We start from the raw sequence: 115343 nt of genomic DNA on the forward strand, positions 1-115343 counted from the left end.
GTCAGCCGCGAAGTGACGAAGCTGGATCGGCCGGAACTGACTTCGGCTTCGATCATCGTGTCGGGTGGACGTGGTCTTGGCAGCGGCGAGAACTACACGAAGGTGCTCGAACCGTTGGCCGACAAGCTTGGCGCCGCAATGGGCGCATCGCGCGCGGCGGTCGATGCCGGTTACGTGCCGAACGACTATCAAGTGGGTCAGACAGGCAAGATCGTCGCTCCGCAGTTGTACGTGGCCGTTGGTATTTCGGGCGCCATTCAGCATCTGGCCGGGATGAAAGACAGTAAGGTCATCGTCGCCATCAACAAAGATCCGGAAGCGCCTATTTTCAGCGTCGCGGATTACGGCGTCGTCGGCGACCTGTTTTCGCTCGTGCCGGAACTGACTGAATCGATCGACATGCGCTGACCCAGGAGGCGTATCGGGCAAACCTTGCCGCGCCTCGCGCGCATGACCCCCTAACGTTCGACTAAAAACCTCACCTTCATTCCCAATCGCTGGGAATTCCATTTTTGTCCGCCGGGAGCGATGTGGCATTCTGCGCTCATCGACATCGCCTTTCCGGCTGGACATCACAGTGAAACGGGAATCTAACGTCACCGGTGCCGAGCGCCTGCTGCTCGTGCTGACCGCGCTCGCCAGCCACGGCAAGGCCATGTCCGCGAAGGACATACTCGCCGCCACCGGTCTCGCGCAGAGCACGCTTTATCGGCAAGTGGCGTTGCTCAAACGCTGGGGCTTCGTCACCGAGGACGCCGGTTTTTACGCGCCCGGCCCGATCAGTCTTCAACTCGCGCTCGGCTTCGACGTCAATTCGCTGCTGGTCGAAGCGAGCCGCGAAGGCATGCTGAAGCTCGCGAACGCCACGCAGGAAAGCGTCGGCCTGATCGTCGCCGTGAACGATCAGGTGATCTGCCTCGAAATGATCGAGAGCACGCAGTCGTTGCGCTGTTCTTTCGAAAAGGGACGCTCGGTGCCGTTGCGCTCGGGCGCATCCGCCAAGTCGCTGCTCGCCTTCATGGCCGACAAACTGCGCGCCGAGACGCTGGAACGTCTGTTCGCCAACGACGATGCCACCCGCGCCACCCTCGAAACCGAACTGGAGCGCATTCGCTCGCGCGGCTTCGCGGTGAGCGAAAGCGAAGTCGATCCCGGCGTATGGGGCGTAAGCGCGCCCGTGTTCCGGCGCGCGTCGCGCAGCGCGGGCGCGAGCGCATCGATCACGCTGATGGCGCCCTCCTCGCGCGCGGCAGGCCGGGAGCAGCAACTCGCGGACTGGACCGTGCGCGCCGCCAATGCCATATCCGCGCGGCTGCAGGCCGCCTGAACCGCCATTCAACGACAGACCACACCCCTGGAGCCACGCCATGAAAATCAAGAACCTGCTTTCCGCCGCGAGTTTCGGTATCGCCATGATGATTGCCGCGCTGCCTGGCGCCGCGGCCGCGCAAGACTCGAACGTTTTGAACGTCGCCACGGACGCTACCTTCCCGCCGATGGAGTTCGTCGACAAGGGTCAGCGCACCGGCTTCGATATCGACATCATGAACGCGCTCGCCAAGAGCATGGGCAAGCAGATCCAGTGGACCGATATCGACTTCAAGGGACTGGTTCCGGGCCTCGTCGCCCATCGTTTCGATGCAGCCATCTCCGGCATCTACATCACGCCGGAACGCGCCCAGGTGATCGACTTCACCCAGTCGTACTTCGCGGGCGGCCTGTCCGCACTGGTCAAGGCGGATTCGTCGATCAAGACGCTCGCCGATCTCAACGGCAAGAAAGTGACGGTGCAGGTCGGCACGAAATCGGTCAACTTCCTGCGCGACAACTATCCGCAAGTGCAGCGCGTGGAAGTGGAAAAGAATCAGGAGATGTTCGATCTGGTCGGCATCGGCCGCGCGGATGCCGCCGTGACGGGCAAGCCCGCCGCATTCCAGTTCGCGCGCACGCGCCCCGGCTTTCGCGTGCTGGACAAGGAGCTGACGACCGAGGCATATGGCATCGCGGTGCGCAAGGACGAGCCGCAATTGCGCGATCAGATGAACGCCGCGCTCGCCAAGATCAAGGCGGACGGCACCTACGACGCGATCGTGAAGAAGTGGTTCAGCGCGAGCGCCGGCACGACGGCAAGCGCGAAGTAAGCCGGCGGACCTGAGCCATGCAACTCGACTTCACGCCAGCCTTCGCCGGTTGGGACGATCTGGCGCATGGCGCGCTCGTCACGGTGGAAGTGACCGCCGCCGCGCTCGTGCTCTCGTGCCTGCTCGGACTTCTGATCGGCATCGGCCGGCTCTCGCCGCAGCGACGCATCGTCTACGGCTTCTGCACCGGATATCTGATCTTCTTTCGCGGCACGCCCCTGCTCGTGCAACTGTTTCTGCTGTTCTTCGGCCTGCCGCAGTTCAATATCCTGCTGCCTGCCTTCGTGTGCGGCATGCTCGGGCTCGGCCTGTATTCGGCGGCCTACGTGTCGGAGGTCGTGCGTGGCGCGATTCAATCGGTGGATCGTGGACAGATGGAAGCTGCGCGCTCCATCGGCATGTCGGCGGGTCAGGCCATGCGCGCGATCATTCTTCCGCAAGCCGTCGTGCGCATGATTCCGCCGCTCGGCAACGAGTTCATCGCGCTCATCAAGAACTCGGCGCTGGTGTCGCTTCTGACCATCGACGATCTCATGCACGAAGCACAGAAGATCATCAGCGTGTCGTACCGGTCGCTGGAGGTGTATCTCGTCGTCGCGCTCGTCTATCTCGTGCTGACGCAGACGACGAACTACATTCTTCATCGCGTGGAGCGACGGTTGCGCGCAGGAGGCATGGTGCAATGAACAGCGCCCAACCCATTCTCAGCATTCGCGATCTCACCAAGTCGTTCGGGACGCATCGCGTATTGAACGGTATTGACTTCGATATAGAGCCGAGTCAAGTTGTCGTGGTGATCGGGCCAAGCGGCTCCGGCAAGAGCACGTTTCTGCGCTGCTGCAACGGTCTGGAGCAGCCCGAGCGCGGAACCATCGACATTTGCGGGCATCGTCTCGTCGATCAGGGAACCATGCTCAAGGAGCGCGCGCTGAATGCATTGCGCACGGAAGTGGGCATGGTGTTTCAGTCGTTCAACCTGTTCCCGCATCTTTCGGTGCTGCACAACATTACCGTGGGACCGCGGATGTTGCGCGGTGCATCGAAGGCAGATGCCGAAACGGCCGCGCTCGGCCTGCTCAGGAAAGTCGGCCTCGAACACAAGGCGCATGCCATGCCCGCGAGTTTGTCGGGCGGCCAGAAGCAGCGCGTCGCCATTGCGCGGGCGCTGGCCATGCAACCGCGCGTCATGCTCTTCGACGAACCCACGTCCGCGCTCGATCCCGAACTCGTCGGCGAAGTGCTTCAGGTGATGAAGCTGCTCGCCGCCGAAGGCATGACCATGCTCGTCGTCACGCATGAGATGGGCTTTGCGAGAGAAGTGGCGGATGTCGTCGTCGTGATGGATGGCGGCGAGATCGTCGAGGCGGGCCCGCCCTCGCAAATCTTTTCGACACCCACCCAGCCTCGTACACGCTCGTTCCTGCAAGCGGTTTTGTCGCGTGCGTGAATGTTTCACCGATGCCCGATACCGAGTAGTCCGCCCATGAATACACGCACGAAATCACTCTTTGCGGCGCATGCGCTTTTGCCCGAAGGCTGGCGCACCGACGTGCTGCTCGAATGGGACGCCACAGGTACGCTCGTGGCGGTCACACCCGATAAGCGCGATGCGCCCGCGGGCGTCGCGCGCGCCGCCGGACCGGTCATTCCCGGCATGCCGAATCTTCATTCGCACGCGTTCCAGCGCGCGATGGCCGGACTCACCGAGTATCGCGCGAACCCGACCGACAGTTTCTGGAGCTGGCGGGAACTGATGTATCGCTTCGCCGCGCGCATCATGCCCGAGACGCTCGGCGCCATTGCGCGCTGGCTGTATGTCGAGATGCTCAAGGCTGGTTACACGTCCGTCTGCGAGTTCCATTACGTGCATCACGCGGAGGATGGAACGCGCCATGCAAACCCCGCCGAGCTTGCGCAACGCGTGGTGGATGCGGCGAGCGAAACCGGCATCGGCATGACGATGCTGCCGGTGCTCTATCAGTTCAGCGGCTTCGGCGAAGAGCCGCCTCGCGACGATCAGCGGCGCTTCGTCAATACCACCGAAGGCTATCTCGATCTGCTAGCCGCGTTGCGTCATGCCCGACCCGAACACGGCGCGCTGCGATACGGCGTCGCGCCGCATTCGCTGCGCGCGGTGTCGGAGGCGTCTCTGCGCGTCGTCATCGAAGCGTTGAACGACATCTCGCCTGACGCGCCGGTTCATATCCACATCGCGGAGCAAACGGCGGAAGTGGATGCTTCGCTTGCCGCGCTGGGCGCGCGGCCCGTGCAATGGCTGCTGGATCGTTTTGACGTGAACGCGCGCTGGTGCCTCGTGCATGCGACGCATATCGACGCCAGCGAAACCGCTGCGCTCGCGAAAAGCGGCGCCATTGCGGGCCTGTGCCTCACCACCGAAGCGAATCTCGGCGACGGGATTTTCCCCGCGAACGAATACCTCGACGCAGGCGGCGCTTTCGGTATCGGCTCGGATAGTCATGTCGGCGTGGACTGGCGCGCGGAACTGCGACTGCTCGAGTATGGCCAGCGTCTGTCGCGGCGGCAGCGTAACGTGCTGGCATCGCACGAAACGGCGCAGGTTGCCGATCGCCTGTTTCGCGACGCCCTCGAAGGCGGCGCATGCGCGACCGGCCGCGCAGTCGGCGCGCTCATGCCGGGGGCGCGCGCGGACTGGATTGTGCTCGACGCCGATCATCCGAATCTTGCGGAACAGACGAGCGCGACGTGGCTCTCTTCCGTCGTATTCTGCGAACACGGTGAATCGCCCGTGCGCGACGTGTTCGTTGGCGGCGAGTGCGTGATCCGTGAGCGTCGGCATCGCGATGAAGCGCGGCATTATCGCGACTATCGTGCGGCGCTTGCGCGGCTTTTTGCCGGCGCTTGAATCTACACAGTATCGCTGTTGTGCCCGTCGTTGGAGGGCGTGCCGATCGTCGCGCTCCAAGCGGCGTCGAACGTATCCGTTGCGGCCTATTCGATGCGCCTGCGCGTGGAAATGGCGGACGCCGTGGAAATGACGAGATCCGCGAAGCGCTTTTCGTCGCGATCGGCCTGCCAGCGCGAACGCGCCACCGCAATGTTCACCGCGCCGATGCCTCGTCCGTGCGCATTGGTGATGGCGGCCGCGGTGGAGATGTCGCTGACGAAATATTCGTCCTCCGTGTGCGCATAGCCCTGCTTGCGAATCTGTGCAATACGCTCCTTGATCTTGCGCGGCTGATACACCGTCGAGGCCGTATAGGGCACAAGGTTGGTACGCGAGAGAATGTCGTCGATCTCGCCGTCGGCGAGCGTGGCGAGGATCGAGAGACCGGGCGCCGTGCAATAAGCCGGCAAGCGCGAGCCGGTGATGACGTGCGCGTTGAACACGTTGCGGCTCACGATGCGCAGCACGAAAACGATGTCCGTGTCGTCCAGCACGGTGAGATTGGTGGCCTCTTCCGTCTCCGATCCGAGTTGCTGCAGATACGGCGTGGCGCGGCTCACGAGATCGTTCGACGTGAGGTAGTGATAGGTGAAGTCCAGCAGCCGTGGCGACAGTTCGTACTTGCGGCTGTCGGGGTCCTTGAACAGATAGCCGAGCGCCGCCAGCGTAAAACTGAAGCGCTGCGTCGCGCTCATGTCGAAGCCCGTGATGGCCGAGATTTCCGAAAGCGACAACTGCCGCTTGCTACCGTCGAAAGCCGTGAGCACCTTCATGGCCTTTTCGACGGACTGCACGTACAGCGACGACGCAGTTGCGTCCACCGCCTCGCCCGCCCCTTTCGCGGCGGCGTTCTTGCGTTTTCGCGGGGCTTTGGACTCGTCGCTCATCTCTCGTATGCTTTTGTCGTCGATGGCAAAATTATCGCATAGCCCTATTACCCTATCTGAATGCGATAACTCCTTAGGCTTTCACGCTGGCCAGCCGATCCCACGCGTCTTCCACGCTGCGCGACAGCAGATGCTTCTTGATGCGTTCGCTCGCCGTCAGTTCGAAGCCCGGCGCCGCGCGGTAATAACGCGGCAACTGAAAACTCGCGAGGCGCTCTCGCGCCCATATGTGCAGCGTTTCCCAGTCCACCGGCTCGTCCTTGAACTGCACGTTGAGCAGAATGTCCTGCTCGCCGACCGCCGACGCCACGCCCATCGCAGCGCTCAACCGCACCGCCGGATGCGTCGCGAAAACGCGTTCGATCTCCCATGCCGACACGTTCTCGCCGCGCACACGCATGCTGTCCGTCTGCCGGCCGACGAAATACAGATCGCCATCGGCGTCGCGGCGCGCGCGATCGCCCGTGTGCAATTTGCCGTTGCGAAGCGCAGATTTCGTCGCCTCGGGATTCTTCAGATACGCTGGCAAAAAGGTCCCTTCCACTTTGCTCGACAACACGATCTCACCCGCCTCGCCTGGCGGCACCGGCTGGCCGTGTTCATCGAGCAATTCGATATCGAGCCACGGCAGCGCGCGGCCGATGGACCCCGGCTTGCCGGTAACGTTCGCGGTAGCGAAGCTAGAACACTCCGTCATGCCGTAGCACTCGCGCAGACGCACCTTGAGGCGCGTTTGTATCGGCTCCCACGCAGACGCGCTCACACCCGCGCCCCACGCCACGCGCAACGAATGCGCTGAAGGCTGCGCGGCTTCGGGCAACTGCATCAGGATATCGAGCACGCCGCCAAGGTAATGCAGTTGCGTCGCGCCCGCGCGCTCCACTTGCGGCCAAAACTGCGAAGCCGAGAAGCGCGGCACCGCATGCAGTGTCACCGGTTCGAGGAACGGCAGCAACAGCATCTGCGCGCCGCCGATGTGGCACAGCGGCTCCCACAGGAACAGGCGGTCGCCCTCGCGCACGTCGGCGACACGCAACGCCGCTTCACTCGCAATGCGCATCATGCGATGCGTGAATACGACGCCCTTCGGCGCGCCCGTCGTGCCGGATGTATAGATGATGCACAACGGCGCGTCGACGGGGATCGCCGGCGTGGCGAACGCGGCGTTCGTATCCGCCGCATCGAACGCGGGCAGGCGCGTGCGTTTGGACATGCCGCAGTCGATCGATGCCGTGATCGCGTCGAACTCGCCGTCGATGACGAAGAGTTTCGGTTCTGCATGTTGCAGCAGATAGTCGAGGCCCGACGCGCGCAACTTGATGTTCACCGGCACCCAGACGAGGCCGCTCAACACGAGTGCGTAAATCAGATGAATGTGTTCGGGACTGTTGCCGAGCATCACCGCGACGCGATCGCCCGGCACGAGCCCCTGACCCGCGAACCAGCGTTGCAATTGCACGATATGACGCGAGGCGTCCGCGCACGAGATTGCATGATCGTCGAAATGCACGACGGTGCGCGCGGGCGTGGCGCGCAATCCGGCCGCGAGGAGCGGCGCGCAATCGAGTTCGTCGTTCGCGTGCCGGTGGCCAAAGTATTCTGAATAACGATGCATGTTCGAATCGGGTTATGGACTGCTTTTATGGCTGGGTGTCGCTGAATGGTGTCGAAATCAGCGCGCGCGGCGCTTGATCCACGACGACACCGCCACCACCAGCGCGATCAGCACGATCAGCGTGGTCGATACCGCCGCGAGCGTGGGCGTCACGGCCAATTGGATGTCGTCCCACATCTGTTTGGGTAGCGTCGAGTTGATGCCGCCGCTCACGAAGATCGCAATGGTGAGATCGTCGAAGGAAACCAGAAATGCGAACAGGAACGCCGCCGTCACGCTCGCCATCAGAAGCGGCAGCACGATCGACGTGATACGCCGCAGCGGCGATGCGCCCATGACCCGCGCGGCATCGTCCAGACGCCAGTCGAAGCGCTGGAAGCCGGCTGCAAGCGTCACCACCACGTAGGGAATAGCGAGCACCGTATGCCCGATCACGAGGCCGAGGTTGGTGCCCGTCAGCCCGAAGCGTCCGAACAGATACAGGAGCCCGACCGCCACCACGATACGCGGCACGATCAACGGCGCGACCAGCAGCGCGAACACCGGTTTGCTGGCGCGGCGCGGCATGCGCGTCATCGCGAGCGTCGCGCCGAAGCCGAGCAGCAGCGACAGCACCGCGGTGCCGAATCCCACTTCGAACGATCGGATGATCGCGCTGTGCCACACGGGCGAATCCATGAAGGTGCCGAACCACTTGCCGCTGAAAAGCTTCGGCGGGAACGCGATGTAGTCGCTCTTCGTGAACGCGTACGGAATCACCGACAGCACCGGCGCGACCAGCACCACCATGATCGCGCAGGTGTAGACGCCGAGCGGACTGGCTGCGCGCGCGGCGGTATCCGCATGCGGATTGCGGCGCATGAGAAACGGCGCGAAGAGGCGGCCGGCCAGCATCAGAACGGCGAGCTTGATGCCTTGCGCCCGCGAGCCGCGCGAACGCTCGGTGACTTCGCCCGTGAGCGAAGTCAGGCCGACCATGCGGTCATAGACGAAGAAGATCACGATCGAGCAGACGAGCAGCACGGTCGAGAGCGCGCCGGCGAACCGCATGTCGAAGAGTTCGAGCACGGACGAGATCACGAGTTGCGCGATCATCGTTTCCTTCGGCGAGCCAAGCAGCGCCGGCACGATGAAGAAGCCGAGACTCGAGATGAACACGAGCAGTCCCGCCGCCGCGACACCCGGCGACGACAAGGGCAGAAACACCGTGAAAAAGCTCATGCTGCGTTGCGCGCCGAGCGTTTCGGCGGCTTGTGTCAGACGGTCGTCGATACCGCGCATCACAGGCAGCATGGTCATCACGGCGAGCGGCATCATGGAATGCACCATGCCGATCAGGACGCCGGTCAGCGATGGAATCGTACCGCTCGTTTCCCGCACGAGACCGAGCGACAGCGCGATGGTCGACAGCACGCCGGTCTTGGAGAGCAGCAGCATCCACGCATAGGTTTTGACAAGGTAGCTGGTCCAGAACGGCAGCATGATCCACAACAGCCAGCGTTCGCGCACGCGTTCCGACAGACGGCTCAACATGTACGCAACCGGATAGCCGAGCAGAATGGACAACGCCGCCGTCATGAACGAGATGCCGAACGTAATCCACAAAACCTTGGCATAAACCGGCGTGCGCGCGATGCGTTCGAACTGCGAGAAACCGTATTGCCCGTCTGCGCCGACGAGTCCGCCTTGCAGAATCTCGCCGACCGGCACGATGAAGAACACCAGCAGGAACAACAAGGTCGGCACGATAGGCAAGATGCGCAACGTGCGCGCGGTCCACACGGACCGGCCGCGCCGCGAGCCTTCGTTCTCGCGTTGCGCGTGAAGTGCGATGGTCATATGCGCGTCCTCAGGCGTGCAGCAACGTGGTGCGATACGGGTCCCACACGAGGCCCACCCTTTCACCGATGCGTGGCGACAGGCTGCGCTCGCAGCGCACCGTGATCTCGCTGCCGTCGTTCATGGCGAGTTGCACGCGCGTATCGCTGCCGAAGAAAACGACATCGGCGATGGTGCCGTCGATGAAGCCGCTCTTCGGTTCCACGAGGCGCGGCGCCTCGGGACGCAGCAACAGCGTGTGGCGCGTCGACGGTGCGACTTGCGCGTTCATCGGCAAGGGAATGCGTCCGCCGGCGGCAAGCAGAATGGGCTCGCCGCCCTTGCCGCGCGTGTCGTCGAGCGCGCCTTCCAGCAGATTCGAGTGACCGATGAAGCCCGCCGCGAATCGCGTCGCCGGGCGGTCGTAGAGATCGGCGGGCGTGCCTACCTGTTCGATGCGCGCCTGATTCATGAGGCAGATGCGGTCCGAAAGCGTGAGCGCTTCGTCCTGATCGTGGGTGACGTAGACGAAGGTCGCGCCAAGCTCTTTGTGCAGACGGCGGATTTCCGACTGCATATGCTCGCGCAGCTTCTTGTCCAGCGCGCCGAGCGGCTCGTCCAGCAAGATCACCGACGGACGATACGCAAAGCATCGCGCCAGCGCGATACGCTGCTGCTGACCGCCCGACAGCTCCTTCGGAAAGCGCTTGGCGTATTCGGTCATGCGCACCATGGCGAGCGCGTCGTCCACGGCGGCGCGCACGTCCTCGCGCGACTTGCGCCGCATGCGCAGACCGTATGCGACGTTGTCCCACACGCTCATGTGCGGAAAGAGCGCATAGCTCTGAAACACCATGCCGATGCCGCGCTTGCCCGGCTCGACATGCGTCACGTCGCGGCCATCTATCTCGATACGCCCCGCGCTCGGCGCAACGAGCCCGGAGATCATCTGCAACAACGTGGTCTTGCCCGAACCCGAGGGACCGAGCAGCGTCAGGAACTCGCCCGCCTGCACGGCGAGGTCCGTCGCTTCCAGCGCGATGGCGTCGCCATAACGCTTCGCGATGGCGATTGCCTCGAGTTTCGAGCTCATCTTCCGCTCCTTACGAAATGATCCACGAATTGAACCGCTCGGTGACCTTCTGGCGATTCTCTTCCCACCATTGCGGACTCGGCAGCTTCATGTCCTTGATGTTTTCCGGCGCCGTCGGCAACAGCGCGGCACGCTCCTTGTCGATGGTCTCGAACGACTTCTTGTTGGTCGGTCCGTAAGCCAGCGTGCGGGTGAGCGCGGCCTGGCGCTTCGCATCGGCGCAAAAGCGCACAAATTGCCTGGCTGCATCGGCGCGCGGCGTGCCCTTCGGAATGCCCCAGCCCTCGATGGAATACAGGCCCTGATTCCACACGATGTTGACCGGCGCGCCCGAATCCTTCGCGGCTTGCGCGCGGCCATTCCAGGTCGAGATCATGTCGACGTCGCCGCTCTGGATCGCCTGCATGGCCTGCGCGCCCGAGGTCCACCAGATGGCGATATGCGGCTTGATCTTGTCGAGACTCTTGAAGGCGCGATCAACGTCAAGCGGATAGAGCTTGTCGAGCGGCACGCCGTCGGCCAGCAGCGCCTGCTCCAGCGTGTCGAGCGGACTGCGCCGCAGGCAGCGGCGGCCGGGAAATTTCTTCACGTCCCAGAAATCCGCCCACGACTTCGGGCCGTTGTCCTTGAACTTGTCGGCGCGATAGGCAAGCACCGTCGAATACACGTCCACACCAAGCCAGTTCGGCGTGATCGCCTCGGGCATGATGTCCGGGAAGTCGCTCGCCTTCAGCCCGATCGGTTCGAGCAGACCTTTCGACTCGAGATATGGAATGTCGGCGGACAACGTGAGCGTGGTTACGTCCCACACGTAGTTCTTGGTTTGCACCATCGCGGCGAACTGCGCCACCGGTTGCGATTCGCGCGCGACGCTCACCACCTTGATGCCGGTGGCTTTCTCGAACGGATCGTAGAAGGCCTCGCGATACGCCGTCGTGTACGGGCCGCCCGGGTCCGACACCACGATCTGCTTACTCTGCGCGCGTGCTGCAAGCGGCATTGCGCCAGTTACGGCTAGCGCAAGCGCGCCTTGCAGGGCGCGGCGTCGCGTCGGATTGAAGTCTTGCGTCATGTTTCAGGTCTCCCGCACAGGGATTGAAAAGGAACGGCTCGGCTTCAGCCCGATTTATTTGGCGCGCTTTTTGAAGAACGCTTCCATCATGCGAGCCGGCTCCCCGGAGTCGTACGCTTCGCGCTGAATGCGCATGCCCGCTTCGATGCAATCGACGAAACCCGGCTCCGTCATCTCGCGAAAACGCTGCTTGTCCAGACGCATGGCGACCGGTGGCTTGTCCGCGAGTTCGGTGGCGATTTCGAGCGCCTTCTCGAACACCTTTTCTTCCGGCACGAGGTGATGCATGAGACCGATGCGGTGACACTCCTCCGCGTCCATCAGGCGACCGGTGAGCGTGAGTTCGATGGTTCGCGACATGCCGAGCATCGAGTTCATGATCCACGGACCCGTCGTGCTGGCGATACCCGCGTTGATTTCCGGCTGACCCATGCGCACGCCCGGATGACCGACGCGAATGTCGCCGAGCAGCGCGACCTGAAATGCCGAGCCGGCGGCCGTGCCGTTGAGCGCCATGACGAGCGGCTTCTGAAGGCCGCGCAGCGCGGCGTAATAGCGCTGCCATTCCTTGACCCATTCCACGGCGCGCTCGCCGTCGAAGTCGTGCGCTTCCGACAGATCCTGCCCCGCCGAAAATGCGCGGTTGCCGGCGCCGGTCATGATGATCGCGGCGACCTGATCGTCGTCGTTGTAGCGATCGAGCGCGTCGATGATCTTGTTACGCATCGGCGTGGTCCACGCGTTGAGGCGCTCGGGACGATTCAGCGTAATGACCGCCACGCGGCCATGACTGGAAAACAGGACGTCTTCACTCATAATTATCGCATCGCAATAGTTGATGGTGAATGGCAATATAGGCCGATCAAAATTACGATGCAAGCGGGTTTACGAGATAGACTGCGGCCGGTTGCCGAGAGACGCTTGCACTTAGGCGTTGAGCCGTCGGTCAACGCATCGCAACACGGCGTTCTCGCTAACCGCTCTGCCCGCAGAATGCGCATGGCCCGCATGGCGGCGATGAACCGCGCCCGCCGCGTACTGACCGCGCACGGTGTCGCAGGCGATATCCGCGACCGACATAGGCCGCAGCGACTTAGATGTTTTTAGGGGGTTTTCGACGCGGGTTCCTTCTCCGGCGCCGCGCGCCAGAAGAAGTTGGAGCAGCCGGCCGTAGCCAAGACGGTTGCGCAAATGGCGGAACGTCTAGGCGCGCGTCTGCCGCTGCGTTCGACACGAGGGCTCGCGCCGGCGGAAGCCGGTCAGCGCTTTTATTTGCACGCGCACCGGAGCAGTCGCCAATACGACTCGGGATGCTGGCGACTAGATGATGGATGGATCGCTTGACGCAGTGAGCGGCTCGCGTGGGAACGAGGCGTGGACCACTTTCCAGGTTCCCACGCCTCGCGCTGTATTTTTAGGTCCGTCCTCGCGCCACGACGACATCGCGGAACCGAATCTTCCGGGGCAATCCCCACGCGATGAGCACAGCCGTAATCGCGCACACCACGGCGATTGCATAGAGTCCCATCGACGGGCTCCCCAGCAGGTCCTTGACCTTGCCGACCATATAAGGCGCAACGATGCCGCCGAACTGTCCAAGCGAGTTGATCAACGCAAGCCCGGCTGCCGCCGCGGCACCCGTCAGCATTCTGGCCGGGAACATCCAGAAAATGCCGAACGAAGCGATGACACCCGTAGCGGAGATGCTGAGGCCGAGCACGAGCAACACCGTATGGCCGGGCCATGTGGCGCTGATCAGATAACCGAGTGCCGCCGCGATCGCGCAGCCGGCCAGATGCCAGCGACGTTCACCGGTACGGTCCGAACTATGACTGATGAGCACCGTGCCAGCCATTGCCGCGAGATAGGGAATCATCGTGATCAGACCGATGATGAGCGGGTCGCTTGTGCCCGCGCTCTTCACCAGTTGCGGCATCCAGAAGAGGAAGCCGTAGATCCCCATGCACAGCCCGAAATAGATCAGTGAGAACAGATAGATCACAGGCCAGCGCAGCGCAACGAGGAACGAATGCGTGCTGTCGACCTTGCGGTCGCGCGAGAGGATCGAGGCAAGAAGCGTCTTCTCCGAAGGCGTCAGCCACTTGGCGTCTTCCATCCGGTCATCGAGCACGATCAGCACCACGATGCCGAGCAGAACCGACGGCAAACCTTCGAGCAAAAACAGCCACTGCCAGCCGGGCATGCCATTCAAGCCATCGAAGAACTTCAGGATGCCGCCGGAAATCGGGCCACCGATGATTCCGCACAGTGCAATCACCCCGAAAAAATACGAGTTCACGCGACCGCGCCGTTCGGCGGGAAACCACTGCGTGTAGAAGTAGAGCACGCCTGGCACGAACCCGGCTTCGAGTGCGCCGAGGAGAAACCGCAGGATATAGAACCAGGTTTCGTCGCGCACGAACATCATTGCCGCCGACGCGATGCCCCACGAAATCATGATGCGCGCGATCCAGCGTCGCGCACCGGTGCGCACCATGATCGCGTTACTTGGAATCTCGAACAGCAAATAACCGACGAAGAACACGCTTGCGCCAAAGCCGTACGCGGCGTCGCTGAAGCCGAGTTGAGCCTGCATTTGCAGCTTGGCGAAACTGATGTTCACGCGATCGAGGTACGCAACCACGAAGCAGGCGAGGATCAAGGGAACGATACGTCGGGTTACTTTATTGAAGAGGTGCGCCTCGGCAGCGGTATCCATCTCCGGTATTTCGGTCAGCGTTTCGAGCATACCTGTCTCCATCGATTTGTTTTGTCTTCTAATTGCGGGGCACCAGTTTCCAATCAACCAGTACACGCTGCGCTCGCCCGATTGTCTAGCCGCGTCCTATGAACGGCATCTTGGTTGCCATCACCGTCATGAACTGCACGTTCGCGCCGGGCGGCATGCTTGCCATGTAAGCGACGGATTGCGCCGCATGCGCCAAGTCCATCGTCGGCTCCGGCGCTCGCTCGCCGTTTGCCTGAAGAACGCCACCGGCCATTCCCGCGGCCATCTCTGTCAGAACGTTGCCGAAATCGATCTGACAGACCGCGATGTCGTACTTGCGCCCGTCCAGCGCGCAGGCCTTCGTCAAGCCACTGACTGCGTGCTTGCTTGCCGTGTAATCCGCGGAATGAAGACGCGGCGTATGTGCCGACAAGGAGCCGTTGTTGATGATCCGGCCGCCCGGCGGGTTATTTGCACGCATCCGGCGAAAGGCGGCTTGCGTGCACAAAAGCGTGCCGATCACATTGATATCGAGCATCGTGCGAAAGCGCTCTATCGAAAGATCCTCGACCGACACGCCTTCCACGCCCACTCCCGCGTTGTTGAAAAGCAGATCGAGGCAACCGTAGCGTTCCTGCACCGTGTCGAAGAGACGTTGTACCGATGCCGAGTCGGTGACATCGGTGGCAATGGCCATCAACTTGCTGGCGGATTCGGGAACGTGTTGCTCGTAGTCTCGAATGACTGCGTCGAGCGCCTCTTGCCGACGTCCGGCGAGCGCGACACACCAGCCATCGTTCGCGAGCGCGTGCACCGTTGCCCGACCAATACCGCTGCCTGCTCCTGTGACGATGGCTACGCGCAATGTCTTCTCTGTGTCGTGTCGAGTCATGACGGCTTCTGTTTGTTCTCGTCTGCGGTTGGCCCGGAGCGGTTGATCCGGCATGGATAGGCACTTATGACTTTGCAGTGAATCTAGCGAAAACTTTACAGGCCGGGTACTGAGACTTTTTGATAGCGGTATGACTTTGCGTTATACCGGGCGCTGTCGATTCACACTGCAGATGACGGCCCATTCGGCGCGAGAGCCAGTCCCCGTCTGCGTTCCCGAGGCGGCAACCACCCAGTATTCCGAATCGAGAACTTCCCTGCTTCGTCACAATCGCCCTTGCGCATAAGGGAATGTGCGTAGTACGACCGTATCGGTTCGAAAAGAATGGTTCGGCGGCTCGCATATCGATTACGAGCCAGCTTGCGCAACCGCGGTTTCGGTAAAAAAGTGCGCCCCCGACGCCACGGCGGAACAAATCCCCTCTCGCTCATTCATGTTCTATCGCCGGGAGCCGTTATTGGATACATGGAGCATCGCATCAGGCACTGTGCGCTCAAGCGACGCTTCATACCCAGAGCCTGAACCGTAGGCCCGGGTACACGATGAAGCTTCTGCGCATTCAAAACCTTCGGATTCGTCAACTGAGAGAGACGACTACCGATGCAGACGACCAATCGGTACACCGGGCAAAGACACCACAACGTTGAACCCGAGGATCAAATCATGACGCACTTCTTCAAGCGCTATCTCAAGGATACGCGCGGCATTACCGCGATTGAATATGGCCTGATCGCCGGCGTACTTGCGCTCGGCATCATGACGTCCGTCAGCGGCGTCGCCACTCAACTGTCGACCACCTTTTCCGCCATCACGACCAAGCTCTCTACGATCCACTAAGCGTGGGCGGCGTTCTCTTCGGGAGTTTCGTGAGCCTCGACCCGGCAACGCTAGGCTAGTCGTAGATCCCACAAGACATCGAGTACCTGTCGAGTGGTGCGCTCAACGTGCCCCACACGGTGTGCAATGCCTAGCCGACGCCACAACGCCGGGCGCAGCGGACGCATGACGACGCGTCCGTCGGGCGATGGCGTCGTCGCCTCATGCGGCAGAAGCGCCGCGCCGTAACCTGCCGCCACGAGACTCTTGATCGCGTCGTTGTAGTTCAGCTGAATGCGCGGCGTCGGATGATGACCCGCCGTCGCAAACCACTCCGCTGTCAGACGCGAGAGACGCGTAGTCGCATCATTCAATATGAGAGGCCGAGCGGCCAGCCAATCAGGCGTGACACGGGCGGGACAACGCCAATGCGCGGGCACGAACGCCATCACCGGGTCGCGGCGCCAAGGCTTTATCACGAGTCCGGCCACGGAGAGTTGAGGCAGCGCGACCAGCCCGACATCCAGTCTCCCATCCGCCAATTGGGACAGCGTTTCATGCGACGTGAGCACCGCAAGCTGAATATCGATTGCGGGATTGTGCTGGCGCAACACGTCGAGCGCTTGCGGCAACAAGTGCGCGATCACACCAGTCGATGCACCGAGCCGCACCCGCCCTTCCAGTCCCTGCACCTGGCGTTCGATATCGTCCAACGCCTGCTCCGCATCGGCCAGCAGCCGACGCGCGCGTTCCACCAGCAACTCTCCTATTGCCGATGGCCTGACCTGCCCGCGCTTGCGTGACAAAAGCGGCGCCCCAATGCGGTCTTCGAGTTCAGCGACATGCAAACTGACCGTCGGAGGCGCCAGATGCAGAGCGCGCGCTGCATCGGCAAATGAGCCCCGCTCGGCAACCGCGATGAGAGTGCGCAAACGGTCAAGGCTGATCTCTCGCATATTGGCGTCCAAATTCAGAAAAGTTGAATGTTCGAGTCATGAAATTCGAATTTTCTTATTCTAACGATTAGATGAACATAGGCGCTCGTTCTGCTCGTTACCACCACTCGGAGTATCCCGCGTATGAGCGCCCCCATTGTTTTCATCGATGGCGACCAAGGCACCACCGGATTGCAAATCCACGAACGGCTGCGTGATCGGACCGACATCACGCTGTTCACGCTTGCCGCCGAAGAACGCAAAGACGCACGCCGTCGCGCGGAAGCCATCAACGCCTGCGACATTGCAATTCTTTGTTTGCCCGATGCCGCCGCACGCGAGGCAGTGGACGCTATCGTCAATCCTGCCGTCAGAGTCATCGACGCGAGTTCGGCCCACCGCATACAGCCGGGCTGGACATACGGCTTTCCGGAGATGACGGCAGGACAAGCCGATCGCATTGCAAGCGCCCGTCGCGTCACCAATCCCGGCTGCTATCCGACAGGGGCAATTGGCTTGCTGCGTCCGCTGTTGCAGGCCGGACTCATACCCGGCGGCTATCCTGTCAGCATTCATGCGGTATCCGGCTATTCCGGACGCGGTCGTGCCGGCGTGGAGGAACACGAAGGTAAAGATGCCGTTAACGCGCCTTCATTCCAGGTATATGGTCTGGAGCTCGCGCACAAGCACACGCCGGAAATCCAGGCGCATGCCGGACTCGCGCAGCGCCCGATTTTCGTGCCTGCGTATGGTGCGTTTCGCCAGGGCATTGTGCTGACGGTGCCGTTGGAGTTGCGGCTGCTCGCATCCGACGTGGATGGCGCCACGTTACACGCTTGCCTCGCGCGCCACTATGGGGACGCGGCCCACGTGCATGTCTTGCCGCCGCATGAATCGAGCGTTTTGCGGCATCTCGATCCTCAGGCGCTGAACGGTACGAACGACATGCACCTGAGCGTATTTTCCAACGTGGAACACGGGCAGGTTCTGCTGTCCGCGGTGTTCGACAACCTTGGCAAAGGCGCGTCCGGCGCTGCGGTCCAGAACCTGAACCTGATGCTTACGCGGCAATGCCAAGGGTGAACTCAGGCGATGACCTTTTGCTCTCCAGCGGCCTCGCGCATGCGACGTGCTTCGTCGCGCAGGAACTGCTGGTAATCGTCCAGATCGCCGTCGAAGGGTTCGACGCCGCCCTTGGTCACGAGCCAGAACTCGTCGCATACCGCGCGCAGCAGGGACCGGTCGTGACTGACCAACATCACCGTGCCTTCGAATTCATTGAGTGCCATGCCTAGCGCTTCGCGTGTGGCCAGGTCGAGGTGGTTCGTAGGCTCGTCGAGCAGCAGCAGGTTAGGGCGCTGCCATACGATCATGCACAGCACGAGCCGCGCCTTTTCGCCGCCGCTCATCGTGCCGACTGCCTGATGAACCATGTCGCCACTGAAGTTGAAAGTGCCGAGGAACGTGCGAAGCGATTGTTCGGTGCCACTTTGGCCGGGCGCACGCATGTTCGCGGGCGTGTCCTTGGCAAGGCGGATCATGTGTTCCAGCGGCGTGTCGAGAGGACGCAGCACGTCGAGTTCTTGCTGCGCAAAGTAGCCGATGTTCAGGCCCTTGCCTTCGCTGATTTCGCCCGCAATCGGCGCGAGTTCGTGCGCCACCGTCTTCACCAGCGTGGACTTACCCTGGCCGTTGGCACCGAGAATACCAATGCGCTGTCCGGCCAGCACCGACCGGTTGATGCCTCGCACGATGACCGTCGGCGGCGTGCCGGGCTCGGCATCGCTCGGCGCCGGGTAGCCGAAGGTCGCGTCCAGCATCGACAACAACGGGTTCGGGACGTTGAGTGGCTCCTTGAACTCGAAGTTGAACTCTGCGTCGGCGAGCACGGGCGCGATCTTCTCCATGCGTTCGAGCGCCTTGACCCGGCTCTGCGCCTGCTTCGCTTTCGAAGCCGTTGCCTTGAATCGGTCGATGAACTTCTGCAGGTGGGCGATCTTGTCCGCCTGCTTGGCCATCGAGGCCTGCTGCAACGCCATCTGCTCGGCGCGCATGTCTTCGAACTTGCTGTAGTTGCCGCCATAACGCACGAGCTTGGCGTTATCGACGTGGACCGTTACCTGCGTGACCGCATCGAGGAATTCGCGATCGTGGCTGATCACGACCAAGGTTCCCTGATAACGCTTGAGCCACGCCTCCAGCCAGACCAGCGCGTCGAGGTCCAGGTGATTGGTCGGTTCGTCGAGCAACAGCAAGTCGGACGGACACATGAGCGCGCGCGCCAGTTGCAGCCGCATGCGCCAGCCGCCGGAAAAACTATTCACCGGCTGGCTAAGTTGCGCAGCACTGAAACCGAGCCCCAGGATCAGCGCTTGGGCACGCGCGGGGGCATCGTGCGCACCGGCGTCGTGAAGGGCCATGTAGGCGTGCGCCATGCGCATGCCATCGTCGTCGGTCTCCGCGGCGGCGACTTCGATCTGCGCGGCCAGCAACACGGTGTCTCCTTCAATTACGAAGTCGGTCGCGCTCTGCTCGGTCTCCGGCATCTCCTGCGCGACCTGGCCCATCTTCCAGGCAGCGGGAATCGAAAACTCGCCACTGTCCTCGTGCAGCGTGCCATTGAGAAGGCCGAAGAAGGACGACTTGCCGGCGCCATTGCGCCCTACGAGGCCGATCTTTTCGCCGGGGGTGAAGGTGACGGACGCGGAGTCGAGTACGACATTGACGCCACGGCGCAGCGTGACATTACGGACGGAAATCATAGAGAGCTACTTCGAAGAGGATAGGCATGATAGCCGACCGAGCGCGCCAAGCCTGCTTTTTTATGAACATGAGAGTGTGGGATCGCGCGCAATATCCAATCGATGTCACGATTTTCGCGAAATATCCCCATTAGCGCTCGTCATTCACGCCAAAGGTGCAAGCCATTGAAAATATGGCCTGACGTGCGGGTAATTCAACACGTCCGTTCGCATCATGCCTTAAAGAAATTTGCATTGCGGGCGCTCGTTAATAACACGTATGGGCTTTTTTTACGGTTGAGCGCCACGAATTCCCCACTTCTACACTGACGCTCAAGCAAATCACTCGCGATCTCTGGCTAATCGCTCCAAGAAAAGTGGCTTAGTCGGAATATACTACCTATATAGTTAAAATATCCAAACCGTGTGGTGTAAATGCGACCTTCTCGCAAGTTGATCTGGATAATCTTCGTTTGAACCCGAGGGCCGATAACGACTGATCGAGAAGAGCAGGAAATGCTGGCTCGTCGTTCGGTGCGGTTCACTGGTAGAGAGCCGAGACGGCCCATCAGTGCTATTACCCGCGATTTTCGCGGGTTTTTTTTCGCCTTCAAGTTTTGAGAGGCGCAATTTAATTGGTGCGCCGCGCGGCTGCCTCGATTGTCGTGTACCGGCGACAAGCGGCCTGCATTTTCCAGATGCGAAAACTGCCCACCGTCGATGCCAAAGTACATCGCATAGTCCGACCTACTCGTTAAAACCCTGGAACGACGTAAAGCGAGCCGTCCGGTTTCGATCTCGACGTGTCCGGCCATGTCATTTCCGGATGAATCGCGTAAAGTTTCACCGTTCGATTCTCAAACTCATCATGACCGCCCCAGGGTCCAAAGTCCTCAACCATGCATGAACTCATTCAGTCGCTTGGCGACATCGTCGGCAGCCAGTTCGTCTTCACGGGCGCCACTGAAACGCGCCGCTTCCGGCAGGGTTATCGCTATGGCAGCGGCCAGGTGTTGGCGGCCATTCAGCCCGGCACGCTGGTCGAAATGTGGCGGGCGCTTCAGGCCTGTCATCGTGCAGGGACTATCGTCATCTGTCAGGCGGCGAACACCGGGTTGACGGGCGGATCGACGCCTGCGGACGGCGGCTACGACCGCCCGGTCGTCGTGCTCAACACCATGCGATTGCGGCGGCTGGACGTGATTCGAAACGGCGAGCAGGTCATCTGCCAGCCGGGCGTGACGCTCGATCAGCTTGAAAAGCGACTGCAGCCGCTCGGCCGCGAACCCCATTCGGTGATCGGCTCAAGCTGCATCGGCGCTTCGGTGACGGGCGGCATCTGCAACAATTCGGGCGGCTCGCTGATTCGCCGAGGACCCGCATTCACCCAATTGTCGATCCACGCGCGCGTCACGGCGGACGGCGAGCTGAAGCTCGTCAATCATCTGGGAATCGATCTGGGCGACTCCGCCGAAGTCATACTCGGCCGTCTGGACGCGGGCGAATTGCCGGACGATATTCCGGCAGCCGCAGGGCTGCTCGCTTCGGATAACGAGTACAGCACCCATGTGCGCGACATCGATGCGTCCACGCCCGCGCGCTTCAATGCCGACCCGCGCCGGCTCTATGAAGCATCGGGCTCGGCCGGACACCTTGCGGTTTTCGCTCTGCGGCTCGACACCTTTGCGGCGGACGAACAAACCCAGGTGTTCTATATCGGCAGCAACGACGCCGCCGAGCTGGAAACCATACGCCGCGACATACTAAGTGGCTTCCGTAGTCTACCGATCGCCGGTGAGTACATGCACCGCGGAGCGTTCGATATCGCCCGTCGCTACGGCAAGGACATGTACATGTACATTCGTGCGTTCGGTACGGATAAGGTGCCGCATGCATTCGCGGCGAAGAGCAGGTTCGACGGGTTCACCGAGAAAGCGCGTCTTGGTAACGGCATCAGCGATCGGCTGTTGCAGGCGGCGAGCCGGCTTTTGCCCGAGCATCTGCCGCGCCGGCTCATCGAGTATCGCGACCGGTTCGAGCATCATCTGTTGCTGAAGATGGGCAACGACGGGGTGCACGAAGCGCGAACCTACCTCGAGTCGCGTTTTCCGTCGCAACAGGGTGGCTATTTCGAATGCACGCCCGAGGAAGGCAAGGCGGCTTTCCTCAACCGCTTCGCGATTGGAGGCGCCATGGTGCGCTATCGGGCAGTCCATTCGCGAACCGTGGAGGACATCGTCGCGCTCGACGTTGCACTTCCACGGAACACGACCGACTGGTTCGAACGGTTGCCAGCGCATATTTCGAAAGACATCGAATTCACGATGTATTGCGGCCACTTCTTCTGCCACGTTCTGCACCAGGAATACCTGGTGAAGAAAGGTGTCGATTGCGACCGGATCAAGGACGACATCCTCGCTCTGCTCGCCGCGCGGGGTGCCGAGTATCCCGCCGAACACAACGTCGGTCACCTGTACGAAGCGAAAGCGTCTCTTGCACGGTTCTACGAAGAACTGGACCCGACCAATGCCTTCAATCCAGGCATCGGCAAGACCTCGCGGCTCTTCAACTGGGGACGATCATCGGCCTACGAGTGCGCATGCGAGTCGGATCACGAGGTGCTACAAAGAGAGCAGTAAGCGTCATTGCATCCGGCGTGTTCGGCATGATCTTTTCGATGTCGTCGCTCGGCCAAACGACGACTGCTTGTTCGTCGGCCGTTGGGACGCTTCGTTGGCCACGATGCTTTGGCCGATAGAGCGACCGGGTTGCCACATCGACCGTCCGATGCCGTCATGCGCCAAGTTGCAGCGCTGTAGCGGGAGCCGTTTCACTGCGTGTGCGCGTAGCAAGCGACGGCTGTCATGCGAAGCTCAAGCCGAAGCCTCATGCCCACGAGCAATCCCGGCAACCCCCATCTGATCCCCGAACTGCAACGCAGCCAACTGCGCATAAAGCGGCGAACTCAAGAGCAGCTCCGCATGACGACCCTGCGCGACAATACGCCCCTGTTCCAGCACGACGATGCGATCGGCCTGCTGAACCGTCGCGAGCCGATGCGCAATGACGAGCGTCGTGCGGTTGTGCGCCGCGTTGTCCAGCGCCTTTTGCACGAGCCGTTCGCTGGCGGCATCGAGGGCACTGGTGGCTTCATCGAGCAGCAGGATGGGCGGGTTCTTCAAAATCGCGCGGGCAATCGCAATACGCTGGCGCTGACCGCCTGACAATCGCACGCCGCGTTCGCCGAGAAACGTGTCGTAGCCTTCCGGCAGTTCCTCGATAAACCCGGCCGCGGCGGCCATGTCGGCGGCGCGCTGCACTTGCGCGAGCGTGGCGTCCGACGAGCCGTAGCGGATGTTGTCGATCACGCTGCCAGAAAAGATCACCGATTCCTGCAGCACCACGCCAATCTCCTTGCGCAATTCGACGAGCGGCACATCGCGCGTCGGCACGCCGTTGATCAGAATGCGGCCTGACTGAGGATCGTAGAAACGCAGCAGCAGTTGAAACAGCGTGGATTTTCCCGCGCCGGATGGCCCGACCAACGCGACATGCTCGCCCGGACGAACCTGCAGCGAAAGCCCCGAAAGCGCGGCAATACCCGGCCGCGACGGATACGAGAACCCGATATTCTCGAAGCGGATGCCCTCGCCTCGCGCGGGCAGCGTGACCGTGCTCTCGGCCTCCACGACCGGCGAGCGTGCGGCGAGCAATTGCAGCAAGCGTTCGGTGGCGCCCGCGGCGCGTTGCAGATCGCCCCATACCTCGGCGACCGCGCCCACGGCGCCCGCCGTGAACACTGCGTAGAGAATGAACTGGGACAACTGGCCCGCCGTCATGCGACCGGCGAGCACTGCCTGCGCGCCTAGCCACAGCACGAAGACGATTGCGCTGAACACCAGCACGATCACCACGGCCGTCAACCAGGCGCGAGCGCGAATGCGCGTGAGCGCGGTCTCGAAAGCGGCTTCCACCGCGCCGGCATATCGTTTCGTCTCGAAAGGCTCTTGCGTGTACGACTGCACGGTCGGCATCGCGTTGAGTACCTCGCCTGCCAGCGCGCTCGTGTTCGCGATCTTGTCCTGGCTCGCGCGCGAGAGTTTCCGCACGCGCCGCCCGAAGATCACGACAGGCGCGACCACGATGACGAGCGTCGCGATGATGTACGCGGATAGCATCGGGCTCGTGACCGCGAGCATCGCCACGCCGCCGGTCAGAAGGAAGAAATTGCGCAGCCCGAGCGACAGGCTCGTACCCACCACCGTTTGAATCAGCGTGGTGTCGGCGGTGAGTCGCGACAGCACTTCGCCGGTCTGCGTGGTTTCGAAGAACTGCGGGCTCATCCGCAGCATGTGGTCGTACACGGCTCGACGCAAATCGGCCGTTACGCGCTCCCCAAGCGAGGAGACGAGATAGAAGCGCAGCGCCGTCGCGGCCGCCAGCACGAGCGAGACGACCAGGAGCGCCAGAAAATATCGATCGATATGCGTCCGGTCGCCCTCGGCGAAGCCACGATCGATGAGGTATTTGAACGCGACCGGCAACACCAGCGTCGCGCCCGCCGATGTCACCAGCGCAAGGAAAGCGAGCGCCCAGCGTCCGGCATACGGACGCAGGAACGGAGACAAAGCGAAGAGCTGTGCGACACCGGAGGAAGAACGCGCAGACGATGAAGACGACGAAGACCTGACAGGGTCGGACATGTAAATTCCCGAGCGGGAGCTGAGATCCACTCGATTGTGCCAGTCCCGCCAGTTCCGCGAGTTCAGCCGGAGATCTCGGGCTCGACCAAGTGCGCCAGTTGCAGCAGCGACTCTTGCCAGCCGAGATAGCACAACTCCGCTGGAATGACCTCGGGTATGCCTTCTTGCACGATGGTAACTTCGGTCCCGCACGACACCTGCCGCAACGAAACGGTGACGCGCATTTCGCCGGGAAGGTTGGCATCGTCGAAACGGTCCGAGTAGCGGATCTTTTCGAACGGTTTCAGTTCGAGGTACTCGCCGCCGAAGGACTGGCTCTGGCCCGTGCGGAAGTTGTGAAACGACATCTTGTGAGTGCCGCCCTCCCGCGCATCCATGTGATGGACCTGACAAATTAATCCGTACGGCGGAAGCCACCTTGCGATGGCATGGGGTTCCAGGAATGCGCGGTAGATGCGTTCGGGCGGCGCGCGCAAGACGCGGTGAAGATTGACGGTTCCGGTAGCCATGACATTCGCCTCGCTTCGAGAAGTTGGACACACTGCTACGACGATGCATCGTCGCTGAATTCGACAGCTTCGGGATCAGGGATAACCCCTGAACGAGCGCCGTGTCGATTCATCCGCGAATCGTTCGTCGTCTCTATACGGACCGATCGCGTCTGCCTACCAAGAGGACATCATGCGCAAGCTCATCGTTTCCACGTTCATCAGCATGGATGGCGTCATTCAGGCGCCTGGCGGCCCAGAAGAAGATCGCAGCGGCGGGTTTCGCTTCGGCGGCTGGATCGTGCCTTTTGCCGATAAAGCCATCGGCGACAACTTGCAGGATCTGCTCTCGCGGCCGTTCGACTTGCTGCTAGGCCGCTGCACTTACGACATTTTCGCGTCGTACTGGCCACACGTTCCGGCCCATTCGCCCAATCGCGCGATGGCCGACCTGTTCGACAAAGTGCCCAAGCACGTAACGACGCATCGCGCGGAATCGCTCGGCTGGCACAACAGCCAAGCGCTCGAAGGCGATCTAGCCGATGCAACCCGCGCGCTCTTGCATCAGGAGGGCGCCGATCTGTTGACGTTCGGTAGCGGCGACATGGTGCGCCAGTTGCTCGCGGCGGGCCTCGTGGACGAGCTTCGTCTACTGACTTATCCCGTCTTGCTGGGACGCGGCAAGCGTTTGTTCGCCGACGACGCGCTGCCGTCTGCGTTCACGCTAACGCGATCGGTGAGCACGCCAGGCGGCGTGCTGGTCACGCGCTATGTGCGCGATGGCGAGGTCCGCACGGGATCGTTCGACAAAGCGGAATGACACGACAGACGCTAGGCCGCTTGCCGCCGCGCTCTCACCCACGCAATCATCCGCAATGCGATCAGCTTGAACGGTGGATTGGAGAAAAGCACGAGCGCGCCGAGTGTCAGGCATCCGCAAATAAGGAACGTGCCGGGATAACCAAGCGCGGCCACGAGCACGCCGGACAGCACGCCCGAGAGAATGGAACCCACGCGCGACGCATTGAAGAAGAGCGCCGTCGCGGCGCCTGGCGTGCGCGGCATCAGGTCCTGAATATAGGTCATGCCGAGACACGACGTCACCGAGACCACGAACGCATTGAACGCCTGCATCGGAATCAGGAACTGAACGCTTTGCGAAGCGGCGACCGCGATGAAGTACACCACATGCACGGCCGCGCACGAGGCGAGCCAGCGCTGCTTGTTAAGGCGCGAGCCACGCGCGCCGAGTACGAGCATCATCGGGATTTCGAGCAACGCGCCGAGTCCGAGCATGACGGACACGTCGATACGCGAGCCATGCATGCCATGCACGACGTAGAGCGGCAGAACGATCATCGTGGCACTCGCGGCGAGTCCGATAAGCGTGAGCGCAATGGTCGCGCGCCAGATCTCGGCGCGCGTGTGCGGCGCGCCTTCATGCGGCGCGATCACTTCCTCGGTCTCAGGCGTCGTGACTTCGAGCAATGACGATGGATCGCCCGCGTAATGCGCGGGGGCGCTGTGCGGGTCGCCCTTGGGGGAGTCATGCATCCGCCAGACGATGGCCCCGCACGCCGCGAAGCACGCCGCCGCAAACAAAAAGAGTCCGTAAAAGCCCGCGCCTGCCAATACGAGCGCGCCAACGGACGGCCCGAATACCCAGGCCATGGAAAGCACGGTGCGCAGCGTGGCGAGCGCGAACGAGCGCTCCGCTGCGTCATCGACGGGCAATGCCGAGCGCGCGAACGAGAACACCAGCGACATGGCCGAGCCACCGGCCCCGAGAAACGCGATGCCGACCACGACGAGCGAGACGAAGTTGCGCAGGAAGCACATCAGCAAGAAGCCGATTGCCGATGCGATCAGCGCACCAAGCAGCAACTCTCGATGATGCCCATGCTTGTCCGACCACTTGCCTGCCAACGCGCTGGCGACCACGCCGCTTGCCGCGATGACCGTCATGAAGACGCCGAGTTGCAGCGGCGTCATGTCGGCCTGCTCGACGCTGAACAGCGACAAGTACGGCGCGGTGAAAGAGAGCGCAACGCCGAGCATCAAGATGGCGCCGGCTAGCGGCAAGAAAAACGGGATACGTGCAAGACTGATAAAGCGAGTATTCATTTCGTCTCTGATCGAACGGTGTCGCGACACACAAAGGCCACCGCGAATTATGCGCCGCTCGCGCGACAAGCGTATCCCGAACCCTTCGCGAACATTCGCCTCGCCTGCTCGACAGTCACACGAACGTCATCTTTCGATCGTAATAATGCGCGGCGGGTTTTTATGTCGTTGCAAGCTGCGCGCCGGTCGCCAGCTATCCGCACTCTTTTCGCGCGCGTTAGGAGTTTCCATTTACGACGCGCGCCATTCAGATCATTCCATCGAAGGAGACGTTCATGGTTCGAGCCCGTGTCTTTGCCTTGTCGCTTGCCGTATCCGCGATGTCCATCGCCTGCACGTCCGCGTGGGCGAGCGTCGATCTCGTCGCGATCGGTCAGTTGAGCGGCAACATCGGCGACCGTTCGAAAGCGACGGCCGCGCCGCTCGAAAACGGCGCGCCGGGCAACCTTCTCGGCGGCGTCGGCTCGGGACTCGCGTATGCGGGATGCGATACCTTCCTCGCCGTGCCCGACCGCGGCCCGAACGCGATCTCCTATAACAAGGCTATCGACGATACGGCGTCCTACATCAATCGCTTCCAGACCTTCTCGTTGCGTCTCGAAGCCGGCGGCAAGGGCAGCAAGCTGCCGTATTCGCTGAGCCCGAAGCTGCTCGACACGACCTTGCTGCACAGCCATGAGCCGCTCGTCTATGGCGATGGCGCGGCGGCCGGCGTCGGCAATGGCGCGCCTGCGCTGAACGCCACCAATCACACGCACTATTTCACCGGGCGCTCGGACAACTTCACGCCGACGCAGCCGTCCACGTATCCGCGCGATGCGCGTCTGGACCCGGAAAGCATTCGCGTGGCGCGCGATGGCGCGAGCGTCTTCATCTCCGATGAGTACGGTCCGTATATCTATCGTTTCGATCGTCGCACGGGCGAGCGGATCGCCGTGTATCGTGTGCCGGCCTCGTTCGCCGTGACGACGCTATCGTCCATCGGCAACGATGAGATCAGCGAGAACACCTCGGGCCGCGTGGCGAACAAGGGCATGGAAGGTCTCGCCATTTCACCCGATGGCGATACGCTCTTCGGCGTGATGCAAAGCCCGCTGATTCAGGACGGCGGCACGAACGGCCCATACACGCGAATCCTGCGCATCGACGTGCGTACCGGCAAGACCACGCAGTTTGCATATCCGTTGACCAACATCGGCACGGACGCGAAGCCGAACTATCCCACCATCAGCGACATCGTCGCCGTGAACGAGCATGAATTGCTGCTCGACGAACGCGACGGCAAAGGTCTCGGCGACGATTCGAAGGCCGCGTTCAAACGTGTGTACCACGTCGATTTGAACGGCGCGCAGGACGTGAGCCAGGCAAGCGGCGCGAGCGGCCTCGCGCCCTACGCGTTGAACAAGACGCTCTTCCTCGATGTCGTCGCGGCCTTGACGGCCTATGGCTTCGCGCCGACGGACATTCCCGCCAAGCTCGAAAGCCTCGCGTTCGGGCCGGATATCCGCGTGAAGGGCGCGGTCAGGCACACGCTCTTCATCGCTAACGACAACGACTTTGTGGGAACGGTCACGGATACCAATCACCCGAACGGGATCGACAATCCGAACCGGTTCTTCGTATTTGCCATGGATTCGGCGGATCTGCCGGGATATGTGGCGCAGCGCTTGCCCGGAGCGGGTGGCCGCGACGATCGCGCATGCCGGGACGATCACGACGATCACGAGCACGACGAGCACGATCACGACGGTCATGGCCGCGGTCACGGCGACTGATCGAAGTCGCACGATCTTGTCCACAGTTTCAGTGGACAAGATCGTGGATAACTCGCTCGCGAAAGACGTATCGCGTTGAAGTGAAACGCTTTTTCGCTCGTGTCGCGCAAACGTGCCGTTCGGCTCATTTCTGCCGCGTATTCAAGCGCCGCGTCTTAGCGCTCACAGGCTCAGGGCAAGCTCCCGTGCCTTCTCGCTCGCTTCATTGCGCGATGCATGGTCCTGCTCGGGACCCGCCAGGGTCTTCTCGACAGTGACGACGCGCACATCGGTAATGCCGACCATGCGCGACCACATCTTCAAATAGTCCGACTGGAAATCGTATTCCTCCGGCGGGAAGTCCCCTCCAAGCTGAACACCGCGCGCGGCGATGGTCACGACCGTCTTTCCGCCGAGCAGGCCGTTCAAGCCGTTCTCGTCGAAAGTAAAGAGCACGTCCTTCTGCGAGATGACATCGATCAGATGCTTCAGGCGATACGGAATGCCGAAATTCCACATCGGCACGCTGAAGACGATCACGTCGGCCTTCGTGAACCGTTCGGCGAGCGCGTGCACGGTCCGCCACGCGGACGCCTGCGCGGTATCGAGCTCACGGCCCTGGATGCCCGCGTATTTTGCTTCGAGTATCGGGCCATCGAACGTGGGCAGATCGGTTTCCCATACGTTCAGTTCATCGACGCTTCCATCTGGATGGCGCTCCTTCCATGCATCGGTGAACGCCCGGGCCACTTGCTGCGAAGCGGAACGCCCGGCACGGGGCGAACCAATCACATGAAGAAGATGCATAAGTTCTCGCGAAGGTAAGTTGGAACGAGCCGCGCGCCTGGGCTTGTGCGTCGGGACGCACGGGCAACGATTAAAAGCCAACGGCGCAGCAAAAACGATGCCGTTTCAGACGGGCGTTTTCCGTCCGATCGACCGGATCGGGTAGCGCAAATGCAGAACGTAAGCGTGAAGGCCGTCCTACCGGCAAGCCGCAACCCGACCCGCATTAATACTTTTCCAGATTGTTTTCCTGCTTAAATCGAGTGCTGCCGCGCCGGTTTGTCCATGCGTTTCCTATGCTTAAATCCGGCGAAGCGAACCTCAACCCCTTTAAGAGATCAAGCAATGAGGAATGTAACGTCGATCGCCTCTTTCAAGGCTGCTGTCCTGCTCGCCGCGACGCTCGGTGCCGGCGCCGCATCGGCGGCCGGAACGGTTCACTACGGGCTGGAAGCGCAGTATGCGCCGTTCGAGTTCAAGTCGGCATCGGGCGAACTGCAGGGTCTCGACGTCGATATCGGCAATGCGGTCTGCGCCGAACTCAAGATGAAATGCGAATGGACCGAGAGTTCGTTCGACGGAATCATCCCCGCGTTGCAGGCGCGCAAATTCGACGTCATCAATTCGGCGATGAACGTCACGGAGAAGCGTCGACAGATCATCGACTTCACCAACATCATCTACAAGGTGCCGACGCAACTCGTGGCGAAAGCGGGCATCGGCCTCATGCCGACACCTGAATCGCTCAAAGGCAAGAACATCGGCGTGTTGCAGGGATCCACTCAAGAGACTTACGCAAAGGCGAAGTGGGCCAATAACGGCGTGACCGTCACGACCTATCAGGACCAGAACCAGATCTATACGGACCTCAAGTCCGGCCGTATCGACGGCACGCTGGTGCTTTCCGCCGCCGGGCAATCCGGCTTCCTGTCGAAACCGGATGGCGCGGGCTACGCCTTCGCGGGCGGCCCGGTGAACGACGACGCGATCCTCGGCAGCGGCATTGCGTTCGGTGTGCGCAAGGACGACGGCGCGTTGAAGGAGCGCCTGAACAAGGCTATCGCCAACTGCAGGCGAACGGCACGGTCAAGACGCTGGCAAGGAAATATCTCGGCGATATCGACGTCTCTCCGAAGTAATCCATCGCTCGTGGCAATCCGCGAACGCCGGGCCTTGCGCGCGGCGGGCGCGGGAAATCCATTGGTCGACTTTATTATTTTCGGTCTACACTGAATTCATCGCCTATCCACCGATTAACCCATCAACTCCTCAGCAGGCGCGTTTGTAGTCCTCCGCGAGCCGAAGCATGCCGAGTCGGTCCGTGCCCAACATCATTTGAACGGGACGACTCATCATGGCCGATACGAGTTACATGGCGCGCAAATCCGTCGCCGATATCGTGGGAAGCGCGGACGCGGAAGGCAGTCACCTATCGAAAACCCTTGGCGCCACGAGCATTACGGCAATGGGTATCGGCGCGATCATCGGCGCTGGCATCTTCGTGCTGACGGGCACCGCCGCCGCGCAATTCGCGGGGCCGAGCATCATGCTGTCGTTCGTTTTGGGCGGCATTGCATGCGCGTTCGTGGGTCTGTGCTATTCGGAACTGGCGGCCATGCTGCCTGTATGCGGCAGTAGTTATACCTACACGTATGCCACGCTCGGCGAGATTTTCGCGTGGATCATCGGCTGGGATCTGATCCTCGAATATGCGATGGGCGCGGCGACGGTGGCGGTCGGCTGGTCGGGCTATATCGTGAGCCTCTTGCATAACGTGGGCGTCACGATTCCGCCTGCGCTCGCGGCCGCACCCGGCACCGTCATCAAGCTCGCCGACGGAAGCACCGTGACGGGCGTCATCAATTTGCCGGCGGTGTTCATCATCGGCGTGCTGACCACGCTGCTCGTGCTCGGTACGAAGGAATCCGCACGGCTCAACAACATCATGGTGGCGGTCAAGCTGGTCGTCGTGGTGGCCTTCATCGCGCTCGGCATCTTCTTCGTGAAGCCGGCGAACTGGCATCCGTTCATTCCGCCGAACACGGGCGAATTCGGCAACTTCGGCATGAGCGGCATCTTGCGCGGCTCCGCCGTGGTGTTCTTCGCGTTCATCGGTTTCGATGCCGTCTCCACTGCCGCGCAAGAAGCGAAGAAACCGCAGCGCGACATGCCTATCGGCATTCTCGGATCGCTCGTCATCTGCACGGTGCTTTACATCCTCGTTGCGGGCGTGCTCACCGGGCTCGTGCCTTACGGCGAACTCAACGTGCCCGATCCCATCGCGAAGGGCGTGGATGCCATCGGCATGAACTGGTTCTCCATTCTCATCAAGATCGGCGCGCTGACGGGTTTGACCACGGTGATTCTCGTGCTGCTCTACGGACAAAGCCGCATCTTCTTCACGATGTCGACCGACGGCCTGCTTCCGGGGCTTTTTGCGCGGGTGCATCCGCGGCTCAAGACGCCGCATTTGAGCCAGATTCTCATTGGTTCGATCGTGGCGATCGTCGCGGCGCTCACGCCCATCAGCGTGCTTGGCGAGATGGTCAGTATCGGCACCTTGTTCGCGTTCATTCTCGTGTGCGGCGCGGTGATCTATCTGCGGCGCAGCGATTCCGGCGCCAATCGCCCGTTCAGGGTTCCGGGCGTGCCCATCGTCCCGATTCTGGGCATCCTCTTTTGCCTCCTGCTAATGTCCGGCTTGCCGCTCGTCACGTGGGTTCGGCTCGTGGTTTGGCTCGTCATCGGCATGGTGATCTATGTGTCGTATGGCCGGAAACATTCGAAACTGCGTTTCCCGGAACGGCAATGAACGCTTGAGGGCGCGTCGCGCGGTATCTCAATATTTCTCACATGCACGTGAAATATGCTCGTTTTGCGACGACACCGGGCCGGCTTAGACTGGGATGTCAATCATCCCAGGAGCATTTCTCATGAGCGTGTCTTTATATGAGTTGTCCTCGGTCGCGGTCATACTCGGTGTCGTCGGCTTGATGCTGGTCAGGGCGTTCGCGGCTTCGCATACGGATAGCGTCGATGTTTTCAGGAAGACGGACGCGGAGAAACGTTAGTTTTTCCAAGGCCGCGTGATGCAGACGGTCAGTTGTGAATGACGTCCGCGACGATCTTCTTGGCGTCCTTGAACTGATACACGGTGATCGCCGCAGTGGTCAGATCGCCACGCGGATCGAAGGCGATATTGCCCGTCACGCCGTCATAGCGAGTTGCGGGCATCGCGGCCAGAATCTTCGCGCGGTCGGTGGAGTTCGCGCGTTTCATTGCATCGACAATCACATATACCGAGTCATACGCGAACGGCGCATACGCGTTGATCGGCGTCTTGAAGCGTTCCACATAGCGCTTTTCGAATTCCGCGCCACGCGGCATGCGTGCAAGCGGCAAGCCCGCTTCGGAGCAAACCAGATTGACGATGGCATCGCCCGCAAGCGAACTCATCTTGTCCGTGCATGCGCCATCGCCTGCCAATACGCGCGCGTTGATGCCCAGATTGGCCGCCTGCTTGACGAGCGGACCAGCCGTTGCATCCGACCCGCCGTACATGATGACGTCCGGCTTCAGACCTTTAACCTTGGTCAGGATCGCGCGAAAATCGGTGGCTTTGTCGCTGGTCGCTTCGTGCGTCACGATAGCGCCGCCGCCCGATGACACCGCCTTCGAGAATTGTTCGGCAAGCCCTTGCCCGTAAGCGGTCGAGTCGTCGATCACGGCCACGCGCCGTGCTTTCAGCGTGTTGGTGGCAAAGCGTGCGAGCGCGGGACCTTGCATGGCATCCGTCGCCACGAGACGAAACGCCGTCTTGTAGCCCTGCTGCGTATAAGCTGGATTGGTGGATGCGGGCGTGACCTGCACGACGCCCGCTTCGCTATAGATACGCGATGCCGGAATCGACACGCCCGAGTTGATGTCGCCGACTACCGCGACCACGCCATCATCGACCAGCTTCTGCGCGATCTGCGTCCCGGTGCGCGGGTCGGCCGCGTCGTCTTGCGAATCGAGTTGCAGCGTTACGTTCTTGCCGCCGATGACGAGATGCCGCGCGTTGATTTCATCGACAGCCAAGCGCGCCGCATTCTCGCTGTCCTTGCCGATGTTGGCGAGCTGGCCGGTCAACGGCGCGGCATGACCGATCAGCACGACCGCATCGGCGGCATGCGCGGCAAGCGGAGCGAACGATGCACAGACAGCAAGCGTCGCGGACAACGGATACATAGCGCGTGGTTTCATGGTTGGACCTCTTTGATCGTGGATATCGGGTTGGCAACAAGGGGTTAGCAACAAGGTGAACGCAGTATTCGGTGGCCGATATACGTTGTCCAACGAGTAATTCCTGTCGCCCGCGATAAGAATTCGTTAAGCGTTCGAGCGCATTTGCCTGAAGCGCGCCTCGACGCCGCGACCGATTGCGAGAACGGCTGCATCGGCGAATGCGGGACCGACAATCGACATTCCCACCGGCAATTCGCCCTCGCGATGACACGGCAATGTGAGCGCGCAGCCATCGAGCAAATTGACGATGCCTGGATTGCGCAGGGTCTTCGCATTGACCGCGAAGAAGTGTTCGTCGTCATGTTCGAGCGCTTCCCGAAACGGTGCAACGATGGCGACGGTCGGCATGAGCCATGCATCGAAGGGCGCGAGCCGTCGTCGTGCGCCGCGAATGAAACGCTCGCGCGCGGCCATTAGATCGATGTAATCCGCCGCCAGAAAACGCTCTCCCCGACGCAGGCGCGCGAGCACGCGCGGGTCGTACCGATGCCCCTCCCGAGCCACGAGATGCCGATGCCACGCCCACGCCTGCGATGCCGTGATGCCCGGTTGAGGCGCATGTTCGAGCACGTCGCGCAGCTCCGGGAAGTCGATTGACTCGATAGTCGCGCCCGCCGTTCGCAATGCATCGAGGGCGCGCTCGAACGCCGCGCGCACGGCATCCTCTGCGTCATCGACGACATCGGCATAGGTCACGCACAAGCGCAGCGTATCGAGCGGGCGCGCCGTGGTATCGGGCGTCTCGGCGGACAGAATGGCGTCGGCCGCCGCGCAGCAATCGACGCTGTTCGCAATCGCGCCGACCGAATCGAACGCGCTTGCGAGCGGCAATACGCCGTCGAGCGGCACGCGCCGCGCGGTCGGCTTGAACGCCGTGAGGCCGCAGAATGCCGCCGGAATGCGCAAGGAGCCGCCCGTATCCGTGCCGAGCGCCCACGCCACGTGTGAGCGCGCAACGGAGACCGCCGCGCCCGAACTCGATCCGCCCGCCACCCGACGCGCATCATGCGGATTGCGCGGCGTGCCGTGATGCGGATTCAGCCCGAGCCCCGAATACGCGAACTCGCTCATGTTGGTCCGGCCGACGAAGACCGCGCCCGCATCGCGCAGACGCGAGACCGCGACGCTATCGCGCGTGGCCGGTTCAGCGCCTTGCAGCACGCGCGAGCCGGCGGCGGTGACTTCGCCCTTCACATCGAACAGGTCCTTGATGGAGACGGGAACGCCCGCGAGCGACGACGGTACGTAGTCGCGCAGACGCAAGGCATCGCTCGTCATGGCGGCCGCGTGCGACGACTCGCGATCCACGCTCACATAGGTGCTCGGGTCTACGTGGGTATCGCGCTGGATCGCTTCGAACGAGGCGTCGACGAGACTCGACGCCGTGGCTTGCCCCGTTGCGAGCGCGTGCTGAATGGTGCTGATGGTCGGCATGGCCGTCACTCCACGTGCGCGAGCGCATTCACGCCATAACGATGAACCAGCGTGCGCCGCAAGACCGGATCGTGCAGTTCGATCTCGAAGCTCCACGCGGGCAGCAGTGCGCCGAGCAGTGCTTGCGTGCCGCAATAAAGCACCGTGCCGGAAGGTAACGAACGCGTGTGCCCGAGCCCGGTCAACAGAATGGCCGGCGGCAGCAATCGTGCAAGCGAGCCTTCCTGATAGAGCACGCGCTCGCCATGCGGATCGATACGCCAGCTTCGCGCAATCAACTGGTCCCAATGGGCAGCGACATCGTCGTAGCGCCAGAGCGTCGCGCCGAGCGGCTTCGCGCACATCTGCTTGGAAACGGCCACGTCGTAGCTTTCTGCCTTGCGGTCCGTATGGTCCGAGCCGACGCCGACCAGCAGACCATGGCTCGCGTCCGACACGAGCACGGCCTCCACCTCGCCCGAAGAATTGCCGCCGACGACATCGATCCGTTCGTCCACGGTCAGCAGCGACGCCGCGACTTCGTAGAAGCATGGCGTCGTGGCCGGGCGCTTTACGCCCAGCGCGGCAAGTTCGGCGATATGGTGCTCGACTTCAGCGCTGTCGCGCCCCGCCCAGCCGGCGATGATGAGCCGTGCGGGACTGAACGCGAATCGCGGTCCATCTTCGATGACGAATGAAATGGCTGACATGTGAGCTTCGAGATAAGGATGACGACGCCCACAGTGTTCGCGTCGAGCGCGTGCCGTGTCCAACAAATAAAACTTGAGGCAAGTGCGGAGAATTTCTTGTCGTTCGACGCTTATTGCGGCGCTACACTGGGCCGTCCGATACGACTCGCCCTGGCATCCACCATGAACGTCCGCTTTCTCGAGACCTTCGTCTGGCTCGCGCGCTTGCGTAGCTTCCGGCTGACCGCCGAGCGCATGCACGCCACGCAAGCCGCGATTTCGAGCCGCATTTCAGCGCTCGAACTCGAACTCGGCGTGAAGCTCTTCGAGCGCGGTCCGCGTGAGGTCACGCTGACTCAGGACGGCACCAAGGCGCTCGCCTTCGCCGAACAGATCGTGCAGATCAACCGCGCGATGGTCGAGAGCGTGGGCGACCGGCGCAACATCGCGGGCATGTTGCGGCTCGGCGCAATCGAATCGGTCGTGCACACATGGCTGCCCGAATTGCTCAAGCGGGTGCGCGAAGAGTACCCGCGCCTCACGCTCGAATTGACGAGCGACACATCCGCGAATTTGTCGGCTCAAGTTGCGCACGGTCATTTGGATGCCGCGTTGCTGAGCACGCCGATCAACGGTGCCGATGTCGGCAACGCATTGCTTGGCAGCTTGCCCATGTGCTGGGTCGCAAGCCCGGCGCTGGGCTTGTCCGACGAGACGCTCTCGGAGAGCGAGCTTGCCGCGTTTCAGATCGTGAGCTTCGCGCGGCACTCGCAGCCGCACGCCTTTCTCGTCGATCTGTTCGCGGCGGCCGGCGAGAACCAGGTGCAGATCAATTGTCTTTCGTCCGCTGCGGCGATCAGCCGGCTCGTCGTCGATGGCTTTGGCATTGCAGCCGTGCCTGCCGCCTTCGTGATGCGCGAAATCGAAAGCGGGCAATTGCAGACGCTGCGTGTCGCGCACCACGTGCCTGGCCTGCCGCTCGTCGTGTCGTATCGGCGCAGCGCGGACAGCCTGTTGCCTGAGTCTATCGCCCGGCTTGCACGCGCGATCATGCTCGATTACAGCCTGAAGCACGGACCGCGCTTCGCGCTCGTGCCGGAAACCGCTGACGATATTGCCGCCGGCTTTGCCCGTACCTCGCCCTGAACACTTAGAGACTTATGCCGAACGTCCTTGATATCGAACCGCTCGATCCACTCGCCTGCGCGCCCTACGGCGTGATGCTCGGCACGCCCGCGCTCTCCGACGATCCCGCCACCTACCTGAGCCCCGCGTCCGACTACTGGCGCACGCATCTCTTCGCGCCCGGTGACGATCAGCCTGCGGAGATTCTCTGGGTGATCTATCGCAAGCAGCCCGCGACGGTGGCGCGACTCGAAGCGCATCTTCTGACGCAACAGGCTATCGTGCCGCTGACCGGGCCGATTGTTCAGATCGTTGCTACATCGAATGCCGAAGGGTTGCCCGATCCGGCAACGCTGCGCGCGTTCGAGATTGCGCCGGGCACCGGACTGTGCATGCATCCGCGCACGTGGCACGCGACGAGAGTGGAACAGCCGGAAGTGACGTGCCTGATGTTGACACGCCCGTCCACCACGCGCGATTTAACGGCCCATCTGATTCAGGGCAAAAGTCTGGTTGAATCGAGCATTGCGCAAATACCGCTGTACGAACTGTCTGATCGCGCCGATTAGCAGTCGCTGCACTCACTCTTCGACGATGTCTTCAAGAAGCGCAACAAGGTTGAGCTCACTGTCTCCGCGTCTGAAGTAGCCGTCGAATGCATCGAGCGATCCGCGCAGGCGTAATTCCGCTTCGTCGTAACCGGTCATTGCGATGATGCCCAGATCGCTAGTCGCGCCGATACTCCGAATCACGGACGCAACCGCGAATCCGTCGAATTCGGGCATATTGATATCGAGCAAAATGACGTGCGGCATCCAATCTTGCAATATCTCGATTGCCTCCACGCCGCTGAAAGCGGTTCTTACGTGGAAACCGTCGGCGTCGAGAAGCGCACTCGTGGCGCACGCGCCGTGTTGATTGTCATCGACAACCAATACTCGCGCCTTTTGCGCACTGGTATGCACCTTCCTGGTCGAGAGCCGCCCGGCGATGGCGTTTTCCTGCGATCGGATCATGCATGCGCTCCGGCGTGAGAATCTCTCCGATAATGACGAACGCCTCGCTCATTGTCTATTTGTTTGCGATTATGGATTTAAGCGGAATGATTCGGAAGTTTCATTTCGCGGGTAACTCTTCCCGTTATTCGAAGCCCACTTTCCGATTGCGCGCGCCGGAACCGAAAATCACGCGAATAGTGCATGTTTTGATTTATCTAAAGACTTGGCGAGAAAGCACGTCTTCATAAGAAAACCGCATGGCACGCTGACCCGTAAAATCGATTTTTTCGAAACGGGATTTTACGGCTGGAGGTTTTTACTGGCGCTCGAATGCATGCGGATGCTTTAATTCGCGCGGCTGATCGCAGATACGCGCGGTGTCGAACACCAAACCAAAAAAAAAGCGGGAGCCAGATTCTTACCTGGCTCCCGCGCGTTCTTACGCGTTACTCCTTGGAACCCGCCTTCGATGGCTCATCCAGTTGCGGAAGAGCCGAGGTATCGCCCGGCGTCAGAAGGCCGACTTGCGCATACACGCGAAGTTTCTCGCGCGTGTCGTCGATATCCAGGTTACGCATGGTCAACTGGCCGATCCGGTCGCGCGGCGAGAACGTCGACTGCACCTTTTCCATGGACAGGCGTTCCGGTTGATACGTCAGATTCGGCGACTTCGTGCTCATGATCGAGTAGTCGTTGCCGCGGCGAAGCTCGATGGTCACTTCACCCGTCACGGCGCGCGCCACCCAGCGCTGCGCGGCTTCACGCAGCATGATGGCCTGCGAATCGAACCAGCGGCCTTGATAAAGCAGGCGTCCGAGCCGGCGGCCGCTTTCGCGATACTGCTCGATCGTGTCTTCGTTATGGATACCCGTCACGAGCCGCTCATACGCGATCTGCAACAGCGCAAGTCCGGGCGCCTCGTAAATGCCACGGCTCTTAGCCTCGATGATGCGGTTTTCGATCTGATCGCTCATGCCGAGCCCGTGACGCCCGCCGATTCGGTTTGCCTCCAGCAGCAGCGCGACTTGATCGCCGAATTCCACGCCGTTGAGCGCGGTGGGCACACCTTCGTCGAAACGCACGGTGACGGTCTCGCGCGCGATCTGCACGTCGTCACGCCAGAACGCCACGCCCATGATCGGCTTGACGATCTGCATGCCGCTTTCGAGGCTTTCCAGATCCTTGGCTTCGTGCGTTGCGCCGAGCAGGTTCGAATCGGTCGAATAAGCTTTTTCCGCCGACATCTTGTAGTCGAACCCTGCCTTGCGCATGAATTCGGACATCTCCGCGCGGCCGCCCAGTTCGTCGATGAAGGTCTGGTCGAGCCACGGCTTGTAGATCTTCAGATCCGGATTCACCAGCAGCCCATAACGATAAAAGCGCTCGATGTCGTTGCCTTTATACGTGCTGCCGTCGCCCCAGATATTCACGCCGTCCTGCTTCATCGCGGCGACGAGCATGGTGCCCGTCACGGCGCGGCCGAGCGGCGTCGTATTGAAGTAGGTCACGCCCGCGGTGGAAATATGGAACGCACCGGATTGCAGCGCCGCGATGCCCTCGGCGACGAGCTGCGCGCGGCAGTCGATCAGGCGGGCGTTTTCCGCGCCGTATTGCATGGCGCGGCGCGGGATTTCCTCGTAGTCGTCCTCGTCGGGCTGGCCCAGATTGGCCGTGTATGCAAACGGAACTGCGCCTTTGAGACGCATCCAGTGCAACGCGGCGCTGGTATCCAAACCGCCGGAAAATGCAATTCCGACGCGTTGCTGAACGGGGAGGCTTTCGAGAATCGTGGTCATTTGAGGGTTACCTGGATTACCTGGACAAGCGCCGACATATTACCTGACGCGGGGGCCCACGCCCGCAGCGGGGCCCGATCTGGACAGCGAAAAAGCGAAGTAGCGATTGTCGGCGATTAGCCCGCCGTTGTCGAATCGCCGAAAATTGGCGTCCGATGCGGCGATCGCTCGGGCCTCTTTGCCGCGCGCCGTGCACCGCACATGGCATAGTGACCTCTGTTCGCACTGAAACCCGCACGCACATGAGCAAACCCTGGAGTATCGATGACATCTCGTCGCAGACGGGCCGCCGGGTCATCGTCACCGGCGCGAATAGCGGCATCGGCTATCACACCGCCGCCGTGCTGGCCCGGCACGGCGCCGAAGTGGTACTCGCATGCCGCAATCCGCAGCGCGGCGCACAAGCGCTCGCGCGGCTGCAACGGGAAGTGCCCGACGCGCGCGTGCAACTCGAACAACTCGAACTCGCGGATCTTTCCTCGGTGCGCGCTTTCGCCGACCGTCAGCTCGCTTTACGTAAGCCGCTCGACATCCTCGTCAACAATGCGGGCGTCATGGCGCCGCCGCGCCGCGCCGAAACCGCCGATGGCTTCGAGCTTCAGTTCGGCACCAACGTGCTCGGGCACTTCGCGCTGACCGGCCTGCTCCTGCCCGCAATCGAAATGGCGGCGGAAAGCGCGTCCGAGCGCCCGCGCATCGTCACGATTGCATCCATCGCGCACAAGACGGGACGGCTCGATTTCGACGATCTCCAGGCAACGCGTCACTATTCGCCGATGTCGTCGTACCGCCAGTCCAAGCTCGCCAACCTCATGTTCGCGTTCGAACTCGACCGTCATTTGCGTGCGGCGGGATCGCGCGTGATGTCGGTGGCCGCGCATCCGGGCGTAGCCAAAACGAACCTGTTTCGCGACGATCGGTCGGCTGTGAGCCGGGCGGCGCGCACCGTGTTGAGCGGGTTTATCGGCGCGTTATTGAACAGCGATCTGAGCGGCGCGCTGCCAACGCTGTATGCAGCGACCGCGCCCGATGTCGTCGATGGCGGTTACTACGGCCCGCTCGGGTTATTCGAAGCACGCGGCGACACCGTGGGACCGGCGAAGGTTGCATCGCAGGCACTCGATAAAGACGCGGCCAAACGCCTGTGGGAAGTATGCGAGGCGTTGACGGCGAAGGCGTTCGAGTGAGGTTATCGCGCCATCGCGCTTTGCAACGGCTTCTGACTTGCAGCGAGAATTGCACCGAGGACGAGCAGCATCGCCGAGTAGAGCATGCCTCGTTCGAGCCCCGCGCCGTCCGATACCCATCCGATCACAATAGGGCCGACGATCTGCCCGAGCGCGAACACGATGGTGAACGCGCTGATTCCCCTCGCCCACTGATCGGCCGGCAAGTTGTGCCGCACGAACGCTGTCGTTGCCGCGACCGCGGACAAGAAAGTTGCGCCGAATAAGAGACCCGAAGCGAAAGCCGCCACGGGATGCATGAAGAGCGCGGGCACGAGCGTGGCGATACCCAATAGCGCGTTGAGCACCGCAAGCGCCTGGCCGCCGCGCATGCGGTCGAGCAGCCCGGACCACAGACGCGCCGAAACCACGGTGGCGGCGCCGAGCAAGACATAGAAGCTCGTGATGACAGTCGCGCTCATCGAGGCGTTGCGAAGCAGCGCGACGATGAACGTCATGTAGCCGATGTATCCAACGCCGAAGAGCGTGTATCCCGCAAGCACGAGCCACATGCGCGACACTGCCACCGTTGCGCTCGGAGGCGCCGCATTCGCTTCGGCACCGCGCGCAACTCTCGCATGATTCGATTCGATCTTGCGCGCCGCCACGATCGCCCCGGCTGAACAGAGCGCGCAGACTGCGGCGAGCGCGAACCACGCGTATTGCCATCCATGCAGACGCGGCGCCACCGTGAAAGGCACGAGCACCGCCGACGCAAGGATGCCCCAGCCCGTGCCTCCGTAGTACAAGCCGAGCAAGAGCCCGGCCCCGCGCGTGGAAAGCGATGCAAGCCGCGCCGCCAGCACGCCGCCGCTGATGAAGATGAGCGCGCTGCCGCAGCCGGTGGCAACGCGCAGGAACAGCAGCAGCCAGGTCGAGAACGCGAGGCCGCTTGCGGCCATTAACAACGTCGTTGAAGCGCAGCCTGCGAGAAGCAATGCGGAAGGCGGCCATCGGCGGGACATGCGTGGAAAAGCCAGCGCGCCGAGCAAGTAGCCGAATGCATTGGCGGTGTTCATCGCGCCTGCTTGCGCGAAGCTCCAGCCGAGGTCGAGCTTCATCGCGGGCAACAACAGCGCGTAGGAAAAGCGGGCCAGCCCCAGCGCGATCGCGCTTCCCAGGGACAACGCAACGGCCAGCATGAGCGCGCGCCCGTGTTCGAAGTGTTCTTCCGTGGACGAAGACTCGTGCCTCGATTGCCGGTCTACCGCTCGTTTTATCTGCGACGTCACTCTCGTTTCCTTGGCGCGTTTTGCGTGACGTTATCACAGCGTTCCCGCCAATGCGAAAGGCGCCGCATATGCGGCGCCCGTTCGCAAGACCAGCGATGAGCAGGGCATTCGCCCCGCCCTTCCTTAACGCGTGGCCGTCGTGAAGCCGTACTCTTCGCGCGCGCCGTAACGTCCCGGCGCAAAGCCGTTGAACACGTGACCGCCGATCTTCGCGCCGACGTTGCGCAGGCGGCGCAGCGTCTCTTCCAGTTGGCGTGCGCCAGTGAGATCGGCACGCGACACGAGCAGCACGAGATCGCAGTTCTGCATCGCGATGGATTGCGCGTCGCCAACGGGCAGCACCGGCGGCGAATCGATCACGATGTAGTCGTAGATGCCACGCACCATCGCCAGCATTTCCCGGAAGGCCGGGCGTCCAAGCAGCTCTGCCGGGTTCTCCGGATAAAGCGCGCCTGCGTCCATCATCGAAAGGCCGCTCGTGCCAATCCGCACGATGGCATCTTCGACGCGTGCCGAACCTTCGAGCACTTCGGCGAGGCCCGGACCCGTGCGTCCGTCGACGAGATGACGCAGCCGGCCCTGACGCATGTCCGCATCGATCAAGAGCACCGAAGCCTGCGTCTCGGCGAGCAGATAAGCGAAGTTCGACGACACGAAGCTCTTGCCCACACCCTGCGTCGGTCCCGTGAACAGGATGATCTTGCCTTCGTGGTTGTCTGCATCGACCACATAGCCCGAATTCATCACGCTCATGTTCATCGAAGGCATGGCGCTCAACGTGGACATGGGGTTCATCGGCGCGGTCGGGTTCATCGGGTTCCAGCTATTGAGCGCGGGATGAGCCGTCATCGGCACGCCGTTCAGCATTGCACGAACGCTGCTGCGCAAGGAGCGCAATGCTTCGATGCTCGGGTCGGTCGGGCTCGTCATGGCAAGCAGCTTGGCCGGTGCGGCGTTGTGCGTCAGTGCGCGAACGTCCTGGCGCAATTGCGCTGCGGAGCGGGCAACCACGGCGAGGCGCGGGATTTCCGAGAAGCTGTCGATCTCTTCGGGGCTGCGCAATTCGCGGCGATTCAACGCGATCAGATAGATCGCCACCGTGCTCACGAACAAGCCACCGAAGATGGAACCGAGCAACACGATCCACGCGCGCGGCCACGATTGCTTCTCGGGCGCGAGCGCCCAGTCCACCACGGCCACGCCCGGCGGCGTGCTGGCGGCAGCGACTTCGAGCTGCTGCGCGTTGGTCAGCACGCTCGTGTAAAGCTGCGTGGTGACGGCGACATCGCGTGCGAGTTCGACGTACTGACGTTGCACGGTCGGCAGGTTCGCCGCCGTCTTGGCCGTCTCGGCAATCTCGTGCTTCACCTGATTCAATTGCGTGAGCGCGCTCTGATAGTTCTCGTTTTCCGGACGGAACTTGTGCTGCGCGGCATCCAGCGCGAGCGACAACGTGGTCTGCTGCTCTTCGAGACGGCTCATGCGGGTAATGAGCGCGGTATTCTGCTGCGCCATGTCCACGGTGCCCGTCTGCGTGCGAAATGCGTTCAAGCGGCTTTCGGCGGTTTCGAGATCCTGCTTGAGGCCAGGCAGGCGCTTCTTCAGGAAGTCGAGGCTCGTCTGGGCTTGCGCGGCGCGGCGTTCGACATCGCGTTCCTGATACGTCTTGACGATGGCGTTGACCATCGCTTGCGCGTCGAACGGCGACTCGGCCTGATAGCTCAGATGGATCAGCGACGGATCATGCAGCGACGAATCGCGCGGCGGAATCGACGTACGCATGCGCAGCAACACGTTTTCGAGCGTCATTTGCTGCGAGTAACGCGTGATCTCGAAGCTCACGCCGGGACGTGCACGCAAGGTGTCGATACGCACTTCAGCAGGCGCCTGGCCGTCGACGGTCGAGACCTGGAACGGCACGAGTTCGCCGACGCGGCCCTTGGCGAGCTGCTTGTCGTCCTTGTCGAAGAGTGTCCACTGACCATCCTTGTCGGCGACCACGTGGAATTTGTTGCGATAAGCCGCGCTCGGAATGTTGAAGACGCCGGCCTTCATGCGCTCACCGCCCCATGCGTAGGAATCGAGACCGAACGGTGCAGGCGCGAGTTCGCGGTCGCCTGCATGACGCGAGGCGTACCAGCGGCCGATCAGCGGAAAGTGACTTTCGGTTTCGACGACGACATCCGCGCCGGTCTGCGTGATGGCGCTGGTGACGACCGAGCGCGAGGTCAGGACATCGCTTTCATCGCTCGCGGAGGCGTCTGCCGCCATCGAGCCGGAGACGTCGTTCAGCGAGCTGATCGACGTGCCCGCCTTGGTGCTCTGCACGCGCAAGAGCGCTTCGGCGCGATATTGCGGCGTGGCGAGCAGGACGTAGAGCACGCCAGCGGCGCAACATACGCCTGTTACCGTACCCAGCAGAGTCTTGTGGCGCACGACACTGCGCCAGAGGTCCACGACGCCATCGCCCCGTTGCGAAGCCGCCGTCATTTCGGGCTGCATATTATATGTAAGCATTTTATATCCCAACCAAGAAAACAAAAGTCGTGACGTCAGTGGCAAGGTCCGCCGTCAAACCTAACGTTATGTGATTCGATCGAAATCGAACTTCAAGTGGCGCGCTGGTCCATTCGCGCCTTGCTGCCTTACTTCGAAGCGATGGTGATGAACACCGGTCCCCGCGCTTCGGTCAACGACAGCGTGCCACGTTCCCCGTGCGGCACGCCATATACATCGGTGACGATCGCATCAGCCGGCAGATGCGATACATCGAGGTCCATCACGTTCCCATTCCCGTAACACCACACGACGTACTTCGTTGCGTGCGCGCCATCGAGTTTCAGCACGACGTAGCGCGCTTTCTCATCGATGAAATAGCGAGCGTGCACTTCGCCCGCGGTGAAACCGAACAAATGCTTGACTGCGTCGTACGCGGGCAGCTTTGCATTGTTGGCATCGAGCAAGCCGAAGTTGTGCTCCATTTCCTTCGGGTCCGTCCCATCGTCGCGCATGTCGTAGTAGGACGTCAGTCCGACTTGCGCGATCCAGTTCATTAACAGCAGCCGCACCGCGTAGCGAGCTTGCCGCGCTCTTGCTTCGGGTGCGTGGCCGTCGTTGATCTCAGACACATATTCGTATCCAACGCTTGGGTACGACCATTCGGTTGCCCACACTTGGGGGCGTTTTGTATAACCGTTGAGGTCTTCGCGCAACACTCGATAGTCGTCGAGCACGGTTTCCGGGTTCTGCTGTCGATACGGATGCACGCTCACCGCATCGGGACCGAGCGGCTTGCCGGCTTGTCGCGCGGTTGCGCTCATGTCGCCCACGGCACGAATGAATGCGCGATCGATCTGTTGCACGCCGCCCGTCGCGACGATCGCACGCGGATTGGCCGACTTCGCCGTCGTCACCGCTGTTTCAAGCAACGTGCGATAGGCACGCGGCGAAGGCGGCGCGAGCCAGTACTTCTCGTCGTCCTCCTCGTTCCATACTTCGAAACGCACCGGCGCGTTCCGGTAGCGATACGCCGCCATGTGCACGTAGGTACTGAACGCGCTCAATTGCACGGCGGAGGTCGGCGGCTGGTCCGGGCTGAAGGCGTAATGCTTGTAGCCGAGGATGAACAACGCGCCCAGGCCGCGTGCCGAAAGATTGGAGACGAGACCGTCGAAGCCGCCGAAATGCCAGCCATCCGGCGCCTGCACCGCTTCCCAGAAGAGGTCCGTGCGAACGAAGGAGAAGCCGACGTCCTTCACGGCATCGAGCAGATGCAGATCGGCGATTTGATGAATGGCGACGCCCGTATTCGCGCGGGACGCGGCAAAGCCCGGCAACTCGATGTACGGATGCTCCGTCGATTGCGACGCGCCGTCGAGCACGAGCGTCGGTGCGGCAGACGCCGCGTGCAGCGAACCACAAAGGGAGATGAGCGCGGCAAGCACGATGCGCCGCGCCAAGCTTACGTTGGTCCGGATCACGACGAATGCCTTCCGAACGTATGACGGCTCGCTTCGAGTGCCGCGACCTGCTGGTTCGCGCGGCTCGCTTGCAGCCAATGTTCGTTCGACTGTGGCGCGAACCCGTTAAAGCCATAGCCACGCGAAGGCGCTTGCGGATACCACGGGGCAACCGGTCGAGCCATGAGCGCCGGCTGTCGCAGGTAGCTGATGGCAAGACCCAGGAACAGCAGGCAGCCGATCGATTCGCAGATGTCCGTGCTCGCCGCGCTGAAGACGAGATACAGTAGCACCGACCACGCAGCGCGATCGTTCGACGCTGAATTCAGCATGAGCCGCACAAGATACACGACGAGCACCAGCGCGCCGACGAAACCGAAGCACGCAATTGCATAGAGCACGGTGTTATCGGCATACGCAACGTTGAAGCCGAACGGGCTTTCGTAATAGCTCGCGGCCGAGCCGAACGCGCCCGGACCGAGACCGAACCAGATGCGTTCGTGCTTCATGAGACCTTCGATCAGAAGCGGCCATGTGTTGATCATTCGATCCTGGAACGACGACAGCGTGACGTATCCGCGGCTCGCCAGATTGAATGCGGAGGCGGCGAAGAATGCGACGATCGGCAGGACGATCGGGAACCCGCTCGCCCACAGACACGCTCGCTTGATGCCGCGCGTGGAAAACAGCATGTGCACGATGACGACGATTGCGAGCGACACCGGCGCGGTCTTGTTGGTCGTGGCGTAGATGGTGGCGCCGGCGAGCGCGAGCAGCACGAACTGCAGCGCCTTCGAGCGGATGTGCATCAAAAGCCACGTGGTCAGAAGGCCGGCCATGAGCGCCACCGATGCGCTGTCGCGACCGAATCCCGACAGCCGCGATGCAACGCCGACGTACGAGGACGTGGCCATCGTCACGTTGTGTCCACCGACCGATACGCTTGCGCCCACCCAAGGCAGCTTCAGCATGCTATTGGCGAGAATACCGATGCCGCAAAGCGCGGCGAGTGTGAGCAGTCCGAGGAACGCCGAGCGTCCGTTCATGAGCGCGAGCGTCTCGCGGGACGCGGTGAGTGCGAAAAGCAGAGGCGTCACGCTCCACAGCCAGAATCCGACTGCGGCAGGCTCGACGCCGTGCGACAGCGAAAGGAAGGTCTGCGTAAGCAGATATAGCGCGATGAGCGCGTGCGTCGCCTTGGGCCGCGTGAGAAGGACGTATAGCACCCAGCCCAACATCAGCACCTTGGGAAGATACGCGGCGGGCGCCATGCCCATCGTCGACGTGTAGTAGCGGATCACGCCGGAGAGCACGTCGCTCGCCACTGCGACGATGAACGTCGCAACCCATAGCTTGTCTTTTAGTGATGCTTTGTTCATCGAGTGACCGTCGCATGTCCGTCGGAAGGAAAAGTCGGTTGCACGATCAAATCGGCAGCCGCTTCGTGTTCTTTGCACGCTTGGCGCAGAGTCGATTCAAGTCTGGCCGGACTCGTCTCAGGACCGAAAATTACCTTTGTACGACAAGTGACTCTGTGCGCGCACGCACGCATGAATTTGCGGGCGACAGCTAAACGTTTGCGCCACGGTCCAAACCGCCTCTCACGCACATCGAGCGTGCGGTAAGCCACTTATCGCAAGGTGCCAGTCGAAGCCCGGCTAAAGCTTTTAGGCGAGCGGTTTGAAGGAGGGAATCACAGGACGCGTGCGCGGTCTATGCGGGCGATTATCTTCGTGCGTTTCGCGACTGAAACCGCGGTGATCGCAGGCGATTAATACGCAATGAAACCGGCGCATATCCGGACCGAAAAGGCACGCTGTCGCATTCCGCCACAGCCTTAGCCACAATGGCGCGCCGACGCTATCGCGTATGAAGATTACAGAATTCGTCGTTATTGAAAGGTTTGAAAACGATTCAAAAGCCAACATCATTTCGCGTCAAACTTTAGGGTGGAAAACAGATTATTTATTCACGGTTTTGTACTATAAAAGTACGTTTTTCCGTTTGGTCCAACTGGTTACATGCTGTTACGTCTTTTATCGTACTTAACGACGTTTCAACTGTGTAACATTCCTCATGACCCCTCCGGCAATAAACGGATGACGGTCGCGCCTTAATTGTCCAGGCGCATAGGCTGATTCGCCTCTCTCTCCCAAAGCACTGCTTACCGAGGTCCTTCAAGGCACTCGGGGGAGACCCTTTGCGCGGTCAGAATCAATGCACACTGAGCCATTATCCAAAATGAAGAATAATCGTCTGGTCGTAATTTCGTGCTATTTAGGCACCCTAATCTTGTCCGCATGCGGTGGCGGTGGCAGTGACGGAACGCCGTCGAGCGTCGTCAACAGCGCAACCGATCCCGTTGCGGTGGTGGATATCGCCAAGCATCCTGCTTCGGTGAGCGGCACCGTCATTCCCCCGGCCACGTCGATCAGCGACTCGTCGGGCGCGGTGTGGACGGTCAAGAGCGGCGTGGTGTATCGCGCCAATCAGAAAGCCGGCTTCTCGCAGGACGTGATCGCGCTGCTTTGGTACGCAGGCAAGATCTATCAGCAGAACGTGAACAAGCTCTGGTGGGTCTGGCAGAACAACACGTGGGCAGTTTCGGCCGATCCGCGCCCTGCAGCTTCGACGCCCGCCAGCACGCCGGCATCGACGAACGCGGGTTCGACTTCGGGCTCTGCTTCCGGTTCGACCACGACAGCCATGCCGTTCTTCGGCGTCAACGAGCACTATGCCTACGGCGGCGTCTATTCGTCGACGCCGCTCAGCACGCAGGCTTCGACCATGGTCGACCTCGGCCTGACAGGCATTCGGCAGGACGTGCACGGTTACGATCAGATCGACACGCTCGCGAACAAGGTCATTCCCGGATTAGGTTCCAGTGTCACGGTGATGCCGCTGATCGATGCCTATCCGTGGGACGATCCTTCGCTGAACGGCAAGACGCCGACCGAAGACAGCGCCTACGCGTATGCGTATTCCATGGCCGCTTATGCCGCGACCAAACTCAAGGGCGTGCCAGTCGTCGAGTTCGGCAACGAGTACGACCTCGACACGCATAACCGCAAGATTGCAAACGATGGCGTGAACGTTTCCGACTACGACAACACGACGTGGCCAATCTGGCGCGGCGCGCTGCGCGGCTATTACGACGGCTGGCGTTCGGTGGATACGACCGGCCAGACGAAGGTCATTGCCACGGCTTCGGCGGGCTTCCTGTACCTCGGCTGGTACAAGGGCATGTTGACAGGAGTGCAGCCGGATGGCTCGACGGGACATCCGAAGGTGAAGACCGACATCATCCAGTTGCACTGGTACTCGGACGGTCTCGATCCTGAGAACACGTGGGGCAAGGACGGCACCAATTACAACGTGCTCAAGATCATGCACGACACGTACAACCTGCCAATCATGTTCACGGAAATTGGCGTGAATATGGACTTTTCGACGGCTCAGGCGCAGGCCTATATCACGAAGACGGTCCCGGAACTTTACGCGGCACGCAGCACGTATAACGTGATCGGCTTCCAGTGGTACGAGCTCTACGACGATCCTACCGGCGACTACGGCATTCTCACGAATAGCGGCGCGAAGAAGGCGATCTATTCGACGATGAAGGCAGCAGTGGCGGCTTCGAAGTAATCGAGGTTTGCTGTAGTACCAAAACACCCGGCGCAAGGTTCAACATGCCTTCCGCCGGGTGTTTCGCATTTCAAGGTCTCACGCATTCGCGATCGAAACGCCCGCGCGGTGAAGAATGTGCTGATTACGCGGTGACAAGTTCGCGAACTGCAAACGCTTCCCTGCCTTTCGATAGCGGTCTTGCAACGTTTCGAACGCCACGATTGCAGAGTGATCCGCGACATGCAGATGCTGACAATCGACGATGACATCGTCCGCATCATTCTGCGGATCGAAAAGGTCCTGAAAATTCGCCGTCGATGCGAAAAAAAGAGTGCCGTGCAGTACGTAAGTACGTGTGCCCTTTTCATCGGATTTCGAGTCCGCGCGAATCTCGCGGGCATGTTGCCAGGCGAAGTTCAACGCGGCGATCACGATGCCGCATAGCACCGCAATCGCCAGATCGGTGAACACGGTAATGACCGTGACCGCAACGATCACGATTGCGTCATTACGCGGCACTTTACCGAGCACACGGAGCGATCCCCACGCGAAGGTCTGCTGCGCCACGACGAACATCACGCCGACCAGCGCGGCGAGAGGAATTCGTTCGATAAACGGCGACAGGAAAAGGATGAACAGCAAGATCATGATGCCGCTCGTCGCACCCGATAAGCGGCTGCGTCCGCCCGAACTCAGGTTGATCATGGTCTGACCGATCATGGCGCAACCGCCCATGCCGCCGAACAAGCCGGATACGATATTCGACACGCCAAGCGCCACGCATTCGCGATTGGGCTGTCCGCGCGTTTCGGTGATCTCATCGGTCAGATTGAAGGTCAGGAGCGTTTCCAGCAAGCCGACAATCGCCATGAGAAGCGCGTAAGGAAAGACGATTCTGAGCGTATCGAGATCGAGCGGTATCGTCGGCAGATGAAAGCTCGGGAACGCGCCCGCGATGTGCGCCATGTCGCCCAGTGTCCGCGTCGGCAAATCGAGCAACTGGCTTATCAGGCCGATACTCAGAATGGCGACGAGCGCCGGCGGCACCGCCTTGGTGATGCGCGGCAGCAGATACACGATCAGCATCGTCAACGCGACGAGACCCGACATGACCATCAACGGCGTTCCCTGCAACCAGACTTCGCCTTGCGGTGTGGCGCGTTTGAAATGCTCGAGCTGCGCCATGGCAATGATGATCGCGAGGCCATTCACGAAGCCGATCATCACGGGATGCGGCACCATGCGGATCAGCTTGCCGAGACGCAAAAGTCCGAAGACGGTCATCAGCACGCCGCCGAGAATAACGGTAGCGAGAAGATACTGAGCGCCGTGCTCGACCACGAGAGCGACGATGACGACCGCCATCGATCCCGCCGCGCCGGAAATCATGCCCGGTCTGCCGCCGAAAATGGCGGTCAGCGCGCAGATGATGAAAGCGCCGTAAAGGCCCATCAAGGGATTCACCTGCGCGACGAGCGCGAACGCAATGCACTCGGGAACGAGCGCAAACGATGACGTGAGGCCCGCGAGCACATTCGCGGGAACATGCGTGAGCCATTGCTGCTTGAGAGATTGAATCTGCATCGAATGAGTTCCGCAGTCCGCACATGGCGCACTGCGTTTGAAAGCCGGCGCGAAACGCCGATGGTGTCGAACGGAGTCGCCGGTGTCGAATCGACGAGATGGCAGCACGCCGCCTGAAGCAAGCCAGGCGAACGCACCCGTACACGTGAACCCCCAAGGTGCAAAGCCGTCTGAACGGTCGGAGGTTCTCGGAAAGCTACATGGGTGCGTGAGAAATTCGGTGTGGGCGGGAGATCGCCCGGGAAGGCTCGTAGTTTACCCTAATCCGTAAATTCGAGTGATGCGCTTGCCTCCGGCCAGTCATGCAGCATGCGCTTGAATGCAATCGTCGACATTCCACACTTCACTCCAACTCAAAACGTTTCCACTCAGGCATCGGCGATACTGCAATCACACGCCGCTAGCAACTTCGCGGACTCGATGAACAACTCTTTGAGCGTACACATCATGAGCCGGGAAATCATTCGTGTCGAACCGCTTTCAAGCTGGCTCGAGCGCTGGAATGCGCCGACCTCCGCCGTCACGCGTCATCGCGACACGGTGTACGTGTCAGGCTTTCCTCCGTTCGATCCGCAGACCGGCGAGATCGTGCAAGCATCGATCGAAGTGCAGACCCAACGCGTGCTGGAGCAACTGAAGCTGTGCGTCGAGACGGCGGGTTCATCGCTGGATCAGGTTCTCAAGTGCAACGTCTATTGCACCTCAGTCGCCGCTTTCCCGGTCGTGAACGACATCTACGGACGATTCTTCGGCCCCAATCCGCCCGCGAGAATCTTTGTCAATGTGCCTGCGTGGCCGGGACATTTCGATATCGAGATCGACTGCATCGCGGCGATATAGCGTGCTGACGTGTGCCCTCAACTTCCCCGCACCGTTCCCGTCCGCCCAAGCCGCGCGGCCAGCACGGACAACGCATCGTAGGCTTCGCGCGATACCTCGTCCCACGCCGCGATAGCCCGCGACTGCGCTTCCACCACCGCGCGGTCGCCTCGCGCGGCGGGGCCTGTCAGCGCATCGCGCGGGCCGAGGGCAAGTACGTTATCGACGGAATTGCGCGCAAGCGTATGCATCATGTCCTGAATCAGCGTGTCCGGAATGCCCGCCGCTTGCCACATCTCGACGGACATCGCCGCGAGCACCGGCAAGAAGTTCGACGCCATGACGGCCGCCGAGTGATACAGCGCCTTGCTGCCCGGCTCGATGTCGAAACACCGCGCACCGATCGCGCCCAGCACCTCGCTCCATGCGCCACGCGCGGCGGCGTCGCCTTCCAGACCGCATGGCGTGCCTTCGAACTGGAACACGGAGGTGCCGGGATTGGCGAAGCTCAACATGGGATGCGCGCTCGCAACGCTCCAGCCGATGCCGCGCAAAGGCGCGAGCGTGTCGGCATCGAGCGCGCCGCTGCAATGCACCGCCACCGATGCGCCCTGGCCTTCGTGCGCGCGCGCGAGCTGCTCGGCCACTTCGGCGATGCGCATGTCAGGCACCGACAAGAGCCAGATATCGGCGGGGCGCATCGTGGCCAAGTCTTCGGCTACGCGGCCCGCGCCGATGAAATCGACCGCTTCGGCGGCGCGTTTGGCGTCGGTATCGAAGACATCGCCGATATCGAGCACGCGGTTCGCGACGATCAGATTGCCAAGCGTCGCGCCCACGCGCCCCGCGCCGATGATGTTGAGTTTCGCCATGTTGCGAAAGCGCGTGCGCCTCAACCGTGCCGAATGGCGATGGTCTTGAGGCTCGTGAAGCCATAGAGCGCTTCGAAGCCTTTCTCGCGCCCGTGGCCGCTCGCCTTCACGCCGCCGAACGGCAGTTCGACGCCGCCGCCCGCGCCATAGTTGTTGATGAAAACCTGCCCCGCCTGCAGCTTGCGCGCGAGGCGCAGACCACGCGAGCCATCGCGCGTCCAGACGCCCGCGACGAGGCCGTATTGCGTGCCGTTGGCGAGTCGCACCGCTTCGGCTTCGTCGTCGAAAGGCATGACGGCAAGCACCGGCCCGAAGACTTCTTCCTGCGCGAGGCGGCTGTCCGGCGGCACGTCGCGAAACAGCACGGCTTCCTGGAAGAAGCCATTACGCGATGCCTCCGCCGCGATCTTGCCGCGCGCCGCGACACGGATACCTTCGCCTTCCGCGCGCTCGACGATGCCGCGCACCCGCGCCTGCTGCTTCGCGTTGACGAGCGGCCCCATGTCGAGGTCCATCGACGGCGGACCGGAACGCAGCGTCTCGAAGCGCGCGGCGAGCCGCTCGACGACGCTTTCGTAAATGCCGCGCTGGACCAGCAAACGGCTGCCCGCCGAGCAGGTCTGCCCCGCGTTCTGGATGATCGCGTTGAGAATGACGGGCAGCGCTTCGTCGAGATCGGCATCGTCGAAAACGAGTTGCGGCGACTTGCCGCCGAGTTCGAGCACGCTCGGGCAATGACGTTCCGCCGCCGTGCGTCCGACCAGCGCGCCCGTGACCGTCGAGCCCGTGAACGAGATGTGGCCGATGCCCGCGTTCGCCGACAACGCCGCGCCCGCTTCGCTGCCAAGACCCGTGACGACGTTGATCGCGCCCGCCGGAAAGCCGATGTCCGCGGCGATTTCGGCGAGTCGCAGAATCGACAGGCTCGCGTCCTCGGCAGGCTTGACCACGCACGCGTTGCCCGCCGCGAGCGATGCGCCGACGCTGCGCCCGTAAATCTGCATCGGATAATTCCACGGGATGATGTGCCCGGTCACGCCAATCGGCTCGCGCACGGTCAACACGGTGAAGCCCGTGGTATAGGGCAAGGTCTCGCCGTGCAGCTTGTCGACGCAGCCCGCGTAGTACTGAAGATAACGCGCGAGCACGGCCGCGTCGGTGCGCGCGGTCTTGAGCGCCTTGCCGGTGTCGCGCGCTTCGAGTTGCGCGAGTTCGTCGCCGTGTTCGAGCACGGCGGCGGCATACGCGAACAACAGATTCGAGCGCTCGGCCGGCGAGAGTTTGGCCCACGCTCCATCGAGCGCTTCGCCCATCGCGCCGCGCGCGGCGGCGACCGCAGCATCGATATCGGCGGCGTTGCCGCGCGAGATGTGAGCGAACGGCTCGCCCGTGCTCGGATCGATGACATCGAGCGTCGCGCCGCTATCCGGCGCCTTCCATGCGTTGCCGATGAAGTGTCGATATTCCATGTCTTACTCCGTGATCAGTGCGTGTTCCGTGACGGCATCGGCGATCGCCGTGCCAACTTCGACGGTGTTGGCGCCGCCATCCATGTCCGGCGTGCGCGGACCTTTGTCGAGGACGGTTTCGATCGCCGCGACGATGGTTTTGGCGGCCGCTTCGTAGCGCGCCTCGCCGCGTCCGAGATACTGAAGCATCAGCGCCGCCGACCAGATTTGCCCGATCGGATTCGCGATGCCGCGCCCGGCAATGTCAGGCGCGGAACCATGCACCGGCTCGAACAGCGACGGAAAGCGCCGCTCCGGATTCAGGTTCGCGGAAGGCGCGATGCCGATGGTGCCCGTGCAAGCCGGCCCGAGGTCGGACAGGATGTCGCCGAACAGATTGGATGCGACGACCACATCGAAACGGTCCGGGTTCTGCACGAAGTGCGCGCACAGAATGTCGATATGGTACTTGCGCGTTTCGATGTCCGGATAGCGCTTCGCGGCTTCGGCCAGACGCTCGTCCCAGTAAGGCATGGTGATGGAGATGCCGTTGGACTTGGTCGCGGCCGTGAGTTGCTTGCGTGGCCGGCTTTGCGCCAGTTCGAACGCGAACTTGAGAATGCGGTCCACGCCCGTGCGCGTGAACACGGCCTGCTGCGTGGCGAATTCGCGCTCGGTGCCTTCGAACATGCGCCCGCCCACCGACGAATACTCGCCTTCGGTATTCTCGCGCACCACCAGAAAGTCGATCTCGCCGGGCTTGCGGTTCGCGAGCGGCGACGGCACGCCGGGCATCAATCGCACGGGGCGCAGGTTCACGTACTGGTCGAATTCGCGGCGAATCTTGATGATCGATTCCCACACGGCGGTGTGATCCGGCACGACGTCGGGCGTGCCGACCGCGCCGAAGAAAATGGCGTCGTGCTTGCCGATCTGCTGGTCCCAATTCGCGGGCATCATCGTGCCATGTTGCAGGTAATGCTCCGTGCACCACGAGCCGAATTCGTCGAAATTGAGCGCAATGTCGTAACGCGCGGCCACGGCCTTCAGCACGCGCAGGCCTTCGACCATCACTTCCTTGCCGATGCCGTCGCCGGGAATGACGGCGATGTTATGAGTTGTTGCCATGATCTGCAAAGCCTCCGAAAGTGCGACGCGGGAATGCCCGGCGAGAAGGCACAGGAGGCGGGCGCACCCAAGGCGCGCCTCTACGGAAATTGCGTTGTCTCCTGCGTCTCTTTTGCTCGCGAGCGCGGCCGCGCCCGGGCATCGGACTATGTCGAATGCCAATCTAGCGGACGCATTCGAACGACGGAAGTGCGAATCGAGGAACGGTGGCTTCGAAAATCCGCAAGGGCTCAGCGAGCGGGGCGCTCGGTATCGAGTTGCGCCGTGCTCGCGGGTCCGATCTCACTCAGAAAGTCGAACAGCCTGCGCGTGGGCAAGGCCGCCGCGCCTTCGCGCATGCCAACCGACATCATCCGTTCGGCCCAGGAATTGGTCAGGCGAATGAAGCGCAAGCGCATCGGCTGAAGAAACAGCTTCACGGCGCCCTCGGGCAACACGCCGATACCCTGCCCCACGGCGATCAACCGGCACATGGCCTCGAAGCTCTGTACCTGCACGCGAAAGCGGATGGTCTTGCCCGCCAGCGCCGCTTCCTTGACCAGCATGCGCGTGACCTCGGCTTTGTCGTCGAGCGCGACGATATCGTGTTCGAGCAGCGCGGCGAACTCGATCTCGTCGCCCTGCAATACATGATCTTCCGGCACGACCACGCTGATCCGGTCGCTGCAATAAGGCGCGAGGCGAATGCCCTCCATGCCCGTTTGCGACGTCACCACGCCGATATCCGCCCGGCCATCGCGCAACGCCTGCAAGATGTCGGCGCTGCGCAATTCGCTGATATGCAGCTTGATGTCGCGATACTTCTGCGAGAACGCGCGCAGATGTTCGGGCAACTCCTGGCTGATCGCGGAGATGTTGGCGAAGACGCGCACCCGGCCCACCGAGCCTTTCGTGTAGTCGGACAGCTCGCTATAGATGGCGTCGGTCTTGAGCAGCAGCTCGGTGCCGTGGCGCGCGAGCGCTTCTCCGGCGGGCGTGGGCTCGACGCCCGCCGAAGTTCGATTGAGCAGCGCCACCCGGAAATGATGCTCGAGCAGCGCAATGCGCCGGCTGGCCGTCGACAAGGACATATGCGAATGCTGCGCCGCCTTCGACAGACTCCCCGTCTCGACTGCGCGCAGAAAGAGAGCCAGTGAGGTGAGATCGAACAAACCAGACGCTCCGTGAATGGATCATGCCGCGCAGTATGGCACCCTCGCGGCGGCCCTCAGTCTTCGCGCCCTACAGGATTACCCTGAGCGATGCACGCGCGTGGCCGCTCGCATCGGGCGTTCGAACAATTCGAAAGCCCGCTTCACGGAATTCGCATATCGACGGCGCGCGGCACAGGCTAAATTTCTCATGTCCTGCTGCGTCCGCCGTTTGCCACGAATCCGGCGACACTGACAGGGCTTTAAAAAAATCAGTACATATATGACGGAGACAGACGTGGAAATCGATGCGACCAGCATGCCGGGCGGCGCTCTGCCGTCCGCACCCGCGCGCGACGCGGCCGCCGAGGACCGGATTTTCCGGCGCCTCGCGCTACAGATCCTGCCCATTCTGATGTTCGCGTACATCACCTCGTATATCGACCGGGTGAACGTGAGCTTCGCCAAGCTGCAGATGGCCCAGCAACTCGGCTTCTCCGATGCGGTCTTTGGTTTCGGCGCGGGCATCTTCTTTCTCGGCTATGTGGTCTTCGAAGTGCCGAGCAACATGATTTTGCAGCGCGTCGGCGCGCGCCGCTGGATCACGCGGATCATTCTGTCGTGGGGCATCGTATCCGGGCTTACGGCGTTCGTCGCCACGCCGATGCAGTTCTATGCCATGCGCTGTTTGCTGGGCGTCGCCGAAGCGGGCTTCATTCCGGCGATCATCTTCTATATCAGCCAGTCGTTTCCGAGGCACTGGCGCGCTCGCATTCTCAGCATGTTCTACGCGGCGCTCGCGCTGGCGGGACTGATCGGCTCGCCGCTTACCGGCTTCATCATGGAATACTTCAACGGCCTGATGGGCTTGCCGGGCTGGAAGTGGATATTCATCATCGAGGCGCTGCCCGCGTTTCTCGCGGCGGTCTACACGTGGCGAGGTCTGGAAGACGATGTCACGCGAAGCAAACACTGGAGCGAACCCGAACGCGCTTTGTTGTCGCGCGTGCTCGCCGCTGACCGTGCGATCACCGCCGAAGCCAATCACAAGGGCCTTTTGTCGAGCTGGCTCGTGTGGGCGTTTTGCCTCATCTACTTTCTCGACGTGTTCGGCATCTACGGCTACACCTTCTGGGCGCCGACCATGATCAAGTCGATGGGCATCAAGAGCGACTTCGTGATCGGCCTGCTCGCGGCGCTGCCAAACGCGGTTGCGGTCGTCGTCATGGTGCTGTTCGGGCGCAGCGCCGACAAGCGCGGCGAACGGCGCTTGCATGTCGCGGCCTTGCTGTTGATGGGCGCGGCAGGATTGTCGCTCTCGGTGCTCTGGCATGACAACCTGTGGCTCGGCATGCTTGCGCTGTGCATGGCCAATGCGGGATTGCTGTCGTTGCCGCCGCTTTTCTGGAGCATGCCGACGGCGGTGCTGGGCACGAGCGCGGCTATCGGCATTGCATGGATCAGCGCCTTCGGCAATCTCGGCGGCTTCTTCGGTCCTTATGTGGTGGGGTATCTGAAACAGCTTTCCGGCGGCCTCACGCTGCCGATTTTCTCGATGGTCGGTTGCCTTCTGCTCGGCTTCGTACTGGCGGTGATGTTGCCCAAGAGGCTCGTCAACCGTTGATGCGGATGCAACCGGCTTTCCAAACGACAACTCGAAGAGATAGAGCATGAAGCAACGCATCGGCATGATCGGTATCGGTCTCATGGGACACGGTATTGCGCGCAACGTGATGAAGCACGGCTACCCGTTGAGCGTGGTCGAGCATCCCGGCAACCAGCCGCTCGACGAACTGCTGGCGGGGGGAGTCAAGACCTTCACCACGGGCGAGGCGCTCGCGCGCGAGTCCGAGATCGTCATTCTGTGCGTGACCGGATCGCCCGAAGTGGAAGCGGTTCTGAGTGCGCCCGATGGCGTGCTCGCGGGTTTGCAGCCAGGCACCATCGTGATCGATTGCTCGACGGCCGTGCCCGCATCCACGACGCGCGTGGCCGAGCGCGTGACGCAGGCGGGCGGCCTCTTCATCGATGCGCCCATGACGCGCACCGCCAAGGAAGCGCACGAAGGACGTTTGAACTTGCTGGTGGGCGCGGACCCGGAATTGTTCGCGCGAGTGGAGCCGCTGCTGCGCACGTTCGCGGAGAACATCACGCTGGTCGGCGGCACTGGCGCGGGACACAGCATGAAGCTGCTGCACAACTTCGTGTCGCTCGGCACGATTGCGTTGATCTCCGAGGCGGCTGCCTGCGCGAAGCGTGCGGGCGTGGACCCGCAAACGTTCGTCGATGTGCTCGCGAAGGGCGGCGGAGGCGGCGCGGCGCTGGAGCGGCTGCGGCCATCGCTTATCGACGGCGATCCTTCGAGCATGCCTTTTCATATGTCGAACGCGCTGAAAGACCTCGGCTACTACGTGACGATGGCCGGCGACACCCATGCCGTCGATGCCATTGCCACCGCCGTGCAGTCGACTTACGCAGCGGCGGTCGAGCTTGGGGGAGCGCACAGGACGTTGCTGGAGTTGCCGGGGTTGTTGGGTGATGCGGCTGCGGATTCCGAGCGACGTTGACGGTATTGCTGGCCGCACATTGCGGCATGAAAACAGGCGGCGCGTGAAGCTCGTTTGATCGAACATTTCCCGCCGCCTCGAACGAATTAATCAGCGACGCCTACCCGCAAAAGGCCGCCAGCAGCCCTTCTCGGCGCCCCTAGATCAAACATCGAAGTTTACAAATTCCCAAACACCCGTCAGAATTGCGCCCGTTCTAATGCGAATAGTTCGCATTTACGGCCAATAACTCGACGACGGGAATAGGGATGAAATCAGCACCACGGGGCAGTACAACCATCGGCAAATGGGCGATGCGCCCGTCCACACTGGCGACGCTCCTGCTCTTCGCCACCAGTCAATCGGCCCTTGCGCAGCAAAGCGACACCGGCTCATCGACATCCGGCAACGCCACCGAAGCCACACTCCCCGCAGTCTCCGTCACCGCTTCATCCGACACCGATCAAGGCCAGCATCTGCGCCGCGACGTTAGCACCGGCGCGCTCGGCACCCGCACGCAACTCGACACGCCCTACTCGACCACTATCGTCACCGGCGAAGAACTCGCGGATCGTCAGGCGAAAAAGCTCGGCGATGTCTTCGCGCAGGACGCATCCGTGTCGGACAACAGCAATCCGTACAACGCGTGGGCGAGCTACATCACCGTGCGCGGCATGCAACTCGACTGGCAGAACGGTTACAGGATCGACGGCCAGCCGTTCAACGCCTACGGCATCACCATGCCCTACGAACAACTCGAAAGCGTCGAACTGCTCAAGGGCTTGTCGGGCTTCATGTACGGCTTCGGCGCGCCCGGCGGCGTGGTCAACTATGTGACGAAGAAGCCACCCGTCACGGATAAGCAGATCGCCAGCGTCGATGTCGGCTATGCGTCGACGGCCGTATGGTCCGAGCATGTCGACCTGGGTGGGCGTATCGGACCGAACAGCATGTTCGGCTACCGCTTCAACGCGACGCACGAGGAAGGCAAGACCTATAACGACGGCAACGTGCGCCGCGATTCGTTTTCCCTTTCCGCCGATGCACGCCTCACGAAAGACCTCACCGCCACCTTCGGCGCGCTGTATCAGGAACGCCATGCGTCGGGCATCACGACGGCCATCTCGACCGCGCAATACACGGGCGCCTCGTTGCCCGCGACGCTCAGTGGCGGCAGTAGCACGCTCGTCACGCCGGACCAGCATCTGAACACGAACTTGCAACTCTATACTGCCGGCTTGCGCTACAACCTGAATCAGGACTGGACGCTTTCGGCCTCATACAGCTTTAGCAAGAGCACGCGGTATCGGAACGAGAGCACGTACAATCTGCTCGATCCAGCGGGCAACTACGACGACTTTCGCTTCGAAGGCAAGGAAGGGCATCAGCTGAATGCGTGGCAGGTCATGGCCGAAGGTCTCGTAAAGACCGGGCCGCTGCAACATCAGCTCGTGTTCGGCGCCGCGTATCAGAAGCAAACCAACGACAACACCGCGAACAGTTTCTACGACCAGATCGGCACGGGCAACATCTATCAGCCGAACGTCAATCGCTACGACAGTTCGGGCTTCTACACCTATCGCAACGCGGACATCACGCAGAAAGCGCTGTTCGCAAGCGATACCATCGCGCTCACCGAACGCTGGTCGGTGCTCGGCGGCGTGCGCTATACGAATTACGAGCAGCACGGCTACGGTAACGACGGCACGACGACTTCGACTTACTCGCAAAACGGCGTGGTCACGCCGAGCGTCGCGCTGATGTTCAAGCTCACGCCGGGCACGACGCTCTATGCGAGCTACGTCGAATCGCTGGAAGCGGGCAATGTCGTCGGCGACTTCTACGCGAATGCCGGAGCGATCCTCAACCCGCTGCGAAGCAAGCAATACGAAGTCGGCGTGAAGAGTCAGAACGAGCGCTGGAGCGCGACGGCTGCGCTGTTCCGCATCGAACGCGGCGCGCAATACGCCAATGGCGATAACGTCTTCGTGGAAGATGGCGAGTCCATCTTCGAAGGCATGGAAGCGGGCGCGGATGTTCGCATCGGCCGGGACTGGACGGTCGGCGGCGATCTGATGTGGATCGCGACGCACTACAAGAAAGGCTCGACATTCGATGGCAATCGCGTCGCGGGTGCGCCTGGCTTCGTCGCGGCGGCCCACGTGAATTATGCGGTGCCCGTGGTTCCGGGCCTGACGCTTGGCGCCAATGCGAAGTTCACGGGCAACACGAACCTGCGTCCGTCCGGCGATCTGAACGTGCCAGGCTTCATGATCTACAGCCTTGGCGCGACTTACACGACACGCATCGCGGGACATAACGTCGGCGTGCGCGCGGCTATCGACAATCTGACGAATCGGCGGTACTGGGAATTCCAATATGCCGACTACATTCAGCCTGGCGAGCCGCGCACGGTTTCAGTCAATGCGCGTCTGGAATTTTAAGGAGGATCGGGGCGTTGCAACCTGGGCGCCCCTTCTCGCCTTCACGCTCAAGCGACCGGAATGGGATTGTCCGTCACGAACTGATTGAACTGCTCGACGAACGCATGTTCATTCGGTCCGGCGTTATCGCGCAGCGGCTTCGCGGCATCGACCACGACTTCCGTCGTCGCTTCCGGCAGCTTCTGCATGATTTCGGCGATGAACGCTTCCAGCTGCATCGCGCGCGGATCGCCGCTCTTGTGGACCAAGTCCGTGTCCACCCACGGCGGCGCGATCTCCAGCACGCGCACGCTCGAATCGCGCAGCACGAAGCGTTGCGACATCGAATACGAATGGATTGCCGCCTTGGTCGCCGAATACAGCGCGGTCGCGGCGAGCGGCACGAACGCGAGCACCGAACTGTTGTTGACGATATACGCCTGTTGCTGCGTCTTCAGATGTTCGACGAACGCCGCGCTCACGCGCACCGTGCCGAGCAGATTCGTGTCGATGAGGCGCACCGCGGCTTCATCGTCGAGCGCGCCGCCTGCATCGTCGAACGGCATGATGCCCGCGTTGTTGATGACGACATTCAACGCCGGATACTTTGCGATCAATTGCGCGGCGACGCTGCGAATCTGCGCGGCGTCGGCGATATCGAGTTCAACCGTGTCGATGCCCGGATTCGCGCTTGCCACTTCATCGAGCAGCGCACGGCGCCGTCCCGCGACGATCACCTGATTGCCGCGCTGATGAAGCGCTTCCGCCAACGCGCGGCCAATGCCCGAAGTGCCGCCCGTGATGAAGATGGTATTGCCCGTGGTTTTCATGGTCAGTCCAAATGTGGAAAAGAGAACGATGGTTCAGGCCGCGTAGCGCGCGGCGGGTGCGTTGGTCGACAGTTCCGGCGCCATCGCCTGACGCGCGGCTTCGTACGCCTGGTACTTGGCGCCGTCGTGCAGCGAGGGAATCGTCACCAGTTCGCCGCGCTCGAAGCCGATTAGCGAGGCATCGACCATGTCGGCCGCCGACATCACGATTGCGGGGTCCAGATTGTCGATAGGGAGCCCGCCGCTTTCCCAGAAGTCCGTCGCCGTCGCGCCTGGCAACACAGCCTGCACGCGCACGCCTTTCGCCGCGAGTTCGTGATGCAGCGACTGGCTGAAGGCCAGCACGAACGCCTTGGTGCCGCCATAGACGCCGTTGAGCAACTCCGGCGCAATACTCACGATAGACGCGATATTGATCACCGCGCCCTTGCCGCGCGCGACGAAGCCCGGCACCGCCGCATAAGTCAGGCGGGTGAGCGCGGTCACGTTGAGGTCGATCATGCGGGTCATTGCATCGACGTCGCTGTCGAGCAAAGGCGTATGCGTACCCACGCCCGCGTTGTTCACCAGCAGCGTGATGCTCGCGTCGTCCTTCAGCTTCGCTTCGACACGCGCGAGCGCCGTGCGGTCGTTGAGATCGGCATCGATGATCTCGACGCCCTTCTGCGTTTCATTACTGATACGTTCGGCTAGCGCGGCAAGCTTCTCGCGGTTGCGCGCCACGAGGATAAGGTCGTAGCCCGAACGCGCAATACGCTCGGCATAGACCGCGCCGATGCCCGACGATGCGCCCGTGACGAGGGCCGTGCCGCGATGGTTCTGAGACATGATGTCACTCCGGTTCGAAAGGTGGTGGTGAATCCGTGAGTAGATTCTGCGCGGAATTGACCGCGACCGAAATGACGTATATGGTCGTGTTTTCGGACAAACGACTTTTTTTGGACATCGAGGACGAGGAAACATGCACAGCATCGGCTATTTGTTGAGCGACGGCTTTCAGGTGATGGCAATCGCGTCGCAGTCGGTGTTCGAATACGCCAACCACGTAGCGGGCGAGCCCTTTTATCGGATGGCCAACTATTCGGCGCACGGCGGCGAGGTGTGTTCGTCGTTAGGCATGAGCGTCGGCACGCGCCGGGTCAGTGCGCGTGCCTCCGTGGACACATGGATCGCGGCGGGCGTGAACACGCCGCTCGACACGCCGCCACCTCAAGAAATACTGGCGTTCCTGCGTCGCACGGGTACGCGGGCACGGCGCATCGCGGGCATTTGCACGGGCAGCTTCGTGCTCGCGGAAGCCGGGCTGCTGTCCAACCGGCGCGCGACCACGCACTGGTTCTACGCACGCGAGATGCAAAGCCGCTTTCCCGATGTGCGCATCGAGGACGATCGCATTTATATCGTCGATGGTCCTATCTGGACGTCTGCGGGCATGACTGCCGGTCTGGATCTCGCACTCGCGATGGTCGAAAAGGATCTCGGCCCGGACGTTGCGCGCTCGGTCGCGCACAAGCTCGTGATGCCGCAAAGGCGTTCGGGCGGCCAGTCGCAGCATTCGGAGATGCTCGATCTCGCGCCGAAATCAGACCGCATTCAAAATGCGCTCAACTATGCACGCAAGAATCTGGGCCGGCCGCTGACGGTCGAGGAATTAGCGGGCGAGGCGAATCTCAGTCCGCGTCAATTCAGCCGCGTGTTCACGGAGGAGACGGGGCAATCGCCTGCGAAGGCCATCGAAGCGTTGCGGCTGGAAGCAGCGCGCCTGATGATCGAAAAAAGCCGGCATCCGCTGGAAACCATCGCGAAGGAAACGGGGTTTCGGGATCGCCGGCATATGCGCGAGGCGTTCATGCGCGGGTTTGGCTTGCCGCCGCAAGAGGTCAGGCGGCGGGTTTAGCGTTGCATAGGCAGGCTAATCAGCGCGGCGCGGATACGACTTCCAGCGCCACGAGGTTCGAAACATAGCGCCCGGCCTTGCCGTCGTTGGGGATCACGAGGCGCGCAAAACCGGTGGATGTCAGCGGGGCGCCATTCATCGCATAAGCGACGATGTCGGGCTGATTGCCAAAGTCCGGCGACAGTTCGGCAAGCGAAATCACGACGCGATAGCCATCGCTGCCGGTTGCGATCACGTAGAAGCCGAGCAAGTCGTTTTTAGTCGCAGTGTTGGTCTGGATGCCCGCTGCGTTGATCAAGTCCCACAGGCTCACGCCCGTGTAGCTATTTCCGCCAGCCGTGCGCGTGACGGCAGGCAGCGCCTGCAATGCTGCCGTGTCGAAAGTCGCCGGGTGATTCAGCGCACCGAGAAGCTGGAACTGCGTCGTGAGACCGCCGCCGCTCGCCGTGACCGTGGACATCGCGGAATGGACTTCGAGCTTGACGAGGTTCGAAACGTATCGGCCGCCTTTGACGTCGCCGGGAGCAGTGATGCGCAGTGGACCGTCCGTGCTGTTGAGAGCCGCGCTCGCGCCGTTGAGCGTCTCGGCGTAGGCCACCAGATTGCCGCGATTGCCGAAGTCCGGACTCAGTTCGCCCATTGCGAACAGCGCGCGATAGTTGTCGCTGCCGGTCGCCACGACATACTTGTCCAGCACGTCGTTGTGAACCGCCGAATTGACGACGATGCCAGCCTGGTTCAACACGGACCACACCGTCGCGCCGGTGTAGACGTGGCTTTGCTGGCCCGTGCCGCTGCCGAAGGAAACGGTTTGCGTGGTGGCTGGAAGTGCCTGGATCTGCGCGAGCGTGAGATTGCCCGGCGTGGCGACTTCACCGGACACGGACAAGGTCGCTTTCGGTGCGGGTGGCGAGTCGTCGTTGCCGCCGCAGGCCGTGACCGCGAACGGGAGCAACGCGAGCAAAAGCAGCAGCGAGGCAAGACGCTTGAAGTCGTGTGCGAAGCTCATCGGTGAGGTCCTTTATTCCGGGATCGTTATCGTCGATATATCGGCTCGCTATATCTACGCTGATACAACGCATAACGCTTACAGAATCGAAGGGAAATGGCAATGGGTAGTAGCAACTAGGAACAACGATGAGCGTATTGGTCATACAGAGCGGCGCCGCCCGAATTCGAAAAGTGCCAGCCGCGCGAGCGTTCGCAACGGCGCGTTGAATCACGGCCGGGTTCGGGAACGCAGTAATACTGGTAGCATCCACCCTCAGCCCGCACCCCGCCTTCCGGCAAGACAATGACAGACTCAACCGACCGCACCGTCTCGCTCGGCCCGCTTCCCTATGTCGTGGCCGCGACGTTCTTCATGGAGTATCTCGACACCACGATCATCGCGACCGCGCTGCCGCAGATGGCGCATTCGTTCAGTACGAGCCCCAATGCGCTGAGTCTCGGCATGAGCGCCTACATGATCGCGCTCGCCATCTTCATTCCCGCAAGCGGCTGGGTGGCGGACCGCTTCGGCTCGCGCAGCGTGTTTTTCAGCGCGATCGTGACCTTCACGCTGGCGTCCTTGCTCTGCGGCATCTCGCAGAACGTGGAGCAGTTCACGGCGGCCCGGGTTCTGCAAGGCATCGGCGGCGCGTTGATGGTGCCGGTCGGCCGCTTGACCGTGGTGCGCAGCGTCGACAAGAAGCAGTTGATGCAGGCCATCTCCACCATCACGTGGCCGGGCATCGTCGCGCCGGTGGTCGGGCCGCCCATCGGCGGCTTCATCACCACGTATGCATCATGGCGCTGGATCTTTCTGCTGAATCTTCCGGTGTGCCTCGTCGTATTGCTGGCCGTGCTGAAGTGGGTGCCGAATCTGCGCAGCGGCGAACGCCGGCCGTTCGATGTCACCGGGCTCATCCTGAGCGGTCTGTCGCTCACCGCCATCCTGTATGGCGCCGATATGGCAAGTCAGCCGGATACCAATCCGTGGGTCGGACTGGCCGTGATCGCGGTTGGTCTCGTCATCGGTGTGATCGCTTATCGGCATGCACTCGTCGCGCGGCATCCGCTCATCGACGTGACGACGCTGCGTATCCCCACGTTCTCGGTGACCGTGGTGACAGGCACGTTTACGCGTATCGGCATCGGCGCCGTGCCTTATCTCATGCCGCTTCTGTTTCAGATCGGCTTCGGGCTGTCCGCGTTCAAGTCGGGCTTGTTACTGCTTGCAAGCGCTCTGGGCAATCTCGGCATGAAGGCGCTCACGACCGGCATCCTCAAGCGCCACGGCTTCAGGAACGTGGCGATCATCAACTGTGCGGTATGCGGCGCGTTCACCATTGCATGCGGCCTGCTCACGCCGGCGTCGCCGCTCGTACTCACGCTGCTCGTGATCTTCGTTTATGGCGTGACGCGCTCGATGCAGTTCACGTCGCTCGCCACGCTCGCTTACGCCGATGTACCGACGCAGCAAATGAGCGCCGCCAACACGATGTGGAACGCGGCGATGCAAATGAGCATCGGGCTCGGCATTGCATTCGGCGCGTTGGCGTTGCGCACGGCATCGGCTTATCACGGCAAGGACGGCGCGCACGCGCACACCTTCACACTCGACGACTTCCGCCTTGCGTTTCTCGCTGCGGGCGTGGTGACGCTCGTGTCGATCTACGGCTACGTGAAGCTCTCGCGGGATGCCGGGCACAAACTCAGCGGCGCATCACGATGAAGCCCGCCGCATGAGCAGCGATAAAAAAACGCCCGCGACGGACCTGTCGCGGGCGTGTTCCATGGCGGGTCATTGACGACTCTCTGCCTACCGGAGAAACACCGCGCGTCAGGAACGGGGTGTCTCTGACACGACCCTCGGTGATGTCCCACAGTATGGGTCTAATAAACGCAATGACATAGGTGAATGCCCGCGCTGACGGTCGGATACGGCACCGTTCGCCACGAATTAGATGTCGTCCTCCATTCGCCCCGATGATTGCAACGCCGTAAGAGCCTGAATGATCGCGAGATGCGTCAACCCTTGGGGCAAGTTCCCGAGGTACTCGCCGGTTTGCGGGTCCGCCATCTCAGGGTAGATTCCGACGCCATGCGCGAGCGCTTCAATGACCGCATCGAAGGCCTTCGTCGCGCGGTCTTTCTGTCCCAGCAACGCGCGAGCTTCGATCTGCCAGAACGTGCACGCGAGAAAGCACCCTTCTTCTTCGGAAGCACGGCTGTATCGATAGTGATATGCGCCTTCGCCCAGTTCGCGTTGAATGGCGTCGAGCGTACGTTCGGCGCGTTCCTTGCCGTCATAGCGAAAGCGTGTGGCGAGCGCCATGGACGCGTCGAGCTTGTCGCTGCCCGGATACATCACATATGCGCCCTTCTCTTCGGACCAGCCATGTTCGTCGATCCATTGCTCGATGCGATCGCGCTCACGCGCCCATCTATCGCGGCATGTGGTCGGCAACTGCCCGCTATCGGCCAGTTCGACCGCACGCGCGAGCGCTTCCCACGCGCTGAGTTTGGACATCGTGTAATGCTGCGCTTCTTCGAGTTCCCAAATGCCCGCGTCCTTGAGACGCCAGCGGTCGGCGCATTGATCCGCGAGACGCGAGAGCGTCTGAGCGCTCTGTGAATCGAGGATATTCCCCGCGCGCACGAAAACCGCGGCCGTTCCAAATATATCGCCGTAAATGCCGTGCTGATGCTGATTGGTCGCGGCATTGCCTGTGATGACCGGCGCAGAATTCATGTAACCAGGAAGGCCGGTCTCGTGCACATCCGCGACGACGTCGCCCGACAATGAAAACAACACGCGCGCGCCTTGCGTCTCGATCCGCTTCAGCAGCCACGTAAAGGCCGCCTTCGCTTCTTCCTGCGCATTCATGCGCAAAAACGCCTTGATGGTGTAGCCCGCGTCGCGTATCCAGGCGTAGCGATAGTCGAAGTTCTTCTTGCCGCCAATCCGCTCGGGCAACGATGTAGTCGCGGCCGCTGCAATCGCGCCGCTCGGCGAAAAAAGCAAGAGCTTGAGCGCAAGCGCGCTGCGAATCAGAAGCGGCCGATACGGCCCGTCATAGCGCAGCTTCGTGGTCCACTCGCGCCATTCGTTGTCGGACTTGTCGATGCGCCTGTCGATATCCTCGATTGGCGGCACGACGAGCGGCTCGTCTTCGCCCGCGACGATCGCCACGGTCTCGCGCTGTCCCTCACGCACGACCACATGCGCGACGACACCGGCATCCGCGCGTTCGTCGACGACCACACCTTCGCTATGCAGAAAGAGCCCCAACACGCGGCCCGCATGAAACACCGCGCGTTTGCCGATCATCGAACAATACGGATTGATCGTATCGTCCTGACGCCCGAAGACGATGCGCAAGTCGAATCGCATCTCGCCCTCGATGCCTTCAATGCGCCGTGCTAACTCGGCCCAGGGGAGTCTGCCCGCGCCGCCGCTGTTGTGCGACTCGACCAGCCTCGCGCGGCCCGACGCGGTGGTGAAGACGGTCTCGAGCACGTTGCTGTCGTCGCGATAACGCCGCTCGACTTCGAAGGCTTCGGCGGGCGTAATGGCAAAAAAACCGCCTGTTTGCGGATTCAGCAACCGGTCGAAAAGCGGCGGCGAGTCGATGCTCGGTACGCACCACCAGTCGATCGATCCATCCGCTCCACTCAACGCAACGGAGCGGCCATCGCCCAACGCGCCGTAGGCATCGAGCGGCAGAAAGCCATCGGCGTCACGTCGAATCTTGTCTTTGCGCGAATTCAATTTTTAGGCACCTTGTCGATGCCTTCGGCCGGATTGCTCGTGTTCACGAGTTCCGGCGACTTCACGGCGCGCAGCGTCTGCAACTGCGCGGACGTGTCGATACGCCGTGTGCGCACGAACGGATCGAGCTTGACCGGTCCACCGGTTTCAAGTGCCTTGACGATGCCTTCGATCACGCGCACATCGGCGAAACCTTCTTCCGCGTCGGGCTCCGGATGCGTGTCGTTCAAGATGCACTCCGAGAAGTACTTCATCTCGCCGCCGAAGTGGTCCGTGTTCTTGAACGAATGATTCTCTTCGTCCTGACCGATGGTCACGGCCTGTTCGAGCGGCTTGCCGTACGTATAGCACGGCTGCATTGCGATGCTTCCCTTCGTGCCGACAGCAAAGAACGACTCCAGTGCGTTGGCCGCATACGACACGACGAACTGCGCGAGCCGGTCGCCGGGAAATTTCAGCGTGACGGCGACGGTGTCGTCGAAATCGCCGAGACCGGCTTCCGGATGCCGCACGCCGACAGCCGAAACAACCTCGGTCGGCTCGTCCTCGAACACGTAGCGCGCGGCGTTGAGCGGATACGGTCCCATGTCGAAGATCGGGCCCGCCGTGATGCCGCTCGTCGCGCGATGGTTTGCCGGGTCCACCTTCTGCACGAACGTGGACGTGAAAAGAATGATGTCGCCGAGCTCTCCCGAACGAATGCGTTCGATGGTCGACAACGTGCCGGGTTCGAAATGCAAACGGTAAGCGACCATCAGTTTCGCCGTCGATGCCTTCGCGGCTTCGATGATCGCCTGACATTGCTGCGTGGATACTTCCAGCGGCTTTTCGACGAGCACATGCACGCCCGCTTTCAGCGCCGGAATGACGAACTCCGCATGGCGCCAGTTCGGCGTGGCAAGGTAGATGGCATCGATGTTGCCGGAGGCGAGCATCTCATCGAATTGCTCATAGCCATAGGTGTGCGCTACATCGTATTGCTCGCTCAATTTGCGCGCCTTCTCGGGATCGCTCGTAACGAGCGCGGTGATCTCCGAGTTATCCGTGTGACTCACGCCGGGCATCATCGCTTCCTGCGAGATGTCGCCCAAACCTACGATCGCATAGCGGACTTTCTTGCTCGAACCCAAACCTACTGCGGACAAAATACTCATCGTTGCGCCTCTTTTGGAGAGTGACGGTGACGGACAGGCATGCGCCCGAACGCCGGCCGTGAGACTCAGGGAAGGCGCAACTTTTGTTCCAAGGGGTTAATTTCGTGCGACGGTTACGAACGGCCAATCAATCCGCGGCCGGCTTCATGAGCAACGTCAACACCGACTCGACCGCGAGCATCCGCTGCTTCTTGCGTGTCGACTTTTTGGAGAAGTCGACATCGAACAGTGTGCCGAACGTATGCCGGTTCGACACGCGATAGATGCACAGCGCGCTGATCAGATAGTGCAAATCCACCGCGCCGATGTCGCGTCGGAACGTACCCGCCGCAATGCCGCGATGGAGAATGCTCGTCAGCGTTTCGAGCACCGGACGATTCGTCGCCTTGATGGTCGGCGACTTCTTCAGGAACGCGGCGTTGTGTATGTTCTCGATGCTGATGATGCGGCTGAACACCTGGTTGTTCTCGTGAAACTCGAACGTGTTCTCGATATAGCGCGACAGCAACTGCTCGGCCGGACTTTCATGATCCAGGCGCGTGGCTTCCTCGGCATCGCGGATCAACGAATAAACGTGCTCCAGCACCGCGAGATAGAGCCCGTCCTTGTTCGTGAAGTAGTAGTAGATCATCGCTTTCGATACGCGCATGCGCTCGGCGATCGCGTCCACGCGCGCGCCCGTGTAGCCGTGCAGCGCGAACTCTTCCGTGGCGATTTGAAGAATCTCGGCGCGCGTGCGCACAGCGGCCAGATCGCGCTGATTCGCCCGCTTCGGCTCGGGCGCGGGAACGGGTTCGTAGGTATCGGATGGCATCGGATCGTTCAAGTGGATGGCTGGCGACTGGGGTTATCCCCAAGTGTCCATGTTTCTCCATCGATTAATCTACCACCACCGATTTAACGAACCTACTAGTTAGTCAGTGAAATCGAGGAACGAACGAGACATCGGAGGCGGCAATGAAAGTCTGCGTGACGGGCGGCAATGGCTTTATCGGTGCGTGGCTGGTCAGACGCCTGCTCGCCGAAGGACAAACGGTGCGTGTGTTCGACCTGAATCCGCCGGGCAAGCTGATTCGTGTGCTGCTAGGTGCATCGCTTGAACGCGTGGAATGGTTGCAAGGCGATATCGGCGATACCCGCGCGGTCGATCACGCGCTCGCGGCTTGCGATGCCGTCGCGCACTTCGCCGGCGTGCTCACGCCCTTCTGCCAGAACGATCCGGTGCGCGGCGCGACCATCAACGTGATCGGCACGCTGAACGTCTTCGAGGCCGCGAAGAAGCACGGCATCGCGCGCGTGGTCTACACGAGTTCGGCGGGCGTCTACGGACCGAAGCACGCGGCGTATCCCGAACCGACCACGCACTACGGCGCGTTCAAGCTCGCCACGGAAGGCTGCGCGCGTAGCTATTGGTACAACGCCGGTCCGGACGGACGCGCGGTGGCCAGCGTGGGCTTTCGTCCATTCGTGGTCTACGGTCCGGGGCGCGAAGACGGCGCAAGCGCGGGCGTGAGTCTCGCGTGCCAGGCGGCGGCGCGCGGCGAGCTCTACACGATTCCCTTCACCGGCCGCACCGGCATGATCCATGTCGACGATGTCGTCGAAGCCTTCTGGGCCGCGCTCACGCGCGTGGTCGAAGGCGCGCATGTCTTCAATCTATGCGGCGACGTGCAGAGCACCGATGCGCTCATCGAAGAGATCGGCAGGCAAGTGCCCGGCGCGCGTCTTTCCGCCAGCGGCGCGCCGTTGCCGATTGTCGCGGACCTTCCGCCCGACGACTTGAACCGCGTGCTTCCCGGCTTGCCCGTGACCTTGCTCGCAGATGGCGTCGCGCGCTCGCTCGCGTTCTTCGCCAAGCATGACACGCTCGAAGACGGCGCTGAAAGCGCCCAGGACATTCAACCCATCAGCCTGAACGCCTGACGCCATGACGCATTTGCTCTCCCTTGCGCACCTGACCCTGATCGAACTCACGCCGCCGGAAATGATCGAGGCCGCCAGCGCGGCGGGCTTTCGTTCGGTGAATCTGCGGCTTGCGCCCGTGGCGCCCGGCGAGCATCAGCATCCGATGATCGGCGCCACGCTCACGCCGATGATGCGCGAGACCCTCGCCCGCATGTGCGATCTGAACGTAGCCGTGCACGATGTCGAAATCGTGCGCCTGCTGCCCGATACCGACATCGACGCGCACGAGCCCTTGCTTGCGGCGGCCGCCGAACTCGGCGCGCGTCACATGCTGGTTGCGGGCGACAGTCCGGACGAAGCGGCCATCGCGGATCGCTATGCGCGACTCTTCGAACTCGGCGCACGTCATGGCATTGGAATGGGGCTCGAATTCATGCCGTGGACAGGCATCAAGAACATGGCGTCCGCGCGTCGCGTGCTGACGCTTGCGGGCACCGGCTCGATCATCGTCGATTCCATGCATGTCGATCGTTCGGGTGGCAGCGCGGAGGAAATCGCCGCATTGCCCGCGAACCAGCTCGCGTATTTTCAGTTATGCGATGCGCCGCGCGAACGCCCGACGACCGACGCTGAACTCATCTTCCAGGCGCGGCAGGCGCGCTTGCCACCGGGCGATGGCGGTATCGATCTGCGCTCGATGGTCCGCGCGCTGCCGCCTGACACCGTGATATCCGTCGAGATTCCGATGCACGGCTTGCCGAATCTCGCGCCGCCCGTGGAGCGTGCGCGTGCGTTGCGCCGTGCAAGCGAAGCGCTCATCGCCGAAGCCGCCGCTGCGGGTCCGCTTGCCGGCAGGCGCGCAAATGTGACGAGTTACTGAGGCCACATGTCGACGCAATGGGATCGAGAAGCGGACTTCGTGATCGTCGGTGGCGGCAGCGCGGGTTGCGTTTTGGCGAACCGGTTATCGGCGAGCGGCGCGCATCGCGTGCTTCTCATCGAAGCCGGCCCGCGCGACCGTCATCCGATGATCCATATTCCTGCTGGCTTTCTTTCGCTGATCGAGCATCCGGTTCTGAGCTGGCGTTATCGGTCGGCGCCGCAGCCGCACATGGATTCGCGCGTGATCGCTTATCCGCAGGGGCGCATGCTCGGCGGCACCGGGTCGATGAACGGCATGCTCTATGTGCGTTCGGCCAGAGCGGAACATGCGCGTTGGGTCGATGAAGGTTGCGCGGGCTGGTCCTTCGACGACATCCTGCCCATCTACGAACAGATGGAGAATGCGGGCGGTGCGAGCCCGGCGAACGTCTTGCCGGTGAATGATTTCATGGAGACGCATCCGCTCAGTCAGGCGTTTCTCGATGCGTGCGGCCAAACCGGAATGACGGTCCGCGCAAGTCATAACGGCGTCGAGCGCGAAGGCGCGGCGCCGTTTCAGCAGAATCGCGCGGGACGGTTTCGCGCGGGGCCGGCGCAGACGTATCTTCGGGGTATCGGCAAACGGGCGAATTTCGGGTCGATGACCGACACGCTTGCAGAACGCATTCTCTTCGATGGCACGCGTGCGGTTGGCGTGCAAGTGTCGCAAGCGGGACGCACGATCAAGGTTCGCGCGCGTGCCGAGGTGATCGTGGCGTGCGGAGCGATCCGCTCGCCGCATCTATTGCAGTTGTCGGGCATCGGGCCGGGCTCGCTGATGCAGAAGCTCGGCGTGAACGTCGTGCACGAGAACGACAACGTCGGCGAGAATCTGCGCGATCACTATTCCGTGCGTGTCACTCAACGCGTGCGCGGCCAGTCGACCTTCAACGAACGCACGCATGGCGTCGCGCTTTTCAAGGAACTGTCGCGCTATGTGGCGGGAAAGGGCCTGCTTACGTGCGGCGCAAGCACGTGCGCCGCGTTTGCGCGCAGCAACGCTGAAGCCAACGCGCCCGATCTGCAACTGAGCTTCGCGCCCGCGAGCTTCGAGGCGGGCACGTATGCGCTCGAACGCGAGCCGGGCATGACACTCGCCATCTATCAGTCGTACCCGCATAGCAAGGGGAGCGTGCACGCCGCTTCGACCGATGCTCACGCGGCGCCCGTCATCTCTCCACGCTACCTCACGGATGCGCGCGATCAAGCGGCCGTCGTCGCGGGCCTCAAACTTGGCCGCAAGATTTTTTCGATGACCGCGCTTGCGCGATACATCGAGCACGAGACGCTGCCGGGCGATAACGTCATCGCCGACGATGCGCTCCTCGACTATGCGTTGGCTCGTGGTGTGTCGGGGTATCACTTGGTCGGCACGTGTCGAATGGGCGGCGGCGAAGATTCCGTGGTCGATCCCCGGCTTCGCGTGCGCGGCGTGCAAGGCTTGCGCGTGATCGATGCATCCGTTCTGCCCGGTTGCACGTCCGGCAATTCGAATGCGCCGACGATCATGGTGGCGGAGAAAGGCGCGCGGATGTTGATGGAGGATGTGGGCGAATCGAGATGACGACACTGACTATCGTCAATCTGTGACGTCATCGACGAAATGGGCCACGGGATGCCTGAAGCTGGCTAACGATCGAACATCGATGCATGAGATAGGCGTCGCATGGGGGCTGGCTTCACGGCTTTCATGCTGAAAAAGCTCCTCACTTGATGCCGGCCTGCTCTATGCGAATTGAAAGCCTGCGGCACGCTGTTTGCTGCCTCAAAAGCAAGCAGGCGGCATTCGTCTGTTTCCATATTCCAATCCCTTAAAGGAGACGGATCATGAGCAAAGCAATCAGCACTTTAGTCGCGGCCGTCGCCGCACTCACCCTGTCGGCCGGCGCTTTCGCGCAGTCAGCAGGCGGCTCGAACGGTGGCGCAGGGTCCTCCGGGAGCACGGCCAGCCCGGCAAATCAGGTGAACCGCGCAACGGGCGGCTACGGCACGCCGGGCGTGACGAACTCGGACAGCGGCATGGGCGCCCGTGCGCCGAATTCGGGGCTTCCTAGCGGCACGAACGGCACTTCGACGTCGGCCACGAGCGCACCGAAGACCAATAACACGCTGGCTACCCCGAGCGTGGTTTCGCCGGCAGCGGGTCAATAGCCTGGAGTGAAGATAGCGGCGAGACAGCATCGTGCGCCGCGTGAAAAGGCCGCTTTCCTCAGGGAATGCGGCCTTTTTCGTTTGATCACGCGAAAAGCGATTTCCAGTAATCGGAAAAACATTTCAGCAACCGTGTAAAAATTTTAGTGCCGGTCATTGGGCTGGAGACAGGCTTCCACAGCACTCAGGAAATTCGTGTTCCTTGCCGATATACAGGCATGAAACCCAACGACCCATTTCCCACCGGATCATACGAACTGCGCTTGACGGACGCCGACCTGGCGCACTTGCGCATCGTCATTCCGGACGAAGTGCGCGATCGAAACCGCGTGCTGCCGCTTGCATACTGGCGGCGGCGTGTCATGCAGATTCTGGAAACGAGGCATCTGGTGCCCGCGCAACTGGCCGTTGCGTCAGCCTTGCTCGCGCAGATCGATTCAGCTGTCGAGGCTGAAACGCCGCTTGCGAAGGCGAGTTGAACGCTCACACGCCTCACACGCTTCACACCGAAACGCTGCCACACAGTGTTGTCGATGGATGACACTATGCTCCGCTCTACTCTCCCCTTTTCCGCTTGAAAGCCAAGCCCGGACTACATCGGCATATCTTATGCATTCGCTTCGGTAATCCTGAACAGACCGCACTGCCTCATAACAACGACCATGGCATCGGAAACCGAACTGGAAGACTGGCGCCGCGCCGCACAAAAGCTGGAACTGGCCGTGGCGAGCGCCGTGGTGGGACAGCGTGAAACCATCCATCTAATCAAGATTGCGCTCTTCGCTCGCGGGCACGTGTTGCTCGAAGGCGGCGTCGGCGTTGGCAAGACGACCTTGCTGCGCGCCTTCGCTCGCGCGACCGGCGGCGACTTCGAACGGATCGAAGGCACCATCGACCTGATGCCGGGCGATCTCATCTATCACACTTTCGTCGATGCCGACGGCAAACCGCGCATCGATCCCGGTCCGCTCTTGCGGCACGGCGAAGGTCTGACCACGTTCTTTTTCAATGAGATCAACCGGTCGCGCCCGCAGGTTCAATCACTCCTGCTTCGGGCGATGGCCGAGCGTTCCGTCTCCGCCTTCGGCCGCGAATATCGCTTTCCGCATATGACGGTGTTCGCGGACCGCAACAAGGTGGAGAAGGACGAGACCTTCGAACTGGCTTCCGCCGCGCGCGACCGCTTCCTGTTCGAACTGAACATGCCGACGCCTTCGGACACCGATGTGCGTCGCGCGCTCGTTTTCGATCCAGCGTTCCATGACGCCGATGCGCTCATCGAAAGCGTCCCGTCCGCCGTGATCGATTCGACGCGTCTTAACGATATCGGCGCGGCGATCCAGCGTAGCGTGACGCTCAGTCCGAGCATGGAAAGCTACATCCTGAAGATCTGGGAGGCGACGGAAACGCCTCAGCGCTTCGACATTCAACTGGACGGCGTCGACATGGAGCGGCTGATCCTTGCCGGCGCAAGTCCGCGTGGCATGAGCGCGCTGGTGCGCGCCGTACGCGTGAACGCCTGGCTCGACGGCCGTCTGCACGCCATTCCCGAAGACGTTCATACGGTGCTGCTGCCCGCGCTCGGTCATCGCGTGTTCTTTACGCCCGTCTATGAGATGCGTCGGCAGGAACTCGCCGAGGCATTGACCGCGACGATCATGCGGAAAATCGCGGTCCCGTGATGCCATGAAGAACCCAGTCGAATTCCACTATCGGCTGCCGGGGCGCGCCAGCGGATTCCGGCCCGGCTCGCATCCCGGCACGAGTTTCGGCGCGGGGCAGGAATTCGCGATGCACGCGCGTCTCTTCGATCATCCCGACCCGCGACGCCTCGACTTGCGCGCAAGCCAGCGCTCCGTGCCGCCGCAGTGGCTCGTGCGTCTGCATTTGCAGCGGGTCGCGGTGCCGGTGCAAGTCGTGGTGGACGTATCGGCGTCGATGCTCTTCGGCGCAAAGCGTTCGAAGCTCGATCTGGCCGCCGATTTCGTCGAAGCGCTCGGCTATAGCGCGTTTCGCGCGGGCGATCAGGTCGGCATGCTCGCGTTCGACGAGCAGGAACGCGAAGACCTCTTCATGCCTGCGCGACACGGACGCGGCATCGGCGACGACATGGCGGCGCTGCTGCGCGGTTTCGAAGGGGTATCGCACGCCACGCCAGAAAACGCCGGGCTGGAGCGCGCACTCGAACGTCTTGCCGGGCGTCGCAGTCTCGTCTTTCTGGTCTCGGATTTTCATTGGCCGCTCGACCGTATCGACACGGCGCTGGATCGTCTCGTCAGCGCGCAAGTCGTGCCGATGGTCATCTGGGATACGGCCGAACTCGAGCCGCCTGCGCAAGGCCGATTTCTCTCGGTCCGCGATCTGGAGACCGGCAGAAACCGCACGCTTTGGCTGCGTGCTCGCGTGGTTCGGCAATGGCGCGATAACGTCGCCAAGCGGCGCCACGATTTGAAGACGGCCTTCGGCAGACGCGGCGCGTATCCCTTCTTTGTCGAAGGCGCCTTCAATGCCGAAGCCCTCTCGCGCCACTTCCTGGAAACGTCCGCATGATGCGCGGCAACCGGGCGATGATCCTCGCGTTCATGCTGATCGTCTTCGGTCTGATCGGCATAAAACCGGCGCGAGCCGAACAGACGGTCAACGCGACGGTCGAGCAGCCGCGCGCCTTCGGCCACGTTCTCGGCGATGTCTTGACGCAGCGCGTCCTCTTGAGCACCGACGGCCACGATGTCGCCTTGCCATCGGCCGGGCGCGTGGGCGTGTGGTTCGAGCGCCGTGCGTCTCGCATCGTCAAGGACACGCAGGGCCGCTCGTGGCTGGTGCTCGAATATCAGATAACCAACGCGGCTCAGGCTCTCACGAACATCGAACTGCCCGCGCTCGAATTGAGGCCGGCTGCGGGCGCGGTGCTGCGCGTGCCTGCATGGCCGATCAGCGTCGGGCCGTTGACGCCGCGCGCCTCGTTTCGCGCGGGCGATCTGCAAGCGCTCAGGCCCGATCGGCTCGTCATTCCCGTGGATGATCCGGCGGTTCATCGGCGCATGATCGTCATGCTTGCGTTACTGCTCGTCACGCTCGCAAGCTGGGCCGCGTGGTGGTGGTGGTCGAGCCGCCGCGATGCAAGGCAACGTCCGTTCGCTCGCGCATGGCGGCATATACGCACCGATGCCGATGCGAACGACGATGCCTGGGTTCACGTGCATCGCGCGCTCGACGAAACGGCCGGGCAAGTCGTGCATGTGGCATCGCTACCGACGTTGTTCATGCGCGCGCCGTATCTGCAATCGATGAAGCCGCGACTCGAAGAGTTCTACACGCGCTCGCAGGAACGCTTCTTTGTCCGCGATGCCGCTCCCGCGCCGTTCGACTTGCGTGACTTCGCGCGTGCGCTGTATCGGGCCGAGCGAGGGCAATGAGGCCATGCCCATCGACTTCCTCCGGCCCTGGCTGCTGCTCATGCTGCCACTCGCGCTCTTGCCGCTATTGCCGAGACCGAGCGAGGCGTTCGCTTTCTCGTCGGTGAACTGGCTGCCAGCGGATACTGTCGGCGCGACCGTCGAACACCTGCGGCGTGCGTGCGCGGTGCTCGCGATGCTGGCCATCATCATCGGTCTCGCGGGACCGGGACGTTCACATCTGCACGTCTTGCGCACGAGCACGGCGGCCGACATTCTCATTTTGATGGACCGTAGCGCGAGCATGGACTCGGTGATGTCGAAGACGCCTGTCTCCGAACCGAGCGGCCAGTCCAAGAACGCGGTGGCTCGCCACTCGCTCGAACGCTTCGTCGCCGAGCGACCCGACGACCGTTTTGCCTTTCTAATGTTCGGCATCAGCCCGGTTCTTGCCGTACCGTTCACGTCGAATCACGAGATCATCACGCAGGCGATCTCAGGCACGGGAATAGGCCGCGGCATGCCGGATACGAAGCTCGATCGCGGGCTCATCGCGGCGATCAAACAGTTCGATGGCAGGCAATACGCGGGCCGTCGCGCCATCGTGCTGGTGTCCGATGGCGGCGCGCATCTCGATGCCGCTGCACGCGCGGCGATCAGCGAGGGCCTTGCGCGCAATCAGATCGCGCTTTACTTCGTGTATCTGCGCAGCGGCGTCTACAGCCCCGATCTGACGAAGATGGCGCCCGCCGACGACGCCTCGGCCGAAGCTGAACTGCATCGCTATTTTCAGACGCTGGGCTCGCCGTATCGGCTGTATCAGGCGGAGGACGCGGGCGCAATGGCCGCCGCCATGTCGGAGATCAACAAGCAGCACAACGCGGTCGTATCTTTCGACGAGCGCTTGCCGCGGCAAGACGAAAGCGCGTTGTGCTATGCCGCCGCATTGCTCGGTTGCGCGGCGTTGCTTGCGCTGCGCGCGGTTCAGGTACGGAGCTGGTCATGAAGCGATTGGCCGTTCATCTTGCCTTCGGCGGCGCAACGCTCGTGTTTGCAGCAGTCGCGCTCTTCGACTTGGCGACATTGCAGCATGCGCATGCTGTCGCGCGCGCGGTGTCGGCGGTAAGCGCCAAAGGCGCGCAGCCGCAGTCACTGGACGATGCCGCCCAAGTTCGGCTGGCGCGTGCGGTCGTATCGTCGAAGGCAGGCGACTATGCGGGCGCGCAGAAGCTTTACGACTCCGTGCTCGTGCAGGACCACGATGCCGCGTTGCAGACGGCCGCGCTATTCGATCTTGCCAACATGTCGTTGCGTCAGGCGGCCGGTCCCGATGCGGGCGGTCCTGTTCGCTCGCTGCCGTTGCTCGAACAAGCCAAGGAACGCTATCGCTCTGCGCTGCGGCTCACGCCCGACGACTGGGACGCGCGTTATAACCTCGAACGCGCGTTGTGGCTCGCGCCCGAGGGCCAGACGAGCGACGAAGAGCGCGACTACAAGCATCAGGCCACGGTGAAGGCGCGTGGCGCGCAAAGCGAGGATCTGCCATGAAGGCAGTCGCGGCGACACTTGCGTTCCTTCGGCGGCGACACTGGACCACGGTAGCCGCCGTGCCGTTGCTGCTTGCCGCCGTCTGGATGCCCGGCGTGATGTTCCAACGCGACGTGTTCAGCTATATCGTCACTTTCGATATCACGCAGAGCATGAGCGTCGAGGACGTGGGTGTCGTCGGCGGCGCGCCGATCAGCAGACTGGACTTCGCGCGGGCCGCGATGCGCGAAAGCATCGAGCATTTGCCGTGCGGCTCGAAGATAGGCTGGAGCATCTTCACAGGCCAGAGCACCTTGCTTCTGGTGCCGCCCGTCGAGGTGTGCGCCAACTTCGATGCGTTGCTTGCCTCGCTTGCCGTTATCGATGGCACGATGCGCTGGACCAACTGGAGCCGAGTAGCCGAAGGCGGTATCTTCGCGGCTGTGCGTACGGCGCGCAGTATCGGGCATGACGCCAGTGTTCTCATGATCACGGACGGCCAGGAAGCACCGCCCATTCTTCCCGGCGATCAGCGCGTGCGCGACATTCCACGCTCGCAACTCAAGGGTTGGCTTATCGGCATAGGCGGCGATCAGCCCGCGCCCATCCCGCGAACGGATAAAGACGGCAATCGTATCGGCTACTGGCGCGCCGATGAAGTCATTCAAGTGCCGACACAACCTGGCGCGAGCGTTCAAGTCGAGAGTCACGAGGAGTTGTCGGAATTGCGCGGACAATATCTGGCGTCGATTGCGAAAGAAATCGGCTTCGATTATCGACGTTTGCGATTGCCGCAGGACTTGCTGATGGCCATGACGGATGCGCGCTTTGCGCATTCGGAACGCGTGCCGACCAAGCTGAATTGGATTCCGGCAGCGCTTGCCTCGCTGTTGCTCGTGTGGCGGTTTTGGCCGGAGCGTTGGGTGAAAGGCATGCGGCGCGCGCGACGCTGACTGTAGACGCACGCCGCCTGATTGCAACGCCGTCTTCAAACCGCTGAACCCTTACGCTCCTCTTGCCAGCACCGCAAACCGAACAACGGCACGACGCCATACGCGTGATCGAGCATATCCGAGAGCATCGCCTCGTAGGGCTCCCAGCGTATCTCGTCGAGATAGAGACAGATTTCCAGCGCGACCACCGGCGCCGCTGTCTGGACATGACGAATCACGAGCGGCATGTCGCGCCGCACCGCCGGATGATCGCGAAGATAAGCGCTCAGATAGCGACGATACAACCCAAGGTTCGTGCGACGCTCGCCTTCGAAAGCGCCCACCGGCAAGCGGATGGCGTCGTGCATTTGCGCGAGCATTGCGTCGTCGGGGAAGCGCACGGTATCGACATCGAAATGAATCGCGTGTTTCAAGCGCCTCCCGCCCGACTCGCTCATGCCGCGCCAGTTCTTCACGCTGTTCGTGAGCAAGAGCTGACTTGGCAGCATCACGATGGTGTTGTCGAAGTTGCGTATCTTGATGGTATTCAACGCGATATCGATGACCGTGCCATCCGCGACGAATCCCGGCACTTCGATCCAGTCGCCCACGCGCAGCATGTCGTAGGCTGCCAGCTGGATGCTGGCCACGAAGCCGAGCAACGAGTCACGAAAGATGATGATGAGCAACGCCGTCACCGCGCTGAGGCCGGTGAGCAGATAGACCGGCGAACGCTCGATCAAGAGCGAGACCACGGAGATGAGCGCGACGAGATACACCACGATGGTGGCGATCTGCAGAAAGCTCTTGATTGGCCGCTCGCTCGCAGTTGGAAAGTGACTATAGCGTTCGTCGATGCTGTCGCGCAGTGCCAGCGCGGCACGCAGCAGCGTGTAGACCATGTAGCAAGCGGCGAGAATGCCCAATGGCCGTCCAAGCACCGCGATAAACGGTATCGTGAGACCCGAGAGCGTCGGCGCCGATGCATAGACGATCGCAGCGGGCACGAGCGGCGCAAGCCGGTGAAACACGCGATGACGCTCGGCGGCGATCAACCACTTGCGCCCTTCATTGCGCGTGAGCCGGCTGACGATCATGAGCATGATCCAGCGCGTGAGGTAGTAGCAGATCGCGCTTGCCAGCAAAATGGCGAGCAGCAAGGCGGCCACCAGCATGACCGCGACCAGCCAGCTATCCGTGTAGACGTGGAACTGCCAGTCTGGTCCCCTTTCGACACGCAGCATATTCTCGAACATGCACTCTCCGGAACAGGCGAACCGATGTTGGGCAAGAGGCCTTTCGCACGGTGGCTATTTTAGTGGCGGCAACAGCACGGACTTAGCGCGCCAGGCCGCATGAGAAGCGCATGCCCTATCGTCGAAAGAATGTAGAGGCTAAGAAACCGCCGACGCCTGTCGCACGATAACCCGATCTGCGCAAGATCCGCTTTTCTTCGATGCCTTGGAAACCTGCGGAGTAGACATGCGCGACGATAGTCCCGCAATAGCGCACAAGCGCTCAGAGACGCTCGATGCGGGAACATCGCGCCAGGGTTGCTGGTTGAGAAATTCGCGTCAATTGCCCGATGAGCGCACGGTGACGGCGAATGCGGCGGGTGTCTCGCCGTTCGTATCGTCAGGCATCGGGTCGAGGCGTTGAACGGCGCGCAATGCCGTTTCGTCCCATTGCGCGTTGCCGCTCGAATGTACGATGGACGCGGACAGCAACGCGCCATTGGGCGCACAGCGCGCGCCGATCACCGTTTCGAGTCCAGCCACGCCATTGGTCCACGCGATATTCGTCCGCACGCGCCGTCCGACGCGCTCGGCGTAGCCAACCGTTGCGACGGGTTCATCCGCCTTTGCCGCGACGCGGGCAACCTGCTCGCCAGAAGAAGCCGCAGCGACGCTCGGCTTGTGCGTCGCCGGTTCACTGACCAACCACTGTATCGACACGACGACGCCAACGGCCAGAAGCCACGCCCAGCCGCGCAGCTTCCCGCGCTTGATAGTCGCATTCGATTCACCGATCGACGAACGCGAACCGACCTCGCCCCAAGCAGCCGATTCCGGAAGCTGTTGCGCAATCGTCACGTCGTAACCGCGCCGCGATTCGGCATCGCTCAGGACGGCGTAGGCGTCGTTGAGCATCTTCATGATTTTTGTCGCGTCCGGACTCGTGTTCCTGTCGGGGTGATAGCGCTGACTCAACGCCTTGTACGCCGCGCGAATGACTTCGGGCGGCGCGTTGTGCGTCACTTTGAGATTGTCGTAATGCGTGTGCGTCTGAGCCATCGCTGACATGCCGTTTTCCTGAGCCTCTCTGGATAACGGCAAGCGCCTGGGGAAACCTTAGCGATGACGGTGTGCGAAAGCGGCGCGCGCGACAGAACGACTTAGCGCGACGGCACGACGCTTATGCGCGCCCACGTCGATCTCGATATCGACGCGGGCGGAACGATGTCCGCCCGCGTCCGTTCTGCCTTACAGCCCGGCCGTCCAACGCAGGACCGGCTCCTCCGTGCCATCCGGAAGCGACCACGTTCCCTTGGAGCTGAAGTCCCACGTAGGACCGAAGCTCGCCGGCGTGGCCATTTGCGCGCTCGTCAGACCGCTCGAAGCGGACATGGCCTTGCCGCTGCCGACACCCGCTGTCGCGACAGACGTTTCCTTGTCCCAGAAGACGTCTTTGGCAATCGTGCCGCTATTCGTGCCCGCAATGGCGCCCGGCTTATGCGACCCCGTGCCCGGCGAAAGCGATGCCGTGCTGTACGACTGGCGAATGGTGCCGGTGTTGTTGCCCACCAAGCCGCCGATATATGCGCCGCCATTCACGAAGCTCTGCGAATACGACTGCTCGATGGTGCCGCTGTTCACGCCCGCGAGCCCGCCGATCGTCGCTGTTGCGGCAGCCGTCATGAAGTTGACGGTGTACGACTGGCCGATGTAACCATCGTTTTCGCCGACTAGACCACCGATTTCGCCATCGCCATTGACTTGCGCGCCGCTCCACGAACGCTCGATACGTCCGCGGTTGATGCCGACCAGTCCCCCCGCTGCCGTGGCCGCACCCGTGGGTTTGTTGACGATGCCCGTGCTCGCGACATTCACCAGGTAGCCGTAGTTCGTGCCCGCAAGCACACCGACCGGACCGCCCGACGACGACGCGGTGGCGCTATCCACTAGTACGTTGCGCACGATGCCGGTCGGGCCGACCACGCCGAACAAGCCCGTATTCGCTCCGCTCGGAATGTTCAAATCGCTCAGCAGATGCCCCATGCCGTCGAACTGACCGGTGAACGGTTGCGCCGCGCTGCCGATGCCCGAGAGGCCCGTTGCGCCATCCAGCTCCAGCGACGAGCCGAGTGCGTAAGTGCCGCCGAGGTTGTTCTTCACGGCGTGCAGATCGGCAATCGAATTGACGAGCTGATAAGCCGTGACCTGCGTGAGCAGACCGCTGAACGGCGCCGCGCTCCAACTCGCGTTGCCATGCACGGTTCCGGGCGTGTAGCTGCCGGTCATGTCGTACAGCGCCGAGACGATACCCGTGCTGTGCGACCAGTCGAGCGTGCCGCGATTGGTCACGCTGCCGCCGTTGTCGACCGCGCTGGCGTCCGCACGCAAGGTGAGACTGCCCGCGCCCGTGTTGGCGATGGTCGCGCCCGGCGCGATGGTCACCGAATGCCCGGCGTCGAGCGTCAGCGACGACGACCCGTTCCACCGAATATTCGATGTCACGTTGATGTCACCCGCGCCCTTGGTGGCATCCGCGCCATTCGCATGGACCGTGATCGATGTTCCGCTGCTCAGGTTCGCGGCCAGCGTGCGGGCGGGCGCTGCGTCGGCGGTAAAGGTCGGGGCCGTGATGTTCCACTGTCCCGCGCCTACTTTCGCCTCGCTCAGCTTGATGGCGTTGCCGGTCATGTCGACGGTGCCGCCGCTGCCATCCGCGTTGCGCGCGGAAATGGTGGCGCCGCGTGCGTCCACCGTACCGCCTTGCGCCACGAGCCACACGTGGCCATCGCGCGTTTCGGTGCCGGTGGCGCGCAGCGCGCCCGACTTGCCCGCAAGCGCGAAGATGTTGCCGTCGGCCGCTTGCAGGCTGATCAGCGCGGCCTGGATCGTGCCCGAGTTGGTCACGTCGCCGCCCGTGCCCGTCGTCTGCACTCCAACTTGCTGGCCATATGCGCTGTCCGCAAGCACGACTTCGCGCGCCGTGACGAGTTCGGCCGTGCCCTTCGGCGCGTTGATCGATCCGGCATTCATGACGCTCTTCGCCGAAATGAGGAAGACGTCGCCGCCCGACGAACTGATTTTCCCGAGATTGATCACGCTGGCATTCGAACTGCCGCCGAGCGTGAAGTAATCCGGGCTGTTCATGAACGAGTCGTTATCGGTATCGAGTGTCGATGCAACGAAACGTCCGCCGGTCGCCACCACGCCCGTCGGCCCGATGAGCACGCCATGCGGATTGATGAGGTAGACGCTGCCGGTGCTCTTGAGCGTGCCGTAGATAGCCGACATGTCGTTGCCGGTGACGCGGTTGAGAGTTGCGCCGGTTCCGTTGTTGATGGAAACCGTATTGCCCGCGCCGATGGAAAAACTCGTCCAATTGATAATGCCGTTCGTGCCCGACTGCTTGATATTCAGGGTTCCGCCGCTTTGTGCGATGGTTCCCGAGCCCGCGACATATTTACCGCCTTGAGGAAGAGGCGGTGCAGCTTCGGCTCCCGGCGCGTGAAGGAAACTGCCAGCAGATGCAAGTGCGATGAGAAGTGGAAGAGCCCGAACTGTAAAGCCCGGTGCGCGAAACGTAGAGACGCAGGCCGCATCGCCGAGCGTCGAGACGCCCGCGAGACGGTAAACAAAAAGACGCATACCGCCCCCAACAGAGTGTTTCCCCGATTTAATCGCTAAGTAGACAGCTTTTTTTAGTTGGTAGTGCAGTGTAACAGAGCGTAATGTCCATATCGAAAGACGAAAGATGATCGTTTTCAGGGCTTGCTCAACGGGCTGTAATTATGCTTACGAGTTCTTTAGCGATAAGCGTGAAATGCAAACAACGGGGAGTGGGGATAATCGGTAATTTCAACGTGTTAATGACGTCCTTCAGTGCGGACGCCGGCACCATGATCGCGCGCTGGATGTATTCGTGCCCCGACATCGTGCGGTATTGAAGGACGATGTCAGGTCCGGCTTCGATCGCGAACGATCACGTCTTGGTGAAACCGTTTGATTTTCCCAACGCGTAGACCGCCCGCGTCGAACGAGGCAACACTACCCTCCCCGCGCATTTCGAGCCTGTCGATTCGTTGGGATTATTTTTCGCTTCATCTTTAGCGCGCTTCGGCGGCCCATGCCTCGGCATCGACGCCAGCGGGAATACGCATCGGCGCCGAGGGGTCGGTGGCCGCGCGCCATACCGCTTCGGCAACGTCCTCCGCACGCGTGGTCGGCGACGCGGTGTCCTGGAACTGCTCGAAGACGCGCTTGACGAGATCGGCATAGGCCGCGTGCTCCAAGCCATGCATATGCGCGCGCGCGTTGTCGCCGAAGCGCGTGTCCGGCGCGCGGCCCGGCAAAACGAGGCGCGCGCGCACGCCGAACGGTTCGAGTTCAAGCGCCATCGACTCGGTGAAGGCGTTCACCGCCGCCTTGCTCGCGCGATATGCGCCGATCAGCGGCAAGGGCTTAATGGTCACGCTCGACGTCACGTTGACGATGACGCCCGCCCCGCGCTCGCGAAACTGCGGCAGCACGGCTTGCGTCATTGCAATGGTGCCGATGGTGTTGGTCTCGAAGATGTCGCGCACCGTGGCAATGGGCACGAGTTCGGCGGGCGACGCCGCGCCGACGCCCGCGTTGTTGACGAGGGCATCGATCGGTCCTGCGGCTTCGATTGCCGCGCGAATGCTTTCGGCGTTCGTGACATCGAGCGGCAAGATGCGCAGGCGTTCGGACGGCGGCAGCACATCGGTGCGCGGCGTGCGCATCGTCGCGATGACTTGCCAGCCGCGACTCAGAAAGTGACGGGCGATTTCGAGCCCAAATCCGGACGAACAACCGGTGATCAACACGGTTTGCATGACGACTCCTTTGAAGTGGTTTGCGTGTGCCACCACAATAGATCGCCGCTCTCGTACTCGCTACAATCGATAATCCAGATTTCATTTGCAGGAGTCCGGCAATGATCGATCCGTTGGCCGAAGTCGTGACGCTGCTTCAACCGGCTGCCAATTTCTCCAAGCTCGTTCATGGTGCAAGTCCTTGGCACATCAGCCGCTCGGACGCAGGTCAGCCTTTTTATTGCGTGATTCTGGAAGGCGGATGCCGTATCTCAATCGACGGCTACGAGCCGATCGAACTGTTGTCCGGCGACTTCATGCTGATTCCCGCCGCTTACGGCGTTGCGGTGTCCAGTCTCGAAGCGCCGCCGCCCGGTTCCGAAACGCAATCGCCCGTTGCGCTCGGCAATGGCGAGTTCAGGATCGGCCCGCCGGATAGCCCGATCGACGCGCGCATGATGGCGGGTCACTGCAGCTTCGGTTCACCCGACGCGGCTCTGCTCGTTTCGCTGTTGCCGCGCTTCGTGCATGTTCGCGGGGAACGGCGGCTTGCCACGCTCGTGCAACTGGTTCGCGAGGAATCGCGCGAACAGCGGCCCGCGCGCGAAGTCGTGCTTTCTCGATTGCTCGAAGTGCTGCTGATCGAGGCGCTGCGCTCGACGGCCGGAACGGACGCGTCACCGGGTCTCGTGCGTGGGCTGTCGGACCTTCGTTTAGCGGCTGCCTTACGCGGAATGCACGAACGCTCCGCGCACGCGTGGACGGTGGCCGAGTTGGCGAAAGAGGCCGCGCTTTCGCGTTCGACCTTTTTCGAGCGCTTCAGTCGCGCGGTGGGCGTGGCGCCGATGGAATATCTGCTTCGGTGGCGCATGGCGCTCGCCAAGGATCTGTTGCGGCGAAGTCAAGGGCGTATCGCGGAGATCGCGCAGCGTGTCGGCTATAGCTCCGCCAGCACGTTCAGCGTCGCGTTCACCCGGCATGTCGGCCGCTCGCCGTCGCAATACGCGCGCGACGGACAAGCGGCAGAAGACTAATTACTTCGATATGCAGATCGATTGCTCATTGCCTGGCTCAATAACGCTCGTTCGACGCTCACGATCACGCGCAACCTCTTCAATCAACTGACGTTATTTATTTAAGAATTTCCACACATCCCACTTCGTTGGAATGCATGAATCGTTTTGCTTCATTGAGAAGAAGAATCTGAAACTGGCGAAACCACGTGCTAACCTTTCCTCAGAACGTTGTATGCGCTGCACTTCGGAGGCCTAATGCTCACGTGCCACTGTCAGTCTTGCGGAAAATTGTTTTCGTCGCAATTGTCGGAAGAGGCACTTCGTTGTGAAGAATGCGAGTCACCTGATGTGGAAGTGCTCGCGGGCTCCGACACGTTGGACAACGACAACAGGAATGATCTAGGCAATTCCGAACTCATCTGATATCTATGAATACCAATAAGGGAGCGCAGTGCGGCTTTGGCTCTATGCCCCGCACGCAGAGCGCGTAACCTAGCACGCCAGGATTCGTTCCGAGTGCTGCAAGCACTTACAACAGCAATGCGCGAGATGCACGTCATTACCGGTTCGCGGTTTAGATCAGGTCAGAATAGCGCCACTGTGTGACAACGTCTGTTGGCAACGCGGCGCCCGCATCGGCAAAGACCCGCAATCAATGATTAGTCGATCAACGCAGGTCAGAGGAGCACATCGTGACAGGGCGCTTACCGTTGGACGACGAGCAGGAGTTCGCGCTGTGGCGGCCCGACAGCAAGGTTGTCGTGACCAGCAAAAGGCGAATCGTAATCGGGCATAAGGACAGACCAATAGGCAAGTCGCTTGCGCTTCTTCTGTCCACGAGAGGATTCGAAGCAATACACGCAAGCGAAATGGGCGACGCCCAGCGTTTCCTGCAGCACTGGAAAGCTCATGCGCTGCTGCTCGACACGAGAATGGACACGCCACCCGACTTTGAAACTGTCCGGCAGTTGCGTCGAACGGAACACACGGCGGGTTTATTGATCATTGCAATGAGCAACATTCAACCACTCGATTCGCTGCCATCGATGAAAGAAGCCGGCTTCGACGGTCACGTCCGTCGCCCATGTTCGCTCTGGCGACTCACCGATCTCATCGAAAGTCATTTCGGTATCGTGCCGATGCGCAATCGCCGCTAGCGCGAACGATGGCCACGTTCCTTAGGGAATGGACGGCGAGATGATCGACGACGCAGAAATCAATCGATTGCAACGCAGAAGTGAACCGCTAGACCTTTCGCGCGACGAAATGCAGCCAGTTCTCGCCGCTAACGTCGGCCAGTTCCGATACTTGAGCGCCGCTATTACTTCCGAAAACGGCCTCGGTAAGCAGGCCGGCCTCGGCACATTGTTGGCGCTGCGTCTGGATATCCGTGTAAAGGATCAGAATGCCGAACCTGTGAGCGGCGCAGACGCGTAGTGCATAGCCGTCGTATTCGCGGTTGAGAGGCGAATACCGCAGATAATTGAACGCCGCCATTGGAAGGTTATATAAGGCCCGCGCGCAGTTAATGCCGAATTCGACGACATTCTCCGCTTGCGAAACATGCGAAGCTTGCGCAAACGTTTCCCTGTAGCCCGGCCCGGCGAGATTGTGGGTAGAAAACAATGCGAGACCGCCTGGCTTGAGCACGCGTGCAAACTCGCTTAGCACTTTGCGTCTGCCTTCACTGTCGATGGAATCGATGCCATTGAAGCTGAACATCACGAGCGCGAAGCTGTTGTCCTCGAATTCGGCCAGGTTGCGCGCATCCATGACACGCACCTGGACGCTCGGATAATTTCTCTGACATATCGCGACCAGCTCGGGCGTGTAATCGACACCCGTGTAATCCGGGCTCACCCGCGACAGCAGCGGCACCGTGCGTCCGCCGCCTACACCGACATCGAGCAAAGGTTGATCGCGTACTTCCGCGCGCACATAAGCGATAGCCGCGGCCTCGCCAGGATCGGTCCAATCGCTCAGCTTGTCGTACCATCGGAGCGCGCTACGGGTGCGCCATGCAGACCGGTTGACGCGGTCTTGCACGGTAAAGCGTTGCTGGGAAAATCCCATACGGCACCCGCGCTGAGCGATAACCAGAGAAACCGGAGCGGGGCATTGAGAGTCGGCCGCCACCGCACTTGAATGACAAATGAAGTGTAGCAGTCGTTTAATTTTGCCGCCGGGTTATTCAAAATAGCGCTCGGCATGATAAACGTGCGCGTCAGCCCTAATCAAAAACGGAACTCAGCGGGCATATAAGCGTCTGACCGTTCCTGAGGCGATGCACGTCATCACGCAAAGCCTTGGCATCGGGAAGAATTTTCAGTAGGTTGTCGAATGGCCAGCCAGTTGTCGACGCTTTGCCGGGCGTCGCAACATGACTTTGGTTTGTTCATACGAAGCGCATGCCGACCAACCTATCACGATATGCTCAAAGACTTAAAACCCTTTGCAGATAACGCTCACGCGGACCAATGCATATCCGTTGATGGTCTTGACCGAGCACGCCGACATCGACCGAACCCATGTTCCCGCAATTCATGGCGATGAATTCGCCGGGTAGGCGCTTTTTTTGCTGCCCTATTTAATCGATCGCCAGTACCGGCAAAGGAACTCTCATGGCCACTCCCGTTTTCGAGTCAGTTCGTCTGGATGACGTTCTGCTCAAGCCTGACCCGATCGACCCGGCGTGGATACTCGAGGGCAATCCCGTCGCGCGCAGCGGTCAGTGGTCGCAGAGTCCCGACACGACCACGACTTCCTGGGTCTGGGATTGCACCGCCGGGCGCTTCAACTGGTACTTCAATGCCGATGAGACCATCTACGTCATCGAAGGCGAAGTCATCATCACGGCCGAAGGTCAGGAACCGCGCACGCTGCGCGAAGGCCATGCCGCGCTGTTCTATGCCGGGACCCATTCTGAATGGTACGTTCCGAAATACGTGCGCAAGCATGCCATCTTGCGTCCGCATATCACCAAGCCTGCGCTGCTCGCGCTCAAGGTGAGCCGCAAGTTCAGCCGCAAACTCAACGGCTCCTTTCCCCGCTCGTCGTTCCGATCGTCAGGAGACGAGAGCGCTTAAGCGCTTATAAAGCCGCGCCCGAGTGATTGCCTCGATCTGCGCGAGCGCCTCGTCCATCTCCTGTGGCGTGTCACGCCCGATACGGCGTTCGAACGCCGCGAAAATCCCCTCCCGCGTGTAATGCCGCACGCAGATAATGAATGGAAAGCCATGCCGCGCGAGATAGTCCGCGTTCATCCGGTCGAGCGCGGCCTCTTGCGCGGGCGTCAGCGCGTCCAGTCCGGCACCCTTTTGTTCGGCATTCGAATCGCGCGTCATCGTGCCTGCACGAATGTTCGAACCCGACAATAGCGGATGCAAGTTCAGAAAGTCGCATTGGCCTCGCTCGTTCAGCGCGCGGATGACGTCCATCATCGCTCGATGCAGTTCCGGCGCGGAGCCGAACGGCCGCCGTTCCCACGCGCCGCTCGCTGCCTGTGGAAAGTGCTCGAAGACGCTCCCGAAGGCGCGCAGGAAGGTTGCATGATCGAGCGCATTGATCGGCGCGAGATCGATCGACTGAGACATGTAGTGCTCCCGTAAAGCCCGCTTGATCGAGGCCAGGCGTGGATGACGATTACGGGCCGAGTATAGGAAGCGCAAGCGCGGCGGGCGAGAACCGCGGCCTTATAGACCGCATAGCAGAACCCGATAACGAGCGCCGGCTACCCTAACGCTTCATGTCGCGCAGTTCGCGCAGCGCTTGCGACGCCGCCGTCAACGTGCCGCGCAGCCACACATGCGATGCCGAGCGATGCCGCGACGGATGCCACAGCTGATAGAACCGCATGAGCGGGAACTCGATCGGCGGTTCGAGCACGGCAACCGGCAGCGATTGCGCGTGATAGTTGGCGAAGTGGCGGCCCGTGGTCAGGATCAGGTCCGTGCCTGGAATGAGGCTAGGCGCGAGATTGAAGTACGGACAGCTCACGCGATTGTCCCGATGCACGCGCATCGTGCTGAGTCCGGTATCCACGACGCCACGTTGATCGCGCGAATATGGCGTTGGCACGATATGCGCCGCGTCCAGATAAGTCTGCGCGGTGAACTCGCCGGGTCGCGCATGCACGCTGTCCTCGGCCACGACGCACACCACCTCGTCCTCAAGCAGCACGGACAAATGCAGATGCTCCGGTGGATTCGGCCAATTGCCGATGACGATATCCGGCGAGCCTTCCGACAACGCCTGCTCGTAGTTGAAGGTCGCGGACAGCGGCATCGCGACGAGACGCGCCCTCGGCGCCGTGCGGCGGAACTCGCGCACCACATGCGCGAAGAACGGCGGCGCCAGATAGTCGGGCATGCCGACCGTGAAGGTCTGCTCGGTGGTGGCGGGATCGAACCGGTCGTCCGCTACCAGCAGGTTATCCAGCGCGCCGAGCGCGGCTTGCGCGTTCTCGGCGAGTTGTAGCGCCCGCTCGGTCGGGACCATCACGTTCTTCTCGCGCGTGAGAAGCGGGTCGTTGAAGATCGTACGCAGCCGTTTGAGCGCGCTGCTGATGGCCGGCTGCGACTGATTCATGCGAATGGCCGTGCGAGACACGCTGCGCTCGGCGATCAACGTGCAAAGCACGCGCAACAGGTAGGTATCGAATGGATCGTCTGCGCGATTCATGTTTTGAGGTCCGTGGCCCGTGAACGGCGCAGCGTCGGGGCAGCGCTTGCCTGTTTGACGTTGTAACGTGTAGAAGCATCGAGGGCAACGTGCCGAATTAATTCGATGCGTTCGGCCGATTCCTGCACGAAGGCGGTGCAACAACGCCTGAACGCGCGCCCCAAGGGTAATCCATAACGGCGAACGCACCTCTGTCTAACCCCGCAAACCCTTGCGCCGCAAGGCTTTGCGGCGCATATCGAAGTTGCTATCGGGCTTATTCAAACGCCCGCCGTTCCCAAGCTTTTTTTGATTTTCAATACTGGCTCCATCGAACGCACCGCCGCGGCGGCTTACTTCATCGCGCTTGGAGGACTCATCATGTCGATCATCAAGGAAGTCATGCCGGCGTACGCCGATGGGCCGAACGGCGCAACGGTCAGCGCAACGGCTGACGTCATCGCGAATGCGGAGGCCAGCGCTTATCGCAAAGTCTCGTGGCGCCTGCTGCCGTTTCTAGGCGTGCTTTGGGTGCTGGCATGGCTCGACCGCGTGAATATCGGCTTCGCCAAACTGCAGATGCTGGACTCGCTGCATTTCTCCGAAGCGGTGTACGGGCTCGGCGCCGGTATCTTTTTTCTCGGCTACTTCTTCTTCGAAGTGCCCTCGAACATGCTTTTGCAGAAGATCGGCGCGAAGAAGACCATCATGCGCATCACGATCTGCTGGGGCGTCATCTGCATGCTACAGACGACCGTCTCCACGCCGACACAGTTCTATCTCCTGCGCTTTCTGCTCGGCGCCTTCGAGGCGGGCTTCTATCCGGGCGTGATCCTCTATCTCACCTACTGGTATCCCACGCAGCGCCGTGCGCGCGCCTTCGGCACGTTCATGTCGGCATCCGCGATTGCGGGCGTGCTCGGCGGTCCCATCGCCGGCTGGATCATGACTTCGATGGGCGGCTTTCACGGCATGCACGGCTGGCAGTGGCTCTTCATCATCGAAGGCATTCCTTCCGTGCTGGCCGGCTTCTTCGCGTACTTCTACATGACCGACAAGCCCGATGAAGCGCGCTGGCTCACGGCAGATGAAAAGCGCGTCGTGCTCGATGCCCTGCAGCGCGACAACGCCTCGATGGGCGAGCGCGGACACGACTGGCGCTCGCTCCTGACCAACCGCAAGGTGTGGCTGCTCATTGCGATCTTCTTCTGCCTGCTGTGCGCGAACTCCACGCTGACGTTCTGGATTCCGACCATCATCAAGGACGTGGGCTTTATCTCGCCGATTGCCGTGGGCTGGATTGCGGCGGTGGCCTATCTGTGCGGCGCGGCGGGCATGATCTTCAACGGCGCGCGCTCCGACCGGCGCAACGAGGTGCGCTGGCACTTCAGCGGCCCGGCGATAGCAGGCGGCGTGTCGATGGCCGCGCTCGCGCTGTTCATGGGCGTGCCGGGACTGCCCGCCATCGTCTCGCTCATTGCGATGACTCTGGCGCTTGCCGGCACCATGAGCGCCATTCCCGTGTTCTGGCAGTTGCCGAACCGCTATCTGGCGGGCAGCGCGGCCGCTGTCGGCGTGGCGCTGATCAACTCGGTCTCGAATCTCGCGGGCTTCGGCGCGCCGTATGTAATGGGGCTCATCAAAAACGCCACCGGCAAGGTCACGACCGGGCTGTATCTCGTGGCCTTCATCGAAATTCTCGCTGCGGTGCTGGTCATCGCGGGTATCCGCAAGCTTGGCGGCACACAACAAGAGGCATGACATGAGCGACGACACCACCCTTCCCACCTTCGATGCCCGCCGCCGGCGCTTCGCGCTGCAGTCCATGGCGCTCGGCAGCAGCGTGCTCTTCGCCGGAACCGCGCACGCCGCTGGCATGGAGGCCGCGCCCGCGCCGAATCAGAACACCGGCCCCGTGCAGCAGGACGGCCTGAGTCCGCGCCTGACCATGCATGGACTGGATACCTGGCACGGCACGCCGGCCGCGGGCATGCGCGTGGACCTGTTCAGCATTGAAAACGGCCAGCCGAAACGCATGCAGACGATCACGCTCGCCGCAAGCGGCCGCAGCGAACCGCCGCTTTTGATCGACGAAACCTACCGCGTCGGCACTTACGAACTACTGCTGCACGCCGACGACTACTTCGCCGCGCTCAAGACCGAGCTGCCGACGCCGCTGTTCCTCTCGAAGGTTCCGCTGCGCTTTCGCATCACCGATGCCTCGCAGCGCATCCATCTGCCCGTGCTCTTCGGGCCGTGGAGCTACAACTATTATCGCGGCAGCTAATTCCGTAATTTCGAACAGGAGCATCACGATGGCCGCAGGCATCACCACACACGTCCTCGATGTATCCACCGGCAAGCCCGCTGCCGGCATGCAGATCGAGCTATTCGATACGACCACGCAGCCGCCGACGCTCATCGCGCGGACGCGGACGAATCGCGATGGCCGCACCGACGCGCCGATTTTGCCCGCCGCTCAAGCGCGCGCCGGGAGCTTCGAGTTGCGCTTCTGGGTCGCCGACTACTTTCGCACGCCGGATGTCTTCGCCGATGTCGTTCCCGTGCGCTTCACCGTCTCGGACGCGACACAGCATTACCATGTGCCGCTGCTCTGTTCGCCATGGAGCTTCGGGACTTATCGCGGGAGCTGAACACGGATCGGGGCAAGCACATCCACCTATAATGTCGTTCAGTTCGACCCACCGACGACGCCCCACCTTGAACCAAACTCTGCGAGCATCGTCCCGCGTTGCGCTTCAGCCGATGCCGCTTGAAGCGCTCGTAATTCCAGCGGAAATAGATGGCCGCGACGGCACGAACCGCGAGCTTCGCAAGCACGCGCAAATCGAGGCGGACAGCGACCTCGACGCCATCCGCGCTTGGCTGTCGCGCTTCCACGCAACGAAGACCACCTTCGAGAACTATCGCAAGGAAGCCGAACGCCTTCTGCTCTGGTCTATCGTGACGCTCGGCAAGCCGCTGTCGTCGCTCTCGCACGAGGATTGTCTGCGCTATCAGCACTTTCTCGCCGACCCGCAACCGGCGGCGACATGGGTCGCGGGCGGCGGGCGCAAGCATGCGCGCAGCGACGCGCGCTGGCGGCCGTTTTACGGACCGCTATCGCCCGCGAGTCAGCGTCAGGCGGTCGTCATTTTGAACGCGCTGTTTTCGTGGCTGGTACAAGCCGGCTATCTCGCGGGCAATCCGCTCGCGCTGTCTCGTCAACGCGCAAAGCATGCCGCGCCGCGCATCACGCGTTATCTGGAACCGGCACTTTGGCAGGAAGTGAAGGACACCATCGCGGCCATGCCGCGCGAAACTGACCGCGCTCGCGCCCATGCGTCGCGCGCGCGTTGGCTCTTCACGCTGCTCTACCTTGGGGGCTTGCGTATAGCGGAAGTTGGCGGCAATCACATGGGGCAGTTTTTCGTGCGACGCGATGCGGACGGCACGATGCGCTGGTGGCTCACCATCCTCGGCAAAGGCGGCAAGGAGCGCCTCGTGCCCGCCACGCGCGAGATGATGACGGAGCTCTCGCGCTATCGTCAGCATCTGGGCTTGAGCGCAATGCCCTCGCCCAGCGAAGACACGCCGCTCGTGCTGCCCGTCGGCGCAACGGCCGCGAACGACGGCACGAAGACTTGCGCGCCGCTCACGCGCGCCGCGCTGCATTCCATCGTGAAGGATATTTTTGCGAGCGCAGCGGCCCGGCTCCGCGAACGCGACGGCGCATCCGCGAACGCGGACTTGCTGGAGAAGGCGTCGGCGCACTGGCTGCGTCACAGCGCCGGTTCGCATATGGCGGATCAAAAAGTCGATCTGCGGCTCGTGCGCGACAACCTCGGGCACGCATCGCTTGCCACGACGAGTCTTTATCTGCATATGGACGACGACCGGCGGCACCGCGAGACGGACGAGAAGCATCGCATCGACTGGTAGCGAACGCGTCCGTTTCGCGCGTCATAAGTCGAAGTTCGTCGGCATCAGGATAACGTCGCGAATGGTCACGCCGCGCGGTCGTGTCAGCATGAAGAGAATGGCGTTTGCGACTTCGCTCGCGTCGAGCAAACTGCCCGACTCCTTCGCTTCCTTGAGCTTCTCTTCCGGCCAATCGGCCAGCAATGCGCTGATCACCGGCCCTGGCGAAACGGAGCCGACGCGAATGCCATGTTTGAACACCTGACGCCGCACGGTCTGGACGAAGCAGTTGATGGCCCATTTCGACGACGCATAAACCGGCTCCCACGGTGTCGGAAAATGAGCCGCGAGCGAACTCGTCACGACAATGTCGCCGGTGTTCCTGCCGATCATATGCGGCAGCACGTCGTGCACGTTCTTCATCACGACGTTGACATTGAGATTGAGCATGCGGTCGATGGCGCTCGTGTCGGCATCGACGAGATCGCCGCCCACGTAAGTGCCCGCGTTCGCATGCAGGATGTCGATTTGCCCCGCCATCTCGATGACACGCGGCGCGAGCGTCGCGCAGGCCTTGGGGTCGAGAAGGTCGATGACGAGCGCGCGCGCCCCATCGCCGCGTTCGGCGCAGAGCTTCGTCAGTGCCGCTTCGTCGCGGTCCACCAGCACGACGCGCGCCCCTGCCGCCAGCATTGCATCGGTGCTGGCAAGCCCAATGCCCGAGGCCGCGCCCGTCACCACGGCTACTTTGCCTTCCAGTTCTCTTGCCATATTCGTCGTCCTTGCGTTGACCGTCGTCGCGCGCCGATGAAACGCCGCGCATCAACGAACGATGATTGTGTAGGCCGGGAACACTGTCAAGACTAAAGTCGTTAGCGCCGCACTCAAGCCGCTTCGGCGGGCCACTCGAATGGCTGCAACAAGAGCGTCTTCAAGGCATCGGGCGTGAGCGGACGGCTGTATCGATACCCTTGAATCTCCGAACACGCGTTTTCCTGCAGGAACTTCAGCTGTTGCTCGCTCTCCACGCCTTCGGCGATCACGTTCAGATCGAGCTGGCGTCCGAGCGAAATCACGGCCATGACGATGGCGCGATCGTCGTCGCCGCCCGGCAACTCGCGCACGAACGACTGATCGATCTTCAGACGCGCTATCGGAAAATGCTTCAGCGCCGAGAGACTCGAATACCCGGTGCCGAAGTCGTCGATGGAAAGCTTCACGCCCATTTCCTGCAACCGGCACATGGTTGCGATGGCGCCATCGAGATCCTGCATGATGACGCTCTCGGTAATCTCGAGTTCGAGATACTGCGGATCGAGCCCGCTTTCATCGAGCGCATGCCGCACGCGTTCCACGAGTTCCTTTTGCAGAAACTGCCGCGCCGATACGTTCACCGCCACCGTCACCGGCGGCAGACCTTCGTCCTGCCACGCCTGATTTTGTCGGCAGGCCGCGTGTAACACCCAGTCGCCAATCGGCAGAATCAAACCCGTTTCTTCCGCAATCGGGATGAAGGTCGCGGGCGAAATCAGGCCTTCGGTCGGATGCTCCCAGCGCAGCAGCGTCTCCACACCGAATACGCGATGCGTCTCCAGATCCACCTGCGGCTGATACACGAGCCGGAACTCGTCGTTGGCAAGCGCGTGGCGCAACTGCTCCTGATAGCGCAGGCGTTCATGCACCTTCTGATTCATGTCCGCCGTGTAGGCCTGGTAATTGTTGCGGCCCATTTCCTTCGCGTGATACATCGCGGCGTCGGCGTTCATGAGGAGCGTGTCGGCGTCGCGGCCATCGTTCGGATAGCTCGCAAGCCCCATGCTGCAGCTCACCTGATAATGCTGTCCCTGCAATTCCGCAGGCTGCAAAATGGTCTGACGCAAGCGCTCGACCATGGCCGTGACGCCCGCGCCGCTCTGATCGTCTTCGAGCAACACGATCACGAATTCGTCGCCGCCCAGACGAACGACCGTGTCCGTGCTGCGCACCGATTGCACCATGCGCGAAGCGACCGTGCGCAGGAGATCGTCACCCGCGCGGTGGCCAAGGCTATCGTTGATGAGCTTGAAGTTATCGAGGTCGATAAATATCACCGTCACGCCGCGCCCATAACGCTCCGCCTGCAACAGCACCTGCTTGAGACGGTCGCTTAGAAGCGTGCGGTTGGGCAAACCGGTGAGCGCGTCGTGGTTCGCCATATGGCGAATGCGCTCCTCGGCCTCGCTGCGCTGAATCGCGATACCCGCAATGCGCGTCGACAGCGCAACCGCCTGCGATTCCGGCTCGCTCGGATAGTGCTTCTCCTGCATATACAGCGTGATGACGCCGAGCGCGGAACCGTCGTGCGAGAGCACGGGAAAGGCCCAGCACGACATGACGTCGGCGAGGCCGCAGCGCGCGAGTTCGCGGCTCAGGGCCTCGTCGCGCGCCACGTCGATCACGCATACCGTCTGACGCGTATGAATGGCCTTGCCGCTCAACAACGCATCTTCGTCGATACGCGACTGGCCAACCACTTCGCGGTATCGCTCCGACATGCTCGGCGCCGCGCCGACGCGCAGCCAGTTGCTCGTGCCGTCGCGCAGCAGCACCGCGCAGCGCGACCCGGGAATCTGCGTTTCGAGCACGCTCACCACGCGCACGAGCACTTCTTCGAGCGGCACGCTCTTCGCGATCATTTCGAGGATTCGGCTCTGCTCCTGCCTGCGCGCTTCCGACCGCTTGCGCGCGCTCAGATCGCGCACGATGGCAACGACGCCGTCTTCCACCGGCACCACTTGCCGATGCAGCCACAGCGTCTCGCCATCCGCGCGCCGATACTGCCATTCGTGCTCGCGCACCTGCAGCGTTTCGGCCACCTCGACGAACTCGTCGAAGACGCCGCCGTCGCGCGCGTCGACGAACGCTTCGTCGAGCGTGCTGCCAATCAACCGTTCGCGCGCCACGCCGAGAATCTCGACGCCGCGCCGGTTGGTGCCGGTCAGAATGAACTTCTCGATCTCGCCTGCCGGACCGCGCTCGTCGCGAAACACGAGGAACGCGTCGATGCTCGATTCGGATGCCGCGTAGTAAGTCTGTTGCGCGCGCCGTTCGCGTCGGCGGCTGACAGCGAGTTGCCAGCTCGAACGACTGAGAATGAACGCGATCACGATGACGCCGAGACTCAGCACGCTCGTCCAGATGAAGTCGGCGCGCCGGCGGCTGCGAAAATCGGCGAGTTGTTCGTCCTGGTCGAGACCGACGAGCGCAATCAGCGCGTAGCCGTTCAGTTCGCGCACGCTGGTATAGCGGTGTGCGTCGTTGTCCCACTCATGCACGACCGCGTTGCTGACCGGCGTATCGCGCACCGCGCGCAATGCCGCGTCGGGATAGCGTTGGCCCCACGAGACCGTATCGCCAATCTGCTGCGCACGCACGACGCCGTCCGCGCCCAACACCGCGAGCAGACCATGCTTGCCCATGCGCGCCGTGTCGTAGTTGCTCGTCAGATAACCGGGGTCGAGCGAGAGCATGACCGCGCCGCCGAAGTGTCCCGATGCATCGCGCAGACGGCGACTGAAGATGATCTCCGGCATGTCCGCGTGTTCAAAAGGCGCGACGAGACTCATGTACGGCGCGCGCGCGTCGTCCTGGCGCTGACGTTGCGCGATGAACCACGGCTCGTCGGCCACGCTGAGCGGCATGCCCGAGCGGTTCGACGCGGCGAGCTGACCGTTTGCATCGGCGATAGCGACGCGAAACACGATCGCGGACGGCAGAAGCCCCTGATCGTTGAGGCGCTTGAAGCTTGCGGCGCCGTTCGTCTCGTACGCGAACTGCACGGTCTTGAGCGTCTGGTCGATGGTCGCGAGATTGCGCACCAGTTGCGCTTCGTAGGTATCCGCGAGTTCACGGCCGAGTTCGCTCGCGGCGATTTCGGCGGCCATGCGTTGCGTGTGAACGAGTTGCAGCACGATCACCCAGATGATCGCCAGCAGAAAGACCGCGAATACCGGAATCATCACGTGCGCTTCGAGCGCGCGGCGCATGGCCCGGCGCAGCGAAGGCGGCAAGCGCGCTTCCTGGCTGTCGCCTTGCACGTGCGAAGGCCCGCGCGCCGCGTCCGGTTCGATCAGCCGCTTGATCGCGCGCATCTTGTCGATGTTGAAGATCATGAACGGGCGCGCTTCACGGACGCAGGCTGAGGACGACCTTCACGCTCGCGTCCACATCCTTGCGGTCGATGTAGGCGATGGCGGATGGACGCGCTTGCAGATAACGCTTGACCGCGGCTGCGTCGGCCATCTCGCGCGGCGGTTGCGCGCGGCCAGTGAAGATGAGCTTCGACCAATACGCGCGCAATTGCGACGCCGACTTGCCCGTGCAATCGCGATAGAAATCGGCGCGCAAGGGCGAGTCGTCAGGCAAGTCGAGCGGCACGGCTTCGTCGCCCGAGGGGAATGCGCCCACGCGACCGAGGAAGATATCCGCGATCTGACTTTCGTTGAGCGACGTGAGCGGACTTTTTGCCGATACGACGACCACGACATCCGCCATCGCCGATGACGTGCACATACAAAGGGCCGCGAAGAGCGACGCTGTTCCGATGAGTTTGAGGAGTGGCATGTCGGGCTCCTCAGAAGACGAAGTCGAGCGCGGCGCTGAAGACATTGCTTCCGCTTCCCAACTGATAGCCCGGCTGCTGATTGAGGAACGTGCCCGTCGAATTGGACGGCACCCAGACATGATCGAACTGCACCTTGAGGTCGATATTCTTGACGACATCCCAGCGCGCACCGATGGAAACATCGCGCTGGCCGTTGTTGTAGTTGGGAATGGCGGTGGGCCGGTTGAGCCCGTGCGACTGCGCGTAGGTCGCGAAAAACGTGGCCTTCGCGTAGCGCACGCCGCCCGTGACGTAGCCGCTGATATAGCCAGGCGTCACCTGCTCGACCGTCACGCGTGCAAGTTCGGCCTGCACGAACCACGCGCCTGGATCGTAGGCGGCGGCGATGCTGTAGACGTTCACGGGTTGGTCGGCGAGGAATGGGAGCTTGACCGACGCGTGCTGATAACCGACGTGACCCGTGAAGTTGCCGATCTCCACGGTATCGTCGAAGGCGAGAATGTTTTTGCCCTCGGTGCGGAATGCGCCGGGGTTCACGTGAAAGACCGAGTAGCCGTAGACGAAGCGCACCGTGTTGGAGATGCCGCGCGCCGCGATGCGATAAGCAACGTCGGCGCCGTCGCTATTGGTGAGCGGTTGCGTGTTGTACATCTCGACCGGCAAACGCACCCACGGAAACGCGTAACCGACGTTGCGATATTCCGAGTTCAGAAAGGTGGGCAACTCGATACGGCCCACGCGCACGCTGAAGTCGGGCGTGAACGCGTACTTGACGTTCGCCCATTCGAGGCGCGGCTTGAAGGTGTTGTCGTATTCATGCTGCGAGATCACCTGCACGACGGCCGAGAGCTTGTCCGTGAGGCGCGCGCTCAGTTGCAAGCCGATCTTCGAATCGTTCTCGAAGTCGTACTTGCGTGATGCACCCGCGCCGTTCGGTTCGAGCGGACTGCTCACATAGTCGGCGGTATCGAGAGACGAATGCGTCATGCCGAGCGTGCCGAAGCCGCTGAGCGTGAACATTTTGGGAGCATCGTCGGCGCGCGCGGTCATCGAGGCGAAAACGCCTCCGAGAAGAACCGCGACGCGTGCGATGCGTGCCAGCCGGTGTTCGAAAAAGATCATGTGACGAGCGACGAAGGCTTCTGATGGATGGACTCAGTTAAGCCTCCTTTAACGGCACGGATGGGTGCGGCTTTATCGTTTTCGAGCGACGATTTCGCTTGGGAATAGGGGATTTTCAGGGATTCGGCGGATGTCGAATTTTCGTTCAGCATCTCCCGCAGGCCAGTCGGTAAGGCTTGCTGGACAAGCGGTTCAACGGTTTGCCTGCACCACTGCGTTCGTTTGGCATGAGTGCATCCGCACGATGCTAACCTTGCCCCATGCAACTCATCCGCGAAGGGAATGACGATGAACCGCACCGAGTACGAACAAGCCCTCGCCCAACTGGTTGGCGCCGCCGAACTCGTCGTCTCTGGAATGCCTGAAGACCAGAAGATGAGCGCGTTCCAGTCGCTCGCGTTCTTTCGTTTGCGGCAGCATCGACTGATAGAAACGACTACACCGCTGATCTCGAACGACGAGCTTTTCAAAGACTCCGCGATGGCCGCGCTGACGATGGCAGGCCGCAAGGAATTTCTCGCGGCCGCCGCGCTTCTGGAGCAGGCGCGCTCGTTGATGTCGAATTAGGGCAACGCAGACGCATCGGGCCTGCCGAGCGCGCAACTTCGTACCCGGCCTGACGGCGCTAAAAAAACAAAAAGCGCCGTGCGCGAGGAGAAGCGCACGGCGCGGAAATCGCTCGTCCCGGGGGTGGAAGAGCGTGGCAACAGAATGAATTCTAGCTACGTCCAGGAAATTCGAAGTCCCGATAAACGGACGAATTTCCCCGTAATTCCCGGAATCGGCACGGCAGCGGCATTTTTTGCCTGGTCAGGGGCACGGGCCTTCGCTCTCCTTTCCCGGCATCGGGCGGTTGGCTGCGGGCTGATCGCGGAAATGATCCGGAAACGCCTTGCCGATTAGCGCGTCGTAGTCGGCGGGGTCCGAGGAAACAATGGCATGGAGCATCTTGATGAACGCGTTGCCATCGGCGAGATTTTCGACGATGACACGTGCCGTACGCAGTGAAATGGCTTCCTCAAGTGGCTTTTCGTTGCCGTCTTCCAGCAGAAAGCGGAAGCGGTGGATCTCGGCGGCGGAGCCATGCGGCTCCTCGTGCGAAACAATCGTGGCTTTCATAATCGATGACAGGTAGATCCAGGCATCGAGCATTCAGCAAAAACCGCTCCTTACAAGGCTGGGCGGGCGCGACGAGGCGACCGCCGCCCCTTTGTCGACTCTTCAATGGCAATACAAATCGTTCTGTGCGTTGAACATTTCGAACGCAAGGCGAGTGGCCTGATCCTGCCGCACGGTGGTGAACCAGCGCTCGCGCCGCCACCCGTTCACCGTCCGTTCGATGAACGCCGCGCTCGCGATATCGCCGCCGCGCGATGCGATGAACGCCGGCGCGGGCGCAACCGCGCCCGGCAGCGTCCGGTAGTACGACCAGTCGGCTTGCTTGAGGAGCGCGCGCACGACGAGTTCGTCGTCCACGAGCGCGGCGCACTCTCCCGCCTGAAACGCGAGCAATGCGTCAAGCGGCCTGTCGAAGCTCTGCAATGCCGCCCGATACCGATGCGCGGCGCGCGCCGCAAACGGACTTTCGCGCGACGCGCAGATCGAGCGGCCTTCGAGATCGCGCCAGTCCTGAATGTTGCCGTGCCGAAGAACGAGCGCAACGCCTCGCCCCGAAGCGTAGTTGCCGGGCGCAAAGGCAACGGACGCATCCGGCGAAAACGCCAGCCCGGCGATGGCGACATCCGCGCGACCGTCTTGCACGGCGTGGCGCGCATCGGCTTGTTCGGCTAACACGAGTTCGACGGGCAGTCCGGCGCGGCGCCCGAGTGCCTCGGCGAGCGCGGCGGAGTATGCCTCGGGTGCGCGCACGGAACGGTCGACGTGGCCGACGGTCAGGATAGGCGCGGGTTGGGACGGCACGGCGACGATCAGCTTGCCGCGTGCAAAGGCGGCGGCGAACGGCCGGTCATCGGCGAGTGAATTGCGCCAGCTTGCGCTCAAGGGCGACAACAGGAACGCGGCGAATAACGCGACTGCCGCAAGCGGCATCCACAGCCGCCAGCCGCCTTCATGCGACGCCGCTTGTCCGGCTCTAGCCATTCTGTGCGAGGCCCACACGCCAGCGCAGCAAACGCCGTTCGAGCAGTGAGAGGCTCTTGTTGATCAGAAGGCCGAACAGCGCGAGCAGCACGATGCCCGCATACATGTCGGGAATCTGGAACGTCTCCTGAGAGTTGAGCGTGTAGAAACCGAGACCCGAGCGCGCGCCGATCATCTCTGCCGCGACGAGCGCCGTGATGCTGTAGGCGCCCGCGAGCCGGATACCGGTCAGTATCTCGGGCAACGCGGCGGGCAACACGACCTTGGTGAAGATGAAGCCTTGCCCCGCACCCATGGAACGCGCGCAATCGATGAACACGCGTTCGACTTGCTTCACACCAGAGATGGTGTTGAGCAGCACGGGCCAGAACGCCGCCCATACGATGATCGCGATCTTCGACGATTCACCGATCCCGAGAAAGAGCATGAACACCGGAAAGAGCGCGAACGCGGACACTTGCCGCAGCAGTTGATAAAGCGGATCGACAATGCGCTCTGCGCGCCGGAACCACCCGAGCGCGAATCCACACACCACGCCGCCGACAACGGCCAGCAAGAGCCCGCTAAGCGAGCGCAGCGCGCTTGCGCCGAGGTGCTTCCACACTTCGCCGCTATCGACGAGATGCGCGATGGCAACCGCCACTTGCGAAGGCGGACTCAGATACGCCGTGCTCACGACACCGAGCCGCGGCAACAACTCCCACAGCAGCACGAAGACGATAAGCGCGATGGATCGTTCGAAGGCCATGGAAAGCCGAATGCTCCGCCGCGGCGCGGCCGTGCGAACCCTGGGCGATTGTGCCGTTTGCGGCGTTTGCGGCGCGATCAGGCCCGGCAGCTTGCGGATGGTGTTTTGCTCAGGCACGGAATGCCCCCGTGTTCAGTTCATCGTGCTGCTCGCGCGACGGAACAAGCGCTTCGCCGAGTTCCAGACTCAGGCTTGCCCATGCACGCTGCCGCAACGCCATGAAAGCGGCGGAATGGCGCAAAGAGGCATCGCGCGGACGCGGCAAGTCGATATCGATAATTTCCTTCACGCGGCCCGGCCCGCGTCCCATGATGGCCACGCGATCCGCGAGAAAAATCGCCTCGTCGATGCTGTGCGTGACGAACACGACCGTCTTTGCACTTTGCTCCCAGATGGCGAGCAACTCCTGCTGCAACGACTCGCGGGTTTGCGCATCGAGCGCGCCGAAGGGTTCGTCCATCAACAGTATCTCGGGACCATAAGCCAACACGCGCGCAATGGCCACACGCTGGCGCATGCCGCCCGATAGCTGATGCGGATAGTGATCGGCGAAGTCGAGCAGCCCGACGAGACGCAAAAAACGTTCGGCTTCGCTGCGTCGTTGCACGGCTTTCACGCCGCGAATCTCGAGCCCTGTCTCAACGTTCTTGCGCACCGTGCGCCACGGAAAGAGCGCGTAGCCCTGAAACACGACGCCAAGCTTTTGCCGCGCGGCGCTGACAGGTTCGCCATCCACGGTAATCTCGCCCGCTGTCTGCGGCACGAGGCCGGCAAGAATGCTCAGGAACGTCGACTTGCCGCAACCGCTCGGTCCGAGCACGGCGAGAAACTCTCCCTCGCGCACGCTCAGATCGAAGTTATCGAGCACCGTGAGGCTCGAACCTGTCGCCTCGTTTTCATAAGTGAGGCCGAGGCCACGCGCGACGATCTTCCCGCTCATGACGGATTGCCCTGCGCATGCGTGCTGGCGCTCGCTTGCGACGACTTGCCAGCGTACGGGTTGTAGTCGTTCGTGTAGACATCCTTGACTGCAACCTTGCCCTTCGGGATCTTGCCGGCCTGTTCGAGAATGTCGATGTAGTACTGGATCGGCGGCTCGGTTACGACGAGGTCCTTCACATAGGCATAACGCTCGACCAGCTTCACGTCGATACCCAACCGCTCCGCCGTAAGCTGGCGCGCTTCGTCAGGGTGCGCGTTGACCCAGTTCCCCGCCTTCGCAATAGCCGTGACGAAGTCCTTCACCGCTTGCGGATGCGCCCGCGCAAACGCGCCATTCACGCTATACGGCGCCATTCCGCCGAGGCCACCGTCTTCGTCCCAATCGCTCCATAACTTGTGCAATTGCGGATCGGCTTCCGCCGCGCCGGAAAACGGCGGGTGAATGATGGCGATATCCACGTTCTTCGTTACGAGCGCCTGCTGCGACTGATTGTCGGGCACGACGAGCCAATTCACCTTCGAGACATCCACGCCATGCTGCGACAAGTACTTCTTCGTCACGAACTCCGCGCATGCGCCGAAGCTGTTGAACGCCACCGTCTTGCCTTCGAAGTCCTTTGGTCCGCGAATACCCGAATCGGCGCGCGAAAAATACTTCATGTGCGGTGCATCGGGCAGCGTCTCGCCGCCAGCCGAGACCACCTTGATGTCCGCGCCGCTCGCAATGGCCGAGATGACGAGCGGCACCATGCGCGTGCCGAAGTCGATCTCGCCCGTGCCGACGAGCGGAATGATCTGCGGTGCGGAGATTTTGCCGACGTACTTGGGCCGTGTGCTCGTGTTCTCGAAGTAGCCGAGCTTGTCGGCGAGATAGACGAGGTCGAACGCGGGGTTGTCGGGATACTTGAAGTAGGTGATTTCCTGCGTCGCCGACTTGTCTACCAATGCCGACGAGCTCTGTACTTTCTCGGTGTCCGGCTTGCAGCCGCTTTGCAGAACGAGTACGGCAGCCGCGCAAGCCGCGAAGAGAATCTTTCCGGCGCGACGGGGCCGGCGGTGCAAAAGGGACGCCATCATGATTTCCGCTGGGAGAGCACGGTTAGAGGCGGCGCTGGATTCAAACCAGCACCGTACTCCGCGATTCTCACTCAGCAGTCACGACGCGCAAACCAACAAAACATGCTTTGTTTAGATGGCAGCGTTCGAATACTTCAAGACTTTTGGCCGCGCCCCGTCTTCGCTTGCAATTCTTCGATCTTGAGTGAGGCATCCGCTTTCGTCAGCGACGGGTCGAACTCTTCTTTCGCTTCCTCGGAAAGCGTCTTCAAATAGGAAGCCTGCGCGCCCGTCATCTTTTCGTCCCCCGTAACCCAATCGCTCGGGTCTTTTTCGGCATTCGATGTCGGGTGCGATTTCGGGTCGTCGGACGGGCCGGCTTGTGCATTGATATCGTCGATGGTTTTATCGTTCATGGCGCAATCCTCTTGGCGTGGTGACATATAGAGGTCTGGCGCAAGGAGCGTGCCGCATCAGGTCACGTTCAGTTCGATCAGGCGCCCCAGCCGCGCCGATTCCTCCACGGCGAGCGTTGCCGCAAGCGTGCGTGCGGCGTCGTGTCCGTCTATGACGGGACGCACCGAACCTCTCACGACATCGACGAAATGTTCGAGCTGGTTTGCATACGTGTTCTCCTCGGGCACGGCAAGGCGCGCATCGTGAATAGGCTGGTCGCGTCCCTTCGCGCCTTGATACGACCACATCGTCAGGTCCGGCATGGTGACCGCGCCGTTCGTGCCCGCGAAAAAATGCGTGGGCACGGGACGATAAGCGAAGAGTTCACGGTCCTCGCCCGCTGCCGTGTCCCAGCCCCAAGGCGTCGCGGTCGTGTCGGAGAGACTGATGTTGGCAAGCGCGCCATTCGCGAGTCGCAGCGTGCAGGCCGCCGAGTCTTCCACGTCGAAACCGCGCACCTTGTTCGACGATACCGCCTGCACCGACACGATCTCGCCGCAGATGAACCGCAGCAAGTCGATCTCGTGAATCAGGTTGATGAGAATAGGACCGCCGCCTGGCTGTCTGCGCCACGGCACGTTGAAGTAGTCATCGGGCTTGTACAACAGGCACATGATGTTCGCCATGACGAGCGTGCCGATCTTTCCGCTTGCCACGGCTTCCTTCGCTGCACGCACTACCGGATTGTGCCGCCGATGATGCCCGACGAGCATGGCAACGCCCGCTTCCTTGGATGCATCCGCAAGCGCGTTTGCAGATTCGAGATCGTCTGCAATGGGCTTTTCCATCAGCACGGGAATTTTTCGTTCGATAAACGCGATTCCCACTTCGAGATGGGTGTGATTGGGCGTGCACACGATAGCCGCGTCGATACGTTCGTGCTTCAGCAACTCGCGGTAATCGGCATAAAGCGGCACGGACAACGACGCCGCATAACTCGCCGACCCGGGCGATGGATCGGCGATAGCCACGAGCCTGCACGACTCGTTACGCGCGATCTCCTGAACGTGACGCCGGCCAATCACGCCCGCGCCGATAACGGCTATTCCAATCTTCTCCATGTATCCAACCTTATGATCTATCACGATGAGGTGTGTTGCCGAAGGAACGGCACGAGGTCATGCAAGACTTCCTCGTGCGATTCTTCCGGTTGCAAATGGCCGCCGCCGATGCCGCGTCCGCTGACTTCATCGGCCCATGCGCGCCAGATTTCGATTGGCGTATGAGCCTGCCCTTTACGCTCTTCCAGGCTCCAGAGAACCATGACGGGACACACGAGCTTGCGGCCCGCCGCACGATCCGCGCTGTCGTGCGCCGAGTCTTCATCGGCTGCCGCGCGATAGTCCTCGCACATTGCATGGCGCACGTCCGGGTTGCGAAAGGCGCGGCGATAGGCATCGAGTGCGTCGCTATCCATGCGTTCGAGGCCGCCTGCCATCTTGCCGAGCGCGCGTTCAATGAAGGCGTCGGGATCGGCGGCAAGCATGCGTTCAGGCAAGTCAGCCGGCTGCGCGAGAAAGAACCAGTGCCAAGCGTTGACGGCGAAGGCTTTATTCACGGATGCGAACGCGTCGATGGTCGGCACCACCGTCAACGAGGCATACGCCGCCACACGCTCGGGATGATCCAGCGCCAGCCGATAACCCGCGCGCGCGCCGCGATCGTGTCCGACGACAGCGAAGCGCTCATGACCGAGTGCGCTCATGAGTTCGACGAGTGCGTGCGCCACGCGCCGCTTGGTCCAGCGTTGTTCGTGCGCGAGCGTGACACTTGCGCCATAGCCGGGCAAGTCGGGCGCAATCACCGTGTAGAAGCGCGCAAGCACAGGCGCGATATAACGCCAGACGAAATGCGTCTGCGGATAGCCGTGCAACAACAACACAGGTGGGCCAGAGCCGCCAATCATGCCGTTGAAGTGCACATCGCCCGCCGTGACATCCAGCTTCGAAAATCCTTCGAACCATTCATTCGCAGCTTGATTCATGGCTCATCCTTGCAGTGACTTGCCGTTCCAGTCGAACGATGCAGGCAAGCCAAAGAAGGACGCGGAAATGGGCATCGCGTAGTTCATCATGTTGCGTCCGTGATGAACCTTCAGACCGTGTGCCTGAGCCGCCTTTAACAGAGCCGTCATGCGCGGTTCCATGATTACATCGGCGACGACTGCGTGCGGTGCAAGTTCATCCAGCGCGAAGGGCAATGGGTCATGCGCATGCAAGCCAACGGGCGTTGCATTAATGGCGAGATCGATACCGCGCATATCCGGCGTGCCGGCTTCGATGCGCGCATCGCTGACCGAGGCGATGGCATCGGCCAATTCGCGCGCACGCTCGGTGTCGATGTCGAAGATAGTCAGGCTCGCGATTTTCTCCAGCCCGACCGACCAGCCGATACTGCGCCCCACTCCACCGCAGCCATGCATATAGACGTGCGCGCCTTCCAGACGCACGCCATCCGCCTGCAGGCCCGCGACGAAGCCCGCGCCATCCACGTTGTCGCCTTCCCATCCGCCATCCGCGCAGCGCCGCAGCAGATTGATCGAGCCGATGCGCTCGGCGCGCTCCGTGAGCGTATCGGCATGACGCATGGCGGCCACTTTATGCGGCATGGTGAAGATGACGCCGTCCACGTTCGCAATGGCCTTGGTGCCGGCGAGCGCGGCATCGAAGTGCGCGCTATCGACATCGGCGGGCAGCATCAGCGCGTTGATGCCGTAGCGCTTCATCAACGTGCTCCACACGACAGGGGCGCGCACATGCGCAATCGGCGAGCCGAAGATATGGAAGAGGCGCGTGAGCGCGTCGGCGGGTGCATCGAGCCTCAGTCTTTCCTCGGTCAAACCGGATGATGTCGTCGTCATTGCCTTCTCTTGTGTGTCGAACGCCGTCATGCGCCGCGCTCCTGTCCGCTTAGCGGCTTCGCCGTATTGGCGCGCTCTTGCGTCGCTTCTTCGCGCAGGCGTTCGTATTCGTGTTTGGGGACCGGCACCGCATCGCGCCGGCCAAGATCGTTCATATGGATGCGATACGTCTCGCGCGCCGAGTATGTCGCCAACGCGGACAACACCGTGATGCCGAACGTGATACCGCCAACGATCAGCCAGATGTTTTGCGAGCCGGGCGGCGCGACCGTCGTGAACAGCGCCGGCAGCAGCGCCGAAATGGCGACGCCTACGTTCTGCGAAATGGCCATCGACGTCACGCGCATGCGCGTTGGAAAGAGCTCGGGATAGAAGCTCGGATACACCGCGTTTTGCCCCTGATACACGAGGCCCCACATCAGTATCGACAAAACGATGGCGAGCGTCACGCTATGAATGCTGATGGCATAGAGATACGCAAACGAAAGCAGCCCGGAACCGACCGACCCGACGATGATCGGCAGCCTTCTGCCCACTCTGTCCGACAGACGTCCCCAGTAAGGAATGACAATCATGGCAGCGACATTGCCGAGCACCGGAATCCACAGATAAAGGCTCTTGCTGAAGCCGATGCCATAGGCCTGCTGCACCGCATACGCGCCGCCGAAGATGGTCGTGACCACGGGAATGACGTTCATGATCGACATGCACATCACGCGCAGCATGTCGTCCCAGCAATGCCTGAACGCGAGCTTGACGGGCGCATGCGGCACCGCGCCACGCTCGCCTTCCTGCGCGAACGCGGGCGTCTCGCGCACCTTGCGTCGAATGAAGTAACCGGCGACCAACACGAGCGCGCTCATCAGGAACGGCACGCGCCAGCCCCATGAATTGAAGGCGTCCTCGCGCATGAAGTGACTCAGCGGCAGAAACACGGCGGCCGCGAGCAATTGCCCGGCGGTGACGCCTTGCATGCCGAAGCTGCCGTAATAACCGCGCCGCCCGAACGGTGCGTGTTCGAGAATCATGGAACTCGCGCCCGAGATTTCGCCCGCCACCGCAAAGCCTTGAACGAGCCGCAGCATGACGAGCAACGCGGGCGCCCACAAGCCGACCTGATCGTAAGTGGGCAGGAACGCGACGGCCATCGTCGAGAAGCCCATCAGAAACATGCAGACGAGCAGGACCGACTTACGACCGTGCGTATCGCCCCAATGCCCGAGCACGACCGCGCCGATAGGACGCGCAACGTAGCCGATGCCGTAAGTCGCGAGCGACGCGGCAATCGCCACCTTGGGATCGCCCTTCGGAAAGAAGATCTGCGGAAAGATCAGCGCCGCGGCCTGCGCGTAAATGAAGAAGTCGTAGTACTCGAGCGCCGAACCGATCCAGCCGCTCGCGGCCGCCAGTTTCGACTGATGCCGTCCGTGCGGCTCATGGTCTGCTGCGTTGGACATCGATGTCTCCATTGGTGATGTAGGTGCGTTCTCATCCGTATTTTCGTTCCATCTTAGAAACTCACATCGAAAACTGTCAACGCGTTTTCACGCACAATTCCCGTATGAGAACAAACTAGGGATAGTCCCTACAAAGCCCAGATAACGCTTGACGGCACGGCCTGCGCTCACTCACCATGGAAACCACTTTCCATATGAGAACACGAGGTCACACAATGAACGAGACACTGCTGGAACGGCTGGCAATACGCGAGGCAATCGAAAATTGGGCCGTGTGGCGCGACGCGGGCGACTGGGAACGCTTCGCCACGCTCTGGCATCCCGAGGGTGTGATGATGGCCACTTGGTTTCAAGGCACGGGGCCGGAATTCATCCGCGTGACGCAAGAAGGCTGGGCGCGCGGCGTCAGTATTCTTCACTTCCTCGGCGGCACGGCTATCGATCTCGAGGGCACACGTGCCATTGCGCAGACGAAGATGACCATCTCGCAGCGCGGCGAGGTCGAAGGTCATCGCTGCGATGTCGTCTGCACCGGGCGCTTCTATGACTTCTACGAGAAATTGGACGGCAAGTGGCTCTTGCGCCTGCGTCAGCCTATCTACGAGAAAGACCGTCTGGACCCCGTCGAAACGGGTGTGCGGCTCGAACTCGATCCCGAGATACTCGGGCTCTTTCCCGAGGGTTACCGGCATCTCGCGTATATTCAGACGAAGATCGGCTACAAGGTAAAGCGCGACATGCCGGGACTAACAGGTCCCGCGGTCGAAGCGCTTTATGCGCGTGGCCGTGCGTGGCTCGATACAGGCACGCTGTGATGAACGCCGTGGCAACAGAGTTCGTTTATAACGCGTTGCCCGCCCGCGTGATCTTCGGTGCGGGCCGGCGCTCGGAGACGGCCGCCGAAGCCGCACGGCTCGACTGTACACGTCCACTCATCGTGACGACGCGCGAACAGGCCGCATTGGGCGATGCCATCGCGCAGCAGTTCGATCCGGAATCGACACACCGTTTCGCCGATGCCACCATGCACACGCCCTGGGACGTCACGGCGCGCGCCTTGCAAGCCGTAGACCGCGCGCACGCCGACTGTGTGATCGCAATTGGCGGCGGCTCGGCGGTCGGTCTGTCCAAGGCCATTGCATTGCAGACGGACCTGCCGCAGATCGTGCTGCCTACCACGTATGCGGGCTCCGAAGTCACGCCGATCATCGGCGAGACGCGTGACGGCGAGAAACGCACACAGCGCACGCTCAAGGTGCTGCCCGAAATCGTCATCTACGATGTCGAGCTGACCTTGAGTCTTCCCGTTGCGATGAGCGCGGCAAGCGGGCTCAACGCCGTCGCGCATGCGGTCGAGGCGCTCTATGCCATGGACGGCAATCCGATCACATCGCTGATGGCGGAAGAAGGTATCGCGTCGCTGGCGGCGGCGTTACCCGAAGTGGCGCGCGCGCCCGAATCGATCGACGCAAGACGCACCGCGCAATATGGCGCGTGGTTGTGCGGCACGTGTCTGGCTTCGGTCGGCATGGGTCTGCATCACAAGATCTGCCATGTGCTTGGCGGCGCATTCGATCTGCCGCACGCGCAGACCCATGCCATCATGATCGCGCATGTCGCCGCTTTCAACGCCGATGCCGCCGCGCCCGCAATGAAGCGCATTGCCCGCGCATTGAACGCGGAGCATGCGTGGACCGGTCTCCACGATCTCGCGGCATCGCTTGGCGTGCCGCGTTCGCTCGAAGCGATCGGCATGCCTGAAGCGGGCATCGATCACGCAATCGACCTCGTCACGCGCAACGCCTATGCAAATCCGCGCGCGCCCGAAAGCCGACCGCTTCGCGCCATGCTCGAACGCGCATGGAAAGGCCTACCGCCCGCGCTGGTCGAATAAGGACACTCGATGCGAAATTTCAACGAAGACAACATCACGCAAGCCGTGCTCGAACGCTTGAGCGGTTGCGAGAACGAACGGACACTGCAAATTAGCGAGGCACTCGTCCGGCATCTGCATGCGTTCGTGAAAGAGATCGAACCGACCGAAGCGGAATGGGCTGGCGCTATCGACTTTCTCACGCGCACGGGCCAAATGTGTTCGGAGACGCGCCAGGAATTCATCCTCCTCTCCGATACGCTTGGCGTGTCCATGCTCGTCGATGCGCTCAATCATCGCTTCACGGGCAACGCCACCGAGACCACCGTGCTCGGGCCGTTCTATGTCGAAGAGGCGCGCGATCTTCCGTTAGGCGCGAACATTTCGCATGCATCGGACGGGCCGGCGATGATCGTGGAAGGCAGTGTGTCGGATCAACATGGCGAGCCGATTGCGGGCGCGCTCATCGAGACATGGCACGCGGACGATCACGGCTTCTACGACGTACAACGCGAGGCGGGCCTGACCGCGCTCGACATGCGCGCCCGTTTTCACGCCGATGAAAATGGACGTTTCTGGTTCCGTTCGATCGTGCCCGCCTTCTATCCGATTCCGAACGATGGCCCTGTAGGCAAGATGCTCGATGCGCAAAGGCGGCATCCTTACCGGCCGGCACATGTGCATTTCAAGGTCAGCGCGCCGGGCTTCGAAACTATCGTCACGCACGTGTTTCTTGAAGGCGACCGCTATCTGGATTCGGATGTCGTGTTCGGCGTGAAGGATGGCCTGATCGCGCGACTCGACACGATAGAAGGCAGCATGAGCCCGGCCGGACATGAAGTCACGCCGGGCACGGCCCTCCTTGCTTACCCCTTTGTTCTGCCCGCAAAGCGCTAAAGACTCACGAATACGACAATGCATAAACTGTCCTTGCATCACCTCACCATGCTGAATGCGCATCCGCTGCAACTCGTCGATGCCGCGCACGCCGGTGGCTTCGACCATTACGGCTTGCGCGTCGTGGCGCCCACGGCTGCGGATAGCATCGTCGATGTCGCGGGCAATCCGGCGCTCATCCGCGAGCTCGCCGCGCGCATGGAAGCGACGGGTGTTCGCCTGCTCGATATCGAAGCCATCTGGCTGCAAGAGAGCACGAACATAGACCTTCTCTTACCCG

Annotated in this window: 101 protein-coding genes and 2 pseudogenes (1 of these 103 running past the window's edge); 48 read left to right on the top strand and 55 right to left on the bottom strand. The window is 61.9% G+C overall.

What is annotated here, in order from left to right; all coding sequences use genetic code 11:
• The 6 genes from NCT04_RS29970 to NCT04_RS29995 form a co-directional block, all read left to right on the top strand.
• On the top strand, positions 1-408 hold a 408-nt coding region (locus tag NCT04_RS29970; RefSeq protein WP_250469531.1), incomplete at its 5' end, for an electron transfer flavoprotein subunit alpha/FixB family protein.
• Positions 409-577: 169 nt separating this feature from the next.
• A complete protein-coding gene (locus tag NCT04_RS29975) occupies positions 578-1327 on the top strand; it encodes an IclR family transcriptional regulator (protein ID WP_250469532.1) in 750 nt (249 codons plus the stop codon).
• Positions 1328-1367: 40 nt separating this feature from the next.
• Positions 1368-2141 (top strand): transporter substrate-binding domain-containing protein, encoded by a 774-nt coding sequence (locus tag NCT04_RS29980; RefSeq protein ID WP_250469533.1) that lies wholly within the window; start codon positions 1368-1370, stop codon positions 2139-2141.
• Between the two features lie 17 nt (positions 2142-2158).
• Positions 2159-2827: an amino acid ABC transporter permease gene (locus NCT04_RS29985; protein WP_250469534.1), complete on the top strand. Its 669-nt coding sequence runs from the start codon at positions 2159-2161 to the stop codon at positions 2825-2827.
• The gene (locus NCT04_RS29990; RefSeq protein ID WP_244831437.1) at positions 2824-3588 is read left to right on the top strand and encodes an amino acid ABC transporter ATP-binding protein; all 765 of its coding nucleotides are present in this window, start codon (positions 2824-2826) and stop codon (positions 3586-3588) included. The genes NCT04_RS29985 and NCT04_RS29990 overlap by 4 nt, the downstream gene beginning before the upstream one ends.
• A 36-nt stretch (positions 3589-3624) precedes the next feature.
• Positions 3625-5025 (top strand): formimidoylglutamate deiminase, encoded by a 1401-nt coding sequence (locus NCT04_RS29995; protein WP_250469535.1) that lies wholly within the window; start codon positions 3625-3627, stop codon positions 5023-5025.
• Between the two features lie 86 nt (positions 5026-5111).
• On the opposite strand, the gene NCT04_RS30000 is transcribed toward NCT04_RS29995, so the two are convergent.
• From NCT04_RS30000 to NCT04_RS30025, 6 genes are all read right to left on the bottom strand, one after another.
• Positions 5112-5954: an IclR family transcriptional regulator gene (locus tag NCT04_RS30000; protein WP_250469536.1), complete on the bottom strand. Its 843-nt coding sequence runs from the start codon at positions 5952-5954 to the stop codon at positions 5112-5114.
• Positions 5955-6027: 73 nt separating this feature from the next.
• The gene (locus NCT04_RS30005; RefSeq protein ID WP_250469537.1) at positions 6028-7569 is read right to left on the bottom strand and encodes an AMP-binding protein; all 1542 of its coding nucleotides are present in this window, start codon (positions 7567-7569) and stop codon (positions 6028-6030) included.
• Positions 7570-7626: 57 nt separating this feature from the next.
• The gene (locus NCT04_RS30010) at positions 7627-9408 is read right to left on the bottom strand and encodes an ABC transporter permease subunit (RefSeq protein ID WP_250469538.1); all 1782 of its coding nucleotides are present in this window, start codon (positions 9406-9408) and stop codon (positions 7627-7629) included.
• A 10-nt stretch (positions 9409-9418) separates the two neighbouring features.
• A complete protein-coding gene (locus NCT04_RS30015) occupies positions 9419-10480 on the bottom strand; it encodes an ABC transporter ATP-binding protein (RefSeq protein ID WP_250469539.1) in 1062 nt (353 codons plus the stop codon).
• 10 nt (positions 10481-10490) lie between these two features.
• Positions 10491-11552: an ABC transporter substrate-binding protein gene (locus NCT04_RS30020; protein ID WP_250469540.1), complete on the bottom strand. Its 1062-nt coding sequence runs from the start codon at positions 11550-11552 to the stop codon at positions 10491-10493.
• A 54-nt stretch (positions 11553-11606) separates the two neighbouring features.
• A complete protein-coding gene (locus NCT04_RS30025; RefSeq protein WP_250469541.1) occupies positions 11607-12368 on the bottom strand; it encodes an enoyl-CoA hydratase/isomerase family protein in 762 nt (253 codons plus the stop codon).
• A gap of 294 nt (positions 12369-12662) precedes the next feature.
• Between NCT04_RS30025 and NCT04_RS30030 the strand changes: the two are divergent.
• Positions 12663-12857 (top strand): annotated as a pseudogene (locus NCT04_RS30030) (LysR family transcriptional regulator); the annotation flags it as partial.
• A gap of 109 nt (positions 12858-12966) precedes the next feature.
• On the opposite strand, the gene NCT04_RS30035 reads toward NCT04_RS30030, so the two are convergent.
• Entirely contained in the window at positions 12967-14301 is a 1335-nt protein-coding gene (locus tag NCT04_RS30035; protein WP_250469542.1) for an MFS transporter, read from the bottom strand.
• Positions 14302-14386: 85 nt separating this feature from the next.
• Entirely contained in the window at positions 14387-15172 is a 786-nt protein-coding gene (locus NCT04_RS30040; protein WP_250469543.1) for an SDR family oxidoreductase, read from the bottom strand.
• A 663-nt stretch (positions 15173-15835) separates the two neighbouring features.
• On the opposite strand from NCT04_RS30040, the gene NCT04_RS30045 reads away from it, so the two are divergent.
• Positions 15836-16009: a Flp family type IVb pilin gene (locus NCT04_RS30045; protein WP_244831949.1), complete on the top strand. Its 174-nt coding sequence runs from the start codon at positions 15836-15838 to the stop codon at positions 16007-16009.
• A gap of 50 nt (positions 16010-16059) precedes the next feature.
• Here the strand turns inward: NCT04_RS30045 and NCT04_RS30050 are convergent, their stop codons facing one another.
• The gene (locus tag NCT04_RS30050; protein ID WP_250469544.1) at positions 16060-16944 is read right to left on the bottom strand and encodes a LysR family transcriptional regulator; all 885 of its coding nucleotides are present in this window, start codon (positions 16942-16944) and stop codon (positions 16060-16062) included.
• A gap of 123 nt (positions 16945-17067) precedes the next feature.
• Between NCT04_RS30050 and argC the strand changes: the two genes are divergently transcribed.
• Positions 17068-18006, top strand: coding sequence for an N-acetyl-gamma-glutamyl-phosphate reductase (gene argC, locus NCT04_RS30055; protein ID WP_250469545.1), 939 nt, complete (start codon positions 17068-17070; stop codon positions 18004-18006).
• 2 nt (positions 18007-18008) lie between these two features.
• Here argC and NCT04_RS30060 read toward each other — a convergent pair whose 3' ends face one another.
• Positions 18009-19685 (bottom strand): ABC-F family ATP-binding cassette domain-containing protein, encoded by a 1677-nt coding sequence (locus tag NCT04_RS30060; protein WP_244831443.1) that lies wholly within the window; start codon positions 19683-19685, stop codon positions 18009-18011.
• A gap of 878 nt (positions 19686-20563) precedes the next feature.
• Between NCT04_RS30060 and dld the strand changes: the two genes are divergently transcribed.
• Positions 20564-22303 (top strand): D-lactate dehydrogenase, encoded by a 1740-nt coding sequence (gene dld, locus NCT04_RS30065; RefSeq protein ID WP_250469546.1) that lies wholly within the window; start codon positions 20564-20566, stop codon positions 22301-22303.
• A gap of 234 nt (positions 22304-22537) precedes the next feature.
• On the opposite strand, the gene NCT04_RS30070 is transcribed toward dld, so the two are convergent.
• Both NCT04_RS30070 and NCT04_RS30075 read right to left on the bottom strand, forming a co-directional pair.
• The gene (locus NCT04_RS30070; RefSeq protein WP_250469547.1) at positions 22538-24367 is read right to left on the bottom strand and encodes an ABC transporter transmembrane domain-containing protein; all 1830 of its coding nucleotides are present in this window, start codon (positions 24365-24367) and stop codon (positions 22538-22540) included.
• A 62-nt stretch (positions 24368-24429) separates the two neighbouring features.
• Positions 24430-24876: an SRPBCC family protein gene (locus tag NCT04_RS30075; RefSeq protein WP_244831447.1), complete on the bottom strand. Its 447-nt coding sequence runs from the start codon at positions 24874-24876 to the stop codon at positions 24430-24432.
• Positions 24877-25048: 172 nt separating this feature from the next.
• On the opposite strand from NCT04_RS30075, the gene NCT04_RS30080 reads away from it, so the two are divergent.
• A complete protein-coding gene (locus NCT04_RS30080; protein WP_250469548.1) occupies positions 25049-25675 on the top strand; it encodes a dihydrofolate reductase family protein in 627 nt (208 codons plus the stop codon).
• Between the two features lie 11 nt (positions 25676-25686).
• On the opposite strand, the gene NCT04_RS30085 is transcribed toward NCT04_RS30080, so the two are convergent.
• Positions 25687-26979, bottom strand: coding sequence for a sugar efflux transporter (locus NCT04_RS30085; RefSeq protein ID WP_250469549.1), 1293 nt, complete (start codon positions 26977-26979; stop codon positions 25687-25689).
• A gap of 275 nt (positions 26980-27254) precedes the next feature.
• Between NCT04_RS30085 and NCT04_RS30090 the strand changes: the two genes are divergently transcribed.
• A complete protein-coding gene (locus tag NCT04_RS30090) occupies positions 27255-28754 on the top strand; it encodes an esterase-like activity of phytase family protein (RefSeq protein ID WP_250469550.1) in 1500 nt (499 codons plus the stop codon).
• 162 nt (positions 28755-28916) lie between these two features.
• Here NCT04_RS30090 and NCT04_RS30095 read toward each other — a convergent pair whose 3' ends face one another.
• Positions 28917-29540, bottom strand: coding sequence for an FMN-dependent NADH-azoreductase (locus NCT04_RS30095; RefSeq protein ID WP_250469551.1), 624 nt, complete (start codon positions 29538-29540; stop codon positions 28917-28919).
• A 324-nt stretch (positions 29541-29864) separates the two neighbouring features.
• On the opposite strand from NCT04_RS30095, the pseudogene NCT04_RS30100 reads away from it, so the two are divergent.
• The 3 genes and pseudogenes from NCT04_RS30100 to NCT04_RS30110 all read left to right on the top strand — a co-directional run bounded on the left by NCT04_RS30100 (position 29865) and on the right by NCT04_RS30110 (position 32590).
• Positions 29865-30658: pseudogene (locus tag NCT04_RS30100) on the top strand (ABC transporter substrate-binding protein).
• A 215-nt stretch (positions 30659-30873) separates the two neighbouring features.
• Positions 30874-32331, top strand: a complete 1458-nt coding sequence (locus NCT04_RS30105) for an amino acid permease (protein ID WP_244831453.1) — start codon at positions 30874-30876, stop codon at positions 32329-32331.
• 121 nt (positions 32332-32452) lie between these two features.
• On the top strand, positions 32453-32590 hold the full coding sequence (locus NCT04_RS30110; protein ID WP_250469552.1) for a hypothetical protein: 138 nt from the start codon (positions 32453-32455) through the stop codon (positions 32588-32590).
• 28 nt (positions 32591-32618) lie between these two features.
• On the opposite strand, the gene NCT04_RS30115 is transcribed toward NCT04_RS30110, so the two are convergent.
• The 3 genes from NCT04_RS30115 to NCT04_RS30125 all read right to left on the bottom strand — a co-directional run bounded on the left by NCT04_RS30115 (position 32619) and on the right by NCT04_RS30125 (position 35929).
• Positions 32619-33749 carry a branched-chain amino acid ABC transporter substrate-binding protein gene (locus tag NCT04_RS30115; RefSeq protein ID WP_250469689.1) on the bottom strand — a complete coding sequence of 377 codons (1131 nt, stop codon included), beginning with the start codon at positions 33747-33749 and terminating at the stop codon, positions 32619-32621.
• Positions 33750-33890: 141 nt separating this feature from the next.
• Complete coding sequence (locus tag NCT04_RS30120) at positions 33891-35240, bottom strand: amidase (RefSeq protein ID WP_250469553.1); 1350 nt, start codon at positions 35238-35240, stop codon at positions 33891-33893.
• Positions 35241-35245: 5 nt separating this feature from the next.
• Positions 35246-35929 (bottom strand): DUF2848 domain-containing protein, encoded by a 684-nt coding sequence (locus NCT04_RS30125; protein WP_250469554.1) that lies wholly within the window; start codon positions 35927-35929, stop codon positions 35246-35248.
• A gap of 162 nt (positions 35930-36091) precedes the next feature.
• Here NCT04_RS30125 and NCT04_RS30130 point away from each other — a divergent pair, with 162 nt between their 5' ends.
• Complete coding sequence (locus tag NCT04_RS30130; protein ID WP_244831457.1) at positions 36092-37054, top strand: LysR family transcriptional regulator; 963 nt, start codon at positions 36092-36094, stop codon at positions 37052-37054.
• A 14-nt stretch (positions 37055-37068) separates the two neighbouring features.
• Positions 37069-37602 (top strand): ureidoglycolate lyase, encoded by a 534-nt coding sequence (locus NCT04_RS30135; protein ID WP_250469555.1) that lies wholly within the window; start codon positions 37069-37071, stop codon positions 37600-37602.
• Positions 37603-37614: 12 nt separating this feature from the next.
• Here NCT04_RS30135 and NCT04_RS30140 read toward each other — a convergent pair whose 3' ends face one another.
• Entirely contained in the window at positions 37615-38049 is a 435-nt protein-coding gene (locus NCT04_RS30140; protein ID WP_244831461.1) for a response regulator, read from the bottom strand.
• A gap of 428 nt (positions 38050-38477) precedes the next feature.
• Positions 38478-39827, bottom strand: a complete 1350-nt coding sequence (gene argG, locus NCT04_RS30145) for an argininosuccinate synthase (protein ID WP_250469556.1) — start codon at positions 39825-39827, stop codon at positions 38478-38480.
• A 242-nt stretch (positions 39828-40069) separates the two neighbouring features.
• Here argG and NCT04_RS30150 point away from each other — a divergent pair, with 242 nt between their 5' ends.
• Positions 40070-41014, top strand: coding sequence for an oxidoreductase (locus NCT04_RS30150; protein ID WP_250469557.1), 945 nt, complete (start codon positions 40070-40072; stop codon positions 41012-41014).
• 2 nt (positions 41015-41016) lie between these two features.
• On the opposite strand, the gene NCT04_RS30155 is transcribed toward NCT04_RS30150, so the two are convergent.
• The 4 genes from NCT04_RS30155 to NCT04_RS30170 all read right to left on the bottom strand — a co-directional run bounded on the left by NCT04_RS30155 (position 41017) and on the right by NCT04_RS30170 (position 47623).
• On the bottom strand, positions 41017-42195 hold the full coding sequence (locus tag NCT04_RS30155; protein ID WP_250469690.1) for a YbfB/YjiJ family MFS transporter: 1179 nt from the start codon (positions 42193-42195) through the stop codon (positions 41017-41019).
• A gap of 213 nt (positions 42196-42408) precedes the next feature.
• Positions 42409-44802 carry a polysaccharide biosynthesis tyrosine autokinase gene (locus NCT04_RS30160; RefSeq protein ID WP_250469558.1) on the bottom strand — a complete coding sequence of 798 codons (2394 nt, stop codon included), beginning with the start codon at positions 44800-44802 and terminating at the stop codon, positions 42409-42411.
• A 128-nt stretch (positions 44803-44930) separates the two neighbouring features.
• Positions 44931-46265: a glycosyl hydrolase family 5 gene (locus tag NCT04_RS30165; RefSeq protein ID WP_250469559.1), complete on the bottom strand. Its 1335-nt coding sequence runs from the start codon at positions 46263-46265 to the stop codon at positions 44931-44933.
• A complete protein-coding gene (locus NCT04_RS30170) occupies positions 46262-47623 on the bottom strand; it encodes a hypothetical protein (RefSeq protein ID WP_244831472.1) in 1362 nt (453 codons plus the stop codon). The genes NCT04_RS30165 and NCT04_RS30170 overlap by 4 nt, the downstream gene beginning before the upstream one ends.
• Before the next feature lie 913 nt (positions 47624-48536).
• Between NCT04_RS30170 and NCT04_RS30175 the strand changes: the two genes are divergently transcribed.
• Complete coding sequence (locus NCT04_RS30175) at positions 48537-49889, top strand: glycosyl hydrolase (protein WP_250469560.1); 1353 nt, start codon at positions 48537-48539, stop codon at positions 49887-49889.
• A gap of 78 nt (positions 49890-49967) precedes the next feature.
• Here NCT04_RS30175 and NCT04_RS30180 read toward each other — a convergent pair whose 3' ends face one another.
• Entirely contained in the window at positions 49968-51455 is a 1488-nt protein-coding gene (locus NCT04_RS30180; RefSeq protein ID WP_250469561.1) for a SulP family inorganic anion transporter, read from the bottom strand.
• Positions 51456-51875: 420 nt separating this feature from the next.
• Here NCT04_RS30180 and NCT04_RS30185 point away from each other — a divergent pair, with 420 nt between their 5' ends.
• Positions 51876-52295: a RidA family protein gene (locus tag NCT04_RS30185; RefSeq protein ID WP_250469562.1), complete on the top strand. Its 420-nt coding sequence runs from the start codon at positions 51876-51878 to the stop codon at positions 52293-52295.
• 17 nt (positions 52296-52312) lie between these two features.
• Here NCT04_RS30185 and NCT04_RS30190 read toward each other — a convergent pair whose 3' ends face one another.
• From NCT04_RS30190 to NCT04_RS30205, 4 genes are all read right to left on the bottom strand, one after another.
• A complete protein-coding gene (locus tag NCT04_RS30190; protein WP_250469563.1) occupies positions 52313-53146 on the bottom strand; it encodes a Rossmann-like and DUF2520 domain-containing protein in 834 nt (277 codons plus the stop codon).
• Between the two features lie 20 nt (positions 53147-53166).
• Positions 53167-54615 (bottom strand): aldehyde dehydrogenase family protein, encoded by a 1449-nt coding sequence (locus NCT04_RS30195; RefSeq protein ID WP_250469564.1) that lies wholly within the window; start codon positions 54613-54615, stop codon positions 53167-53169.
• A gap of 3 nt (positions 54616-54618) precedes the next feature.
• Complete coding sequence (locus NCT04_RS30200; protein WP_250469565.1) at positions 54619-55722, bottom strand: tartrate dehydrogenase; 1104 nt, start codon at positions 55720-55722, stop codon at positions 54619-54621.
• A 230-nt stretch (positions 55723-55952) separates the two neighbouring features.
• Entirely contained in the window at positions 55953-56873 is a 921-nt protein-coding gene (locus tag NCT04_RS30205; protein ID WP_244831497.1) for a LysR family transcriptional regulator, read from the bottom strand.
• A gap of 277 nt (positions 56874-57150) precedes the next feature.
• Here NCT04_RS30205 and NCT04_RS30210 point away from each other — a divergent pair, with 277 nt between their 5' ends.
• The 3 genes from NCT04_RS30210 to NCT04_RS30220 all read left to right on the top strand — a co-directional run bounded on the left by NCT04_RS30210 (position 57151) and on the right by NCT04_RS30220 (position 61842).
• Positions 57151-58476 (top strand): MFS transporter, encoded by a 1326-nt coding sequence (locus tag NCT04_RS30210; protein WP_502800436.1) that lies wholly within the window; start codon positions 57151-57153, stop codon positions 58474-58476.
• A gap of 46 nt (positions 58477-58522) precedes the next feature.
• Positions 58523-59419: an NAD(P)-dependent oxidoreductase gene (locus tag NCT04_RS30215; RefSeq protein ID WP_250469566.1), complete on the top strand. Its 897-nt coding sequence runs from the start codon at positions 58523-58525 to the stop codon at positions 59417-59419.
• Positions 59420-59712: 293 nt separating this feature from the next.
• Entirely contained in the window at positions 59713-61842 is a 2130-nt protein-coding gene (locus NCT04_RS30220; RefSeq protein ID WP_502800715.1) for a TonB-dependent siderophore receptor, read from the top strand.
• A 47-nt stretch (positions 61843-61889) separates the two neighbouring features.
• Here NCT04_RS30220 and NCT04_RS30225 read toward each other — a convergent pair whose 3' ends face one another.
• Positions 61890-62651: an SDR family oxidoreductase gene (locus tag NCT04_RS30225; RefSeq protein WP_250469568.1), complete on the bottom strand. Its 762-nt coding sequence runs from the start codon at positions 62649-62651 to the stop codon at positions 61890-61892.
• A 33-nt stretch (positions 62652-62684) separates the two neighbouring features.
• The gene (locus NCT04_RS30230) at positions 62685-63479 is read right to left on the bottom strand and encodes an SDR family NAD(P)-dependent oxidoreductase (protein ID WP_250469569.1); all 795 of its coding nucleotides are present in this window, start codon (positions 63477-63479) and stop codon (positions 62685-62687) included.
• 133 nt (positions 63480-63612) lie between these two features.
• On the opposite strand from NCT04_RS30230, the gene NCT04_RS30235 reads away from it, so the two are divergent.
• The gene (locus tag NCT04_RS30235) at positions 63613-64548 is read left to right on the top strand and encodes a GlxA family transcriptional regulator (RefSeq protein WP_250469570.1); all 936 of its coding nucleotides are present in this window, start codon (positions 63613-63615) and stop codon (positions 64546-64548) included.
• Positions 64549-64567: 19 nt separating this feature from the next.
• Here NCT04_RS30235 and NCT04_RS30240 read toward each other — a convergent pair whose 3' ends face one another.
• A complete protein-coding gene (locus tag NCT04_RS30240) occupies positions 64568-65557 on the bottom strand; it encodes a molybdopterin-dependent oxidoreductase (protein WP_250469571.1) in 990 nt (329 codons plus the stop codon).
• Between the two features lie 285 nt (positions 65558-65842).
• Between NCT04_RS30240 and NCT04_RS30245 the strand changes: the two genes are divergently transcribed.
• Entirely contained in the window at positions 65843-67264 is a 1422-nt protein-coding gene (locus NCT04_RS30245) for a DHA2 family efflux MFS transporter permease subunit (protein ID WP_244831515.1), read from the top strand.
• A gap of 228 nt (positions 67265-67492) precedes the next feature.
• Here the strand turns inward: NCT04_RS30245 and NCT04_RS30250 are convergent, their stop codons facing one another.
• The 3 genes from NCT04_RS30250 to NCT04_RS30260 all read right to left on the bottom strand — a co-directional run bounded on the left by NCT04_RS30250 (position 67493) and on the right by NCT04_RS30260 (position 71272).
• Positions 67493-69304 (bottom strand): glycoside hydrolase family 15 protein, encoded by a 1812-nt coding sequence (locus NCT04_RS30250; RefSeq protein ID WP_250469572.1) that lies wholly within the window; start codon positions 69302-69304, stop codon positions 67493-67495.
• Positions 69301-70458, bottom strand: coding sequence for a Gfo/Idh/MocA family protein (locus NCT04_RS30255; protein WP_250469573.1), 1158 nt, complete (start codon positions 70456-70458; stop codon positions 69301-69303). The genes NCT04_RS30250 and NCT04_RS30255 overlap by 4 nt, the downstream gene beginning before the upstream one ends.
• 127 nt (positions 70459-70585) lie before the next feature.
• Positions 70586-71272 carry a TetR/AcrR family transcriptional regulator gene (locus NCT04_RS30260; RefSeq protein ID WP_250469574.1) on the bottom strand — a complete coding sequence of 229 codons (687 nt, stop codon included), beginning with the start codon at positions 71270-71272 and terminating at the stop codon, positions 70586-70588.
• A gap of 143 nt (positions 71273-71415) precedes the next feature.
• Between NCT04_RS30260 and NCT04_RS30265 the strand changes: the two genes are divergently transcribed.
• The 11 genes from NCT04_RS30265 to NCT04_RS30315 all read left to right on the top strand — a co-directional run bounded on the left by NCT04_RS30265 (position 71416) and on the right by NCT04_RS30315 (position 81310).
• Positions 71416-72381, top strand: coding sequence for an NAD-dependent epimerase/dehydratase family protein (locus NCT04_RS30265; protein WP_250469575.1), 966 nt, complete (start codon positions 71416-71418; stop codon positions 72379-72381).
• Between the two features lie 4 nt (positions 72382-72385).
• On the top strand, positions 72386-73243 hold the full coding sequence (locus NCT04_RS30270) for a sugar phosphate isomerase/epimerase family protein (RefSeq protein WP_250469576.1): 858 nt from the start codon (positions 72386-72388) through the stop codon (positions 73241-73243).
• 6 nt (positions 73244-73249) lie between these two features.
• Positions 73250-74848: a GMC family oxidoreductase gene (locus NCT04_RS30275; protein ID WP_250469577.1), complete on the top strand. Its 1599-nt coding sequence runs from the start codon at positions 73250-73252 to the stop codon at positions 74846-74848.
• Between the two features lie 263 nt (positions 74849-75111).
• Positions 75112-75435 (top strand): hypothetical protein, encoded by a 324-nt coding sequence (locus NCT04_RS30280; protein WP_244831533.1) that lies wholly within the window; start codon positions 75112-75114, stop codon positions 75433-75435.
• Positions 75436-75653: 218 nt separating this feature from the next.
• Positions 75654-75914 (top strand): hypothetical protein, encoded by a 261-nt coding sequence (locus tag NCT04_RS30285; RefSeq protein ID WP_250469578.1) that lies wholly within the window; start codon positions 75654-75656, stop codon positions 75912-75914.
• A 183-nt stretch (positions 75915-76097) separates the two neighbouring features.
• Positions 76098-77117, top strand: a complete 1020-nt coding sequence (locus NCT04_RS30290) for an AAA family ATPase (RefSeq protein WP_244831537.1) — start codon at positions 76098-76100, stop codon at positions 77115-77117.
• Positions 77118-77121: 4 nt separating this feature from the next.
• Positions 77122-77985 (top strand): DUF58 domain-containing protein, encoded by an 864-nt coding sequence (locus tag NCT04_RS30295; protein ID WP_250469579.1) that lies wholly within the window; start codon positions 77122-77124, stop codon positions 77983-77985.
• On the top strand, positions 77982-78851 hold the full coding sequence (locus NCT04_RS30300) for a hypothetical protein (protein ID WP_244831541.1): 870 nt from the start codon (positions 77982-77984) through the stop codon (positions 78849-78851). The genes NCT04_RS30295 and NCT04_RS30300 overlap by 4 nt, the downstream gene beginning before the upstream one ends.
• 4 nt (positions 78852-78855) lie before the next feature.
• The gene (locus NCT04_RS30305; RefSeq protein ID WP_250469580.1) at positions 78856-79836 is read left to right on the top strand and encodes a vWA domain-containing protein; all 981 of its coding nucleotides are present in this window, start codon (positions 78856-78858) and stop codon (positions 79834-79836) included.
• Positions 79833-80378, top strand: a complete 546-nt coding sequence (locus NCT04_RS30310) for an MxaL protein (RefSeq protein ID WP_250469581.1) — start codon at positions 79833-79835, stop codon at positions 80376-80378. The genes NCT04_RS30305 and NCT04_RS30310 overlap by 4 nt, the downstream gene beginning before the upstream one ends.
• A complete protein-coding gene (locus NCT04_RS30315) occupies positions 80375-81310 on the top strand; it encodes a vWA domain-containing protein (protein WP_250469582.1) in 936 nt (311 codons plus the stop codon). The genes NCT04_RS30310 and NCT04_RS30315 overlap by 4 nt, the downstream gene beginning before the upstream one ends.
• Before the next feature lie 35 nt (positions 81311-81345).
• On the opposite strand, the gene NCT04_RS30320 is transcribed toward NCT04_RS30315, so the two are convergent.
• The 4 genes from NCT04_RS30320 to NCT04_RS30335 all read right to left on the bottom strand — a co-directional run bounded on the left by NCT04_RS30320 (position 81346) and on the right by NCT04_RS30335 (position 87374).
• Positions 81346-82545 (bottom strand): mechanosensitive ion channel family protein, encoded by a 1200-nt coding sequence (locus NCT04_RS30320; protein ID WP_250469583.1) that lies wholly within the window; start codon positions 82543-82545, stop codon positions 81346-81348.
• A gap of 318 nt (positions 82546-82863) precedes the next feature.
• Complete coding sequence (locus NCT04_RS30325) at positions 82864-83592, bottom strand: TonB family protein (protein ID WP_250469584.1); 729 nt, start codon at positions 83590-83592, stop codon at positions 82864-82866.
• A gap of 180 nt (positions 83593-83772) precedes the next feature.
• Positions 83773-86166 (bottom strand): two-partner secretion domain-containing protein, encoded by a 2394-nt coding sequence (locus NCT04_RS30330; RefSeq protein ID WP_250469585.1) that lies wholly within the window; start codon positions 86164-86166, stop codon positions 83773-83775.
• A gap of 458 nt (positions 86167-86624) precedes the next feature.
• Positions 86625-87374 (bottom strand): SDR family oxidoreductase, encoded by a 750-nt coding sequence (locus tag NCT04_RS30335; protein WP_250469586.1) that lies wholly within the window; start codon positions 87372-87374, stop codon positions 86625-86627.
• 101 nt (positions 87375-87475) lie between these two features.
• Here NCT04_RS30335 and NCT04_RS30340 point away from each other — a divergent pair, with 101 nt between their 5' ends.
• Both NCT04_RS30340 and NCT04_RS30345 read left to right on the top strand, forming a co-directional pair.
• Entirely contained in the window at positions 87476-88387 is a 912-nt protein-coding gene (locus NCT04_RS30340; RefSeq protein WP_250469587.1) for an AraC family transcriptional regulator, read from the top strand.
• Between the two features lie 851 nt (positions 88388-89238).
• Positions 89239-89526, top strand: coding sequence for a response regulator (locus NCT04_RS30345; protein WP_250469588.1), 288 nt, complete (start codon positions 89239-89241; stop codon positions 89524-89526).
• 88 nt (positions 89527-89614) lie between these two features.
• Here the strand turns inward: NCT04_RS30345 and NCT04_RS30350 are convergent, their stop codons facing one another.
• A complete protein-coding gene (locus NCT04_RS30350; protein WP_244831559.1) occupies positions 89615-90442 on the bottom strand; it encodes a class I SAM-dependent methyltransferase in 828 nt (275 codons plus the stop codon).
• 548 nt (positions 90443-90990) lie between these two features.
• On the opposite strand from NCT04_RS30350, the gene NCT04_RS30355 reads away from it, so the two are divergent.
• Positions 90991-91455: a cupin domain-containing protein gene (locus NCT04_RS30355; RefSeq protein WP_244831561.1), complete on the top strand. Its 465-nt coding sequence runs from the start codon at positions 90991-90993 to the stop codon at positions 91453-91455.
• Here NCT04_RS30355 and uraD read toward each other — a convergent pair.
• Both uraD and NCT04_RS30365 read right to left on the bottom strand, forming a co-directional pair.
• Positions 91435-91962 (bottom strand): 2-oxo-4-hydroxy-4-carboxy-5-ureidoimidazoline decarboxylase, encoded by a 528-nt coding sequence (uraD, locus tag NCT04_RS30360; RefSeq protein WP_250469589.1) that lies wholly within the window; start codon positions 91960-91962, stop codon positions 91435-91437. The two genes, NCT04_RS30355 and uraD, sit on opposite strands and share 21 nt — an antisense overlap.
• A 142-nt stretch (positions 91963-92104) precedes the next feature.
• Positions 92105-93049 carry a LysR family transcriptional regulator gene (locus NCT04_RS30365; RefSeq protein WP_244831564.1) on the bottom strand — a complete coding sequence of 315 codons (945 nt, stop codon included), beginning with the start codon at positions 93047-93049 and terminating at the stop codon, positions 92105-92107.
• 360 nt (positions 93050-93409) lie between these two features.
• On the opposite strand from NCT04_RS30365, the gene NCT04_RS30370 reads away from it, so the two are divergent.
• The 4 genes from NCT04_RS30370 to NCT04_RS30385 all read left to right on the top strand — a co-directional run bounded on the left by NCT04_RS30370 (position 93410) and on the right by NCT04_RS30385 (position 96970).
• On the top strand, positions 93410-94789 hold the full coding sequence (locus NCT04_RS30370) for an MFS transporter (protein WP_250469692.1): 1380 nt from the start codon (positions 93410-93412) through the stop codon (positions 94787-94789).
• A gap of 1 nt (position 94790) precedes the next feature.
• The gene (locus NCT04_RS30375) at positions 94791-95315 is read left to right on the top strand and encodes a hydroxyisourate hydrolase (RefSeq protein WP_250469590.1); all 525 of its coding nucleotides are present in this window, start codon (positions 94791-94793) and stop codon (positions 95313-95315) included.
• Between the two features lie 28 nt (positions 95316-95343).
• Positions 95344-95682 (top strand): hydroxyisourate hydrolase, encoded by a 339-nt coding sequence (gene uraH, locus NCT04_RS30380; protein WP_244831569.1) that lies wholly within the window; start codon positions 95344-95346, stop codon positions 95680-95682.
• Positions 95683-95794: 112 nt separating this feature from the next.
• Complete coding sequence (locus tag NCT04_RS30385) at positions 95795-96970, top strand: tyrosine-type recombinase/integrase (protein WP_244831954.1); 1176 nt, start codon at positions 95795-95797, stop codon at positions 96968-96970.
• A 21-nt stretch (positions 96971-96991) separates the two neighbouring features.
• Here NCT04_RS30385 and NCT04_RS30390 read toward each other — a convergent pair whose 3' ends face one another.
• The 4 genes from NCT04_RS30390 to NCT04_RS30405 all read right to left on the bottom strand — a co-directional run bounded on the left by NCT04_RS30390 (position 96992) and on the right by NCT04_RS30405 (position 102572).
• Entirely contained in the window at positions 96992-97720 is a 729-nt protein-coding gene (locus NCT04_RS30390; RefSeq protein WP_250469591.1) for an SDR family oxidoreductase, read from the bottom strand.
• 113 nt (positions 97721-97833) lie between these two features.
• Positions 97834-101100: a bifunctional diguanylate cyclase/phosphodiesterase gene (locus tag NCT04_RS30395; protein WP_250469592.1), complete on the bottom strand. Its 3267-nt coding sequence runs from the start codon at positions 101098-101100 to the stop codon at positions 97834-97836.
• 13 nt (positions 101101-101113) lie between these two features.
• Positions 101114-101551 carry a type 2 periplasmic-binding domain-containing protein gene (locus NCT04_RS30400; RefSeq protein WP_244831575.1) on the bottom strand — a complete coding sequence of 146 codons (438 nt, stop codon included), beginning with the start codon at positions 101549-101551 and terminating at the stop codon, positions 101114-101116.
• Between the two features lie 10 nt (positions 101552-101561).
• On the bottom strand, positions 101562-102572 hold the full coding sequence (locus tag NCT04_RS30405) for a hypothetical protein (protein WP_244831576.1): 1011 nt from the start codon (positions 102570-102572) through the stop codon (positions 101562-101564).
• Positions 102573-102962: 390 nt separating this feature from the next.
• Between NCT04_RS30405 and NCT04_RS30410 the strand changes: the two genes are divergently transcribed.
• On the top strand, positions 102963-103241 hold the full coding sequence (locus NCT04_RS30410; protein WP_250469593.1) for a hypothetical protein: 279 nt from the start codon (positions 102963-102965) through the stop codon (positions 103239-103241).
• Positions 103242-103484: 243 nt separating this feature from the next.
• Here NCT04_RS30410 and NCT04_RS30415 read toward each other — a convergent pair whose 3' ends face one another.
• From NCT04_RS30415 to NCT04_RS30460, 10 genes are all read right to left on the bottom strand, one after another.
• Positions 103485-103826, bottom strand: a complete 342-nt coding sequence (locus NCT04_RS30415) for a hypothetical protein (protein WP_244831589.1) — start codon at positions 103824-103826, stop codon at positions 103485-103487.
• 69 nt (positions 103827-103895) lie between these two features.
• Positions 103896-104774, bottom strand: coding sequence for a type 2 periplasmic-binding domain-containing protein (locus tag NCT04_RS30420; protein WP_250469594.1), 879 nt, complete (start codon positions 104772-104774; stop codon positions 103896-103898).
• Entirely contained in the window at positions 104767-105522 is a 756-nt protein-coding gene (locus tag NCT04_RS30425; RefSeq protein WP_244831955.1) for an ABC transporter permease, read from the bottom strand. Before NCT04_RS30425 ends, NCT04_RS30420 begins: the two co-directional genes overlap by 8 nt.
• A gap of 109 nt (positions 105523-105631) precedes the next feature.
• A complete protein-coding gene (locus NCT04_RS30430; RefSeq protein ID WP_250469595.1) occupies positions 105632-106462 on the bottom strand; it encodes an ABC transporter ATP-binding protein in 831 nt (276 codons plus the stop codon).
• Positions 106459-107541 carry an ABC transporter substrate-binding protein gene (locus NCT04_RS30435; protein WP_250469596.1) on the bottom strand — a complete coding sequence of 361 codons (1083 nt, stop codon included), beginning with the start codon at positions 107539-107541 and terminating at the stop codon, positions 106459-106461. Before NCT04_RS30435 ends, NCT04_RS30430 begins: the two co-directional genes overlap by 4 nt.
• Positions 107542-107675: 134 nt before the next feature.
• Complete coding sequence (locus tag NCT04_RS30440) at positions 107676-107936, bottom strand: DUF3072 domain-containing protein (protein WP_250469597.1); 261 nt, start codon at positions 107934-107936, stop codon at positions 107676-107678.
• A gap of 57 nt (positions 107937-107993) precedes the next feature.
• Positions 107994-109037, bottom strand: a complete 1044-nt coding sequence (locus NCT04_RS30445) for a Gfo/Idh/MocA family protein (RefSeq protein WP_250469598.1) — start codon at positions 109035-109037, stop codon at positions 107994-107996.
• A gap of 20 nt (positions 109038-109057) precedes the next feature.
• A complete protein-coding gene (locus NCT04_RS30450; RefSeq protein WP_250469599.1) occupies positions 109058-109960 on the bottom strand; it encodes an alpha/beta fold hydrolase in 903 nt (300 codons plus the stop codon).
• 3 nt (positions 109961-109963) lie between these two features.
• The gene (locus NCT04_RS30455) at positions 109964-110866 is read right to left on the bottom strand and encodes a shikimate dehydrogenase family protein (RefSeq protein WP_250469600.1); all 903 of its coding nucleotides are present in this window, start codon (positions 110864-110866) and stop codon (positions 109964-109966) included.
• A complete protein-coding gene (locus NCT04_RS30460) occupies positions 110863-112293 on the bottom strand; it encodes an MFS transporter (RefSeq protein WP_250469601.1) in 1431 nt (476 codons plus the stop codon). The genes NCT04_RS30455 and NCT04_RS30460 overlap by 4 nt, the downstream gene beginning before the upstream one ends.
• A 215-nt stretch (positions 112294-112508) precedes the next feature.
• Between NCT04_RS30460 and NCT04_RS30465 the strand changes: the two genes are divergently transcribed.
• The 4 genes in view from NCT04_RS30465 to NCT04_RS30480 are tightly spaced (at most 18 nt apart) and all read left to right on the top strand, a layout consistent with a single transcriptional unit that may run on beyond the window.
• Positions 112509-113108, top strand: coding sequence for a nuclear transport factor 2 family protein (locus NCT04_RS30465; RefSeq protein WP_250469602.1), 600 nt, complete (start codon positions 112509-112511; stop codon positions 113106-113108).
• A complete protein-coding gene (locus tag NCT04_RS30470) occupies positions 113108-114187 on the top strand; it encodes a maleylacetate reductase (RefSeq protein ID WP_250469603.1) in 1080 nt (359 codons plus the stop codon). The genes NCT04_RS30465 and NCT04_RS30470 overlap by 1 nt, the downstream gene beginning before the upstream one ends.
• Positions 114188-114196: 9 nt before the next feature.
• On the top strand, positions 114197-115063 hold the full coding sequence (locus NCT04_RS30475) for a dioxygenase family protein (RefSeq protein ID WP_250469604.1): 867 nt from the start codon (positions 114197-114199) through the stop codon (positions 115061-115063).
• A gap of 18 nt (positions 115064-115081) precedes the next feature.
• Positions 115082-115343 carry the 5' end (the start) of a sugar phosphate isomerase/epimerase family protein gene (locus NCT04_RS30480; protein WP_250469605.1) on the top strand. Its footprint extends 545 nt past the window's final position, so only the first 262 of its 807 coding nucleotides appear in the window; its start codon is at positions 115082-115084; its stop codon lies beyond the right edge, outside the window.

This window comes from Caballeronia sp. GAFFF2 (assembly GCF_023631485.1).
Taxonomy (GTDB): domain Bacteria; phylum Pseudomonadota; class Gammaproteobacteria; order Burkholderiales; family Burkholderiaceae; genus Caballeronia.

What these genes read in the sequence shown, in the direction of transcription:
- NCT04_RS29980 (WP_250469533.1), top strand. Translation starts at nt 1,368, where the DNA reads ATGAAAATCAAGAACCTGCTTTCCGCCGCGAGTTTCGGTATCGCCATG.
- NCT04_RS29985 (WP_250469534.1), top strand. Translation starts at nt 2,159, where the DNA reads ATGCAACTCGACTTCACGCCAGCCTTCGCCGGTTGGGACGATCTGGCG.
- NCT04_RS29990 (WP_244831437.1), top strand. Translation starts at nt 2,824, where the DNA reads ATGAACAGCGCCCAACCCATTCTCAGCATTCGCGATCTCACCAAGTCG.
- NCT04_RS29995 (WP_250469535.1), top strand. Translation starts at nt 3,625, where the DNA reads ATGAATACACGCACGAAATCACTCTTTGCGGCGCATGCGCTTTTGCCC.
- NCT04_RS30000 (WP_250469536.1), bottom strand. Translation starts at nt 5,954, where the DNA reads ATGAGCGACGAGTCCAAAGCCCCGCGAAAACGCAAGAACGCCGCCGCG.
- NCT04_RS30005 (WP_250469537.1), bottom strand. Translation starts at nt 7,569, where the DNA reads ATGCATCGTTATTCAGAATACTTTGGCCACCGGCACGCGAACGACGAA.
- NCT04_RS30010 (WP_250469538.1), bottom strand. Translation starts at nt 9,408, where the DNA reads ATGACCATCGCACTTCACGCGCAACGCGAGAACGAAGGCTCGCGGCGC.
- NCT04_RS30015 (WP_250469539.1), bottom strand. Translation starts at nt 10,480, where the DNA reads ATGAGCTCGAAACTCGAGGCAATCGCCATCGCGAAGCGTTATGGCGAC.
- NCT04_RS30020 (WP_250469540.1), bottom strand. Translation starts at nt 11,552, where the DNA reads ATGACGCAAGACTTCAATCCGACGCGACGCCGCGCCCTGCAAGGCGCG.
- NCT04_RS30025 (WP_250469541.1), bottom strand. Translation starts at nt 12,368, where the DNA reads ATGAGTGAAGACGTCCTGTTTTCCAGTCATGGCCGCGTGGCGGTCATT.
- NCT04_RS30035 (WP_250469542.1), bottom strand. Translation starts at nt 14,301, where the DNA reads ATGCTCGAAACGCTGACCGAAATACCGGAGATGGATACCGCTGCCGAG.
- NCT04_RS30040 (WP_250469543.1), bottom strand. Translation starts at nt 15,172, where the DNA reads ATGACTCGACACGACACAGAGAAGACATTGCGCGTAGCCATCGTCACA.
- NCT04_RS30045 (WP_244831949.1), top strand. Translation starts at nt 15,836, where the DNA reads ATGACGCACTTCTTCAAGCGCTATCTCAAGGATACGCGCGGCATTACC.
- NCT04_RS30050 (WP_250469544.1), bottom strand. Translation starts at nt 16,944, where the DNA reads ATGCGAGAGATCAGCCTTGACCGTTTGCGCACTCTCATCGCGGTTGCC.
- argC (WP_250469545.1), top strand. Translation starts at nt 17,068, where the DNA reads ATGAGCGCCCCCATTGTTTTCATCGATGGCGACCAAGGCACCACCGGA.
- NCT04_RS30060 (WP_244831443.1), bottom strand. Translation starts at nt 19,685, where the DNA reads ATGATTTCCGTCCGTAATGTCACGCTGCGCCGTGGCGTCAATGTCGTA.
- dld (WP_250469546.1), top strand. Translation starts at nt 20,564, where the DNA reads ATGCATGAACTCATTCAGTCGCTTGGCGACATCGTCGGCAGCCAGTTC.
- NCT04_RS30070 (WP_250469547.1), bottom strand. Translation starts at nt 24,367, where the DNA reads ATGTCCGACCCTGTCAGGTCTTCGTCGTCTTCATCGTCTGCGCGTTCT.
- NCT04_RS30075 (WP_244831447.1), bottom strand. Translation starts at nt 24,876, where the DNA reads ATGGCTACCGGAACCGTCAATCTTCACCGCGTCTTGCGCGCGCCGCCC.
- NCT04_RS30080 (WP_250469548.1), top strand. Translation starts at nt 25,049, where the DNA reads ATGCGCAAGCTCATCGTTTCCACGTTCATCAGCATGGATGGCGTCATT.
- NCT04_RS30085 (WP_250469549.1), bottom strand. Translation starts at nt 26,979, where the DNA reads ATGAATACTCGCTTTATCAGTCTTGCACGTATCCCGTTTTTCTTGCCG.
- NCT04_RS30090 (WP_250469550.1), top strand. Translation starts at nt 27,255, where the DNA reads ATGGTTCGAGCCCGTGTCTTTGCCTTGTCGCTTGCCGTATCCGCGATG.
- NCT04_RS30095 (WP_250469551.1), bottom strand. Translation starts at nt 29,540, where the DNA reads ATGCATCTTCTTCATGTGATTGGTTCGCCCCGTGCCGGGCGTTCCGCT.
- NCT04_RS30105 (WP_244831453.1), top strand. Translation starts at nt 30,874, where the DNA reads ATGGCCGATACGAGTTACATGGCGCGCAAATCCGTCGCCGATATCGTG.
- NCT04_RS30110 (WP_250469552.1), top strand. Translation starts at nt 32,453, where the DNA reads ATGAGCGTGTCTTTATATGAGTTGTCCTCGGTCGCGGTCATACTCGGT.
- NCT04_RS30115 (WP_250469689.1), bottom strand. Translation starts at nt 33,749, where the DNA reads ATGTATCCGTTGTCCGCGACGCTTGCTGTCTGTGCATCGTTCGCTCCG.
- NCT04_RS30120 (WP_250469553.1), bottom strand. Translation starts at nt 35,240, where the DNA reads ATGCCGACCATCAGCACCATTCAGCACGCGCTCGCAACGGGGCAAGCC.
- NCT04_RS30125 (WP_250469554.1), bottom strand. Translation starts at nt 35,929, where the DNA reads ATGTCAGCCATTTCATTCGTCATCGAAGATGGACCGCGATTCGCGTTC.
- NCT04_RS30130 (WP_244831457.1), top strand. Translation starts at nt 36,092, where the DNA reads ATGAACGTCCGCTTTCTCGAGACCTTCGTCTGGCTCGCGCGCTTGCGT.
- NCT04_RS30135 (WP_250469555.1), top strand. Translation starts at nt 37,069, where the DNA reads ATGCCGAACGTCCTTGATATCGAACCGCTCGATCCACTCGCCTGCGCG.
- NCT04_RS30140 (WP_244831461.1), bottom strand. Translation starts at nt 38,049, where the DNA reads ATGATCCGATCGCAGGAAAACGCCATCGCCGGGCGGCTCTCGACCAGG.
- argG (WP_250469556.1), bottom strand. Translation starts at nt 39,827, where the DNA reads ATGACCACGATTCTCGAAAGCCTCCCCGTTCAGCAACGCGTCGGAATT.
- NCT04_RS30150 (WP_250469557.1), top strand. Translation starts at nt 40,070, where the DNA reads ATGAGCAAACCCTGGAGTATCGATGACATCTCGTCGCAGACGGGCCGC.
- NCT04_RS30155 (WP_250469690.1), bottom strand. Translation starts at nt 42,195, where the DNA reads ATGCTGGCCGTTGCGTTGTCCCTGGGAAGCGCGATCGCGCTGGGGCTG.
- NCT04_RS30160 (WP_250469558.1), bottom strand. Translation starts at nt 44,802, where the DNA reads ATGCTTACATATAATATGCAGCCCGAAATGACGGCGGCTTCGCAACGG.
- NCT04_RS30170 (WP_244831472.1), bottom strand. Translation starts at nt 47,623, where the DNA reads ATGAACAAAGCATCACTAAAAGACAAGCTATGGGTTGCGACGTTCATC.
- NCT04_RS30180 (WP_250469561.1), bottom strand. Translation starts at nt 51,455, where the DNA reads ATGCAGATTCAATCTCTCAAGCAGCAATGGCTCACGCATGTTCCCGCG.
- NCT04_RS30185 (WP_250469562.1), top strand. Translation starts at nt 51,876, where the DNA reads ATGAACAACTCTTTGAGCGTACACATCATGAGCCGGGAAATCATTCGT.
- NCT04_RS30190 (WP_250469563.1), bottom strand. Translation starts at nt 53,146, where the DNA reads ATGGCGAAACTCAACATCATCGGCGCGGGGCGCGTGGGCGCGACGCTT.
- NCT04_RS30195 (WP_250469564.1), bottom strand. Translation starts at nt 54,615, where the DNA reads ATGGAATATCGACACTTCATCGGCAACGCATGGAAGGCGCCGGATAGC.
- NCT04_RS30200 (WP_250469565.1), bottom strand. Translation starts at nt 55,722, where the DNA reads ATGGCAACAACTCATAACATCGCCGTCATTCCCGGCGACGGCATCGGC.
- NCT04_RS30215 (WP_250469566.1), top strand. Translation starts at nt 58,523, where the DNA reads ATGAAGCAACGCATCGGCATGATCGGTATCGGTCTCATGGGACACGGT.
- NCT04_RS30220 (WP_502800715.1), top strand. Translation starts at nt 59,713, where the DNA reads ATGCGCCCGTCCACACTGGCGACGCTCCTGCTCTTCGCCACCAGTCAA.
- NCT04_RS30225 (WP_250469568.1), bottom strand. Translation starts at nt 62,651, where the DNA reads ATGAAAACCACGGGCAATACCATCTTCATCACGGGCGGCACTTCGGGC.
- NCT04_RS30230 (WP_250469569.1), bottom strand. Translation starts at nt 63,479, where the DNA reads ATGTCTCAGAACCATCGCGGCACGGCCCTCGTCACGGGCGCATCGTCG.
- NCT04_RS30235 (WP_250469570.1), top strand. Translation starts at nt 63,613, where the DNA reads ATGCACAGCATCGGCTATTTGTTGAGCGACGGCTTTCAGGTGATGGCA.
- NCT04_RS30240 (WP_250469571.1), bottom strand. Translation starts at nt 65,557, where the DNA reads ATGAGCTTCGCACACGACTTCAAGCGTCTTGCCTCGCTGCTGCTTTTG.
- NCT04_RS30245 (WP_244831515.1), top strand. Translation starts at nt 65,843, where the DNA reads ATGACAGACTCAACCGACCGCACCGTCTCGCTCGGCCCGCTTCCCTAT.
- NCT04_RS30255 (WP_250469573.1), bottom strand. Translation starts at nt 70,458, where the DNA reads ATGAGTATTTTGTCCGCAGTAGGTTTGGGTTCGAGCAAGAAAGTCCGC.
- NCT04_RS30260 (WP_250469574.1), bottom strand. Translation starts at nt 71,272, where the DNA reads ATGCCATCCGATACCTACGAACCCGTTCCCGCGCCCGAGCCGAAGCGG.
- NCT04_RS30265 (WP_250469575.1), top strand. Translation starts at nt 71,416, where the DNA reads ATGAAAGTCTGCGTGACGGGCGGCAATGGCTTTATCGGTGCGTGGCTG.
- NCT04_RS30270 (WP_250469576.1), top strand. Translation starts at nt 72,386, where the DNA reads ATGACGCATTTGCTCTCCCTTGCGCACCTGACCCTGATCGAACTCACG.
- NCT04_RS30275 (WP_250469577.1), top strand. Translation starts at nt 73,250, where the DNA reads ATGTCGACGCAATGGGATCGAGAAGCGGACTTCGTGATCGTCGGTGGC.
- NCT04_RS30280 (WP_244831533.1), top strand. Translation starts at nt 75,112, where the DNA reads ATGAGCAAAGCAATCAGCACTTTAGTCGCGGCCGTCGCCGCACTCACC.
- NCT04_RS30285 (WP_250469578.1), top strand. Translation starts at nt 75,654, where the DNA reads ATGAAACCCAACGACCCATTTCCCACCGGATCATACGAACTGCGCTTG.
- NCT04_RS30290 (WP_244831537.1), top strand. Translation starts at nt 76,098, where the DNA reads ATGGCATCGGAAACCGAACTGGAAGACTGGCGCCGCGCCGCACAAAAG.
- NCT04_RS30295 (WP_250469579.1), top strand. Translation starts at nt 77,122, where the DNA reads ATGAAGAACCCAGTCGAATTCCACTATCGGCTGCCGGGGCGCGCCAGC.
- NCT04_RS30300 (WP_244831541.1), top strand. Translation starts at nt 77,982, where the DNA reads ATGATGCGCGGCAACCGGGCGATGATCCTCGCGTTCATGCTGATCGTC.
- NCT04_RS30305 (WP_250469580.1), top strand. Translation starts at nt 78,856, where the DNA reads ATGCCCATCGACTTCCTCCGGCCCTGGCTGCTGCTCATGCTGCCACTC.
- NCT04_RS30310 (WP_250469581.1), top strand. Translation starts at nt 79,833, where the DNA reads ATGAAGCGATTGGCCGTTCATCTTGCCTTCGGCGGCGCAACGCTCGTG.
- NCT04_RS30315 (WP_250469582.1), top strand. Translation starts at nt 80,375, where the DNA reads ATGAAGGCAGTCGCGGCGACACTTGCGTTCCTTCGGCGGCGACACTGG.
- NCT04_RS30320 (WP_250469583.1), bottom strand. Translation starts at nt 82,545, where the DNA reads ATGTTCGAGAATATGCTGCGTGTCGAAAGGGGACCAGACTGGCAGTTC.
- NCT04_RS30325 (WP_250469584.1), bottom strand. Translation starts at nt 83,592, where the DNA reads ATGTCAGCGATGGCTCAGACGCACACGCATTACGACAATCTCAAAGTG.
- NCT04_RS30330 (WP_250469585.1), bottom strand. Translation starts at nt 86,166, where the DNA reads ATGCGTCTTTTTGTTTACCGTCTCGCGGGCGTCTCGACGCTCGGCGAT.
- NCT04_RS30335 (WP_250469586.1), bottom strand. Translation starts at nt 87,374, where the DNA reads ATGCAAACCGTGTTGATCACCGGTTGTTCGTCCGGATTTGGGCTCGAA.
- NCT04_RS30340 (WP_250469587.1), top strand. Translation starts at nt 87,476, where the DNA reads ATGATCGATCCGTTGGCCGAAGTCGTGACGCTGCTTCAACCGGCTGCC.
- NCT04_RS30345 (WP_250469588.1), top strand. Translation starts at nt 89,239, where the DNA reads ATGGGCGACGCCCAGCGTTTCCTGCAGCACTGGAAAGCTCATGCGCTG.
- NCT04_RS30350 (WP_244831559.1), bottom strand. Translation starts at nt 90,442, where the DNA reads ATGGGATTTTCCCAGCAACGCTTTACCGTGCAAGACCGCGTCAACCGG.
- NCT04_RS30355 (WP_244831561.1), top strand. Translation starts at nt 90,991, where the DNA reads ATGGCCACTCCCGTTTTCGAGTCAGTTCGTCTGGATGACGTTCTGCTC.
- uraD (WP_250469589.1), bottom strand. Translation starts at nt 91,962, where the DNA reads ATGTCTCAGTCGATCGATCTCGCGCCGATCAATGCGCTCGATCATGCA.
- NCT04_RS30365 (WP_244831564.1), bottom strand. Translation starts at nt 93,049, where the DNA reads ATGAATCGCGCAGACGATCCATTCGATACCTACCTGTTGCGCGTGCTT.
- NCT04_RS30370 (WP_250469692.1), top strand. Translation starts at nt 93,410, where the DNA reads ATGTCGATCATCAAGGAAGTCATGCCGGCGTACGCCGATGGGCCGAAC.
- NCT04_RS30375 (WP_250469590.1), top strand. Translation starts at nt 94,791, where the DNA reads ATGAGCGACGACACCACCCTTCCCACCTTCGATGCCCGCCGCCGGCGC.
- uraH (WP_244831569.1), top strand. Translation starts at nt 95,344, where the DNA reads ATGGCCGCAGGCATCACCACACACGTCCTCGATGTATCCACCGGCAAG.
- NCT04_RS30385 (WP_244831954.1), top strand. Translation starts at nt 95,795, where the DNA reads ATGCCGCTTGAAGCGCTCGTAATTCCAGCGGAAATAGATGGCCGCGAC.
- NCT04_RS30390 (WP_250469591.1), bottom strand. Translation starts at nt 97,720, where the DNA reads ATGGCAAGAGAACTGGAAGGCAAAGTAGCCGTGGTGACGGGCGCGGCC.
- NCT04_RS30395 (WP_250469592.1), bottom strand. Translation starts at nt 101,100, where the DNA reads ATGATCTTCAACATCGACAAGATGCGCGCGATCAAGCGGCTGATCGAA.
- NCT04_RS30400 (WP_244831575.1), bottom strand. Translation starts at nt 101,551, where the DNA reads ATGCCACTCCTCAAACTCATCGGAACAGCGTCGCTCTTCGCGGCCCTT.
- NCT04_RS30405 (WP_244831576.1), bottom strand. Translation starts at nt 102,572, where the DNA reads ATGTTCACGCTCAGCGGCTTCGGCACGCTCGGCATGACGCATTCGTCT.
- NCT04_RS30410 (WP_250469593.1), top strand. Translation starts at nt 102,963, where the DNA reads ATGAACCGCACCGAGTACGAACAAGCCCTCGCCCAACTGGTTGGCGCC.
- NCT04_RS30415 (WP_244831589.1), bottom strand. Translation starts at nt 103,826, where the DNA reads ATGCTCGATGCCTGGATCTACCTGTCATCGATTATGAAAGCCACGATT.
- NCT04_RS30420 (WP_250469594.1), bottom strand. Translation starts at nt 104,774, where the DNA reads ATGGCTAGAGCCGGACAAGCGGCGTCGCATGAAGGCGGCTGGCGGCTG.
- NCT04_RS30425 (WP_244831955.1), bottom strand. Translation starts at nt 105,522, where the DNA reads ATGGCCTTCGAACGATCCATCGCGCTTATCGTCTTCGTGCTGCTGTGG.
- NCT04_RS30430 (WP_250469595.1), bottom strand. Translation starts at nt 106,462, where the DNA reads ATGAGCGGGAAGATCGTCGCGCGTGGCCTCGGCCTCACTTATGAAAAC.
- NCT04_RS30435 (WP_250469596.1), bottom strand. Translation starts at nt 107,541, where the DNA reads ATGATGGCGTCCCTTTTGCACCGCCGGCCCCGTCGCGCCGGAAAGATT.
- NCT04_RS30440 (WP_250469597.1), bottom strand. Translation starts at nt 107,936, where the DNA reads ATGAACGATAAAACCATCGACGATATCAATGCACAAGCCGGCCCGTCC.
- NCT04_RS30445 (WP_250469598.1), bottom strand. Translation starts at nt 109,037, where the DNA reads ATGGAGAAGATTGGAATAGCCGTTATCGGCGCGGGCGTGATTGGCCGG.
- NCT04_RS30450 (WP_250469599.1), bottom strand. Translation starts at nt 109,960, where the DNA reads ATGAATCAAGCTGCGAATGAATGGTTCGAAGGATTTTCGAAGCTGGAT.
- NCT04_RS30455 (WP_250469600.1), bottom strand. Translation starts at nt 110,866, where the DNA reads ATGACGGCGTTCGACACACAAGAGAAGGCAATGACGACGACATCATCC.
- NCT04_RS30460 (WP_250469601.1), bottom strand. Translation starts at nt 112,293, where the DNA reads ATGTCCAACGCAGCAGACCATGAGCCGCACGGACGGCATCAGTCGAAA.
- NCT04_RS30465 (WP_250469602.1), top strand. Translation starts at nt 112,509, where the DNA reads ATGAACGAGACACTGCTGGAACGGCTGGCAATACGCGAGGCAATCGAA.
- NCT04_RS30470 (WP_250469603.1), top strand. Translation starts at nt 113,108, where the DNA reads ATGAACGCCGTGGCAACAGAGTTCGTTTATAACGCGTTGCCCGCCCGC.
- NCT04_RS30475 (WP_250469604.1), top strand. Translation starts at nt 114,197, where the DNA reads ATGCGAAATTTCAACGAAGACAACATCACGCAAGCCGTGCTCGAACGC.